Raw genomic sequence first — 95,102 nt, 5'->3', positions numbered from 1 at the left:
AGGGCTCAATGTGTCGTATTAAAAAGTGTTCGCTATGTCTCCGAACATTCTGTTCGCGATGTCCCCGGTCCATACACTCCCGGAGGGAGAGGGAGCTGACTTGCCTTTAGTCCCCTCTCCCTCCGGGAGAGGGCTAGGGTGAGGGGCTTTAAGGCTTCAACGCTTTTTTCGGATAAATATCATAACGGCTCGATTTACCCTCCAATGCATGGCTCGGCTTGGGCCCGGCAATACACGGCGCCTTGCGCGGCCGCTTAACCACAACCCGATGACTCGCCAAGGCCAAGGCCGCCTCAAGCAACGCTGGCGCGTCGTTGTCATCCCCCACCAAGGGCCTGAACAGACGCATCTCTTTCTTCACCAATGCCGTTTTCTCACGGTGCGGAAACATTGGATCAAGGTAAATCACCTGCGGCGGCTCGCCTTCCCAGTTGCGCATCACGTCAATCGAGTTGCCTTTGAGCAAACGCATGCGCGACACAATCGGCGCCACCTGCGCGTCATCCAAACCGCGCGCCAGACCATCCTCCAGCAACGCACCAATCAATGGCTGACGCTCAATCAGGCTCATTTCGCAACCCAGGCTGGCCAACACAAAGGCGTCCTTACCCAAGCCCGCCGTGGCGTCCAGCACCCGTGGGCGAACGCCTTGCTGAATGCCGACAGCCTTGGCAATCATTTGCCCCGTGCCACCGCCAAACAAACGACGGTGAGCCGCACCGCCTTCGACAAAATCAACCCGCACCGGCCCCGGCGCATCAGGACCCAGCTGCTGCAGCTGCAAACCTTGCTCCCCGACCTGCAACGCAAAGTCGGCTTGCGCCTCGTCCAAGGGCAGAACCAGACGTTCAGCCCACTGCTCGGCCAAGGCCTGATACGCCTCGCCCAATGCTTCGACTTTGATACGACAGCCCGCTGCTTGCTCAATCATCTAAAAACACGCTCAAAAATTTAATGATCGGCAAACGCTGCCGATAAATGAAATATCCGGCATTTTGCCAGAGCTGGGCGTCGACCGAGAGCTATGTCAGACATTCATTCCACATCTATTGGCTTTATCGCCCCGATTGGCGACTTTGGCCGGCACAACTCGCAGATCACGGGCAGCGTCAATCACCTGTGGAAGGACTTCTACGCCCAGGCGTTGGCCGAACAGGGCACAACCCAAGACGTAGCGGCGACGGGGAGCGAGCCACTGGCCGCGGATGACAACCTTGAGCCTCAAGGCGGCAGTGAGGTATTGGGCACTATCGTGACCCAGCGTCAGTGCGAGGTTGAGGATACAGAGCGGCAACCGCCAGAAGCCTTGTTTTTACCCATCGCCGAATTTGAGCTGGACTTGTTACCGCCGCCCGCCACACCTTGGCCACCCGAAGCAATTATCGAGCAACAACATCAGCAGGATTTCACCACCACCTGGGTACGCCCTATCGTTATGGCTTTCGGTCATCCTCTGCCCGATCCCGGCCCGGCTCCTGTGCCTCGACCTTTACACCTTCCCATTGCCGAGTTCGAGCTGGATTTGCTCGACAAGCCTGCCGAGCCTTACGACCCACTGACGCTGATCGAGCAGCAGCGGGCGATGGACTTCGATATGGGCTGGGCACGCCCATTGATCATCAACAACCTGCGTTTGGCCGCCTAAAGCAGTCCCAACTGCTCGCTCGTTTGCGGCGGGGATAACTGGGGTAACGCAGGCAAGCCGGGTAATCGATCGCTCAACTGTTGATGAAAGCGTCGCGCCAACTCGGGTGCTCGATGATTGTCGGGGGTGTGTAGAAACACGTAAGGGGTACGTCCCTCCTCGATCCAGCCCGCTACTTTTTCAACCCACGGGATCAAATACGGATCGTTGGCCTCCAGCTCCGGCCGACCAATAAAGCGTACCTGCGGAAAATGCGTGAAAGCGGCCGGACGTGGCGGCACCCTGGGTTTTTTCGCTTGGGCGTGAAGCACGGCGGGGTCAGTGGAAGTGCAACTGAACAGCGCCCGTGAATCCAGGCAAATGCGCTCGACTCCACGGTCCATCAGCAATCGATTAAGCCGCTTTTCGGCATCGCCCTTCGCAAAGAATTCCGGGTGACGCACTTCGATGGCCAAGGGTCGCTCAAGCGCGTCTATGAAGCTCACCAGCTCGGCCAAACGCTGCGGCCCGAAACTGGCCGGCAGTTGCAGCCAAAGTGGCGCCACACGCGTTCCCAAGGGCTGCAACAGGTGCAGGAAATCTTGGGCGGCATGAAGTTGCTGGCGTAAATCTGCGCCATGACTGATATCCCGGGGGAATTTGGCGGTAAACCGGAAGTGCTCCGGCAAGCTTTGCACCCAACGCGCTACCGTGGCAGGTGCAGGACGGGCATAGAAGGTCGTGTTGCCTTCAACCGCATTGAAGACTTGCGCGTACAGGCTTAAAAAATCGGCTGGTCGGGCATTGTGTGGGTACAGGCCTTCGCGCCAGGCGTTTTCACTCCAGGACGGGCAACCAAGGTAATAAGGCAGAGGGGCATCATTCATGCCCTTAAATGTACAGGTCCAGCCCCAGCACTTCTATTTCCCAATCGACAAAACCTGCCGTGGTCAGGTAGCTGGCCAATGCACTGGCGGCATTTTTACTCATGCCGCGCTGGAAAATCATGTCTTGCGAACGGACTGGGAGCTGACTGACAGGCTCGCCTGAAGGTGATGTTCGAGTGGCTTGGGGGGCACTTTCAAACGTCGAGTCGGAGTCGTCCACCGACTCATCAATCAGCGTTTGGCCTTTACGCGGCTTGCGCTTGATGGGGTAAGACTGAGAGGAAAAGCCGTCTATGCGCATGACTGCATGCTCGGGAGCGATAACGGCAATTTAGCGGCGTTGGCCGAAGTTAGCAAATACGCCCTAATGGCACGCCTGCGAGCGCACGCCTATCGACCGGGTTACGGCCGGGCTTTTGGGGTCGCTACCTTGTCACGCAGGTACACCGGTTGCGCGTCATCGGCGCGAATGGCTTCACCACGCGCCCAGGCAAAACGCGCCAGCGTCAGCAGGTCTTCAGCATGGGGCAGCATGCCCGCGTCCATCGCGTAAGGCTTGAGGCTCAAGCGCTCGGCATACCCCCAGCCGGTGCCCGCGCCAAACCACTCACCACTGGCGTCAACCGGCAATGCAGCTACTTCGGGCGGCAATACCGCCTCGACACCGGCCAGGCACATTTCACCGGCCTGCTCGCGATAGCAGCCCCAGTACACTTCGTCCATGCGCGCATCAATTGCCGACGCCACCTGAGTCGCGCCATGCTCGCGAAAGGCCCGCTGTGCCAGTACCGCCAGGTTGGAGATCGGCAACACCGGACGCTCCAGCGCGAAAGCCAGACCCTGCACCACGCCAATGGCGATGCGCACACCGGTAAAGGCGCCCGGCCCGCGACCAAAGGCAATCGCATCCACCGCTGACAACTCGACACCGGCCTCGGCCAGCAGGTCTTTGATCATCGGCAGCAGCTTTTGCGCATGCAGGCGCGGGATCACCTCGTAGTGGCTCGTGACCTTGCCATCGTGCAGCAAGGCAACAGAGCAAGCTTCAGTCGCGGTATCCAGGGCCAGCAAGGTGCTCATCGGTGTTCCCGTCAAAATCAAAAGTGGAAAAAGTGCAGCAGTATAAACAACAACAGCCCGCAAGCGGGCTGTTGTCACCAAGCAAAAACGACTTATCAGCTCAGGGCTTCAAGCACCTTGGCCGTGATCGCTTCTACCGAGCCAACACCTTCGATGTGGCTGTACTTCGGCTTGCCTTGAGCCGCCGACAACTTCTGGTAGAAGTCCACCAGCGGTTTGGTTTGCGAATGGTAAACAGACAGGCGATGGCGAACGGTTTCTTCAGTGTCGTCTTTACGCTGTACCAGGGCTTCGCCTGTCACGTCGTCCTTACCTTCAGCTTTAGGCGGGTTGTAGATCGTGTGATAAACACGGCCCGACGCCTCGTGAACGCGACGACCCGCAATTCGCTGAACGATTTCTTCGTCTTCGACTGCGATTTCTACCACGTGATCCAGTTCAACACCGGCTTTGACCAAGGCCTCGGCTTGCGGAATGGTGCGTGGGAAACCGTCGAACAGGAAACCGTTTTTGCAATCGTCCTGAGCAATACGCTCCTTGACCAGATTGATGATCAGGTCATCGGAAACCAGACCGCCGCTGTCCATCACGCTTTTAGCGATCAGGCCCAGTTCGGTTCCGGCTTTAACGGCTGCACGTAACATGTCGCCAGTAGAGATTTGCGGGATGCCAAATTTTTCAGTGATGAACTTTGCCTGAGTACCTTTACCGGCCCCGGGAGCTCCCAGCAGAATTACGCGCATCGATATGCTCCTCAATTTTTTATTTAAGTGACAGCAGACTCGCCTCTTTGGGCCAATCTCAAAATCGGATTATGGTCGTCAAAACGGCCAAGGGCTGACCAAGATACACAGCCGTCCCGGCCCACACAAGCGGGCCAAAGTAGGAAAAAACACTAGTAAATGCACCCTTGCGGCCTGGTGTCACAGGGTACAACCCGCAATAAAGTGCCACACCGGCGCCGCATTCCCGCTCAAAACAGCATGGGACTGCGGCGCCCAGACGCCACCGGGTGGCTTACCCTGTATTGCGCAAGCCCGCAGCAATCCCGGCCACAGTGACCAGCAACGCTTGTTCCAGAGGGCTGTCCTGGGAGGCTTCCTGGCGTCGCGAACGGGCCAGAAGTTCGGCCTGCAACAGATGAAGAGGGTCAAGGTAGGTATTGCGCAAACGGATAAATTCCAGTGTCTCGGGGCTATGCGCCATTAACTGCGACTGGCCGGTCAAACCCAACACCACGGAACACGCCTGCGACAATAAGTCGCGCAGCTGCACACCCAATGGCAGCAACTCGGCCGACACCAAACGCTCGTCATAGAGCCGGGCAATGTCAGCGTCTGCTTTGGCCAGCACCATTTCCAGCATGTCGATACGCGTGCGGAAGAACGGCCACTGCTCACGCATGCGCGCCAACTGCTCACCTTCACCGCGCGCCAATGCCTGACTCAGCGCTGTTTCCCAGCCGAGCCAGGCGGGCAACATCAGACGGGTCTGGGTCCAGCCAAAAATCCACGGGATGGCCCGCAGGCTTTCAATGCCGCCTGCGCGACGCTTGGCGGGGCGGCTGCCCAGCGGCAAGCGGCCCAATTCCTGCTCGGGAGTGGACTGGCGGAAGTACTCGACAAACTGCGGATTATCCCGCACCACGCCACGGTAAGCCTTGACCCCGTCGGCCGCCAATTCATCCATCAACGTCCGCCAGCCTGGCTCTGGAAGAGGTGGCGGAAGTAACGTGGCTTCGAGCACTGCCGCCAGGTACAAGTTGAGATTTTGCTCGGCAATGTCCGGCAGGCCGAACTTGAAACGGATCATTTCGCCCTGTTCGGTGGTGCGGAATCGCCCTGCTACCGAGCCGGGCGGCTGCGACAGGATTGCGGCGTGCGCCGGGCCGCCGCCACGCCCCACGGTGCCACCACGGCCATGGAACAACAGCAGTTCAACGCCTTGCTCGCGGCAGATATTAACCAGCGCTTCCTGTGCCCGATATTGCGCCCAGGCGGCTGCCGTGGTGCCCGCATCTTTGGCCGAATCGGAGTAACCAATCATGACTTCTTGCGGCCCTTGCAGGTGCGCCCGATAACCCGGCAACAGCAACAATTGCTCAATCACAGGCCCGGCGTTGTCGAGGTCAGCCAAGGTTTCAAACAAAGGCACAACGCGTATCGGACGCTCAAGCCCAGCCTCTTTGAGCAGCAGTTGCACCGCCAGCACATCCGAGGCCGAGCCTGCCATCGAAATGACGTACGAACCCAAAGACGCTGACGGGGCCGCCGCCACTTCGCGGCATGTGGCAAGCACTTCAGCGGTGTCTGCACTGGGCTTGAAGTAACCGGGCAACAACGGGCGGCGGTTACTCAGCTCGCGCAACAGAAAGATAAGACGTGCATCCTCGTCCCAGTCTTCATAGCGGCCCAGACCGAGGTAGTCGGTGATTTCTGTCATAGCCGAAGTGTGCCTGGCCGCATCCTGACGCACATCAAGGCGCACCAGAAACAGGCCGAAGGTCACGGCGCGGCGCAAGCAATCGAGTAACGGCCCGTCAGCAATCACGCCCATGCCGCAGGCGTGCAGCGATTGATAACAAAGCTGCAATGGCCCCAGCAGGTCACGGTTGTCATGCAGCACGTCAGGCCCCGGACCTTGCGTGCTGTTCAACGCGCTATGCGCCCAATTGCGGGTGGCCCGCAAGCGTTCACGCAGTTGTTTCAATACCGCACGATACGGCTCGGCACTCTCCCCCGCCAGCGCCAGCAGTTGTGGCGTCGCCTGTTGCATCGACAGGTCGGCCGCCAGTTTATTGATGTCGCGCAGGTACAAATCAGCGGCCATCCAGCGAGCCAGCAAGAGCACTTCGCGGGTCACGCTGGCCGTGACATTTGGGTTGCCATCGCGGTCGCCGCCCATCCAGGAAGCAAAACGGATCGGTGCGGCCTCCAGCGGCAAATGCAGGCCGGTGGCCGCATGCAGCGCTTTGTCTGCCTTGCGCAACATATGGGGGACTGCGTGCCACAGTGAATGCTCGATCACCGCAAAGCCCCACTTGGCTTCATCAATAGGGGTTGGCCGGGTGCGGCGAATTTCCTCGGTGTGCCACGCTTCGGCAATGAGCCGTTGCAAGCGTTGTTCAATCTCGGATTTTTCGGCAAGGGTCAGATCACGGTGATCTTGAGCCGCCAGCTGTTCGGCAATCGCGTCGTACTTTTGAATCAACGTACGCCGTGTCACTTCGGTGGGGTGCGCCGTCAGCACCAACTCGATTTCAAGGCGACTGACTTGCCGCGCCAGCGCCTCGGGTTTATGCCCTTCCGCCAGCAGACGATTAAGCAACTGAGGCAACACCAGTGCTTCAAAGGGCTGGGCCTGACCTTCTTCACGGCGGTGGATGAGTTCGTATTGCTCGGCGATATTGGCCAGGTTCAAAAACTGGTTGAACGCCCGCGCCACGGGCAGCACTTCATCGTCGCTCAAGGCGCCCAGAATCTCGCTCAACTCCTCACCGGTGGTGCCGCGTCGGTCAGCTTTGGCGCCTTGGCGAATCCGCTCGATCTTGGCGAGAAATGCGTCGCCGTATTGGTCACGAATCGTATTACCCAACAGCTCACCCAACAGGTGAACATCATCGCGCAAGCGTGCATCAATATCGGTCATCAGCAAATTCTCCAGCACAGTGCGTGGGTGGTTCGTGCCTCAAGAGTCGTTGTAATGCCCGCTTTTGACAAGTCAACGGCGCCGTAAATGTCGAATAAGTGCCTGACCAAACGGTCAGAAATTTATTAGGCCAAATGCCACCTTTTTTTGAACTATTGAAAAACCGCTCGGGTCACACCCATTAACCATCACTGCTGGAACGTGTGTTCCAACTCGCTCGGTGACGCCTCTGGTGTGATGGAACTTGATTTTTTTAGGAGCTTCCCAATGGAGTTGAAGACCATGATGACCCGCACTGTCAAAACCACCACACCTCGCCTGCGCGGCCTCAAACTGGCTGCTTTGGCAATCGGTAGCAGCTTCGTTCTGGCGGGTTGCGCTGGCAACCCGCCGACAGAGCAATACGCCGTCACCCAGTCTGCTGTGAACAACGCCGTGAGTGCCGGGGCAACTGAATACGCCCCCGTGGAAATGAAATCGGCTCAAGACAAGCTCAAAGAAGCCGAGCTGGCCATGCACGACAAGAAGTACGAAGAAGCCCGTCGCCTGTCAGAACAGGCTGAATGGGATGCGCGAGTAGCAGAACGCAAAGCGCAGGCCGCCAAAGCCGAGAAAGCTGCACAGGATGCTCAGACCGCCGTTCAGCAATTGCGTCAAGAAGGCATGCGCGGCCTGAAATAATCGCCGCCCTTTTTTGACTGCACCTGACGACCCAGCATTCCTCATTGATAGAAAGGACTAAACATTATGCGCAATACAGTCATGATTCCTGCCCTGTTGGCCCTGAGCGTTGGCCTGGCGGCGTGCTCGCACCAGCCGAACGTAAACCTGGAAAATGCCAAGACCAATTTCTCGGCGCTGCAAACCAATCCTGAAGCCACCAAGGTTGCAGCCCTGGAAACCAAAGACGCCAGCGAGTGGCTGGACAAGGCTGAAAAAGCCTACATGAACAAAGAAGATGACTCCAAAGTTGACCAGTTGGCTTACCTGACCAACCAGCGCGTTGAAGTCGCCAAGCAAACCATCGCGCTGCGCACTGCGGAAAACAACCTGAAAAACTCCGGTTCCGCCCGTGCCCAGGCCCTGCTGGATGCGCGTGACGCACAGATCAAAGAGCTTCGCGGCTTGAACGCCAAGCAAACTGAGCGTGGCACGCTGGTGACCTTCGGTGACGTGCTGTTCCAGTTCGGTAAATCCGATTTGCAACCGAACTCGCGCAATAACATCAGCACTCTGGCCAACTACCTGATCCAGAACCCGGACCGCAAGGTGATTGTCGAGGGTTACACCGACAGCGTCGGTTCGGCTGCTTTCAACCAGACCTTGTCTGAGCGTCGTGCTAACGCAGTGCGTACGGCACTGGTTAAAGCCGGTGTAGAACCTACCCGCATCGTGGCTCAAGGCTATGGCAAGGAATACCCGGTCGCGAGCAACGCGACCGATTCGGGCCGCGCTCAAAACCGCCGCGTCGAAGTGACCATCTCCAACGACAACCAGCCGGTAGCGCCGCGTTCGTCGATGCAGTAAACGCTTGATAAAAAGCCCCGCCCGAGAAATCAGGCGGGGCTTTTTTCTGTCTGTATAAAGGCGGCCCTCACCCCAACCCTCTCCCGGAGGGAGAGGGAGTTGTTTAGCGTTGTGGCGAAGATCTGCTCTGGCCTTTAGTCCCCTCTCCCTCCGGGAGAGGGTTAGGGTGAGGGGCTTTTCTCCTGATCCATGCAACGAACCGCCTGCTTCTTGTTATTAACCAACACCCCCGTCAGGCCCTTTTGCTCGGTATCAAACAGCACGATCACCCCATCAATGCATTGCGCTACTTCCTTGGCCGGGGTCAGCGACACTTTGTAGTCTTCGCCGGGGATGGTTTTGAGCATGGTGTAGTCGCTCAGCAACAGGGCGTCTTCAGGCTTGGCGAAATGCAGGTAGCCGTAATACCACAGGCAACCGACGGTACCGATGATGCTGCAAACACCGGTGATGATCAGGGGGATAGCGTTACGTTCTTCACTCATTGCGGGCTCTCGGGTGGTATCGCTTTATTCGAATCAGGGGCCGGGTAATTGGGGATTTCACCCAGTCGCCGTACGCCATTGAAATGCTGCGGATCATCCAGATAGCGCAGCATTACCTGACGCCAGATGGGGTCGGCAAATGTCTGCACGTGGCCGCCGCGGGTCAATTGCAGCACCTTGGGTGGTGGCGCCGTTTTATACAGTTGCAGACCATTGGAAAGCGGCACGATCGGGTCATCCAGACTGTGGAAGATCAGCAGGGGCACACCCGTCACGTGCGGTATCGCATACACCGCGCTGTCAGCATCCGGCACCCACCACGACAACGGCACTTGCATGGGCCACGTCAGCCACGAGGTACTCAAGGCGAACTGCCCAACTTCGCGGTAACTGGCCGGAACCCCATCAAGGATCATCGCTTTGAGCCGCTCACGCTGTTCAGGGTGCTGACTCAGGTAGTGCACGCCCATCGCCCCGCCCAGACTTTGCCCCAGCACGATCAACGGCTGCCCTTGTGCCTCAGGCTGTTGCTGCAACCATTTGAAGGCGGCGTCGATGTCCTGATAAACACCGGGCAACGTGGGCGAGCCTTCGGACAAGCCGTAGCCGCGATAATCAAACATCAACACCTGGTAGCCCTGCTCGGGCAACCATGCGGTAGCGCCCAGGTGATAGGCCAGATTGCCGCCATTGCCATGCAAATGCAGCACAGTGCCTTTGAGCGGCACACCTTTTTTGGCTGGTAGCCACCAGCCGCTCAGGCGTGTGCCATCAGCGGCAGTCAGCGTGACCTCGCGATAGTCCAGACCGGCCGCAACGGGCGTGATCGGCTGGCCCGGCTCGGGATAAAACAGCAGTGAGCTGCATCCGCTGAGGGCTAACAGCAGGCAGAGTGCAGCCAAGGTTTTCATCAATTGTGTACTCGCGTGAGGATTGCTTGACCCGTAGCAGCTGCCGCAGGCGGCGTCCGGCGACGGAGTCGTCGTAAACTCAGGATTACGATCGCTGCGCAATCGGACGCAGCCTTCGGCAGCTGCTACAAAACGAAGCAAGCAAGTCTTAAAGAATATTGGAATAGTCCGCTTCGATACGGTCCAGGCTCAGGTGGTTGAGGAAGTTCGAGAAACACATCCAGGCCGACAGCGCATTCATGTCGCGGAACTGATCCGGCAAATACTTGGGCGCAACCACCAGCCCTTCATCGACCAACTGGCGCAAGGCACGCATGTCCTCCAGTGTGGTTTTGCCACAGAACAACAGCGGCACTTGTTCCAGCTTGCCTTTGCGCACGGCCAACTGAATGTAGTTGTAAACCATGATGAAACCTTTGAGGTAGGACAGGTCTTTGGTGAATGGCAGGCCATTTGGCACCGATCCTCGGAAAACCCGACTCGCATTGCCATAACTGTCCGCCATTTCAAAACCTTGCTCGCGGAAGAACTGGTACACCTGCATAAAATCCGCGCCCTCCTCCACCATATGAATGGCACGCGTGCGGTTGGTCAATTTGCGCAGACGGCTGGGGTACGAGGCAAACGTGATGACTTCCATCAGGATGGCCAGGCCTTCCTGAGTGACCGTGGACGATGGCGGCCCCTTGGACAGGAACGTGCAGATTGGCTGGTTTTGCCCGTTCAGCGTGGTGCCCACGTGCACCAACCCTTCATGCACTTCCAGCGCTCGAACGTCACGCTCGTTGAACATCGCATCACTGCGAATCTTGATGTAGTCCGCACCCGCCGCAGCGTCCGCAACAATGCCGTCCGATTCAAACACGCGAATGGTTTCTTCGGCCTCGCCAAACACTTTGTTCAGACGGGTTTGCAACATGTTCACGGCGTCTTTGGCGGTCAAGGTTTTAGCTTCGTCCTTGAGCGCACCATGCCCGTCGATGTTGTCCAGGTAATCGGACATCATCAGGCCCAGATCAGCCAGCGTCGGATCCCCGGCATGGAAGGCATCGGAGGCAGCGCCATACAGTTCCTGGGAAATCAGCCCAAAATCTTCAGTCCCTCGCGCTTCGAGCATGCGCACCACCATCCGGTACTCTTTGCACATACGTCGCATAATCTGCCCAACCGGGTTGAACTGCCCCAGTTGGCGGGTGATGTCTCGCTCGATGTTCTGAAACTCGGATTTAACCGCCGCAGAATCAAAAGCCAGTGGCCGCCCCTGGTAATACTCGCGCGTGACGGCCGGCATCTCCTTGCCCTTGGCCTTGAGAAAACCCTGGCGGATGCTGTCATCCCACTTCACCGCATCCAGTACGCGGATAGGGGTTTGTGCCAGCACAATACGGTCTGACAAAGTGCGTATCGTGCGCTGGTAGTCGTCCACCCGCAGCTCCTTCAATAAATGGCTTACTTGGCCACGCGTTTATAGCGGGCCGCTTCGACAAAGACGTCGGAGTTGGCCGGGTCGTCCAGATAGGCAAACACTTCGGCTGAGGGGCTTTTGATGACAGTCCCGGCACCTTCGGCGGTTTCAACCGGCTCGCCATTCAACACCGACTGGCCGATGGCTTGCTTGATCTGGTCTAGATCCAGGTCGTAAATCACCAGCTCACCGTTATCGGTCAGTTCAAAACCGCTCAACGTGTAATGCCCCCCCAGTTTTGCCGGCAGCGCAGCCGAGGCGTACCAACGGCTGCCGTGGCGAGCGACGATAAAGGGGTAACGCTCGCGGACTTTGGGCTCACCTTTTGGGTATACAACCGCCTGATAGCGGGTTTTATCGACGGCACTGATCTCAAGATTGCGCGCCTGGCCCCAGGCATCCTTGCTGACCCATTTACCCAACAGCTGCTTCGGCGCTGGCTGTGCAATCAACGGTGCCTGACTAAAGGTCACCAGACACCCGTTCAACATCAAAAACGACACTGTCAAAAGCATTACGCGCCAAACTTTCATGCCTGCTTCCTTCTATAGAGCGGCCAACACCAAGTGCATGTAGCGCGTGAGAATTGCCAGCCGGTCGTCATCCGCCTCAAGCTGCGCGCCATCCAGTAGCGCCTGATATTCCATCCGCCCGATAATCGCCGTCAACACTTTGGCATCCTGCTGAGGTTGCGTGGAGCCTAGCACTTCAAATATCTGACCGGTGCCCTGCAGGAAAATTTGCTGATGCGAACGCACCAGCGCGGCCAATCGCGGGTTGATTAACGCGGCCTGATGGAAGGCTTGCTCTGCCAACAAATGATCACGGCGGGTGATTAATTGATGCTGGAGGTATTCGGCGACCATCATGGCTATTTCATCGGCCAACGCAGCGCGTGACTGCGCACTGCCATTGCTCTTGGCCACCAGTTCGCGCAGCTTGCCTTCCGTGCTTTGCCACAGTTTGGCCATAAAGGCTGCGCTACGCTCCACGTACTGCGCGAAGGTGTCATTGAGCAGGTCGTCAATGTCTTTGAAATAGTAAGTGGTAGCCGATAATGGCACCCCGGCTTCTGCGGCGACCGCCCGATGCCGCACACCACGCACCCCGTCGCGCACCACAATCCTCATGGCGGCGTCGAGAATCAGCTGGCGGCGCTGCTCACTGCCCTGGCGGCTGGCCTTGCGGCCTTGATATTGAACACTTTCGGCCACGGCCACCGCGACATCGGCCGCACCTTCTGAAGACCTGACAAGGTTCACGATAAATTCCTTTTAACGTTGAAAGTAATCCCGCAGAGACCGTCGAACAGGCAATAAAAAGCCGCCTCTAGCGGCGGCTTCTTGATAACGCGATGTTACGCCTGTGGACGCATGTGCGGGAACAGGATTACGTCACGAATCGAAGGTGAGTTGGTCAGCAGCATGACCAGACGGTCGATACCGATGCCTTCACCGGCAGTCGGTGGCATGCCGTATTCCAGAGCACGTACAAAGTCAGCGTCGTAGTGCATGGCTTCGTCGTCACCGGCGTCCTTGTCCGCAACCTGCGCCATGAAACGCTCAGCCTGATCTTCTGCGTCGTTCAACTCGGAGTAAGCGTTGGCAATTTCACGACCGCCAATGAAGAGCTCAAAGCGATCGGTCACGCTCGGGTTCTCGTCGTTACGACGGGCCAGCGGCGACACTTCAAACGGATACTGAGTAATGAAGTGCGGCTGCTCAAGCTTGTGCTCGACCAGCTCTTCGAAAATCATCACCTGCAGCTTGCCCAGACCTTCAAAGCCCAGCACCTTGGCGCCGGCTTTCTTGGCAATGGCGCGCGCCTTGTCGATGTCGTTCAGGTCGTCAGCGGTCAGCTCAGGGTTGTACTTGAGGATCGAGTCAAACACCGACAGACGCACAAACGGTTCGCCGAAGTGGAACACCTTGTCGCCGTACGGCACGTCGGTAGTGCCCAGCACCAGTTGTGCCAGTTCGCGGAACAGCTCTTCGGTCAGGTCCATGTTGTCTTCGTAATCGGCGTAAGCCTGATAGAACTCCAACATGGTGAATTCCGGATTGTGACGAGTCGACACGCCTTCGTTACGGAAGTTACGGTTAATCTCGAACACTTTCTCGAAGCCACCGACCACCAGACGCTTGAGGAACAGCTCCGGCGCGATGCGCAGGTACATGTCCATATCCAAAGCGTTGTGGTGGGTTTCGAACGGCTTGGCTGCGGCACCGCCCGGAATGGTTTGCAGCATCGGCGTTTCGACTTCAAGGAAGTCGCGTGCCATCAGGAAGCTGCGAATGTGGGCAATCACTTGCGAACGCACACGGAAGGTGTGGCGCACGTCTTCGTTCACGATCAGGTCAACGTAACGCTGACGATAGCGCTGCTCGGTGTCGGTCAGACCGTGGTGCTTGTCCGGCAGCGGACGCAGCGACTTGGTCAGCAGGCGCACGTTGGTCATTTCAACGTACAGATCGCCTTTACCGGAGCGAGCCAGAGTCCCTTCAGCGGCAATGATGTCGCCCAGGTCCCAGGTTTTCACTTCGGCCAGGGTTTCTTCCGGCAAGGTCTTGCGATTGACGTAGACCTGAATACGACCGGTCATGTCCTGAATCACCATGAACGAGCCACGGTTAAGCATGATGCGACCAGCAACCTTGACCGGAATCGCAGCCTCTGCCAGCTCTTCCTTGGTCGCTTCGGCGTACTTCTTCTGCAAGTCGGCGCAGTAGTTTTCACGGCGGAAGTCATTCGGGAAGGCGTTGCCCTTGGCACGCACGGCAGCAAGCTTTTCCTTGCGCAGGGCGATCAGGGCGTTTTCTTCCTGTTGCAGGTCTTGCGGGTCGAGTTGTTGGTCGCTCATGTCTTTAAAAATTCCGTCACAGTTCTGTTGCCCCCGCCTTGCGGCAGGGGGAAGCGGGCTTCAACGCGCCCTGAGGGCATCGCGTCAGCTGCGCACTTAAAGGGTGTTACGCGACTTACAGCCCTTGTTTGAGGCTGGCTACCAGGTATTCGTCGATGTCGCCATCGAGGACCTTGTCGCAATCGCTGCGCTCAATATTGGTACGCAAATCCTTGATGCGCGAGGCGTCGAGTACATAAGAGCGAATCTGATGACCCCAGCCGATGTCACTTTTGGTGTCTTCCAGTGCCTGGGAAGCGGCATTGCGCTTCTGCACTTCTTGCTCATAAAGACGCGCACGCAACATTTTCATCGCGGTGTCTTTGTTCGCATGCTGGGAACGTTCGTTCTGGCAGCTCACCACGGTGTTGGTCGGGACGTGAGTAATACGCACGGCCGAGTCAGTGGTGTTTACGTGTTGACCACCCGCACCGGAGGAACGATAGGTGTCGATCCGCAGGTCAGACGGGTTGATGTCGATTTCGATGTTGTCGTCGATTTCCGGCGAAACAAACACCGCCGAGAACGAGGTGTGACGACGATTACCGGAGTCGTACGGGCTTTTGCGAACCAGACGATGGACGCCAATCTCGGTACGCAACCAACCAAACGCGTACTCGCCTTTGATGTGTACGGTCGCGCCTTTGATACCGGCCACTTCACCGGCAGACAATTCCATGATGGTGGCATCGAAGCCGCGCTTGTCGGCCCAGCGCAAATACATCCGCAACAGGATATTGGCCCAGTCTTGCGCTTCGGTGCCACCGGAACCCGCCTGGATGTCCAGGTAAGCGTTGTTGGCATCCATTTCACCGCTAAACATGCGGCGGAATTCGAGTTTTTCAAGGGCTTCGCGCAGACGTTCCACTTCAGCGGCAACGTCATCCACAGCGGCCTGATCTTCTTCCTCGGCGGCCATCAACAGCAGGTCTTTGGCGTCCGCCAGACCTGTGTGCATCTCATCGAGGGTTTCAACGATTTGCGCCAGCAGGGAGCGCTCGCGCCCCAGTTCCTGGGCATATGAAGGGTTGTTCCAGACACTCGGATCTTCAAGCTCGCGATTGACTTCGGTCAGACGCTCATGCTTTTGATCGTAGTCAAAGATACCCCCGAATAGTTTCGGAGCGCTCTGACAGGTCCTTGATGCTGTTAAGGATCGGGTTAATTTCCATGACTGGCGGCACTCGTAGGCGATTTTTACAAAGCCGGGGAGTATACCGCAAACGTCGCCCGCCAGCAGCCCGCCTGGCGGCCTCAATGGAAATCAATGGACGCCAGTTGCGTTGCTCACCTCCCTGCCATTAGTACAACCGAACACCTTTTGTAACGAGTGCATTCAGTTAAGTTCCTGGTAAATACACTTATCGCGCGTTACCGACATACACCACTCTTCGAACACCTGATTACCTAATTTAAAAAAGACTCTTCCTACATTCAACCCATTGCATCGAATCCTGTTTTTCATTACAAATACGCCGACAAAATATAGGACTTTTCAGACACATTACGCCATTAATTTCACAACACTTTTTCATGATCCACCCTACAACCGTCACACATGCCAGTTACTTATAAAGTACTTGCTCGGCACACCGGGAGAATTACTACACACCCTATTACCCCACCCGCAACATTAACGGACCCTAAATAACACTTCGCAAACAAAAACAATTACTGCGAACGGAGCTTCTATGACAGTTAAAAAAAGTGATCTGGCCATCGGCATACTGGTGATGATCATCTGGGGCGCTAACTTCTCCGTCATCGGCGTGGGACTGGGTTCTCTGGATCCTTTCCTGATGACATTTTTAAGGGCCATATTGTGTGCATTCCCATTAGTGTTTTTCATTAAAAAACCCAAAAACATCAGCGTTTCGACGCTCGCCATCTACGGCATCATTTTTGGCGTGGGCATGGGGGGTGGCATGAACCTGGCCATGACCAACGGGCTGTCTGCGGGAATGACGTCAGTCCTGCTTCAGTTCAGTGCATTCTTTACCATCATATTTGGCTACCTGTTCTTGAAAGAGAACATCACAAAAACCCATGTTGTCGGGATGATGTTTTCCAGCGCAGGGCTTTTAATCATTGTATTCGCCTCTAACGACCACTCCACACACTTCGGTATTTTATTCATTTTATTGGCTGCCCTGTGCTGGGCGGTATGTAACCTCATCGTCAAAATAAAAAAACCTGAAGACATGATTGCCTTCATTGTTTGGTCCAGTTTATTTTCCGCACCGGTTCTCTTGATAGTCACCCTCCTCGCCGAAGGTACAGAGCCCCTTGCACATATGTATTCAACACTGACTTGGCAAGGCGCCTTCTCGGTACTATTTCAATCTTATGTCACAACAATATTTGGTTACATGACATGGAATAACTTATTAAAAAAACACCCCACGCACACCATCGCACCTCTTTCTCTGATCGTTCCTGTCGCAGGTATTTTTACGTCCTACCTCTTTTTTCATGAACAATTGAGCGTCATCCAGGGGCTGGCGATCTTATGTATTTTTATCGGTATTTCCATATTCATTAACTCTGCAACTATCAACAAGCGCGTCAGCAAGCGTCAAGCGCAGTGCCTGAACACGTTATAGCCAGCTGCGCGATAGTCTCAGGGTTACAGTCAGCGAGGATTGCCTGGTCCAACGTTGTCAGGTTTGTAAAAACGACCTGCCTAATCCGCTGCTCGCTTGGCAGCGGGAATCAGCCATCCTTGAGCGTGTCGGTTCTGAACGTTCCGGGATGGCTTTTTGACGCATTCCGTCAGCAATTTCCACTTCCCAACGCAGGACACTTCCTAGAAGATTGCCCCCGCTCGTGAGTCGCTTGCGCCTTGGCAAAACCGGGGTTTAGTCTGCGCCCTTCGTTGAATCTTCAACGGACGGATGTGGAAGTCCGATATCACGAGCGCATTGACCGCAAGCTTTATGTTATGGCGGTTGTGCGCAGGACACCTTCGGGTGTGCCGGTTTCCGTGGCCGGTCTTCCACACCTGCGTACAGCTGCCACCTGTCCATGTGGAAGTGGATGTGACAGCTCCTTAATTGACCACGGAGTTTGCACATGAAAAAGATACATTCAGGACCAACAAGCAGTAAAACGCTTGAAGCCGCTCAACAACATATACTCACAGCCCTTAAAGCCTCTTCCCCCCTTATCGATTCAACCCTGCCCAACACCTGTCAGCGCGACTTTGGCCCTGTCGATTCGACCTTACAACCCATGTTCAACCTGCGTGCCGGTATCAGTGCTCATGACGCCTTGATGCATGTGTCGTTGCTGCTGTTATGCGCCGAGCAGACCAGTGATGAAATCACTGAGCTGGGAAGCGGCGTGGAACGCGGATTGATCTGGTCGATGGTGCACTCGGTCGAAATGGCCCGTGCGATGGTGGATTCATTGCTGGAGCAGGCGTCGCCTGTTTAAAGAGGCGACCTCGCAGAAGCAACCAGAGGCTGCAATCTTTTGCTTTCAACACTCAAAAGATCGCAGCCTTCGTGCCTCGGCAGCGCTTACGAATTACGTGGCATGTGTGTCGTTACTCAAGCCCTACCCGATTACGCCCATTTTTCTTGGCCAGGTACAGCCCCTTGTCCGCCGCCGAAATCAGGTCGCGACAACTGCTGCCTTGTTGCGGGGTCAAGGTTGAGAGGCCGATGCTGATGGTCAGGAAGCTGCCTTCAGTCGGGGAGATGTGCTGGATTTTCAAGGCTTCTACGGCCTGACGCAGTTTCTCGGCGACCAGGCGAGCGCCGCCCTGAGAGGTATTGGGCAGGACGATGGCAAATTCCTCACCACCATAACGAGCCGGCAAGTCCGATGGGCGACAGCTGGCGTCACGGATCGCAGACGCGACTTTACGCAGCGCCTCATCGCCCTCCAGATGGCCAAACGTGTCGTTAAATGACTTGAAGTAGTCAACATCAATCATCAATAACGACATCTGCGTTTGCTCGCGCTGGGCGCGGCGCCACTCCAGTTCCAGGTACTCATCAAAATGGCGACGGTTGGACAGCCCGGTCAGGCCATCGGAGTTCATCAAACGTTGCAGAACCAGATTAGTGTCCAGCAGTTGTTGCTGGCTGACGCGCAGCGCGCGGTAGGCCGCATCGCGCTGCAACAGGGTCATGTATGAGCGCGAGTGATAGCGAATGCGCGCCACCAGTTCGATGTTGTCGGGCAGTTTTACCAAATAATCATTGGCACCTGCCGCAAAGGCCGCGCTTTTGATCAGCGGGTCTTCTTTAGTAGAGAGCACAATAATCGGTATGTTCTGCGTGGCCGGGTGGTTGCGGTATTCGCGCACCAGCGTCAAGCCGTCCAGTCCCGGCATGACCAGATCCTGCAAGATAACGGTCGGCCTTATCCGGATCGCTTGGGCAATCGCCTGGTGAGGGTCTGAGCAGAAGTGAAAATCGATATTTTGCTCAAGTGCCAACCCACGCCGCACGGCTTCACCGATCATCGCCTGATCGTCTACCAGTAACACCATCGCGGAGTTTTCGTCAGTTTTAACGTCGTCCAACTGTAAATCGCTCATGCGCTCACCTGAATTACCACTCTCCAGCCAGTCCTGCCGAGTTTTGTCAGTCATTTGCCAAATACCTCCTGCAGGCGTGACGCAATACTGCCCAAAGGGCGAATTTCTACTGCAGCATCAATGGCCGCTGCGGCTTTGGGCATGCCATACACAGAGCTGCTTTGCTGATCCTGAGCAATGGTGAGAAAGCCTTGCTGGCGCATGAGCTTGAGCCCTTGTGCCCCGTCCCGCCCCATGCCGGTCAGTAACACACCCACTGCTTCGCCGTTCCAATACTGGGCAACACTTTCAAAAAACACATCGATCGAAGGTCGATAAATTTCGTTAACCGGCTCTGCGGTGTACGCCAAGGTCCCGTTTTTCAATAACCGTATGTGGTGGTTGGTACCGGCCAACAGCACAACCCCCTGCTGGGGCGTTTCCCCATCGCGCGCCAAACGCACATTGATGCCGCACGAGGAGCTTAACCATTCCGCCATTCCAGCAGCAAAAACCTGATCGACATGCTGAACCAGCACAATCGCGGCTTTAAAACCTTTCGGTAAACCTTTAAGCAGGATTTCGAGCGCCGCCGGGCCGCCGGCCGATGAGCCAATAGCGACTAGCTTTACGCAAGTACCCGGCACGCGAGGGTGCGTAGATACCGTTTTGACCCGCTTTTCACTCTGACCGATCAGCCAGCCAATGTTGAGGATTTTGCGCAGCAGGGGTGCAGCCGCTTCCTTAGGATTACTCCCCCCTAAAACCGGTGTGTCGACCACATCCAGCGCACCATAGCCCATGGCTTCGAAGACACGATGCACATTCTGTTGCCGGTCAATGGTCACAATCACAATGGCACACGGGCTTTCGGCCATGATCCGGCGCGTGGCCTCAACCCCGTCCATGATGGGCATGATCAGGTCCATCAAGATCAAATCCGGAATGTTTTCAGCACACAACCGAACGGCCTCTGCCCCATTGCTGGCCACCCAAACGATTTCATGGGCCGGCTCATAGGCCACCGCCCGGCGTAACGCTTCCACGGCCATGGGCACGTCGTTGACGATGGCGATTCTCATGTCTGGGCTCCTCCAATGAGCTCAACCACTGCGTCGAGCAGCGCATCGTCATGGAAACTGGCTTTGGCTAGATAATAGTCGGCTCCAGCATCAAGGCCTCGCCGACGGTCTTCTTCACGATCTTTGTAAGAAACCACCATGACCGGCATCGATTGCAGGCGATTGTCACGGCGCAACAAAGTGACCAGCTCGATCCCGTCCATACGCGGCATATCGATGTCCGTAATCAACAGATCGAAGTGTTCGGCGCGCAATGCGTTCCAACCGTCCATCCCGTCCACGGCCACCGCCACGTCATAACCGCGGTTGATCAACAGCTTGCGCTGCAACTCGCGTACGGTCAGGGAGTCGTCCACAACCAGAATGCGCTTGCGCGTTAATTCGGCAGCCTGTCGATGATGTCGATCGATTCGCTCCAGACGTCCCGTATTGAGCAATTTGTCTACCGAACGCAGCATGTCTTCGACATCCACGATCAATACCGCAGAACCATCGTCGAGCAATGCTCCGGCCGAAATATCCTGCACCTTGCCCAGACGATGATCGAGGGGGAGTACCACCAGGGTGCGTTCACCGATAAACCGGTCGACAGCCACACCGTAGACTGCATCGCGCTCGCGAATCACTACGACCTTGAGGGTGTCGTCATTGCCTTGAGCCGGTGGGCGCTGGAGCAATTGACTGGCAGCCACCAGACCTACGTGCCGACCTTCATACCAGAAGTGTTGACGACCTTCGAGCTGGACGATGTCATCCGATTGCAGCTCACACATGCGCTCGATATGCGCCAACGGGAAGGCATAGGCTTCATCCGCCACCTCCACCACCAGGCTGCGTACCACCGACAACGTCAGCGGCACTTCCAGATGAAAATGGCTGCCCTGTGCCGAAGTTTGCTCCAGCACGATGGCCCCTCGGAGCAAGCGCACCATATGCTGAACAGCATCCAGCCCGACGCCTCGCCCCGACACTTCGGTGACGGTGTCGCGCAGGCTAAAACCCGGCAAAAACAGAAAGCTGAGCAATTCTTCTTCGCTTAATTGCGCCACCGTTTCAGCGGTCGACAGTTGTCGCGCCACAATGGCACGGCGCAAACGCTCAAGGTCGACGCCCGCCCCGTCATCACTCAGGTCCAGCACCAGCAATCCCGCTTGATGTGAAATGCGCAGGCGAATCACACCTTCAGCAGGTTTACCCGCTAATAGCCGCTGTTCGGGTGTTTCAATGCCGTGGTCAGCGGCATTGCGCAGGAGATGGGTCAAAGGCGCTTCAAGTTTTTCCAGTACATCGCGGTCAACCTGAGTTTTTTCGCCTTCTATTTCCAGACGAATCTGCTTGCCCAATGCTCGGCCCAAATCGCGCACCATGCGCTCCTGCCCCACCAGCACATCAGCGAACGGTCGCATGCGACACGCCAGTGCCGTGTCGTAGAGCAATTGCGCACGCTGGCCAGCCTGCCAGCTGTATTCGTCCAGTTCAGCGGTTTGTTCACTGAACAGCTGCTGTGAATCAGCCAGTATCCGCCGCGCTTCAATCAGAGCTTCTTCGGCTTCATGGCTAAGACCCACCACCTTGAGCTGTTCACTCAGGCTGTCCAGCGCCCGCAGGCTGTTGCCTTGCAGGCGCTTGAGGCGCTGCAAATTGACCAGCCAGGTTTTCAGCCGCTGGGTTTCGACCAATGACTTGCTGGACAAATCGAGCAGGCTGTTGAGCCGTTGCGCGGTGACCCGCAGAACGCGTTCGCCGCTTTCAGTCAGGCGTTGGGAACGCGGGGCTGGCGCGGGTTCAGGCTGTTGCGCAGGCGGCTCGGAAAACGCAACCGCGGGCGTGTCCGCTGTCGGCGCCAGCAATAGCTGCGACACATCGAACTCGGGGGGCGCAACCCGTGCAGTGACCGCGTTGGGATCCAGCAGCCGGTTCATCAACGCAACATAGGCGTCAACATCCTGTGGGCCGGCGTTGGCACTGCCGGGCGTGGCAATGCGCATTAATAGATCAGTGCCCTGCAACAAGGCATCAATGTGTTCCGGTTGCAGGTATAAACGGCCTTCCTGGGCGCTGACCAGGCAATCTTCCATCACATGAGAAACGCTGACACCGGCATCGACACCCACGATACGCGCAGCCCCCTTGAGCGAGTGCGCGGCTCGCATGCAGGCTTCCAGTTGATCTGCCTGCGTCGGGTTGCGCTCAAGCGCCATCAACCCCGCACTGAGTACTTGAGTCTGTGCCTCCGCCTCAAGGCTGAACAGTTCAAGCAACGAGGCATCGCGCATTTGCTCGGGGGTCATGTCAGGCTCCGGCTAATGGCGCCAAGCAGTTGTTCTTCATCCAGCCAGCGAAGGCTGCGGGTTTTCCACTGCAACACACCGCGGGTGTATTTTGCGCTGGCGTGTTCGCCCGATGCAGACGCGACGTTGAGCACGCGTTCTTCAATGTTATGAATGCCATCCACTTCATCCACCGGCAACACCACAGGCCCGCCGTGGGCGGCCATGATCAGCATACGCGGCATGACCCGTAACGATGGTGTGCCCGCGAGCGTAGGGTCCAGGCCCAACAGTTCAATCAGCGACAAGCACGGCACCAGCGCACCCCGCACATTGGCGACGCCTTGCAGGGCACGCGAACGCTGGTGCGGCAGTGAATGAATCGGTTGCATCGGCGCCACTTCATCCAGACAGCGTGTGGCCAGCCCCAGCCACTCGTCGCCAAGGCGAAAGATCATCAGCGAGCGCGTCGCCACCTTGCGCTCATCGGCTCGCGTGGCGTACTGCTCGACATGCTCTTGCTCAAACGAATAGCGATCCAGTAAACGCGTCGCGGCAGCCGAGTAGACAGAGCAGTTACGGCAATGAATATGCTCGGGCAATACCGCACAGGATTTGTCGCCGTAGATACCGATGCGGTTCCAGCAGTCGTCAATGGCGAGCGCTTCTGTGTGGATCAAACTCTGGGCTGATACAGCGCTCATTGTTTACCCTCACTCTGATCAGATCGCCCAAGGCGCACAGCACGCTCTTGCAGACGTTTGGCCCCGGCGGCATCGCCTAGCGATTCCAATAAGGCCGCAAGATGCACCAAGGCCTCTGAATGCTGGGGCTGCAGATACAACGCTTTGCGGTAAAACGTTTGTGCTTGAGCCGCCTGCCCTTCGACGTCACTGAGCAAGCCCAGCCAATAAAATGCCTGTGCGTGAGGCCCGTGATGTTTCAAAAATTGCTCACAGGCCACCCGCGCCTCCGTGCTTTTGCCTTCATTGGCCAAGGTGGCGATGTGCTGCAACTGTGAGTTCAGCCCTTCAGCCTTGGCTTGTGGGGCTTGTTCGACCGGGGCTTGGGCACGCGACACATAGGCCCGAGGTGCTACAGCCGCCAGCGAAGGCACCTTACGCACAGCGGGTTTGGCCACTGGAAGCGGAGCTGGCTCGGGCTCCCGGTTGTGAGAAAAAGCAAACGACTGTGGCGCGCCAATCGAACGCATCCCCAGACGGCCCAATAGACTGCCTTCTGCCGGGCCAATAAATAAAACGCCATCTTCCCGGGTCAGACGCTTGAGCACGTCCAGTGCCTGCTGCTGGGTCTTGAGGTCAAAATAAATCAGCAGGTTGCGGCAGAATACAAAGTCATAGGGCAGATGACTGCCCAGAATCGCGGGGTCCAGCAAGTTACCCACGTTGAAAGTGACTTGATCACACACGCGGCCAGACACGCGATAACCGTCCTCGTCGGCGCTGAAATAGCGCTCACGAAAATCAATCAGTTGGCCGCGAAATGAATTTTTTCCGTACTGGGCACGTTGCGCCTTTTGCACGGAGTAAGGGCTGACATCCAGCGCCTGAACACTGAACTGATGGGCAGATAAGCCAGCATCCAACAACGCCATGACAATCGAGTACGGCTCTTCGCCCGTCGAACACGGCAAACTCAAAATACGCAGGGTGCGACGGCTACCTATTTCAGCCAGACGTTTGGTGGCCAGCCGCCCCAGTGTGGCAAACGACTCCGGGTAACGAAAAAACCAGGTTTCAGGCACGATAACGGATTCGATCAGCGCCTGTTGCTCGTCTTCAGAACTGATCAAATGCTGCCAGTACAGGTCGTTATCGGCGACTTTCAGCGCCGTGCAGCGCTGGCGCACCGCGCGCTCGATAATGGCCGGGCCAACGGACGCCACGTCCAGCCCGATGCGCCTTTTCAGGTAATCAAAAAATCGTTGATCGCTGCTCATGCGAGCACCTGCGCGTCGACATCATCGGGGCCGTTGGCGAACAACAACGCCGACTCGGCCGGGCTCAGCAAGTCATCGACACTGAGCCATTGCAGCAAGCCAAGATGATCTTTGCGCACTGGGCCTAGATAGGGCGCGTCATGGTTATCCACGCCATAAGGCTGAAACTCCGCCGGGTCACAGCGCACCGTATCGCTGGCCTGTTCGAGCATAAGTCCGAGCACGTGCCCCCGATAATTGACCAGCACCAGCCGGGTGCTGGTTCGCGCCACCGAAGCCTGACCAAAGGTCATGGCACTGATATCGATCACCGGCACCATTTGCCCTCGGTGCGAAAAAACCCCGGCCACCCAGATGGGCGTGTGAGCCACCGGTTTGAGCGGTAAACGCGGCAGCACTTCCACCACATCCGTGGCCGGCAAGGCAAAACGTTCGTCGCCGATGTAAAACACCAGAAACAGACGTTTTTTCAACGCTGTCCCAACTGCGGGTTTAGCGAGAGGTTCGCTCATCAGACTTTGAATCGCGAAACGCCGCTGCGCAGTCCCACCGCAACCTGACTGAGTTCGTCAATCGCAAAGCTGGCCTGACGCAAGGACTCAACGGTCTGGCTGCTGGCATCCCCTAGTTGCACCAATGCAAGATTGATTTGTTCAGCGCCGGTCGCCTGGGCCTGCATGCCTTCATTGACCATCAACACGCGCGGTGCGAGGGCCTGAACCTGATGGATGATTTGCGATAATTGCTCGCCGACTTGTGTCACTTCGAACATGCCCCGGCGGACTTCTTCCGAAAACTTGTCCATGCCCATGACGCTCGCCGACACGGCGGACTGGATTTCACGCACCATTTGTTCAATGTCGTAGGTCGCCACGGCGGTCTGATCGGCCAAGCGTCGAACTTCGGTCGCTACCACGGCGAAACCACGACCGTATTCGCCAGCTTTTTCTGCCTCGATAGCGGCATTGAGCGACAACAGGTTGGTCTGATCCGCCACTTTAACGATGGTCACCACCACCTGATTAATGTTCCCGGCCTTCTCATTCAGAATCGCCAGCTTGGCGTTGACAAGATCAGCAGCGCCCATGACCGAATGCATGGTTTCTTCCATGCGGGCCAAACCTTGTTGCCCGGAACCCGCCAAAATTGAAGCCTGATCAGCGGCCGAGGTGACTTCGGTCATGGTGCGTACCAGGTCGCGAGACGTGGCGGCAATTTCCCGTGAGGTGGCGCCAATTTCAGTGGTGGTGGCAGCTGTTTCGGTCGCGGTGGCTTGTTGCTGCTTGGAGGTGGCGGCAATTTCGGTGACTGAGGTCGTGACCTGTACCGAGGAGCGCTGGGCTTGGGAGACCAAGGCGGTGAGCTCGGTCATCATGTCGTTGAAGCCGGTTTCTACGGCGCCGAATTCGTCTTTTCGCTCCAGGTTCAAACGTGATCTCAGATCACCGGAGCGCATGACTTCAAGAATCGCCACGATGCGTTTCGTGGGCGACATGATGGCTTGCAGCAACAGGAAGCCGCACAGCGCTGCCGCCAGAACAGCGATTGCCAACGAAATCAGCATGCTGACCTTCGCGGCGGTCACGGCTTGAGCGATGTTTTCGCTCGCGGTGGTGGCTGAAGACCGATTGCTGTCAATCAGCGTGTTGAGTTGTTTGCGGCCACTGGCCCATACCGGTGCCAACTGTTCACTGACCAGCGCTTCAGCCTGTTCAAATTCCTTGTTCTCGTATAACTGGAGGACTTGGGCCAACGTTTTCCCGTACATCTGGTGCAGCCGCTCAAACTCATCGAATTCGGCCCGATCCTGATTATCGAAGATGGTGCCTCGGTAGTTTTCCAGCTCGCGATTCAGACGTTCTTCATAACTGGCGTACAGCTTTCGATCTTCACTGGTCAGATCTCGTTGAGTGGACGAGCCGACCAATTGCAGGGTGAGGACAAAACTGTCCACCCAGGCACTGCGAACCATCGAACTGTAGTAAACCCCGGGGATCGAATCATTGCGTACCGTTTCTTCGCTGGTCTGAATTGACAGTAAACGTGAGTAAGACGCCACAACCATCAACAACATAATGGCAATGATCACCGCAAAGCTCGCCAAAATGCGTTGGCGCAACGTCCAGTTCTTCACAGTCTATCCTCGGGGGGCCATTTAAATGATGGCAAGTATAGCCGAGGGTAATCGATGAATCGCATGAACTCTGAGACCAATCTCACAGCGTTAAGCAAAAAAACCTACATACAATTCCCCTCGTAGTCGCTGACGAGGAACGAAGGCTGCGATCGGCGGCGAAGTCCGTCGTAAACCCATGCAACGCGCTGTACCAGACGCATCACATGGGATGAGCCCAAGGTCGTTACACAACCGATCGCAGCCTCACAACGCGTCAACAACTACTGCTTTAACCCGCGGCAGATTTTCTGACCTGCGCCTCAAGCTCGACCTGCAAGTCCGGGTCGAGTTTCAAGTGCGCTGCCAATAGGTCCAGATAATCACGTTCCTGTGGATGTTCGTCATCAACCACCAACACACTGGCAAGGTACATTTCGGCCGCCATTTCAGGAGTTGCCGCATAGGCTGCAACCTTTGCTGCATCCAATGGCGAGTTCAGCTCCTGCTCAAGCCACTGCTTGATAGCTGGGTCGCCGCCCTGCTTGTTCAGCTCGCCACTGATCAACTGATGCTCCCGGTCATCGATTTGGCCATCCGCCTTGGCGGCCGCAATCATGGCGGTGAGAATGGCCAGCGTGTGTTCCTCAACTTGTTGCGGTGCCGTCAGGCGGTCAAGGGTTTGCGGCTGCGTCTGGGGGGCCGCCGCCTGGTTCGCTTGCCAATTGGTGTAGGCCTTGTAGGCCAGCGAGCCCAAGGCGGCCAACCCGCCATAGGTTAATGCCTGACCACTCCCGCCTTTGCGACCCAGCAACATGCCCAGAACGCTGGCAACCATGGCGCCGCCCCCGGCGCCCGAGAGCAACCCGCCCAATCCTCCAGCGCCTGCAGAACGGCCGGCCCCACCGGCACCGCCCAGCAAATCGCCTAAACCACCCAGCCCCCCCAGGCCTCCTGTACCCGTAGAACCTTGCGCGCTGCCTTGAGCGCCGGTCTTGTTCTGCATCATTTGCTGACCAGACTTGAGCAGCTGTTCGAGCAATCCAATGGTGTTCATGATGAGCCTCTTGCTTCAGGGGTGAAGGGGGACCGCACGGTGTTTCAATCGCGCAAATCAGACTCATGAATCGGCTGATCGCGATGGGTTGCCCGCTGGTATTGGGCGGGCCAAATGGCTTGTCGGCCGCCAAGGTCATCATCTGCGTGCAATGGCCAATACGGATCACGCAACAGTTCGCGCGCCAGCAAAATCAAGTCAGCCTGACCGGTACGCAGAATATGCTCGGCCTGTGCAGGCTCGGTGATCATGCCGACTGTACCCGTCGCAATGCCTGACTCTTTGCGCACGCGTTCGGCAAATCGAGTTTGATAGCCCGGCCCGACAGGAATTTCGGCATTGGCCGCCGTACCGCCCGAAGACACATCGATCAGGTCAACCCCCAAAGCTTTCAAGCGGCGCGCCAGCTCGACGGTTTCATCAGGATTCCAGCCGTCTTCCACCCAGTCGGTTGCTGAAACGCGCACGAACACAGGCAGTGTTTCGGGCCACACGCCGCGCACAGCCTCGGTGACTTGCAGCACCAGTCGGATACGGTTTTCGAAAGAGCCACCATATTGATCACGTCGCTGATTACTCAGGGGCGACAGGAACTGATGCAACAGATAGCCGTGAGCCGCGTGCACCTCAACCACTGAGAATCCAGCCTCAAGCGCCCGCTTGGCAGCGTCGGCAAAGGCCTGAACAAGGTCATTGATCTGGGATTCATCCAACTGCGTGGGCACCGTATGGCGAGGGTCGAATGCAATCGGAGAAGGCCCAACAGGTATCCAACCGCCTTCCTCTGTCTTGACGCTGCCATGTTTGCCCAGCCAAGGGCGATAAGTGCTGGCCTTGCGCCCGGCATGGGCAAGCTGAATACCCGCCACAGCACCTTGAGCCCGGATAAAACGGGTGATGCGCTGTAACGGTTCGATTTGATCGTCGTGCCACAACCCAAGGTCCTGGGCAGTGATGCGCCCGTCCGGTGTGACAGCAGTGGCTTCGGTAAAGACCAGACCGGCGCCGCCCACCGCACGGCTGCCAAGGTGAACCAGATGCCAGTCATTGGCCAGCCCATCAACACTGGAATACTGGCACATGGGGGAAACCGCAATGCGGTTAATAAGGGTCAGTTGGCGCAGGGTGTAAGGTTCGAGCAGCAGACTCATGGGTCACCTCTCATTGCAGTGGGTAGGCTCCAGGCATTAAGCATTTCCTACAAGCCTAGTCGACAACGCTGAAAGAGGTGGGGTTCAAATTAAGAGAGATGCACGACCAGTGCACGACAGTTGAAAGCAAAGGTTATTGAACAGTTCCTGGGCATCGATCTGTAGTCGCTGACGAAGGCTGCGATAGGGCGCAAAGCGAATGCGAAAACAGGCACACCTCGGTGCGTCAGGTTTTACGGCGGCCTTGCCGCCGATCGCAGCCGTCGTTCCTCGTCAGCGACTACAGAATCGACAGAGAGGTTTAGTCAGCGCGGTTCAATGTGGGCAATCATCAACTGCACGGTTTCGTTGCCGCGAAACTCATTGAGATCGAGTTTGTACGCCAGTTCTACCCAGCGGATGGTCGGATTGGGCCACACTTCGCGGTCAATACCGAAGGCGATACCGTCCAGCTTGACGCTGCCACATTCAGTTTTAAGAACGACTTTCAAGTGCCGCTCTCCTACGACGCGTTGCTCTACAAGCTGGAACACCCCGTGAAACAGCGGCTCTGGAAAGTGTTGCCCCCAAGGTCCGGCATTACGCAGGGCACGCGCCAGCTCAAGGTGGAATTCCTCGACGGCCAGACTACCGTCCGAGAGCAAGCGCCCTGTCAGATCTTCTTCACGCAGTTGGCGACGGACTTCTTCATCAAACGCCTGTGAAAACACCTCAAAATTGGCCGCTGGCAGGGTCAAGCCCGCCGCCATCGCATGCCCCCCGTACTTGGCGATCAAATCAGGGTGTTGTGCCGCCACCACGCTCAGCGCATCACGAATGTGAAACCCCGGCACCGAACGTCCCGAGCCTTTAAGCAAACCGTCTCCCGCATCGGCAAACGCAAATGTGGGACGGAAATAGCGCTCTTTAAGGCGCGACGCCAGAATACCGATCACACCTTGGTGCCACTCCGGATCAAACAGGCACAAACCAAATGGCAGGCTGTCGACCGGCAGTTCCTTGAGCTGGGCCAGCGCTTCACGCTGCATGCCTTGCTCGATGGACTTACGATCCTGGTTCATTTCATCCAGTTGCACGGCCATTTCCCGCGCCGCATTAGCGTCATCCGTGAGCAGGCATTCAATGCCTAAACTCATGTCATCGAGGCGACCGGCGGCATTGAGGCGTGGGCCGAGAATAAAACCCAGGTCTGTGGAGGTAATACGCGAATGATCGCGCTTGGCCACTTCCAAAATGGCCTTTAACCCCGGTCGCGCACGCCCGGCGCGTATGCGCTCAAGGCCTTGATGCACCAGAATCCGGTTATTGGCATCCAGCGGCACCACGTCAGCCACGCTGCCCAAAGCGACCAGATCGAGCAACTCGGCAATATTGGGGGCCTTGCTGTTTTGATACCAACCCAGGCTGTTCAAACGCGCACGCAAGGCAATCAGCACATAGAAAATCACCCCGACCCCGGCCAGCGCCTTACTCGGAAACTCACAACCCGGTTGGTTGGGATTGACGATGGCATCCGCTGCGGGCAACTCATTGCCCGGTAAGTGGTGGTCGGTGACCAATACACTCAGGCCAGCTTTTTTCGCCGCCGCGACGCCTTCGACACTGGAAATGCCGTTGTCCACCGTGATCAATAACTGAGGCGTGCGAGTCAGCGCCACTTCAACGATTTCCGGTGTTAAGCCATAGCCGTACTCAAACCGGTTCGGCACCAGATAATCGACATGGGCTGCGCCCAGCAAACGCAAACCCAGCATGCCAACCGTACTGGCCGTCGCACCATCGGCGTCAAAGTCGCCGACGATCAGAATGCGCTGGCGCTTTTCGAGTGCCACCACCAGCAAATCCACTGCGGCGTCGATACCCTTGAGTTGCTGATACGGGATCAACCGCGCCAGGCTCTTGTCCAGTTCAGCTTGCGACTGCACCCCCCGCGCCGCGTAAAGACGCGTCAGTAAAGTCGGCATTTCGCCCAAAAAAGGCAGGGTTTCAGGCAATGGACGGGATTCGATACGCATAAGCGGGTGGCGTTTCTCTATGACGTTATAAAAAGGAGGCTAATTAACCGCGGTCGCCTTGCAACCACTGCAACTGCACTTCGTGCTGGCCGCGATCATCGGTCACGAAAATCGTGCCTTCACTGATCATCACGTCCCACTTGATAACGCGAGGCATGTCTTTGGCCAGCACCTCAAGAATCTCTTGCGGGACGGCAGCGATGTTGACGTTTTTCAGGTTTTTGATCGCCGGGATCACCTTGCCTTCCCACACACGCAGGCTGCCGTAGGCCAGCAGGCTGGTGCGCTCGGTACGGCGCGAGCACCAGGTCAGGCGGTCGGCATCGGGCTGGCCGACTTCGATCCAGTGCAGAACACGGTCATCCAGACTTTTTTCCCACAGCGCAGGCTCGTCGACATCCGAGAGACCACGGCCAAAAGACAGCTGTTCGTTGTACCACAGGGCATACGCCAGAAGGCGCACGGTCATGCGCTCTTCCGTTTCCGAAGGGTGACGGGCAATGGTCTGCTTTACGCTTTCATATACATTGCGGTCGAGATCGGTGAGATTGAGTTCAAACTTGTAGGTCGTGGACGGCTGGGCCATGAACGGGCTTCTTGATACGGAGAAAGGCGCCAAGTCTAACCGATACACCGTCCAGCGCCGAACATATCCGGCGATCCTCTGGCGGTTACAGAAATTGTGCCGCCACTATGTTAAAAGGCTGTACTCGCTCGCCTCCCGGATAAGGATTCCCCATGCCACTTGCCAGCAAACCCCTTTCAGGTCTCAAAGTCGTTGAATTGGGAACGCTGATCGCAGGCCCTTTTGCCGCGCGGATCTGCGCTGAATTCGGGGCCCAGGTGATCAAGGTTGAATCCCCGGATGGCGGCGACCCGCTGCGCAAATGGCGCAAGTTGTATGAGGGCACCTCTCTCTGGTGGTTTGTTCAGGCACGCAACAAAAAGTCCCTGACCCTGAACCTCAAACACCCCGAGGGCCTGAGTATTCTTAAAGCGTTGCTGGCTGACGCCGACATCCTGATCGAAAACTTTCGCCCCGGAGTATTGGAGAAACTCGGTCTGGGCTGGGACGTACTGCAGGCTTTGAACCCCAAATTGGTAATGGTGCGGCTTTCCGGTTTCGGCCAGACCGGCCCGATGAAAGATCAACCGGGATTTGGCGCCGTAGGTGAGTCAATGGGCGGGTTGCGATACATCACGGGTTTTGAAGATCGGCCTCCCGTACGTACAGGTATTTCGATTGGTGACTCAATTGCAGCGCTGTGGGGAGTGATTGGCGCGCTGATGGCCTTGCGGCACCGTGAGGTCAATGGCGGAAAAGGCCAGGTCGTCGACGTAGCGCTGTATGAAGCCATTTTTGCCATGATGGAAAGTATGGTGCCCGAGTTCGATGTGTTCGGATTTATCCGGGAACGCACCGGCAACATCATGCCGGGTATCACGCCCTCCTCGATTCATACGAGCCAGGACGGCAAGCATGTCCAGATTGGCGCCAATGGTGACGCCATCTTCAAGCGCTTCATGCTGATCATCGGACGTGAGGATCTGGCCAATGATCCTCAATTAACCAGCAATGACGGACGCGACGAGCGCCGTGACGAATTGTACGGTGTCATTGATCGTTGGGTGGCCAGCCAGTCGCTGGAGCGCGTACTTGAGCAATTGAGTGCTGCCCAAGTACCCGCCAGCCGGATCTTTTCGGCCGAAGACATGTTCAGTGACCCGCAATTCCTGGCACGCGAGATGTTTTTACAGGCCAAATTACCTGACGGCAAAGCGTTCAAAATGCCCGGCATCGTGCCAAAGTTGTCCGACACCCCAGGCTCTGCCGAGTGGGTCGGCCCCGAGTTGGGGGCTCACACTCACGAAATCCTGAGTGATTTAGGCTTCGACGCCAGCGCCATTGCCCACCTGAAGCTCACAGGCGCTATTTGAGCCGCATGTTGAAGGGCTTGAAGGAAACAGCCAATGGCTAAGACCTGGAACCGGCTTGGCCTATGGGCGGGGCTTATCATGCCTGCACTGCTTATCTTCGCGCCCGAAAGCCGGGGCTCTGAGAAACTCATTTGGCTACTGCGCGACCTTGCACCCCTGACGGTGTTTGATGGGCCGAAAAAAGGGCAAGGCATGATTGATCAACTGATGCCTGTGCTGATCGCCAGCATGCCGAACTATCAACACGTTATCTTACGGGTGAACAAGGCACGTGCCATTCAGATGCTCAAGGACCAGCCGCTGGCCTGCGACCCCACGTTGTTATGGAGTGCGGCACGCGCCAACTCGATAACGTACTCCACGCCCATTATCGGTCTGCACAGCAACGTCCTCGCCATCCGCCGCGAAAACCAGCCACTGCTGGAGCCTTTTATCCATGACCAAACGTTGGACCTGCTGGCCATGCTCAAAGCCAGGACGGTAAAGCTCGGGGTGATTGCCCAGCGCAGTTATGGCGAATGGATTGATGAACAAGTGTCACATGGCCCGCAGGAACAACTCTTTACCCATTACGGCAGCGATCCACTCGGTAGTTTGTTGCAGATGCAAAGTGCCGGGAGAGTGCAAGCCGTTCTGGGGTACTGGCCGGAAATCCAGTCCAAAGCCAGCCAGGTCGGTCTGCCAAAGGACGCATTGATTTTTTACCCTGTGAAGGGGGCGCCACTCTATCAACTGATCTTTATTGGTTGTTCGGACACTGCGCAAGGCCGCGAAGCCATTCACGCGATTAACACCGTATTGGCCAATCTGGGCGATAACGCCCTGAATTCGTCAACAGCTCAATGGTTTGCTCCCGGTCAAGCCGGGGAGTACCCGGAACCGGGCCCAGTCGTGGCAGACCCGCCCACTGAGCACTGACAAAAAAAACGCAAAAAAAGCCCCGAGCAGTGGGGAGACAACTCGGGGCTTAACAGGGTCTGATGACCTGCTCAACAGGCTACAAGCATCGGAGCAAAATGCATGATCCTGTTGATGAAAAATCTGACACGCAGACGCCATCAAAGGTTCCCCGTGATACGTAATCAATTTGGACGCTCAGCCTACTCAGTGATGCCTGGTTGCTCGTACGAGGCCAACAATCGCCCCAAGTGACCGACTGTCACCGGTTTGGACAAACAGCCCAAGACCCTGAGCCCTTCCGCGCGCGCAGCATGAACCGCACGCTCCATGACTTCAGGCGCGGCGCAGCTAAGAATAATCAACGCGCGCGCCTCATGGTTGATGGCCATTTCGCGAATCAACTCCAAACCGCTGGCACCGTCCAGATACAGATCACAAATAGCCACATCTATGATCCCGCGCTTGGCAATTGAGGAACGGGCAGACTCGATGTCTTCGGCAGCCAGCACATCAAAAATATGAAAGGCATTCAACATTTGGTGCAGCACCATCAGTTGAAAAGGGTTGTCTTCGAGTATCAAAACTTTAAGAGAACGCATCACGGACCTTTGGAACATAACGCGTACTTGGCGCGGGAAAATGACTCTAGAGGGGTTGAAAGAAAACCAACATAGGATAATTCCTAAATTTCGGTAGGACACTTCAACAATAAGCTAAGTCGAACCCATCACTCCCACGCTTTGGGTCCGGAAATATCGAACCACCCTCCCATGGCACCTTCTAATTGGCCAGATTCCGAATAGACAGGAACAATCCAGCGATAAATCTCAACACTGTGTTTTTTGAATGTAATTCGACGCTTTTCATACAGCGGTTTTCGGCTCTCAAGCACGTGCATCAGTTCAGCGTGAAAATGCTCGCCCACTTCGGCGGTGTACATGTCCACTTCTGTGATCCGTTGCCCATTCATGAGTTCATCCGGAGTCGCAAAACATTCACTGTAGGCACGATTACAGGCAATGATTTCGCCCTTCAGCCCTCTTATAAAAATTGGATTGGGCACGGCATCAAAATAACGTTGCTGTGACGCCTGACGTTCTTGCAAACGATCAAAGGCTAAACGGATGATTCGCAGCTGCTTAATCAGATGCCAATACCAAAAAGCACAGATTACGCTTAAAGATATCCCTACAACCGATAGCCAAAACACCCACGGTGACGTCTCATCACCGGACGCAATGACCGGTGTAATGCCAACCCCGCCCAGCCACTTGACGCGCAAGGCACGCACTTCAGCCATGGGCAAAGCTTCAAGCCCCTTGTTGAGTATGTCGCGTAACTCCGGGTGTCGGGCCGAGACCGCAAAACTGTCAGCGGACCACCGCCCCTCTACACTTCGGCCTACTTTCAAACGCCCTGGGGGATAAAGATAAGCCTGAGTTTCATTCTGAATCGTGGCTAGCGCATCACCCCGCTCAACCAGATGGCGGGCCTGGGCATAGTTTTCTACCAGCTTTAATTTTATGTGCGGATGCTCACTACGAATCATCGGCACTAACGCATGACGCGCTGGAAGCACCAGCACCTGGCCTGCCAGTTGAGATAATGAACCCAGCCGGGAGTCATTGATGCGCACAACAAAGACCCAAGGCGCACCGCCAAACGAGTAGGTAAAGTTCAAGAAGGCTTTACGCTCCACACTCTCGGTCAACGTCGTATTCATATGGGCTTGGCCACTTTGAAGCAGCTCCAGAGTGTGTGCCGTAGACAAACTCTCTCGGTGCACAAACTCCAGACCGGTCATGCGCGAGATGCGAAAGAGGATGTCCTGACTCAAGCCCACCCACCGTTCATCCCCGGTTTTGAACGTATAAAGCGGGTATTGCTGAGAAGCGACGGTGACGACAGGGTTTTGTCTGATCCAGTCACGCTCTCTGGATGACAGCTCGATTTGCTTGTGACCAATGCCCCCACCCAACCCGGTGGTCCAGCGCGCGTGAATCACTTGTGTCAGGCCGGTATCCAGATTGCTCAAGACACGATCAATCAGACTGAGCAATTGCACGTCCTCACGCCGAGTAGCAAAGGCAAAGCCCGATGCGGGCAGATTGCTCTCCCCGACAATGCGTAGCCCCGAGTTTGGCCTCAAGGTTTTGAAAGACCGTACAACCACCTCATTACCGACTAATGCATCAACTTCACCCTCTGCAAGGGCTTCCAGCGCACTACTTAAATCGGGCATGAAAATAATATGGCTTTTCGGGTAAAACGCATGGGCAACCAGACTGTCGACATGGCCCTCCAGAAACCCTATTTTTTTTCGGTCCCAATTCTCCTTGCGACTCACATCACTGCCTCGCTCAACCACCACTGAGCGATCAGCCATATAGTCCGCTGAAAAAATAAGCCCTTCGACCCCGCGTTCGTAGCTTCCGGCACTGGTTAACAGATCGATCTTGCCCGAGAGCAAGGCGGCTACGGCCTGATCGCGCTTACGAAAGCCTGAAACACTCACATTGACCCCGAGCGTATCTCGAACGAGGCCCAAGTAGTCGGCACTGATGCCCTGATAGCTTTTGCGGTCTCCAGCAATGTCCAGCGGCGCATAGTCACCCACGTAGACCCCCACGCGCAAAGGGCCACGCTGCGCCAGCCATTGCTGTTGAGCACGATCAAAGGCAAATGTTTTGGGAGAAATAAAGCTTTGGGGAAGTTGCAAAGGCATTGCTTGCGCAGCATGGGCAACTGAGCCTAACGATGCCAGCGAGACGAACAACACGCTAAGACACCAATCCTTCAGCTCGCGACAAGATCGTGACATGGCAGCCTCCTTGACCGACCACTCGCCAGCATTCAGAGGCGAAAACGGGGCAAGTTTGCCATGCACGTACAAAAAAGCCCGTCAGATGACGGGCTTCACATTACGTAGGAGAAATGCTTTTAAAGCGCTTTTCCACGATTGCCATGCTGGCTGACAAAGGCCTGTACGGCGTTCAAGTCATTGTCCAAAACGGTGTAACGTTCTTCGCGATCAAACAGATCAGAAAGGTGTACGGGCAGTTCAAGCGCCTTTCCTACACCTGCCTTCTCGACCGCTTCCGGAAACTTGACCGGGTGAGCCGTTCCCAGAATCACCATCGGAATATCCAGGCTACGACGGCACTCGCGTGCAGCTTTGACACCGATCGCGGTATGCGGGTCCAGCACTTCGCCTGTTTCAGCAAATACCTGAGCAATGGTTTCGCAGGTTTGCTCGTCATCCACCGCCAGCGAGTCGAACAAACGACGGGCTTCAGTCCAACGGTCGTCTTCAACGCTGAAGTGGCCGGTTTTCTTGAAGGTGTCCATCAAACCGGCAACGGCAGCGCCATTGCGGCCGTGAAGATCGAACAGCAAGCGTTCAAAGTTCGAGGACACCATGATGTCCATCGACGGCGACAGCGTGGCATGCAAGGTCTCTTTGGCGTACTGATTGCCGCTCATGAAACGGTGCAGGATGTCATTACGGTTAGTGGCCACGATCAACTGATTGATCGGCAGGCCCATGTTGCGCGCCAGATACCCAGCGAAAATGTCGCCAAAGTTGCCGGTTGGCACCGAGAACGATACCGAACGATGCGGCCCGCCCAGCTGCAGGGCTGCGTGGAAGTAGTAAACGATCTGAGCCATGATGCGCGCCCAGTTGATCGAGTTGACCGCCACCAACCGTGTGCCCTTGAGGAAACCTTGATCGGCAAAGCTGGCCTTGACCATTTCCTGGCAGTCATCGAAGTTGCCTTCGATGGCGATGTTATGGATGTTTTCGCCGAACAGCGTGGTCATTTGACGACGCTGTACTTCCGACACCCGGTTGTTGGGGTGCAGGATGAAAATATCGACGTTTTCGCAGTGCTTGCAGCCTTCAATCGCTGCAGAGCCGGTATCGCCGGAAGTCGCACCGACAATCACAACGCGCTCACCGCGCTTCTCCAGCACGTAGTCGAGCAAACGACCGAGCAGTTGCAGGGCAAAATCCTTGAATGCCAAGGTAGGCCCGTGAAACAGCTCCAGGACCCATTCATTGCCATTCAACTGGCGCAACGGGGCAACGGCTGCGTGGGAGAAAACGCCGTAGGTCTCTTCCAGAATTTTTTTAAAGTCTGCGTCAGGAATGCTGCCGGTTACAAACGGGCGCATAACCCGGAACGCCAGCTCGTGATACGGCAGCCCAGCCCAGGAGGCGATTTCTTCCTGAGTAAAGCGCGGCAGGTTTTCCGGCACATACAAACCGCCATCGGTGGCCAGACCGGCCAGCAATACATCTTCAAAATTCAGGGCCGGTGCCTGGCCACGGGTGCTGATATAGCGCATGGTTGCAAACCTTCGGGTTTGAGCGGCTAGCGGTTGAGCCATAAGCGCCAAGTAAAAGCCGTCTGGCTCATGCTTGGCGATTGGAGCTGATCGCTTGCCGCTCTTAATTAATTAAGATGTTCAACGCGAATACGAACCACAGACCCCACAACGCCTTGCAATGCTTCAAGCGCTGTAATCGCATCGTTGATGTGCTGCTCGATCACACGGTGGGTCAGCAGGATCATTGGCACCAGGCCGTCATGCTCTTCCACTTCTTTCTGCATGATCGATTCGATGTTGATGCCGCGCTCGGACAGAATGCTGGCCACTTGTGCCAATACACCCGGATGGTCCTTGGCCTGAATGCGCAGATAGTAAGCACTTTCGCAGGCTTCAATCGGAAGAATCGGGTGGTCAGACAGAGAATCCGGCTGGAAGGCCAGGTGCGGCACACGGTTTTCAGGATCAGACGTCATCGCCCGCACCACGTCCACCAGGTCGGCTACCACTGACGAAGCCGTTGGCTCCATACCGGCGCCTGCACCGTAGAACAGAGTGGAGCCCGCGGCATCGCCATTGACCATGACGGCGTTCATCACGCCATTGACGTTGGCAATCAGACGGTCTGCCGGGATCAGTGTCGGGTGTACACGCAGTTCAATGCCATTGGCGGTGCTGCGTGCCACGCCCAGGTGCTTGATGCGGTAGCCCAGCGCTTCGGCGTAGTTCACATCAGCCGTGGTCAGCTTGGTGATGCCTTCGGTGTAGGCTTTATCGAATTGCAGCGGGATACCAAACGCAATCGAGGCCAGAATGGTCAGCTTGTGAGCGGCATCAATACCTTCCACGTCGAAGGTCGGGTCCGCTTCGGCGTAACCCAGCGCCTGCGCTTCAGCCAGTACGTCTTCAAACGTACGACCCTTTTCACGCATTTCGGTGAGGATGAAGTTACCGGTGCCGTTGATGATGCCCGCCACCCAGTTAATGCGGTTGGCCGACAGACCTTCACGAATCGCCTTGATCACCGGAATACCACCGGCCACCGCGGCTTCGAACGCCACGATCACGCCCTTTTCCTGAGCTTTGGCGAAAATCTCGTTGCCATGCACAGCAATCAGCGCCTTGTTGGCAGTGACCACATGCTTGCCGTTTTCAATGGCTTTGAGCACCAGTTCACGGGCGATGGTGTAGCCGCCAATCAACTCGATCACGATGTCGATGTCAGGGTTGGTGGCCACAGCAAAGACATCGTTGGTAATGGGGGTACCGGCAATGTCGCACTGAGGGTTTGGCGTACGCATGGCAATTTGCGCAACCTGGATACCACGCCCGGCACGGCGGGCAATCTCCTCGGCGTTACGCTTTAGTACGTTGAAGGTGCCGCCACCGACGGTCCCGAGCCCACAGATACCTACTTTGACCGGATTCACACTGAACTCCCCATAAAACGGCCGACTCAAGGTCGGCCGTGAAACACAACCGTGGATAACCACGGCTCTCAATTAATAGCCGGCCAACTGAACGGCCCGACCATGATCGCCAGCGTTTTACTGTGGCGATGCAGAATTATTTAGCACCGAGGGCCAGCTTGCCAACTTGGGCAGCGGGCTGATAACCCGGAATTACCTGGCCGTCAGCCAACACAATGGCTGGCGTGCCATTTACGCCAATCGATTGGCCCAGGGCGAATTGTTTGGCGACCGGGTTGGCGCACTTGGGCGCTTCAACCTTTTTGCCATCGGTCATTTTGTCCATGGCGCTTTTTTTGTCTGCCGAACACCAGACCGCTTGCAGCTGCTGATCCCCCGGCGAACCGAGGCCCTGACGCGGGAACGCAACATAACGCACTTCAATGCCCATTTTGTTCAACTGAGGCACTTCTTCATGCAATTTATGGCAATACGGGCAGGTGGTATCGGTAAAGACGGTGATGTGCGATTTGGTTTCGCCGATTGCAGGGTAAACGACGGTTTCTGCGACCGGAATACCGTTAATCAATTTAGCCACGCCAACGCGTTCGGCCTGCTCGGTCAAATTGACCGGCTTGCCATCCTTGAGCTGAAACATGTAGCCCTGCACGATGAATTGACCATCGGCACTGGCGTACAACACGCGGCTGCCACTGAGTTTGACTTCATACAAACCTGCCATCGGGCTTGCACTGATGCTTTCAACGGGAACATCAAGCTTCAGCGCATCAAGGCTTTTGCGGATGGCTTGCTCGGCAGCAGTGTCGGCAAACGTAAAGGTACTGACCAACGCAATGGCTGCGGCGGCTAAAATCTGGGTCACGCGCATGGGAACTCCTGAAGGCGGACAAAACGGCCAAACCTGGACACCCCGATAAGCCGGGTCCGGGCAGCTCGTTTTCTAAACCGGCAAAGCCTACCACAGATGGCTTGCCGGGCCGACCCTGTGACCGCACTTGTGCCCCTAGCCACGCGGGTGATGACGGGCATGCAGGTCTTGCAGGCGAGCCCGCGCTACGTGGGTGTAAATCTGCGTAGTCGACAGATCGCTGTGGCCCAGCAGCATCTGTACTACGCGCAAGTCGGCACCGTGGTTGAGCAAATGGGTAGCAAAGGCATGACGCAGGGTATGCGGTGACAATGATTTGTCGATGCCGGCCACTTTGGCTTGATGCTTGATCCGGTGCCAGAAAGTCTGGCGGGTCATTTGCTCACCGCGCAGGCTGGGGAACAGCACGTCGCTGGGGCGACCGCCCAGCAGCTCATGTCGCGCATCGCGCATATACCGCTCAACCTGAACAATGGCCTCCTCGCCCATAGGCACCAGTCGCTCTTTGCTGCCTTTGCCCATGACTCGCAACACGCCCTGACGCAGGTTGACCTGCTCCAGCGTCAGACTGATCAGTTCGGTCACGCGCAGTCCACAGGCGTACAGCACCTCAAGCATTGCCCGATCACGCTGGCCAATGGCTTCACTCATATCAGGCGCTGCCAGCAAGGCCTCCACATCCGCCTCAGACAGCGACTTGGGCAAAGGCCTGCCCAACTGTGGCATCTCGACTTGCAACGTTGGGTCAACGCCGATCAATTTTTCACGCAGCAAATACCGATAAAAGCCTCGAGCCCCGGACAGGAAGCGCGCCGTCGAACGGGGTTTGTAGCCTTGGTCAAGTCGCCAGGCCAAGTGATCAAGGATCATCTCGCGTCCGGTGTTGATGAGTGCAACATCGCGCTCCTGCAACCAGCCGTTAAACAGCGCCAAATCACTTCGATAAGCATCACGGGTGTTGTCGGACAGGCCTTTTTCGAGCCACAAGGCATCCAGAAAACAGTCGATAAGTGGATCATCTATCGCGGGCATTGGCTCTCTAAGCGCAGGTGTAAAAGGCTGCGCACAAATAAAAGGTGAACGTTCAAAGTGACCGCTAGTCTTTCATAGCCCGCCCGCAATGGCCTACACAAAAAGCACGTGAAGGATGTCCCATGAACGAACAACAGATTCTGCTGACGTTTGGCGGTATAGGTGTCGCCGCGCTGGGCTGCCAATGGCTGGCCTGGCGACTGAAATTACCAGCGATTCTGTTCTTACTGTTAACGGGCATACTGATCGGCCCGGTGCTGGGATGGCTTGATCCTCAAACCCTGTTTGGCCCATTGCTGATGCCGCTGATGTCACTGGCGGTCGCTCTGATTCTGTTTGAAGGCAGCCTCACGCTGCACCTGTCCGAATGGCGGGAGATCGGCAGCGTCGTGCATCGACTGGTGACGGTTGGGGCCTTGTCGACATGGGCGGTCATTACCTTGGCCACGCACTGGCTGCTGGGGTTTGACTGGTTGCTGGCCCTGCTTTTCGGGACCTTGACACTGGTGACCGGCCCCACTGTGATTGTGCCCATGCTGCGCGTGGTTCGGCCCAAAGCCTCGATTGCCAACATCCTGCGCTGGGAAGGCATCGTCATCGACCCGATTGGCGCCTTGCTCGCCGTGGTGGTCTACAGCTTCATCATTGCCCGCGCTGCCGGCGATGGCTTGAGCCATAGCTTGCTGACATTTGCCGGAGTCATCCTGTGCGGCAGTGTGTTCGGCATCGCCGGGGGCTGGGCACTGGGTAACGTGTTGCGTCGCCAATGGCTGCCCGAATACCTGCATAGCCTGGCGACTCTGGCGACGGTGCTGGGCATTTTCATTGCCTCCAACCAGATCATGCATGAATCCGGTTTGCTGGCGGTGACGCTGATGGGCATGTGGATGGCCAACATGAAGGGCGTAGACGTACGGCATATCCTGCACTTCAAGGAAAACCTCAGCGTACTGTTGATCTCCGGGCTGTTTATCTTGCTCGCCGCCCGTCTCGACCTGAATGCCATGCTGGCACTCGGGCCCGCCGTGCTGGTGCTGCTACTGATCATTCAATTTATTGCACGCCCTTTGAACGTTTTGCTGTCGACAGCCGGTTCAAAACTGAGCTGGCGTGAGCGCACGTTACTGGCCTGGATCGCCCCTCGGGGCATCGTCGCGGCTGCTGTATCTGCCATTTTTGCGATACGCCTGGATGAAGCGGGTCACGAAGGCGCCTTACTGCTGGTTCCCCTTACCTTTGCCGTCATCATCGGCACGGTGGTGCTGCAAAGTGCGACGGCACGCCCATTGGCTCGTCTGCTGAAAGTAGCAGAGCCGCCGCCCAGCGGCTTTTTGATCGTGGGCGCGAACGGTCCGGCGCGAGTGATTGCCAAAGCGTTGCAACAACTGGGTATCCGGGTGCTGTTAACGGACTCCAACTGGGAGAACATCCGCGCCGCGCGCATGGGAAACCTGCCCACCTACTTTGGCAATCCGGCGGCTGAACATGCCGAGTCGCATCTGGATCTGGTGGGTTTAGGCCATTTGCTGGCACTGTCCCCATCGGGTGAACTGAACGCATTGGCGGTCACCCGCTTTCGTCACGAGTTTGGCCCACACCGTCTTTACACCTTGACCAACAGCCAAGAAAGCCGCCGCACTGACAAGCATCGCGCCAGCCATGAACATCGCGGTCAAGTGTTGGGTAACCCTGCCATCACGTATAGCCAATTGATAAACGACTTACATCAAGGGGCGGAAATTTACAGCACCCACCTGACTGACAGCTTCTCCTGGGACGACTACCAGGCATTACACGGTGAACGTGCAACACCCCTGTTTGCGCGCGACAGCAGCGGTTGGGTGCATGTGATAACACCCAACAGCGATCTGAAACCCGCTACGGGCTGGACGATATTGGCACTTGTAAAACCTGATGCACCGAAGTGACGGCTTTACGAGGCCTGCGTAAATCCGGGCAACACCGGCACCGGGCGTTTGGCTTCGTCGATGGCAACAAAACTGAACAAACCCTGGATGGCCAATTCGCGACCGTCGCAGCTCATGCTCTCGACATACACTTCTACTTCGACCTTGAGGCTGGTATTACCCACTTTCACCACACGCCCCACCAATTCAACGATGGAGCCTGCAGCGATCGGATGATTGAAGTCGATGCGGTCAGTCGAAACGGTGACCAACGGCAAGCGGCAAAAACGGGTGGCGGCGATAAACGATACTTCGTCCATCCAGGCCAATGCAGTGCCACCAAACAAGGTGTTGTGATGATTGGTGGTCGAGGGGAAGACGGCCTTGGTAATGCGGGTAACGGACAGGTCTGTACGGCGTTGAATCTCTTGGTCACGCGAAGTCATGCTTTAAACAACCCTACAACTGGACAAAGGTCTGACAAATCTCAGGCAACAAAAAAGCAGCCCGAAGGCTGCTTTTTTCTGTATCGGGAAGCTGGACTTAAGCCAGTTTTTCCTTGATACGAGCTGCTTTACCCGACAGGTCACGCAGGTAGTACAGCTTGGCTTTACGAACGTCACCGCGACGCTTAACAGCCATGCTGTCGATTTGCGGGCTGTAGGTCTGGAAAGTACGCTCTACGCCAACACCGTTGGAGATTTTACGAACAGTGAAAGCACTGTTCACGCCACGGTTACGCTTGGCAATCACTACACCTTCGAAAGCTTGCAGACGCGAACGATCGCCTTCCTTCACTTTCACCTGAACGACAATAGTGTCGCCCGGGGCAAAAGTAGGGATCTCTTTAGTCATCTGCTCTGCTTCGAGTGCAAGGATGATTTTGTTAGTCATGCTGTGCTCCTAAGGTAGGCCATCGGACCTACCATCGATACGTTGTTAACTATCGTCCCGCTCGCGGATGTATTCCTCGAGCAGCTTCTTCTCTTCTCCAGAAAGCGAGCGGCTTTCCAGAAGATCGGCGCGTCGTTCAAAGGTCCGCCCAAGGGACTGCTGTAAACGCCAACGCCGGATGTGTGCATGATTGCCACTTAGCAATACGTCGGGAACACGCTGATCCGCATACACCTCCGGTCGGGTGTAGTGCGGGCAATCCAGCAGACCATCCGTGAAGGAATCTTCCTCCGCGGAGTCCGCATGCCCTAAAGCTCCAGGCAGCAGTCGTGTAACCGCATCAATCAGAACCATCGCCGGCAGCTCGCCACCGGAAAGTACATAGTCACCAATCGACCACTCTTCATCGACATAAGCGTCTATAAAACGCTCGTCAATGCCTTCATAGCGGCCTGCAATAAGGATTAATGCTTCCTCATTCGCCAGTTCGCGTACCGCCGACTGATTCAGTTGACGGCCTTGGGGCGACAGGTAAATAACCTTCGCCGCCTCTCCGGCTGCTTCTCTGGCCTGAACCAGTGCATCTTCCAGAGGCTTGATCTTCATCACCATGCCCGGACCACCGCCAAATGGGCGATCGTCCACAGTGTGATGTCGATCCGTTGTGTAGTCTCGCGGGTTCCAACAAGTCAGCTGCAAGAGCCCTTGTTTCACCGCACGACTAGTGATGCCGTAGTCGCTGATGGCGGAAAACATTTCGGGAAACAAACTGATCACTTCTACGCGCAATTTAGCCACGCTTAGAAGTCCGCATCCCAATCCACCTTCATCTCGCCAGCTGCAAGGTCAACGCTCAACACACACTGCTCTGTATAGGGCAACAAGCGATCACGATCATCCAGGCTACCTGGGCAAGGTTTGACTTCCATGACATCGTTCGAGCCAGTTTCCATAAGGTCTACAATCTTGCCGAGCAATTGCCCTTCAAGGTTGGTCACTTTCAGTCCCTGCAGCTGGTACCAGTAGTACTCGCCGTCGGTCAGTTCAGGAAACAGGTTACGCGGCACGCAGATTTCGAATTCGCGAAGAAGACCAGCTTCGTCACGGTCATCGAGACCCTTGAGCTTTACAACCAGAAACTTGCCGTTATGAGAACGGCCACTGACCAGCTCTGCCTGTCGTACATCATTACCGCGCCGAAGCGTCAGTTTTTTGTAGTCCAACAGGTTATCAATTGGATCCGTAAAGGAATAAACCTTCACTTCGCCGCGCACGCCGTGAATCGAGTAAATTTTGCCGATAACGATCAAATCATCAGCAGTTTCAGGCGTCACGCTCATATTGCTCAGGCCGCAACCTTAGCTTTTTCGTTTTCTTTAACCAGCTGAGCAACACGCTCAGACAGTTGAGCACCAACGCTCAGCCAGTAGGCGAGGCGGTCTTCTTTAACGGAGAAACGAACTTCCTGACCACGGGCAACCGGGTTGAAGAAGCCAATTTGTTCCTTGTGGGAACCGTCACGTGGGTTACGGCTGTCGGTAACGGTCAAGTGGTAAAACGGGCGCTTTTTGGAGCCGCCAAGGGCAAGACGGATTGTTAGCATGTGAACATCGTTCCTGTAGTCGGTGCTGCAAATCTAAAGGCACAGCGGGCATAGGTGCCCGAAAGGCCGCATATTCTAAGGAATATCCGGACTTTTGCAAATGTCTTTTTCTGGCGCCTACCGGCATGCCCTACAGACTTGCAACGAGATCGCCACGAATGGCGACGGGTCAGCTCCCGCACAGTGCGGGTTTGCCGGGTGTCTCGCATGACTGCGAGTTGCCCGGACGCTAGCGCCCGGGCGGGTAAATTACATTTTTGGCATGCCGCCGCCGGGCATCATGGAGCCCATGCCGCGCATCATTTTTGCCATCCCACCTTTAGTGGAGAACTTTTTCATCATCTTTTGCATCTGCTTGTGCTGCTTGATCAAGCGACCGATGTCCTGCACCTGAGTGCCGGAACCCATGGCAATACGGCGCTTGCGCGAACCACTGATCAGGTCAGGGTCACGGCGTTCGGCCGGTGTCATGGAGTTGATGATGGCTTCCATTTGCTTGAATTGCTTTTCTGCTGCGCCTTGGGCATTGCCCATTTGCGCCAGATTGACACCGCCCATGTTCGGCAGTTTGTCCATGAGGCCGCCGAGGCCGCCCATGTTCTTCATCTGTTGCAGTTGATCGCGGAAGTCTTCGAGGTCGAAGCCCTTCCCTTTCTTGAGCTTTTTAGCCAGCTTGTCGGCTTTGTCTTTGTCGAGGGTTTGTTCGGCCTGCTCGATCAGGCTGAGCACGTCGCCCATACCCAGAATGCGCGATGCAATTCGATCCGGGTGGAACGGTTCGAGCGCATCGCTCTTCTCGCCCATACCGATGAACTTGATCGGCTTGCCGGTGATGGCACGTACGGACAGTGCTGCACCGCCCCGCGCATCACCGTCGACCTTGGTCAGGATCACGCCGGTCAACGGCAGCGCATCGCCAAAGGCCTTGGCCGTGTTGGCGGCATCCTGGCCGGTCATGGCGTCCACGACAAACAGGGTTTCTGCCGGCTTGACGGCCGCGTGCAACTCCTGAATCTCGGCCATCATCTCGGCGTCGATGTGCAGACGACCGGCGGTGTCGAGGATTACGACATCAATAAACTTCAGCTTGGCTTCGGCGATGGCGGCGCGAGCGATGTCTACCGGCTTCTGGCTCAGGTCGGACGGGAAGAACGTCACCCCGACTTCGTTGGCCAGTGTTTCGAGCTGCTTGATCGCTGCCGGACGGTACACGTCCGCCGACACGACCATGACGGTTTTCTTTTTGCGTTCTTTAAGGAAGCGCGCCAGCTTGCCCGCAGTGGTGGTTTTACCCGCACCCTGCAAACCTGCCATCAACACAACGGCAGGCGGCGTCACATTGAGGACCAGGTCCTCGTTGGCAGCGCCCATCAGGCTTTCAAGTTCAGCCTGAACGATTTTTACAAACGCCTGGCCCGGCGTCAGGCTGCGCGACACTTCCGTGCCGACAGCGCGCTCTTTGACCGCAGCGACGAAGTCTTTGACCACTGGCAAAGCCACGTCGGCTTCCAGCAACGCCATGCGTACTTCACGCAGAGTGTCTTTAATATTGTCTTCGGTCAGCTTGGCCTTGCCGGTGACATGGCGCAGCGTCTGCGAAAGACGGTCGGTTAAATTTTCAAACATGCGCGATCCTTTCAGGCCCAAAGTAGACCGGGGTTATTGCGGCCCAGCCCGTGTAAAACTGATGCTCGGCGAGCCTGCGGCGTGGGCAGGTCGCGGATTATAGCGAAGACTGGCCGCGTCCGACACCTTACCGTCGGCTTATGTGGCTTTCGTGCATGACCGGTTGTATGCCAAACTCATCCCTTTCGGGCTTGCCTAACAGGATTTATGCTCCCCTTGTCACCCAGTTTGCTACCCAGTCTCGCCGCCGCCTGCCTATATGCCGCTGCGACCCTCTATCAAGGCACTTGCCTGCGCCAAGGCGCCAAGGCAAATAAAAGCCTGCTGGTGACGCTCGGCATTATTGCCGTGATCGCCCACGCCATCAGCCTGTTCACCCACCTGCTGACGCCGGCTGGCCTTGAGCTGGACTTTTTCAGTGCCGCCAGCCTGATTGCCGTCGCAGTCATTACCGTGACCCTGGTGGCGTGCGCACGCATTCCAGTCGAAAACCTGCTGCTGCTTTTATACCCGCTGGGCATTCTCACGGTCTTGATGTCCCAGTTCGCCCCGCCTGGCACCGTTCAGGTCATTGATGAAGAGCCGGGCATTCTCGCCCATATCCTGCTGTCGTTGCTGGCCTATGGCATGTTCACCATCGCGGTGTTCCAGGCCTTGCTGCTGTCGCTGCAAAATTATCAGCTCAAACGCAAACATCCCAAAGGCCTGATCAAGAACTTTCCGCCCCTGCAAACCATGGAAAGCCTGTTGTTCGGCTTTTTATGGGCAGGCTGGTCGCTGCTGTCGCTGTCGCTGATCTCGGGCTGGCTGTTTCTGGGCAACCTGTTTGCCCAACACCTCGTCCACAAGACCCTGCTGGCCTGCCTGGCATGGATCGTGTTCAGCGTGTTACTGCTGGGCCGCCACTACCTCGGCTGGCGCGGCCACAAAGCCATTCGATGGACGTTTGCCGGCTTCTGCCTGCTGATGCTGGCTTACTTCGGCAGCAAGCTGGTTCGCGAATACATTTTGCATATCTGACGGGCGATAAATATGGATAGCTTGCCCCCCGGGCCATTGCTTGCACTCTCGGCATTGCTGATCGCTGGAGCCGGGCTGATCGCCGGCTTTGTTATTGGCAAGCGCGGCACAGTGGCACAGCGTGCCCAAGCCCAAGAGCTTGGCGACGAACACCTACCGCAAAATGACGAGCAACCCAATAACCGCCCGCACCTGCTCACAGGCATTCATGCGCTGGACAACATCACGGTCAATGACATCCTGATCCCGCGTAACGAGGTTGAAGGGCTTAACCTCGACGAACCGATCGAAGACCTGATCGAGCAACTGCGCCAGACCCAACGCACGCGCCTGCCGGTGTTTCACAACGACATCAACCAGGTTGAAGCGATCCTCAACACCCGCCACATCCAGCATATGCTGCCCGGTGCCAGCCTGACCAAAGAGGCGTTGCTGGCCGTCTGCCATGAACCTTACTTCATCCCCGAGAGCACACCACTGCAAGTGCAACTGCTGAATTTCCATAAGCAGCAGCGCAGACTGGGCGTGGTGGTGGATGAGTACGGCGAAGTACTCGGCATTGTGACCCTTGAAGACATTCTCGAAGAAATCGTCAGCGAGTTCGAGGACGAGCAGAACATCAATAACCCGCTGATTGATGCGTTGCCCGACGGCCGCTACGTGGTCGATGGCGCCGTATCGATTCGCGAGCTGAATAAATGCCTGGGCTGGCATCTGCCTTGCGACGGCCCCAAGACCCTCAACGGGCTGGTCACCGAGGCACTGGAAACCATTCCGGAAACCACGGTCTGCGTGAAAATCGGCCGCTATCGACTGGAAATTCTTGAAACTGAAGAGAACCGCGTCAGCCGTGTACTGATCTGGCACAACAGCGTCAAACCCGCGGTTTAATCACCGCGCAAGGTCTTGTTACATACGAACGGGCCTCCCTATACTCTTTCTCGCTTACCCAAGCCTCGCCGACACGCGTGTTACCCACACTCAGCGCTGTCGGCGCGTTGCTTTGCGCAGTACCTGCGTACGTTCCCATCCTGAACTGCGCTTGCACCCTGTTATCCATCAGGGCCAACGACCATAAAAATTGCTCGCCACGTCACGCTGCAAAGGCAGACATCGGCACACAGCGCATAACTGTCAGGGATAAACACATGAGCACCAGCACCACCTACAGCGAAGCTTCGGCCGATAAACCGGTCAATTCTGCCACCCGCGTTGCCACGGCCAGCTTTATTGGTACGGCCATCGAGTTCTATGACTTCTATGTGTATGCCACCGCCGCTGCACTGGTGATCGGCCCAGTTTTTTTCCCACAGACATCCGGCACAGCGCAAATGCTGTCGGCGTTTCTGACCTTTGGTATCGCTTTTCTCGCCCGCCCACTGGGTTCTTTTCTGTTCGGCCATTTCGGCGACCGTGTCGGCCGCAAATCAACACTCGTCGCCTCTTTGCTATTGATGGGCGTGTGCACCACCTTGATTGGCGTACTGCCGGGCTACGCCACAATTGGCGCCTGGGCACCGATTCTGCTGTGTGTGCTGCGCTTTGGCCAAGGGCTGGGACTGGGCGGCGAATGGGGTGGTGCGGCGTTGCTCGCCACTGAAAACGCCCCCAAGGGCAAGCGCGCCTGGTACGGCATGTTTCCCCAACTGGGCCCCTCCATTGGGTTTTTGGCGGCCAACGGCCTGTTCTTGATTCTGGCCATGAGCCTGAGCGATGAACAGTTCCGCTCGTGGGGCTGGCGCATTCCGTTCCTGCTCAGCGCTGCGCTGGTGATGGTTGGCCTGTATGTTCGCCTCAAGCTGGAAGAAACGCCGGTATTTGCCAAAGCCGTGGCGCAGCACGAGCGGGTGAAAATGCCGATCGTCGAACTGTTTAGCCAATATTGGGCACCGATGCTGCTGGGTGCCGCATCGATGGTGGTGTGTTACGCGCTGTTTTATATCTCGACGGTATTTTCGCTGAGTTACGGCGTCGCCACACTGGGCTATACCCGCGAGACCTTCCTCGGGCTGCTGTGCTTTGCCGTGTTGTTTATGGCTGCCGCTACACCGTTGTCGGCATGGGCCAGTGACCGTTACGGGCGTAAGCCGGTGCTGATTGTGGGCGGTGTTCTGGCGATTTTGTCGGGCTTTTTGATGGAGCCGCTGCTGACTCAAGGCTCTACGTGGGGCGTGGCGCTGTTTTTGTGTATTGAGCTGTTCTTGATGGGCGTGACCTTTGCCCCGATGGGCGCCCTGCTCCCTGAACTGTTCCCGACTCGCGTGCGTTATACCGGCGCATCAGCGGCCTACAATCTGGGCGGCATTGTCGGGGCGTCCGCTGCACCGTTTTTTGCGCAAAAGCTGGTAAGCATGGGCGGTTTGAGCTGGGTGGGCGGGTACGTGTCAGGCGCAGCGATCCTCAGCCTGATCGCCGTGCTGTGCTTGAAGGAAACTAAAGAAGCCGACCTGAATAAGGTGGCGTGAACCGCAACAATCCCGTAGCAGCTGCCGCAGGCGGCGTCCGATTGCGAAGCAATCGTAAAACCTCAGAATGCGGTTTATCTAGTTACCGCAAATTCTGACTTTACGACGACTGCGTCGCCGGACGCAGCCTTCGGCAGCTGCTACGGGAGTAGGTTGCGCAGGAATTACAGCTCTACGACGACGGCTTGGGCAGCACGAGTCGCTTTGGCACGGGCCGCTTCAATCGACTCATCACGCGCCAGCGCGACGCCCATACGGCGCTGGCCATTCACTTCTGGCTTGCCGAACAGGCGCAAAGCCGTGTCTGGCTCGCTCAAGGCTTTTTCCAGATTAGCGAAGGCCGTTTGAGTGGATTGACCTTCGACCAGAATAACGGCCGAGGCCGACGGGCCGAACTGGCGAATCAGCGGAATCGGCAGCCCCAGAATGGCCCGCGCATGCAGTGCGAACTGCGAAAGATCCTGTGAAATCAGCGTCACCAGACCTGTGTCATGAGGGCGCGGCGACACTTCGCTGAACCACACTTGATCGCCTTTGATAAACAGTTCAACGCCAAACAAACCGCGACCACCCAGCGCTTCGGTGACGGCCTTGGCGACGCGCTCGGATTCAGCCAGTGCAACCGGGCTCATGGCCTGAGGCTGCCAGGACTCTTGATAGTCGCCCTTCTCTTGACGATGACCGACCGGAGCACAGAACGTGGTGCCACCGACATGGCGCACGGTGAGCAAGGTGATCTCGTAGTCAAAGTCGATAAAGCCTTCAACGATGACCCGGCCTTTACCTGCGCGACCGCCTTCTTGTGCGTAGTCCCAAGCTGCCTTTACATCATCAGCCGTACGCAGCAGGCTCTGGCCTTTGCCTGACGAACTCATGACTGGTTTGACCACACATGGGAAACCCAAGTCTTGCACAGCGCTGCTGTAGTCCTCGAAGGTGTCGGCAAAATGGTAAGGCGAGGTCGGCAAGTCCAGCTCTTCTGCTGCCAGACGACGAATGCCTTCGCGGTTCATGGTCAGCGAGGTGGCGCGTGCGGTCGGGATCACGGTGAAGCCTTCGGCTTCCAACTCAAGCAGCGTAGCCGTGGCGATGGCTTCGATTTCCGGCACGATGAAATGCGGCTTTTCCAGCTCAATCACGGCCCGCAACGCAGCGCCGTCGAGCATGTTGATCACATGGCTGCGATGCGCAACCTGCATGGCCGGTGCGTTTTCATAGCGATCAACGGCAATCACTTCAACGCCCAAACGCTGCAATTCGATGACGACTTCTTTGCCCAGCTCGCCGCAGCCACACAGCAATACACGGGTCGCGGTCGGCGACAATGGAGTTCCGATACGGGTCATTTCAGGTCCTCAAGGAAGCAAATCATCGAAGGCGCTCGCAACGCTTGCGCCTGCTGGGAAGAAAGGCCGGCATTTTACATGATCCGGGCGCTCAGGCCTTACTGAGCTGCGGCTTTGCGCAAACGCCAGGCCATCGCCAGCCACACACAGGTCACACCGGCAAATTTAGAGGCCATGGCGGTAATAATCACGCCCGGCGTAAAGGCGTCGATCATGCCAAAAAATATAAAGGTATCAATCGGAATACTTAGCGCCGAGCTGATCCACAGACGGTCATGCAGCGGTCGTTTGGTGATACTGAACACCAGCCAGTCGATGCATTCGGACACCGCAAAGGCGGTGGCGCTGGCTAACGCAATCGAGGGGTCGGAGGTGATGTAAGACAGCACCAGCGCCGCCAGCATGGCCAGCAATGCACCGTGGCCAAAGCGGGTTTGCACCATGTCGCGCAGCACAAACACCAGCCCGCCCCAGGCTGACCAGATGATGTCCAGGTCGGGCGCCGAAGAGAAGGCGTAGTTGATCAGCACGACGCTGGCGATATAAGCGATAAGAAACAGCATGGCAGCGGGTGACACCTCTGAATAAGGCGCACAGGGTACTTGAGGGGGCGGGCAAGGCCAAGAGCCCCTCACCCCAAGCGCTTTTAGTCCCCTCTCCCTTTGGGAGAGGGTTAGGGTGAGGGCGCTCTCAGGTTTAAGAACCCAACATCCACACTACACCACTGGACTTCGCCCGCTCATGGCACATCACCAGTACCTCGCGACGCTCCTCATTGGTCATGCGGCTCCAGCGGGTGATTTCAGCCACCGTACGCTGGCATCCCGTGCACAGATCATCGTCATCCAGCGCACAGATATTGACGCAAGGCGAGGCAACCGGACGCTCTACCTCAGTCATCGCTCTGCACCTCAAGGTCACGGGCATAACGCTGGCCATTCTTGACGTAGTTGGCCGCACTGGCCTCCAGCTTGAGCTTCTGCGCTTCGGTCAGTTCGCGCACCACTTTGCCCGGTGAACCCATGACCAGCGAGCCATCGGGAATAACCTTGCCTTCGCCGATCAGGGAGTTAGCACCAATGATGCAGTGCTTGCCGATTCGCGCACCGTTGAGGATCACCGCATTGATACCGATCAGGCTGTAATCATCGACCGTGCAGCCGTGCAACATGGCTTTGTGGCCAATGGTCACGCCTGTCCCGAGCGTTAACGGGTAGCCCATGTCCGTGTGCATCACCGCACCGTCCTGCACGTTGCTGTGCCTGCCGATCAAGATCAGCTCGTTATCACCGCGCAACACCGTGTTAAACCACACACTGGCGCCCTCCTCCAGGCGCACTTTGCCGATCAACACGGCGGTGGGAGCAACCCAACTGTCAGGGTGCGTTTCAACGAGTGAATCACCCAGGCGATATTTCATGCATGTGTCCTCAAGGCAGGCGCGGCTGTGTTCTGACAGCTCTAGATATTGATAAACCGTTGCGGCGGGGTGTGCAGGCAGATATTCACGTCGTCGTACAGCAGGTTCATCAGCTCTACAATCATGATCGCCGTCAGCCCCCATATTTTGTAAACGCCAAAACGGTAGCTGGGCACATACCAACTGCGCCCCTGATAATCAATCCGGTGCGTATGTTCACGCGGGTCTTCACGAAAAAAATTCAAAGGAACACTGAAAACTGCGGCAATTTCGGCGTCATTTGCCACGTACTCAACGTAGTCAGGCACCAAACCAACATACGGCGTAACGCGTATGCCGTGCAGTGACACCAGAGGACTGAGCGGGCCGATCACTTCGACTAAACCCGGCGGCAGGCCAATTTCTTCTTCGGCTTCACGCAGGGCGGTGAACACCAGGTCAGGGTCTTCGGGGTCACGACGCCCGCCGGGAAACGCCACTTCACCGCCGTGAGTCGACAGCCCGCTGGCGCGCAGGGTCAAAATCAATTCAGGCTCGGCGCTTCGCGTCACCGGCAACAGCACCGCCGCCTCGGGGAAATGGCGATCTGTTTCCAGCGTCCTTGGTGTGTAACGACTCACTCGGCTAAGTAGCTCGTCCAGCATAGGTCATCTCGATCCGTCACTTATCGGGCATCATGCACCAATTCAGTCGCAGCACCCAAGCCCCACGCTGTCGCAGGCTGACAAGCGAAGCTTGCCGTTACCCCGCAATACCCCCCAAGATAGGGGACGCCTCCGAGATCCCAGCATGAAATTTTGCAGCCAGTGCGGTCATTCTGTCAGCCAACACATTCCGCCAGGCGATTCACGCCTGCGCTACGTCTGCCAACAGTGCCAGACCGTTCATTATCAGAACCCCAATATTGTCGCCGGTTGCCTGCCGACCTGGGGCAGACAGGTGCTGCTGTGCCGGCGCGCCATCGAGCCGCGCAAGGGTTACTGGACGCTGCCAGCCGGATTTATGGAAAACGGCGAAACCGTCGAACAAGCCGCCCGCCGCGAAACCCGCGAAGAAGCCTGTGCCGAAGTCACCAACTTGAACATCTATACCCTGATCGATGTGCCGCATATCAATCAGGTGCATATTTTCTACCGGGCCGAACTGCAAAGCCCCGACTTTGCCGCAGGCGAAGAAAGCCTGGACGTTCGCCTTTTCGATGAAGCAGATATCCCTTGGTCTGAGCTGGCTTTCCGCACGGTCAGCCGTACCTTAGAATGCTTTTTTTCCGATCGCCACGGGAACGCTTATCCCGTGCGCAGTGAGGCCGTACCGCCTCTGGCCGGCCTGGTCACCCCCAAACAATAATATTGTCCGTCACCCATCAGGGATACCGCTCCAATGCGCTGGTTGCTTGCTGCCCTTTGCTTGTCATTTGCCGTTATCTGCCAAGCTGCTGTTGTCGTCACCGTTAACGGCAAACCCGTCAATAAATATGAAGTGCTAAAACCGAAGCTCGCGCCGCTGCCCGAAACGATCAGCACGAGCGTCGAAAAGATTCTGGTACTCAAATCCGCGCGTAAATTGCAGCTGATTCAGAATGGTCGGGCCATCAAGACCTATCGCATTTCATTGGGCAAACAACCCAAGGGCCACAAATTGCGCGAGGGCGACAAGCGCACGCCTGAAGGCATTTACTGGGTTGACTGGCGTAAAATAAGCGACAAGTTCAACCTGGCGATGCACATTGACTACCCCAATGTCAGTGACGCCGCGACCGCGAGACGCGACGGCCTGAATCCCGGTGGAATGATCATGATCCACGGCACGCCGGACACCGAAGAAAATCCAGAATCCCTGTTTCATACTCTGGATTGGACTGACGGCTGTATTGCCATGAAAAACAGCGAAATGCGCGAAGTCTGGAACCTGGTCAAAGACGGCACCATGGTTGAGATACGCCCTTAACGCCTCTCGATCCGGCAATAAAAAACCCGCTGACCGTTACCGGTTCAGCGGGTTTTTTTAATGGGCACCTGACTAGTAATCAGCCAGCTGTACCACCTCATACGCAGGCGTTTCATACGGATGACTGAGCTTGAGCGCAGCCACCACCGCCTGAATTAGATCATCGGCAACGACCAGCTCAACCTTCCATTCCCCCACGTATTCGACCTGACCGGTTTGCCCGATAAACGGCTGACTGCCGTCCAGCGCACGAAACTGGCCCTGACCCATGGTTTGCCAGGCGCAGTGGTCGTAGTTGCCGATTCGACCGCCACCGGCGGCGAATACGGCATCTTTCACACCATCCACATGGCTGGGCGGAACAAAAAAGCTGAGCTTGTACATGGCTATTAATTCACCCAGGCACGGGCGTTACGGAACATGCGCATCCACGGAGCATCTTCGTTCCACTCCTCAGGACGCCACGAGTTCTGCACGGCGCGGAATACACGCTCCGGGTGCGGCATCATGATGGTCACACGGCCGTCACGGCTGGTGAGACCGGTAATCCCGCGCGGCGAACCGTTAGGGTTGGCCGGGTAGTTTTCTGTCACTTTGCCGTGGTTGTCGACGAAGCGCAGTGCCACTGAACCGGACAGATCCGCTTGCAGCATGGCTTCTTCGCTGGCGAACTCGGCATGACCTTCACCGTGGGCAATGGCGATTGGCATGCGCGAACCGGCCATGCCTTGCAGGAAGATCGAGTTCGATTCTTGCACTTGAACCATCGCTACACGGGCTTCGAACTGCTCGGAGCGGTTGCGCACAAAGTGTGGCCACAGCTCGCTGCCCGGAATCAGTTCGCTCAGGTTGGACATCATCTGGCAACCGTTGCACACACCCAGGGAGAAACTGTCGGTACGCTCGAAGAAGCTCTGGAACGCATCACGTGCCCGGGTGTTGAACAAGGCCGACTTGGCCCAGCCTTCACCGGCCCCCAGTACGTCGCCGTAGGAGAAACCACCGCAGGCAACCAAACCTTTGAACTCGTTCAGGTCAACACGGCCTGCCAAAATGTCGCTCATGTGAACGTCGATGGCATTGAAACCGGCACGGTCGAACGCCGCCGCCATTTCAACCTGCCCGTTCACACCCTGCTCACGCAGCACCGCCACTTGAGGGCGAATGCCTTTCTTGATGTACGGCGCGCTGATGTTGTCATTGACGTCAAAGCCCAGCTTGACGGTCAGGCCCGGATTGTCTTCTTCCAGCAGCACATCGAACTCTTGATCTGCGCATTCGGCGTTATCACGCAGACGCTGGATCTGGTAGCTGGTCTCGGCCCACTGACGCTGCAAGGCGCCGCGCTGACCTGCAAAAACGGTCTCACCGTTCAAGCTGATGTTGATTTCGCTGTTGTTCAACGGCTGGCCAATCACGGCTACGCACTCACCCAAACCGGCAACGCTGAACTGGGTCAACACATCCGGGGTTGCGTCATGACGCACTTGAATCACGGCACCCAGTTCTTCGTTGAACAGGATGGCCGGGATTTCACTGACGTTCTCGGTCAGGCAATCCAGGTTCAGGTTCAGACCGCAGTGACCGGCAAACGCCATTTCCATCACGCTGGTCAGCAAGCCACCGTCGGAACGGTCATGGTAGGCCAGCAGATGACCGTCAGCATTCAACCCCTGAATCACAGCGAAGAAGGCCTTGAGGTCTTCTGCATCGTCAACATCCGGAGCCTGCTTGCCCAACTTGCCATACGTCTGGGCCAGAATCGAAGCGCCCATGCGGTTTTGGCCACGGCCCAGGTCGATCAGGATCAGGTCGGTTTGACCTTTATCCATGCGCAGTTCCGGGGTCAGGGTCTGGCGAATATCGAGCACAGGCGAGAAGCCGGTGACGATCAACGACATCGGTGAAGTGACACTCTTTTCAGTGCCGTCTTCGTTCCAGCGGGTTTGCATCGACATCGAGTCTTTGCCCACAGGAATGGTGATGCCCAGTTCCGGGCACAGTTCCATGCCAACGGCTTTGACCGTGTCGTACAAACGGGCGTCTTCACCCGGATGACCGGCAGCGGACATCCAGTTGGCGGACATTTTAATGTCAGAAATCTTGCCAATGCGCGAAGCGGCGATGTTGGTCAGGGTTTCGCCAATGGCCATACGGCCCGAGGCCGGAGCATCCAGCAGCGCCAACGGCGTACGCTCGCCCATTGCCATGGCTTCACCGGTGTACACGTCAAAACTGGTCGCCGTCACGGCAACGTCAGCCACCGGCACCTGCCACGGGCCAACCATTTGATCGCGGGCCACGAGACCAGTGATGGTGCGGTCGCCAATGGTGATCAGGAAGCTTTTGCTGGCCACCGCCGGGTGATGCAGAACGCGCTCGACACATTCAGCGATGTTCAGCTCAGCCGGGTCGAAATCGTCGCCCAGCTCTTGCTCGCGAACGGCCGAACGGTGCATGCGTGGCGCCTTGCCCAGCAGTACTTCCAGCGGCATGTCGACCGGATTGTTACCGAAATGGCTGTCGGTTACGGTCAGTTGCGGCTCAGCCGTGGCTTCACCGACTACCGCATACGGGCAGCGCTCGCGCTCGCAGATGGCCTGGAAGCGGGCAAAATCTTCAACGCCCACGGCCAGCACGTAACGTTCCTGGGATTCGTTGCTCCAGATTTCGTGCGGGGCCATGCCCGGCTCGTCGTTTGGAATGTTGCGCAGTTCAAAGCGGCCACCGCGGTCGCCGTCATTGACCAGCTCCGGGAAGGCATTGGACAGGCCACCCGCGCCCACGTCGTGGATAAAGCTGATCGGGTTTTTGTCGCCCAACTGCCAGCAACGGTCGATAACTTCCTGACAGCGGCGCTCCATTTCCGGGTTTTCACGCTGTACCGAAGCGAAATCCAGGTCAGCCGAGCTTGCGCCGGTGGCCATGGAAGAAGCAGCACCGCCGCCCAGACCGATCAGCATGGCCGGGCCGCCCAGTACGATCAGCTTGGAGCCCACAGTAATTTCGGCTTTCTGGACGTGTTCGGCGCGGATGTTGCCCATACCGCCCGCCAACATGATCGGCTTGTGGTAACCGCGCACTTCATCACCGTGCGGCGTGGTGATGGACTGCTCAAACGTACGGAAGTAGCCGGTCAGCGCAGGACGACCGAATTCGTTGTTGAATGCAGCGCCGCCCAGTGGGCCTTCGATCATGATGTCCAGCGCAGTCACGATGCGCTCAGGCTTGCCGTAAGGTACTTCCCACGGCTGTTCGAAGCCCGGAATTTGCAGGTTGGACACGGTAAAACCGGTCAGACCCGCCTTTGGCTTGGCGCCACGACCGGTTGCGCCCTCGTCGCGAATCTCGCCGCCCGAACCTGTCGCTGCACCCGGAAACGGGGCAATGGCGGTCGGGTGGTTGTGCGTCTCGACTTTCATCAGGATATGCACGGGTTCTTGCACCGCACCGTACTGGCGGGTATCCGGGTTGGGGAAGAAACGCCCCGCTACACTGCCGACAATCACCGAGGCGTTGTCTTTATAAGCCGACAGAACGCCTTCACTGTGCATCACGTAGGTGTTCTTGATCATGCCAAACAGGCTTTTTTCCTGACTTTGACCGTCAATGTCCCAACTGGCGTTGAAGATCTTGTGGCGGCAATGCTCGGAGTTGGCCTGGGCAAACATCATCAGTTCGATGTCGTGAGGATTACGACCCAAACCGTTGAAGGCAGTGACCAGATAGTCGATTTCGTCTTCTGCCAAAGCCAGGCCCAGCTCGACGTTGGCTTTTTCCAGCGCGGCGCGCCCGCCACCCAACACATCAATGGCGGTCAGCGGTTTCGGTTCGGCATGGCTGAACAGACCGCCAGCCTGCTCAAGATTGCCCAACACGATTTGCGTCATGCGGTCATGCAGTGCGCTTGCTATCAGCTCGGCTTCAGCCTCGCTGAATTGACCCGCCACATAGAAAGCAATACCACGTTCCAGGCGCTGGATTTTCGCCAGACCACAGTTACGGGCAATGTCGCTGGCCTTACTCGACCAAGGGGAAATAGTGCCAAACCGCGGTAACACCAGAAACAGCCGACCGTTTGGCTCTTGAACCGGCACACTTGGGCCGTACTTCAAAAGACGAGCCAGGACCTGTTGTTCATCGCTGGTCAGTTCACCGGTGACATCGGCAAAGTGGGCGAATTCAGCATACAAACCAGTAACAGACGGAACCTTTAGGTTCAGTTGTGCAAGCAGTTTGCTGTGGCGAAAGGCAGAAAGGGCAGGAGCGCCGCGCAGGATCAACATCTTCGGGACAGCCTCGGGAGGGGTATGCTTTGAGGCCCGGCATTCTAGCGTAAACCATCGCCAACGGCACCCGAAACGGCACAGCTGACGCACACCGGGCGTCACTAACCGACCAAGGCCTTATTCTTTATGGCTATCAGAGCTCTCCGGCATGGAGTATTCAGCTCTTTAAAGCCGAGCTTCACCCCCATTACACGGGGGTTTGGGCTGTTTCCCCGGTTATTATCAGAATGACCACACATTGTCGAGATATGGCACCCGCGCTGCTTTGCGTATACTGCGCGAATGTTTTCTCTAACCGAAATCCGCCCGCGCTGCGCCAAATGGCTAATCGCAACCGGACTCTTCCTGATGCTCGGTGCCTGCGTTGAAAAACCCAGCACCCTTGAGCGCATAAAGGAGGACGGGGTACTGCGGGTCATTACCCGTAACAGCCCGGCCACTTATTTTGAAGACCGCAACGGCGAAACCGGCTTTGAATATGAGCTGGTAAAGCGCTTTGCCGATGATCTGGGCGTCGAACTCAAGATCGAAACAGCTGACAACCTGGACGACATGTTCACCAAACTGGGCCAACCTGACGGCCCGGCTCTGGCTGCTGCCGGACTGGTCAGCAGCGAGAAACGCCTGCAGCAAGCCAAGTTCTCCCATCCTTACCTCGAAGTCACCCCGCAAATCATCTATCGCAACGGTCAGTCGCGCCCCACCTCGGCGGCAGACCTTGTGGGCAAACGCATCACTGTCCTTAAAGGCAGCTCCCACGCAGAGCAGCTCGCTGAGCTCAAAAAGCAGTATCCGGGTATCGATTATGAAGAGTCCGACGCGGTTGAAGTCGTCGACTTGCTGCGCATGGTCGATGAAGGCCAGATTGACCTGACGCTGGTCGACTCCAACGAAGTGGCGATGAATCAGGTGTACTTTCCCAATGTGCGAGTGGCATTTGACCTGGGTGATGCCCGCAGCCAGCGTTGGGCGGTGATGGCCGGCGAAGACAACAGCCTGCTGAACGAGATCAACACCTACCTCGACAAGGTTCAGAAAAATGGCACCCTCCAGCGTTTGAAGGATCGCTACTACGGGCACGTGGACGTGCTGGGCTACGTGGGCGCTTACACCTTCGCCCAGCACCTGCAAGAGCGTCTGCCCAAGTACGAAAAATTCTTCAAGGAAGCGGCTAAAAAGGAACAGATTGACTGGCGCTTGTTAGCTGCCATGGGCTACCAGGAGTCCTTGTGGCAACCTGCTGTCACCTCTAAAACGGGCGTTCGCGGCCTGATGATGCTGACCCAGAACACCGCGCAAGCCATGGGGGTGTCCAACCGGCTGGACGCCAAACAAAGCATCATGGGCGGGGCTAAATACATCGCTCAGATCAAGAGCGAGCTCGATGACGACATCGAAGAGCCGGACCGTACCTGGTTTGCGCTGGCGGCTTATAACGTAGGCGGCGGGCATCTTGACGACGCGCGCAAGCTGGCCAAAAAAGAAGGCCTGAACCCGAACAAGTGGCTGGATGTGAAAAAAATGCTGCCTCGCCTTGCGCAGAAGCAGTGGTACAGCAAAACCCGCTATGGCTACGCCCGTGGCGGTGAGCCGGTGCACTTTGTGGCCAACATCCGTCGTTACTACGACATTCTGACGTGGGCCACACAGCCGCAACTTGAAGGTGATGAAGTCACCGAAGGCAAGCTGCACATTCCCGGCATCGACAAAACCAAGCCGAAAGAAGAGCCGCAGCTGTAGATTCAACACAACCCCGTAGCAGCTGCCGCAGGCTGCGTTCGATTGCGCAGCGATCGTAAATCAGAGTTTTGGGAGTGCCTGACAGATCCCACTCGCTGATTTTACGCGGGCTACGCCCACGGACGCAGCCTTCGGCAGCTGCTACGGGAGTTGGGCGACTTTCAAGCTTTTGCCGCTGCCTGTATCAGCGCTTTCATCTCGGCCACTGCCGATTTGAAACCCACGAACAAGGCGTGCGCGACCAGAGCATGACCAATGTTCAGCTCATTGATGCCCTTGATCGCCGCTACCGCTTCGACGTTGTGGTAATGCAGGCCGTGACCGGCATTCACGATTAACCCCTGAGCCAGACCACAGGCCACGCCCTCTGCTACTCGCTGTAACTCTTCAGCCACTTCAGTCGGCGTCTGCGCATCGGCATAGCGACCGGTGTGCAGTTCAATCGCCGGAGCACCTACGCGCCGGGACGCTTCGATCTGGCGCTCGTCAGCATCAATAAACAGCGACACCTCACAGCCAATTTTCGCTAACCGCTCAACAGCGGCCTTGATGCGTGCTTCTTGACCCGCCACATCCAGACCGCCTTCGGTGGTGAGTTCCTGACGGGTTTCGGGCACCAGGCAGATGTGCGCCGGGCGAATATGCTCGGCAAACACCATCATTTCTTCAGTCACGCCCATTTCGAAGTTCATGCGGGTTTGCAGCACATCCTTGAGCAGCAGCACGTCGCGCTCCTGGATATGACGACGATCCTCGCGCAGATGCACGGTGATACCGTCAGCGCCCGCCTCTTCGGCATCCAGCGCGGCCTTGACCGGGTCAGGGTAACGCGTGCCCCGTGCCTGACGCAGTGTGGCAACGTGATCGATATTGACGCCGAGAAGTATGCGGTTGCTTGTGGTCACAGAGGCTCTCCTGAAGAGCTGAAGATTCGGCGCACAGCATACCGATCTATTCAGGGCTTGCGAAACAACTCACGACTGGCCAACGGCTTGCCTGCCAGATGGACCGCCAAAGCCTGACGCATCAAGCGTTTGGCCGCCGATAACGCGCCTGGTACGGCCCAATCGGTTTGAGCCATTGCATGCAGCTCGGCACCATGAAACAACCCCGGCTGGATCAAGTAAATACGCTCAAGGCCGGCATCCACTTGCAAGCGGTACATGCCGTCAATGGCCACCGGCTCACCATGAATGTCCTGTGTCAAAGAGAAGCCGTAACCAATATCGTCCAGCAGCCGCCATTCAAAAGCACGCAACAACGGTTCCAGCGCCCGCCCTTCGGCCAGCGCCAGCAATGTGGCGGCGTAGTGATCGAACAGACCGGGATGGGGATCTTCGGCGGGCAACAGGCGAATCAATAGCTCGTTGAGATACAACCCGCTGAAGAGCGCCTCGCCATTGAGCCAGGTTGAGATGCCAGCACTTTCCATACGGCCCACGTTTTTCAGCTCACCCCGGCCGCGAAATTCGATTTCGAGCGGGACAAAAGGCCGAGCCAACGTCCCCGCTTTGCCACGCGCACTGCGCAACACTGCACGCAGCCGACCTTGAGGCGTGATGAAATCCACAAGCGCGCTGGTTTCACGGTATGGGCGACTGTGCAGAACGTAGGCGAGCTGTGCGATGGGGGGATTACTGGACATGGCGGGCATGCATCTCTTGAAGCTAAAAACACCCTCACCCTAGCCCTCTCCCGGAGGGAGAGGGCACTGACCGCATGCGGATTCGAAAACACCGACATTCGGCCCCCTCTCCCTCCGGGAGAGGGTTGGGGTGAGGGGCTGCGGGTTTACAGGTCGCCGTAACCCAGTGAACGCAGGGCGCGCTCATCGTCAGACCAGCCGCCTTTCACTTTCACCCACAGATTGAGCATGATCTTGGAGTCGAACAGCAGCTCCATATCCTTGCGCGCTTCGGTACCGATACGCTTGATACGCTCGCCCTTGTCGCCAATGATGATTTTCTTCTGACCATCACGCTCCACCAGAATCAGTGCGTGAATGTGCAGGGTTTTACCTTGCTGCTTGAATTCTTCGATCTCGACCGTGATCTGATACGGCAGCTCGGCACCCATTTGGCGCATGATCTTTTCGCGTACCAGCTCAGCGGCCAGAAAACGGCTGCTGCGGTCGGTGATCTGATCTTCCGGGAAGAAGTGCTCGTTTTCCGGCAAGTGATCAGCAATCACGCGCTCAAGCGCATCAAGGTTGTGACCGTGCTGTGCAGAAATCGGGATGATCTGGGCATTCGGCAGTTGCTCCTGAAGCCAGCTCAGGTGCGGCATCAGCTCAGCCTTGTCTTCAATACGGTCGGTCTTGTTCAGCGCAACGATCAACGGCCCGGTCACGTATTGAACGCGCTCCAGCACCATCTGGTCTTCGTCGGTCCACTTGGTGCGGTCAACAACGAAGATCACCACGTCCACGTCTTTCAACGCCGCCGACGCGGTTTTGTTCATGTAGCGGTTCAGGGCCTTTTCGCCGCCTTTGTGCATACCGGGGGTATCCACGTACACCGCTTGCACATTGCCTTCGGTCTTGATGCCCAGCATGTTGTGGCGGGTGGTCTGAGGCTTGCGCGAAGTAATCGCCAGCTTTTGACCGAGGATATGGTTCAGCAGTGTGGATTTACCCACGTTTGGTCGACCAACAATGGCGACATAGCCACAGCGTGTTGCAGTTGTATCATTCATGGCCATTCTCCACGCCAAGGGCAATCAATGCTGCGGCGGCCGCTACCTGTTCGGCAATACGACGACTCACACCCTGACCTCGGCTTTTTTCATTCAATAGGGCAATTTCGCATTCAACGAAGAAGATGCGGCAATGCGGTTCGCCCTGGATATCTACCACTTCATAACGTGGCAGCTCACAGGCACGCGACTGCAAGAACTCCTGCAGACGGGTCTTTGGATCTTTGTTGGTGTCGACCAGTGTCAAGGTCTCGAATTCGCTGGCCAGCCACGCCAATACCCGATCACGGGCAGCTTCCATGCCCGCGTCCAGATAGATGGCGCCGATCAACGCTTCAAGGGCGTCGGCCAAAATCGATTCACGACGAAAACCACCGCTCTTGAGCTCGCCCGAACCCAGACGCAAGTACTCGCCCAACTCGAAACCACGGGCCAGGACCGCCAGGGTTTCGCCTTTGACCAGACGGGCACGCAGACGCGACAGCTGGCCTTCACGGGCCAACGGGAAGCGGTCAAACAAGGCCTCGCCGGCAACAAAATTGAGGATGGCATCACCCAGGAATTCGAGACGCTCGTTATTGCGCCCCGCAAAACTGCGGTGTGTCAGGGCCAGAACCATCAGTTCCTGGTCTTTGAAGGTGTAACCGAGCTGACGCTCTAAACGACTTAATGGAAAACTCACGATTTACCCACGCTGAGTTCGTGGCCGAATGTCACCACCGGACCGATATAAGGGATCAGTGATGCTCTCTTATCGCATAGCAAATGGACCGGGAACCGGCAGTTCGCCGCCGTCACACTTAACGCTTTGTTCAAATCCACATCCTGAATACAGTTGATCGCCCGCCGCAAACGGCACGGCGATCTTGAGAGCCGACTGATCTGCGAACGTATTCGTTCGCCTGAAAAGCAGTCGGCGCTGTTATTAACAGCGCCGTCTTGGCTACTTGATCAGACCAACCCGCGACAAACTCGGCAGGTTGCTCATTTTAGGTTCTGGCCAGCTCATCCAGACAGCGAAGGCCTTGCCGACGATATTTTCGTCAGGAACCATGCCCAACTCATTCTTGGGAATGTTTGGATCGTCCCAATAACGGCTGTCGTTCGAGTTATCGCGGTTGTCGCCCATCATAAAGTAGTGCCCGGCCGGAACCGTCCACTCCTTGCCAGGTGGCGCACGATAGCGGCTCATTTCCTTGCGGATCATGTGCTCGACTTCGCCCAGTTTCTCTTTGTACAGCGCTGCACTGCCCAATGTTCCGGGCTCATTACCCACCAGTTGCTCGGCAACCAGCTGGTCGTTGATGTACAGCTTTTTGTCACTGGTGTAACGAATCTTGTCGCCCGGCAGGCCGACTACACGCTTGATGTAGTTGACGGTCGGATCGCTTGGGTAGCGGAACACCATCACATCGCCGCGTTGCGGATCACCCACCTCGATGATTTTCTTGTCGATCACCGGCAAGCGGATACCGTAAGAAAACTTGTTCACCAAAATGAAGTCGCCCACATCCAGAGTCGGTTTCATCGAGCCGGACGGAATCTGGAACGGCTCAACCAGAAACGAACGCAGCACCAGCACGATGAACAACACCGGGAAGAACGACTTGCCGTATTCAACCAGCAACGGTTCCTTGTTGAGCTTCTCGATAACCTGCGCATCAGCCGGCTTGACGCTGGCTTGATACTGGGCGATGGCCTTACGCCGGCGAGGTGCCAGGAAGACCAGATCGAGCAGCGCCAGCAAACCGCAGACGGCAACAGCAATGACCAGCAACAGCGGGAAATTTAGTGACATAGGACCTAGCTATCCAACCTGAGCACTGCAAGGAAGGCTTCTTGTGGAATCTCCACGTTACCCACTTGCTTCATGCGTTTTTTACCGGCTTTCTGCTTTTCCAACAGCTTGCGCTTACGGCTAACGTCACCACCGTAGCATTTGGCCAGTACGTTTTTTCTGAGCGCTTTAACAGACGAGCGCGCAATGATTTGGCCACCAATTGCAGCCTGAATTGCTACATCGAACATCTGACGCGGAATCAGCTCTTTCATTTTCTCGGTCAGCGCGCGCCCTTTGTAATGAGCGTTGTCGCGGTGAACGATCAGTGCCAGGGCGTCAACTTTCTCGCCGTTGATCAATACATCGAGCTTGACCAGATTCGCCGACTGATAACGGTCGAAGTGGTAATCCAGCGAAGCATAGCCGCGACTGGTGGATTTGAGACGGTCAAAGAAGTCCAGAACCACTTCGTTCATCGGCAAATCGTAAGTCACTTGCACTTGCGTGCCGAGGAACAGCATGTCGTGCTGAACACCGCGCTTCTCAATACACAGGGTAATGACGTTACCCAAGTGCTCTTGAGGCACAAGAATATTGGCGCGCACGATCGGCTCGCGAATGTCTTCAATGGACGACACATCCGGAAGCTTGGACGGGTTATCCACGTAAATCGTTTCGCCGGATTTGAGCAACAGCTCAAAAATAACGGTCGGTGCGGTGGTGATCAGGTCCAGGTCGTACTCGCGCTCAAGGCGCTCCTGAATGATCTCCATGTGCAGCATGCCCAGGAACCCGCAGCGGAAGCCGAAGCCCAGTGCGTCGGAGCTTTCCGGGGTGTATTGCAGCGACGAATCGTTCAGCGTGAGCTTTTGCAGCGCTTCACGGAAATCTTCGAAGTCGTCGGAGCTGACCGGGAACAGACCGGCATACACCTGCGGCTGAATGCGTTTAAAGCCCGGCAGAACGTCAACATCAGGGGTGCTGCTCAAGGTCAGGGTGTCGCCCACTGGCGCGCCGTGAATGTCCTTGATGCCCGCAATGATAAAGCCCACTTCACCGGCTTTGAGGTCAACGGTCGCTGTGTGCTTGGGGTTGAAAACACCCACGCTGTCGACCAGATGCACCTTGCCGGTGGATTTGACCAGAATCTTGTCGCCCTTTTTCACGCGGCCGTGGCGCACGCGAACCAGAGACACAACGCCCAGGTAGTTATCGAACCAGGAATCGATGATCAACGCTTGCAGCGGATCTTCGTAGTTGCCGGTCGGGGCCGGGATGGTGTGTACCAGACGTTCGAGCACTTCGTCGACGCCAAGGCCGGTTTTGGCACTGCACGTCACGGCATCAGTGGCATCGATGCCGATGATTTTTTCGATTTCGTCTTTTACACGATCAGGATCGGCCTGCGGCAGGTCGATCTTGTTCAGTACCGGCATGACCTCAAGGCCCTGCTCGATAGCGGTGTAGCAGTTGGCTACGGACTGGGCTTCAACGCCCTGCCCCGCATCCACCACCAGCAACGCACCTTCACACGCCGCCAGCGACCGGCTGACTTCGTAAGTGAAGTCAACGTGGCCCGGGGTATCGATGAAGTTCAACTGGTAGGTAATGCCGTCTTTGGCCGTGTAATACAAGGTAACGCTGTGGGCTTTGATGGTGATCCCGCGCTCACGCTCGAGGTCCATGGAGTCCAGCACCTGGGCTTCCATTTCACGGGCACTCAGCCCGCCACACATCTGGATGAAACGATCGGCCAGCGTCGACTTGCCATGGTCAATGTGGGCGATGATGGAGAAATTGCGGATATGACTCAAATCACTCACGGGTCAACACTCAAAAAAAGTCGCAGGCAGACTGCCCGCCGAAAAATAGCCGGGAATTGTACCTGATGATCGCGCCAAGCGTCACGTTCACTGGCCAACCGACACCGACAAAAAAGCCCCTACCGTGAGATAGAGGCTTTTGAGTGGCTCAATTACGGCGCATCAACCCGCTCGACGCAACAGCCACAGCCCCGCCAAGGCGCAGATAGCGGCCGGTAGCAGCACTGCAAACAATGGCGAGAAACCAAACACCAGACTGGAGGGGCCCAGCAAGTCCTGTGCGATCTTGAACGCAAAACCGACCAGCACCCCGGTAAATACTCGCTGGCCCAGTGTGACGGAGCGCAGCGGGCCGAAAATAAACGAGATCGCCATCAACACCAGTGCAGCCGTGACCAAGGGTTGCAACACCTTGACCCAGAATGCCAGCCAGTAACGACCGTTGTTCAGGCCTTGATCCTTGAGGTAGTGGATATAGCTCCACAGGCCGCTAATGGACAGGGCGTCAGGCGCCATGACCACGGTATTGAGCAACTGCGGGCTCAGCAGTACATCCCAACGCTCTGCGGGAACCTTGACGACTTCCGTGCTGCGATCATGGAAAACCGTGGTGGCAACGTCGGTCAACTGCCAGTGATCCTGATCGAACTGCGCTCTTTTGGCGAAGCTGGACGACAGCATGTGACGCTCTTTATCAAAGCGATAGCGAGTGACACCCAGCAGGACACCATTGGGTTGTACCGCGTTGATATGGATGAACTCATCGCCCTGGCGGTGCCACAAACCATGTTTGGAGCTTTGCGCATCACCGCCGCCCTGCGCCAGAGCGCGGTTGGCCTGCGCCATGGTTTCGGTAGCCGGTGCGACATACTCACCGATCAACAGACCGGCCACCATCAGCACCAGCATCGGCTTCATGACCGCCCAAACGATGCGACCGATGGAAACCCCGGCCGCCCGCATGATGGTCAATTCACTGTTGCTCGCCAGGCTACCCAAACCGATCAGGCAGCCGATCAAGGCTGCCATCGGCAGCATGTCGTACATGCGGCGCGGCGCCGTGAGCAGAACAAAACTCAGGACATCCATGACGGTGTACGTGTCACTGACGCTGCCCATTTCGTCGATGAACGCAAACAGCGTGGCCAGCCCCAAAATAATCCCCAGTACCGCCAGGATCGCCAACAACACACTTTTACCAATGTAGCGATCGAGCTTAACCACGGGCCATCTCCTTCACGCTACGACGACTCGCCAACTTCAAGCGTAACGGCTCCCAATACAACAGCCCCAGACCAATTGCCAGGAACAGAATATGCACCCACCACAAGCCCAGCACCGGTGATAACTTGCCTTTTTCAAGGGCGCCACGCGCCGAAATCAGCATGGTCAGGTAACCCATATACAACAGGATGGCTGGCAAAAGTTTAAGGAATCGACCCTGTCGTGGGTTCACCCGCGACAGCGGCACCGCGATCAAGGTCACGACAAACACCAGCAACGGCAAGGATATACGCCACTGCAATTCGGCTATGGCGCGCGGCTCGGGATTGCCGATCAGGTCCAGGGTCGGAATCGCATCGCGGTCAGTCACTTCATCACTGACGTCCGGCTTGGGCAGCAACACACCGTAGGTGTCGTATTGAATGGCGCGATAATCGGCCAGCCCCGGCTGCCCGTCATAGCGGTAACCGTTGTCCAGCACCAGCCAGCGACTGCCGTCCGGACGCACTTCCTGACGGCCTTTTTCAGCCACCAGCACCGAAATGCCACGGTCCTTGGCATCCTGACCGAGATTTTTCTGAGAGATGAACACGCCGGACAGATTGGTACGGTCGTTGGTCAGCTCTTCGGTGTAAGTCACTCGCGAACCGTCACTCAGGGACTGAAAACGCCCCGGCTCCAGCGTATCGAACTCAGTCAGCGCATCTTGCTTGTTAAGCAGTAACTGAAACTGATTGGCACCTTGCGGGGCCAGACTCAGGCTCAGCCATGCCACTACCAGCGCAACAAACGCTGCAGGCACCAACGTCATGCCCAGCAAACGCTGCTGGCTCATGCCGGTGGCCGACAAAACGGTCATCTCGCTTTCAAGGTACAACCGGCCATACGCCAGCAAAATACCCAAAAACAGGCCCAGCGGCAGGATCAGTTGCATGAAACCCGGCAGTCGGAACCCCATGATCAGGAACAACGAGCCAGGATCGAGCGCGCCGGAAGCAGCCTGAGCCAGGTATTTAATGAAGCGACCACTCATGATGATGACCAGCAGTACAGCACTGACTGCACTCAAGGTAACCATGACTTCGCGGGATAGATAACGGAAGACGATCAAACCAGACACTCCAGGGGTCGTCAGGCAAAGGCGGCCAAACAAACGGCATAACGAGTGGACACAGACTCAGACGATGAGCCTAGCCGTTAAAAAAGATGGCGCATTATCCTGTGAATGGGTGCGCCTGTCACTGCGCTTGCTCACCCAAGGCTTCAAAGCATGACAGACACGGCAATCGAGGGTTGTCAGGCTCTGCCGACGAGGTTCAAACTGCCCGCCTTGACGCCTGCCCGAACGGCAGGTGAAGCGCTTCATCTATATAAGCAAGCAAACACCTCGTTTGTGCGCACGTTGACCATTTGATTCAGGGACCCGGACATGGAACTGGTTGTAAAAAGCGTTAGCCCAGAAACGTTGAAAACGGCCACTCTAGTGGTCGCCATCGGTGAAGACCGCACACTCGGCAACACGGCCAAGGCCATTGACGAACTCACAGGCGGCGCCATCAGCGCCGTACTCAAGCGCGGCGACATCGCCGGCAAAACCGGTCAAACCCTGCTGCTGCACAGCCTGCCCGACCTCAAAGCCGAACGCGTGCTGTTGCTGGGTACGGGTAAAGATGCAGAGTTGGGTGATCGCCCGTTCCGCAAAATTGTCAGCAGCGCCCTTAACGTACTGAAAGGTCTGGGCGGCAGCGATGCCGTTCTGGCGCTGGACGAACTGGTCGTCAAGGGCCGCGACAGCTACGGCAAAACCCGTCTGCTGGCAGAAACACTGGTGGACGGCGAATACACCTTCGACCGTTTCAAAAGCCAGAAAGCCGAACCTCGCGCACTGAAAAAAATCACCCTGCTGACCATCAAGGCCGCGCAGGCTGAAGTGCAGCTGGCCGTCACCCATGCTCAGGCGATTGCTGCCGGCATGTCGTTCACCCGCGATCTGGGCAACCTGCCCCCGAACATCTGCCACCCGACCTTCCTGGCCGAACAGGCCAAGGATCTGGGCAAGGAATACAAAGGCCTGAAAGTCGACATCCTTGACGAGAAAAAGATCAAGGATCTGGGCATGGGCGCGTTCTATGCCGTGGGCCAGGGCAGCGACCAGCCGCCTCGCCTGATTGTCATGAACTACTCGGGCGGTAAAAAATCCGAGAAGCCTTACGTCCTGGTCGGCAAAGGCATCACCTTCGACACCGGCGGCATCAGCCTCAAGCCGGGCGCCGGCATGGACGAAATGAAGTACGACATGGGCGGGGCTGCCAGCGTATTCGGAACCCTGCGCGCTGTGCTTGAGCTGAAACTGCCGATCAACCTGGTGTGCATTCTGGCCTGCGCCGAAAACATGCCAAGCGGCGGCGCAGCCCGTCCGGGCGACATCGTGACAACCATGAGCGGTCAAACCGTCGAAATCCTCAACACCGACGCAGAAGGCCGTCTGGTGCTGTGCGATGCCCTGACCTACGCCGAACGTTTCAAGCCCCAAGCCGTTATCGACATTGCCACCTTGACCGGCGCCTGCATGGTCGCCCTGGGCGCTCATACGTCCGGCCTGATGGGCAACAACGACGAACTGATCGGCCAACTGCTCGAAGCCGGCAAACAAGCCGACGACCGCGCCTGGCAACTGCCGTTGTTCGACGAATATCAGGAGCAACTGGACAGCCCGTTTGCCGACATGGCCAACATTGGCGGCCCTAAAGCCGGTGCAATCACCGCAGGCTGCTTCCTGTCGCGTTTCGCCAAGGCCTATCACTGGGCTCACCTGGACATCGCTGGCACCGCATGGGTCAGCGGTGGCAAAGACAAGGGCGCCAGCGGCCGCCCGGTGCCTCTGCTGACCCAATACCTGCTGGACCGCGCCAACGCTTGACGCTGACAATCGAAGGCTGCGCGGCTTGATGGCCGCGCAGCCTCGGTTCAGGAATCGCAATGACCACTGAAACAACCAAAATCGACTTTTATATTCTTCCGAGCGCAGACACGTCGGCGCGACTGGATTTTGCCAGCAAGCTGACCGAGAAAGCCTGGCGTCTCGGGCATCGGGTCTACCTGCACTGTAGCGATGCTGCGCAACGTCAGGATCTGGATGATCGCTTGTGGCGCTTCAAGGGCGAGAGCTTTGTGCCCCACAGCAACCTCGAAGATGATCCGGATGGCGTGATCGTTATGGGCCTGGGTGATGCACCCGCCAGCCATCAGGATTTATTGATCAACCTGGACCTTAAAGTCCCTGAATTCTTCAACCGCTTTGCCCGTGTGGCCGAAGTCGTGGTCGAAGACCCTGTCGTGCGACTGGCGGCAAGGGAGAGTTTTCGCTTCTATCGCGAACAGGGCTATCCTCTGCAAGACCACAAGCTGCAACGACTCTGAGCACACGATGGACACCTCCAATTCACCGCAAAAAGCTGCACACCTGCTCGACGACCTTGAATCCATTCGCCAACTGCTGGGCGATGACGGCCTGCAACCGCCGTTGCTGACCGACATGGTGGGCGTTGAAGGGGCGCAGATCCCCTTGCTGTCTGAAGCCATCGACGACGAGAGCCAGATACCGCTGGACGGTATTGCACCGGCGCCCAAGCCGCAAAAACAGCCGGACGCCCTGCTCGTTCATCTGGACAACGAGCTGCGCACGGCGGCCGAGTCGATCATGCAGGACGTGATCAACGATTTCACGCCGCACATCGAAACCGAAATCAAACGCCGCCTTGAAGCGCACATGGAACGGTTGCTCGCGCAGCACCAAAGCTGAGCGGTTTTTCGTAGCAGCTGCCGAAGGCTGCGTCCGATTGCGAAGCGATCGCAACCCTGACAACGCTCACCAATTGACGGATTGCATTGCCTGATTTCACGACGACTGCGCCGCCGAACGCAGCCTGCGGCAGCTGCTACGCATTCGCGGCCGCGTACAACTCGCCCTTCGCGTCCCGCCCCGCTATACTTGCCGGCTTTCCTGAATTAATGCCAATAGGGTCCCGCCGCGCATGGATAAGACCTACCAGCCGCACGCCATTGAAACTTCCTGGTACAAAACCTGGGAAGAAGAGAATTATTTTGCCCCGCAAGGCGCGGGCGACCCGTACACCATCATGATTCCGCCGCCGAACGTCACCGGCAGCCTGCACATGGGTCACGGCTTCAACAACGCGATCATGGACGCCCTGATCCGTTTCCGCCGCATGCAGGGTCGCAACACCCTGTGGCAGCCGGGCACCGACCACGCGGGTATCGCCACCCAGATGCTGGTTGAGCGCCAAATCGAAGCTCAGGGTCTGAACCGTCATGATCTGGGCCGCGAGAAGTTCCTCGACAAGATCTGGGAATGGAAAGAGCAGTCCGGTGGCAATATCAGCCGTCAGATTCGTCGCCTCGGCTCGTCTGTAGACTGGAGCCGCGAGCGCTTCACCATGGACGACGGTCTGTCCGAAGCCGTGAAAGAAGCCTTTGTGCGCCTGCACGAAGACGGCCTGATCTACCGCGGCAAGCGTCTGGTCAACTGGGACACCAAGTTGCACACGGCCATCTCCGATCTTGAAGTGGAAAACCACGACGAGAAAGGTTTCCTGTGGAACCTGCGCTACCCACTGGCCGACGGCGCGAAAACCGCCGAGGGTCTGGATTATCTGGTTGTGGCCACCACCCGCCCGGAAACCATGCTCGGTGATGCCGCAGTCGCCGTAAACCCGGAAGACGAACGCTATAAAGCCCTGATCGGCAAGTTTGTCGAGTTGCCACTGGTTGGCCGCCGCATCCCGATCATCGCTGACGACTACTGCGACCCTGAATTCGGCACCGGCTGCGTGAAAATCACCCCGGCACACGATTTCAACGACTACGAAGTCGGCAAGCGTCACAACCTGCCTTTGCTGAATATCTTCGACAAGAACGCCAAAGTGCTGCCTGCAGCCCAAGTGTTCAACCTCGACGGCACGCTGAACGACGCCATCGACGGCACCTTGCCCGCCAAATACGCGGGGCTTGATCGCTTCGAGGCGCGCAAGCAAATCGTCGCAGACTTCGACGAAGCAGGCCTGTTGGTCAGCGTCGACGATCACGCCCTGAAAGTGCCAAAAGGCGATCGCTCGGGCACTATCATCGAGCCCTGGTTGACCGACCAGTGGTACGTGTCGACCAAGCCGTTGGCCGAGCCTGCCATTGCTGCCGTTGAAGACGGTCGCATTGCGTTTGTACCTAAACAGTACGAAAACATGTACTTCTCGTGGATGCGCGACATCCAGGACTGGTGCATCAGCCGTCAACTGTGGTGGGGCCACCGAATTCCGGCCTGGTACGACGAGTCGGGCAAGGTCTATGTGGGCCGCGATGAAGCCGAAGTGCGCGCCAAGAACAACCTGGGCCCGGACGTTGCGCTGCAACAGGACAACGACGTCCTCGACACCTGGTTCAGTTCGGGCCTGTGGACCTTCTCCACCCTGGGTTGGCCGGAAAAAACCGACGCGCTGAAAACCTTCCACTCCACTGACGTGCTGGTGACGGGCTTCGACATCATTTTCTTCTGGGTTGCCCGGATGATCATGCTCACCATGCACTTGGTGAAAAACGAAGACGGCACCCCGCAAGTTCCGTTCAAGACGGTGTATGTACACGGTCTGGTGCGTGACGGTCAGGGCCAGAAGATGTCCAAGTCCAAAGGCAACGTACTGGACCCGCTGGACATCATCGACGGCATTGAACTCGAAGACCTGGTGGCTAAACGCACCACGGGCCTGATGCAGCCAAAACTGCTGAAGAAAATCGAGAAGCAGACCCGCGACGAATTCGCTGACGGTATCGCCAGTTACGGCACCGATGCCCTGCGTTTCACTTTCTGCTCGCTGGCGTCCACCGGTCGCGACATCAAGTTCGACATGGGCCGTGTTGAAGGCTATCGCAACTTCTGCAACAAGATCTGGAACGCCGCACGCTACGTGCTGGACAAGGGCGAAGACTGCGGTCAAAACGGCGAAGCTTACGAGCTGTCGCTGGCCGATCGCTGGATCATCTCGCAGTTGCAACGCACCGAAGCCGAAGTGACCCGTCACCTCGACCAGTTCCGTTTTGACCTCGCGGCACAAGCCTTGTACGAGTTCATCTGGAACCAGTACTGCGACTGGTACCTGGAACTGTCCAAGCCTGTGTTGTGGGACGAGAATGCCCCGATTGAGCGTCAGCGCGGCACTCGCCGTACGCTGGTTCGGGTGCTGGAAGTGGCGTTGCGTCTGGCCCATCCGTTCATGCCGTTCATCACCGAAGAAATCTGGCAGCGCATCGCGCCGCTGGCCGGCGTTGAAGGCAAGACCATCATGCTGCAACCGTGGCCAGTACCGAACGAAGCGCGCATCGACCAGGCCGCCGAAGACGATATCGAATGGCTGAAGGGCCTGATGCTGGGTATTCGCAACATCCGTGGCGAAATGAACATCGGCCCGGGCAAGCCTTTGCAGATCTACCTGAAAAACGTCAGCAGCGAAGATCAGCGCCGTCTGACCGAGAACGATGCCTTGCTCAAAAAGCTGGCTAAACTCGAATCGATCACCGTGCTGCAAGACGGCGCCGAAGCACCGTTGTCGGCTACCGCACTGGTAGGCGAGATGGAAGTGCTGGTGCCCATGGCCGGCCTGATCGACAAAGATGCAGAGTTGGCGCGTCTGGACAAGGAAATCCAGCGTCTGAACGGCGAAGTGGCCCGCGTAGGTGGAAAACTCTCTAACGCCGCGTTCGTTGACAAAGCTCCGGCTGAAGTCATCGAAAAAGAACGAACCAAGTTGGCCGAAGCCGAACAAGCCTTGAGCAAATTGGCCGAACAGCACGCGCGGATTTCCAGCCTGTAATAAAGCTGCGCACCTGATCGCGGGCAAGCCCTTAGCTCTGAAAGGAACTAAGGACTTGCCCGCGATTGCTTTTGTGGAATGAATTGAACATGACAACCCCACGCACTTCCAAAGCCACACGCCACAAGCCCAAGGCTGCCAGCGACGCCAAACCGGCTGAGCCACGGGTCAAGCCAAGCCTGCACCCGCGCAACCGCCATCAGGGCCGTTACGACTTCCCGCAGTTGATTTCGGTCTGCCCTGAGCTGGCAGAGTTCGTCATCATCAATCCGTACGGCAAGGAAAGCATCGACTTCGCCAACCCGGACGCCGTGCGCGTATTCAACCGCGCGCTGCTCAAGGCGTTCTACGGTATCGCCCACTGGGACATTCCGGCCGACTACCTGTGCCCGCCTGTGCCCGGTCGCGCTGACTACGTGCACTTTCTGGCCGATCTGCTGGCCACCATGAACGATGGCGTCATCCCGCGTGGCCCGAGCGTGCGCGTACTGGACATCGGCATGGGTGCAAACTGCGTGTACCCTCTGATTGGCCACAGCGAATACCGCTGGCAGTTCCTGGGCACCGAAGTTGACCCTACTGCGGTTAAAGCGGCCAAGGCGATCGTGCAGTCCAACGGCTTGAACAAAGCCATCAGCCTGCGCCTGCAACCCGATCCGAAAAAGATCCTGCTGGATGTTCTGGACAGCGCTGAGCGTTTTGACCTGAGCATGTGCAACCCGCCGTTTCATGCCTCCATCGATGAAGCGACGCGCGGCAGCGAGCGTAAATGGCGCGCACTGGGCAAGGCTGATCCCAAGCGCAAACTGCCCGTTCTGAACTTTGGCGGTCAAGCGGCGGAGTTGTGGTGCGAAGGTGGCGAGCAGCGCTTTGTGACCCAACTGATTCGCGAAAGCGTGCAAGTGGGCCGTCAGGTGCTGTGGTTTAGCGTATTGGTGTCCAAGGCGTCCAACTTGCCGGCGATCCAGACGGCACTGAAAAAAGCCGGCGTGCGCGAAAGCCAAGTGGTCGACATGTCACAGGGCAACAAGCAAAGCCGCTTTGTGGCCTGGACATTCCACGACAAAGAACAGCAACAGCAGTGGCGCGAGAAGAACTGGAAGTAACAGTTTGAATGCCTAAACCCTCGTAGCAGCTGACGAGCTGCGCGAGGCTGCGTCCGGCGGCGAAGCCGTCGTAGATTAAGGTGCCACCGGTTTTTCAGGAAAACCGAGAATTCCGAATTTACGACGGCTTCGCCGCCGGACGCAGCCTCGTTCCTACGGCAGCTGCTACGGGAACAGCGGGCATAAAAAAGCCGCGCTTCGGAGCGATCCGAAACGCGGCTTTTTTACATCGGTCTTACTTGTTAACAGCGTCAGTCAGGCCTTTGGCCACAACGAGCTTGATAACTTTTTTGGCAGCGATTTCGATGGCAGCGCCAGTCGAAGGGTTACGGCCAGTACGGGCAGGACGCTCGGTCACTTTCAGTTTGCCAATACCTGGCAGAGTGATTTCGCCGCCATTTTCCAATTGATCAGCAACGATCTGAGCCAGTTGGTCCAGAGCGTTACGCGCGGTAGTTTTCGGCGCGTCGATAGCTTCAGCGATATCAGCGATCAGTTGGTCTTTAGTCATAGCCATTGAGATGGTCCTTCCCTATCAAATTCATTTGGTTTGCAGAGTGCAAAGTCAGCTATCGAGCCAGATCTCAGGGGTCTGGCACGCCCGTTGGCTTTCACGACGAATCGCGGATGTAGAGTGCTAAAACGGGGTTTGGTTCGACCTGACACTTGCTGAATGCATGCTTTGCGCCATTACACAGCGCAAGACCGGGCAAAACTAGCACAGAGACGGCTAAATATCCGCCTCTACCTAGCCATTTGGTCAGCTTTATCGCTCTAAATCAGTAAAAAAGCCCATCCGGGCGATGACTCCCCCCCTAAACCCGGCTGCAAAGGCTGCCCCGGCGCTCAGGTGGGTTACACTTGGCGCTTTTGCGGGGTGTGCGCCCTGCCCTCTCATTACTCACCGAGAAGCCCATGCCGATCCGTCATTGCATCGTCCATTTGATTGAAAAAAAACCCGACGGTACGCCCGCTGTTCTCCACGCCCGCGACTCTGAACTGGCCGAGTCCCAAGCCATCGAGAACATGCTCGCTGACCTCAACGAAAGCTATAACGCCAAACAAGGTAAAGCGTGGGGGTTTTTCCATGCTGAGTCTGGCGCGCACCCCTTCAGTGGCTGGCTCAAGGAGTATCTTGACGGCGGCACCGATTTCACCGCGTTCAGCCGCGTCGCCGTCGAGCATCTGCAAAAGCTGATGGAGGAATCCAACCTCTCAGTGGGCGGGCACGTTCTGTTTGCTCACTATCAGCAAGGCATGACTGATTATCTGGCCATTGCCTTGCTGCACCACAGCGACGGCGTGGCCGTGAACCAGGAACTGGATGTGACCCCCTCACGCCATCTGGACCTTGGCCAACTGCATCTGGCCGCACGCATCAATATTTCCGAGTGGCAAAACAACAAGCAGTCCAAGCAATACATTTCGTTCATCAAAGGTAAAAACGGCAAGAAGGTTTCGGAATACTTCCGCGACTTTATCGGCTGCCAGGAAGGTGTCGACGGCCCCGGTGAAACCCGAACACTGCTCAAGGCCTTCAGCGATTTTGTCGAGAGCGAAGACCTGCCGGAAGAGTCCGCCCGCGAGAAGACCAAAACGCTGGTTGATTACGCCAGCAGCCAGGCCAAGATCGGTGAACCGATGGGCCTCGAAGAATTGTCCGAGCTGATTGACGAAGAACGCCCCAAAGCCTTTTACGACCATATCCGCAACAAGGATTACGGCCTGTCGCCAGAAATTCCGGCTGACAAACGCACCCTTAACCAGTTCCGTCGCTTCACGGGTCGCGCTGAGGGCTTGTCCATCAGTTTTGAAGCGCACCTGCTGGGCTCCAAGATCGAGTTCGACGAAGAGGCTGGCACTTTGGTTATTAAAGGCCTGCCGACCCAACTGCTCGACCAGCTCAAGCGCAGCAAATAATGTTCAACGGGATTCTGAAGAAAGTCCTGTTTGTTCTGATCGTGGTGGTGGTGTTTCAGAACTGGGGCAAAATCCAGCGGGTCTTGAACCCTTCAGGTGTTGTATCCGAGCAAACCCGGGCCGACGCCCGGGTCGTGCTGTACGCCACTGAGTGGTGTGGCTACTGCAAGGCTACACGGCGCTTTCTGGACGAGAAAGGCATTCCGTTCAAAGAGTTTGATATCGACAAGGACGCAACCGCACGTGAGGCGTACGAGGCGCTGGGCGGACGCGGGATTCCGATTCTGGATGTCAACGGCACGTTGATCAGAGACTTCAAGCCAGAGGCGATAGAGGCGGCATTGAAGCCACCCTCAACAGCGCCCTCACCCTAACCCTCTCCCAGAGGGAGAGGGGACTAAAAGCAAAAGCAAAAGCAAAAGCAAAAGCAGATCAAGCTCCCTCTCCCTCTGGGAGAGGGCTGGGGTGAGGGTCTCCAGTCAACACCTGACTCAGCACCAAGCATTCCTTGGCGCTCTTCCTGAGTTTTTTGATCAGCCGCTCCTGACGCAACGCTTCGCCTTTGTCAGGCCACGACTCGACATACACCAGCGCCACCGCCGGGCTCGACGCAAAAAAACGCGCCCCTTTACCCGTTTGATGCTTGGCAAAACGGCGCACCGGATCATCGCTGATCCCGCAGTACAGCGACCCATTGGCCGCCCTTACCAAATACACATACCAGGGTTTACTCACGACCAGCCTGAAAGGCTTTAAGGCCTTTTTGTGCCTGCCCCCGGATGGCGTTTTTGACCAATGGCGTCCACCCCAGCAGCAGACCTTTAACCCCCAGCGCCTGACGCGACCAGCGCCAAAGATCAAAGTGATCGTGATGCTCGCAAATCTTGCCGTCACGAAACACAAACCTCGCTTCAATATCATTGACCACCACTGCCCCGGTCTGACCGAACACATAGGTCGCCACCCAGTGAGCGCTGCCCGTCTGCGCGTCAGCCTGCACCCGGTCAAAGGTCAGGCTGAAGTCCTTGGCCCGGGCCGTCAGCATGCGCCACATATCGCCGGCATTGCGGCCACGCAACTCACCGAATACCGGGTCACTGAACACCACGTCGTCGGTATAGCAGGCAGCCATTGCCTCGGCATCAAGGCGTTGGAAAGCTTCATAGAACTGAGTGATCAATGCTTGATGTGCTTGGCTCATGACAAGGTCCGTTCCCCTGGAGAATCCGAGCACGATAATCTGCTATCCGCAGAAACACTACGCCTTCAGAGCCGTTCGCTTTGCACATTCACATAACGCATGCGCCCCGCACCCAGTCCGGCAACGATGGCAGCGATGCCAATCACCCCGAAAATCCAGCCCAGCGCACTCCAGCCACCTGTCACTTCATGCACCACGCCGACGGCCAGCGGCCCCATGGACGCCACGGTGTAACCAATGCCTTGAGCCATGCCCGACAAGTTGGCCGCCACATGAGCATCGCGTGAGCGCATCACAATCAAGGTCAACGCCAGGCTGAACGCCCCACCCTGCCCCAACCCCAACACAATCGCCCAGCCCCATAAACCGTCAATCGGCGCGTATAGACAGCCAAACAGACCGGCCAGGGTCATGCTCATCACCAGCACGATCGCCAACCGCTGATCCTTGCCGCGCGTGGCCAACCACGGTGCCGTCAGTGCCGTAATCAATTGCACGATGACTGAACCCGACATCACCAACCCGGCCTGCGTGGCCGTTAAACCGCGCCCCATCAAAATGGAAGGCAACCAACCAAAAACGATGTACGACAGCGAAGATTGCAAGCCCATGTACAGCGTCACTTGCCACGCCAGCGGATCACGCAGCAACCCCCGCACCCGGTAAGCCACTTTATGCGCGCCTTGACGCTTGCCCGTTTGCGGCAACCAGAAGATCGCCGCGATCAATGCCGGCAATGCCCAAAAGCCCAGGCCCAACGCCCAGCTGTTGCCCATTGCATGACTCAACGGCACCGTGGCACCGGCCGCCAATGCAGCACCAAGACACAAGGCCATGGTGTACACGCCAGTCATCGTGCCCGCATGCCCGGCAAAATCACGTTTGATGATGCCCGGCAGTAATACGCCGATCACGCCAATACTGGCGCCCGCCAAAATGCTCCCGGCAAATAACCCGACCTCCCCCAGCATGCTGCGCAGAGCAATGCCGCCGCCCAGTGTCAGCAATATCCCCAGCACCACCCGCTCAGTCCCGAAACGCCGTGCCAGTATGGGCGCCAACGGTGCGAACAGCCCCAAACACAGCACCGGCAAGGTGGTTAACAAACCCGCCTGAGCCGCAGACAAACCCAGGCTGTCAGACACCTGCGAAAGCAAAGGCGCCATGCTCGACAGGGCCGGACGCAGGTTCAACGCCACCAGCACCAACCCCAGCAACAGCAACCACGGGCGCACGACAACGGGAGGTGCGAGCGGCACTGGCTCGTCATCGACTTCGGCGTCTATCAGCAGTTCTTCCAGATCGTCCACAGGGTGAACAGGCTCGGTGAAGCGGGCCATGGTTTTCTCCGGTTCAGGGTTCATTGATCAACGTCCGGCAAAGCGCCATCGCCCGTTGCGGGTCATGCTGTTCAACAGCCGCCAAGAGGTCAATGTGCAAATCAAATACCGACTGGCGACGAGGCTGGACGGCCAACGTCGAACGTATCTGGCTGGAGACGATGCTTGAGGTGTAGCGATACAACTCACTCAATGCAGGGTTGTGCGCGGCATCGATCAAGCGTTGGTGAAACAGCAAATCGCAGCCAATAAACGTGTCGAGCTCACCGTGGTAATGCTGTTCACTTTCCTTCAGCGCCAGATGCAGCAGACGCAAATCTTCCTCAGTACGGCGCAAGGCCGCCAAGCCAATGGCTTCAACTTCCAGGATGTGCCGTGTCTCGCGTATTTGCTCCAGCGAACAGGAAGACAACGCGCGCAGGGTGCCCATGGGATCGACACGCCCTCGCAAATAACTGCCGTCGCCCTGGCGAATCTCGATCAACCCGGCAAAGGCCAGCACGCGCATGGCCTCGCGCACGGTATTACGGCTGATACCCAGCTCTGCAGCCAGTTCGGGCTCGGTAGGCAAACGCTGCCCGACCTCCCAGGCACCGTCTTTGATTCGCGTGCGCAGTTGTTCAAGGGCCTGATCGACCAGTGAACGTTTGATCAGTGGGGAAGCTTCTGTCATGAAATTCGCCTTTTCATCCAATCATTGGATGAATTTTCCGACATGTTAGTCAGACCCACGCGATGAGGCAATTCGCTAGAGATAAGAGGTCAGCTTTAAAAGACAATTAGTCGTTGCACAAAAAACCCTTAAAGGGTAATTTCACGCTTATCGAGGCCGCCTCTTATGGAAAAGAAAACACCTCACTACGATCTCTCTTGCATACAGGACGACGTCCGTCGGCTCGGTGCTGTGGCATTTACTAAAAGCGCGTTGGATGGCGGGCGGACGATGGGGCTGACACTGGCGCAAATGCTGCGAGTGATATCGTCACTGGAGCGCCGGGCGCTGTACAAGTCGATGACCACTCATGCTGACCACCGGGTGTGGCAGGACGTTTATCACACCGAAGCTTACGGCTTGTTTATTTACATCAAGGTGACTTATCGACCCGGTGGAGGGCCGCCCGTCATCGCCTTCAAGGAAAAAGACTGATGAACAAACTCGGTTGCTACACCTGCGGTGCGCCTGACGCACTGCAAGCCTTCAAAGACCGCACTTACACCGTATGCTTCAAACAATTGACTCGCCCCGTGCACGGCCTGACGGGCCATGAATGTGCGAAGTGCGGGGAAGTAGAGTTCGACGCCCCTAGCGCAGAACGGTATGCCCAGGCAGGAGATGAACTGATCGAAGATGCCAAGCGGGTCATGGCTGACGAGATCAAACGCATTAGGCGCAAGTTGCATTTCACCCAGAAAAGCGCGGTACAACTCTTGTCCGGTGGTGGTCACAACGCATTTAGCCGCTACGAACGGGCCGAAGTGGAGCCTCCCAAGCCCTTGTTTGTATTGATGCGCCTACTCGATCGCCACCCCGAACTAGTGGCTGAGTTAGAGACCCTCAATGAATGTGCAGACATCAATTCGCTGCTGGAGCAGAAGCAACAGCAGCGCGAGAAAGCACGCCCCCCCCTCTCCCTGTAGTTGCTGCCGCAGGCTGCGATGGGTTGCGAAGCGACCCCGGTTGGAACAACAAACGAAGGTCCTTCGGCCCTTATCGCAGCCTGCGGCCGCGGCTACATAGGGTGCGTTTGGATCAATGCAAAATCTGATTCAAAAACAGCTTGGTCCGATCGTTTTGAGGGTTGTCGAAGAAGTCATTGGGCGCGGCCTGCTCCACGATTTCACCCTTGTCCATAAAGATCACCCGGTTGGCCACCGTACGTGCAAAGCCCATTTCATGGGTCACACAGAGCATGGTCATGCCGTCTTCGGCCAAGCCGATCATGGTGTCCAACACCTCCTTGACCATTTCCGGGTCAAGGGCTGAGGTTGGTTCATCGAACAACATGATTTTGGGCTTCATGCACAGCGCCCGGGCAATCGCTACCCGCTGTTGCTGACCACCCGACAACTGTCCCGGGTACTTGTGCGCCTGCTCTGGAATGCGCACCCGCTCCAGATAATGCATGGCAATTTCTTCAGCCTGACGCTTGGGCATCTTGCGCACCCACATCGGTGCCAGCGTGCAGTTCTGCAAAATGGTCAGGTGCGGGAACAGGTTGAAATGCTGAAACACCATGCCCACTTCACGGCGTACGGTTTCGATCTGCTTGATGTCATTGGTCAACTCTACGCCGTCAACCACGATACGCCCTTGCTGGTGCTCTTCGAGGCGATTGAGACAACGGATGGTCGTCGACTTGCCCGACCCCGAAGGCCCGCACAATACAATTCGCTCACCCGGCTGCACGTTCAGGTTGATGTCCTTGAGCACGTGGAACTGGCCGTACCACTTGTTAACACCCTGCATCTGAATAATGCCTTCAGCGCTCGCAGGTTTTTTGATGGCTTCACTCATGTCGCACTCCTAACGCTTATGGCCGGTGTCCAGCTTGCGCTCCAAATGCATGGAGTAGCGGGACATACCAAAACAGAAAATCCAGAACACCAACGCCGCAAACACATAGCCTTCCGTCGCCATACCCAGCCATGTAGGGTCGGCAGCCGCTTGCTTGACGCTGTTGAGCAGGTCGAACAGACCGATGATGATCACCAGGCTGGTGTCCTTGAACAGGGCAATAAAGGTGTTAACAATGCCGGGGATGACCAGCTTCAAGGCTTGCGGCAAGATCACCAGGCCCATGCTGCGCCAATACCCCAGCCCCATCGCTGCCGCTGCTTCGTACTGGCCCTTGGGGATAGCCTGCAAGCCCCCGCGCACCACCTCTGCCACATAGGCCGACTGGAATAGAATTACCCCGATCAAAGCGCGAAGCAGTTTGTCGAAGTTCATGCCTTCGGGCAGAAACAGCGGCAACATCACCGAGGACATAAACAGCACGGTGATCAGCGGCACACCGCGCCAGAACTCAATAAAAGTCACACACACCACGCGAATGGCCGGCATGTCGGAACGCCGTCCCAGCGCCAGCAAAATCCCCAGCGGCAAGGCACCGGCAATACCGACCGTGGCAATCACCAGTGTCAGCATCAGTCCGCCCCACTGGCTGGTGGCCACGTTGCTCAGGCCAAAGTAACCGCCATGCAACAGGCTGTACGCCACAATCGGGTACAGCACCAGAAAGCTCAGCCCGTAGACCGCCTTGTGCTTGAACCGCGAGATAAACAGCGGCGCCACCCCCACCACGGCCAGGATCACCGTCAGGTCGACGCGCCAGCGCAGTTCACGCGGGTAATAGCCATACATGAACTGGCCAAAACGCTGCTGGATAAACACCCAGCAAGCGCCGTCCCTGGTGCAGTCGGCCCGCGTACTGCCGACCCAATTGGCATCGAAAATCGCCCAGCTCAGCAGCGGCGGCAGGATCAGCCAGATCAGGTAAAAGGCAAACAAGGTCAGCAGCGTGTTGAGCCAACTGGAAAACAGATTGGCCCGGGCCCAAGCGACGATGCCGATGCGGTTGCCCGGCGGCGGCATGTCGGGTTTGAAAACATGAGTCGTCATAGTCGCGTCCTCATCGCTCGATCAGCGCAATGCGCGTGTTGTACCAGTTCATCAACAGCGAAATGCTGATGCTGATGGCCAGGTAAACGCTCATGGTGATGGCGATGACTTCAATGGCTTGGCCGGTCTGGTTCAGCACGGTACCGGCAAACAGTGAAACCATTTCCGGGTAGCCGATGCCCGCCGCCAGCGACGAGTTTTTCACCAGGTTGAGGTATTGGCTGGTCAGCGGCGGAATAATCACCCGCAACGCTTGCGGGATGATCACCTTACGCAGCGTCGGCCCAGGCCGCAGCCCCAAAGAACGCGCGGCTTCGGTCTGGCCATGACTGACCGACTTGATGCCCGAACGCACGATCTCGGCGATGAATGCAGCGGTGTAAACGGTCAAGGCAATGGTCAACGCCAACAGTTCAGGGATCAGCACCCAGCCGCCCACAAAGTTGAAACCCTTGAGCTGTGGCATTTCCCAATGCACCGGTGAACCGAACACCAGCACGCACAGCCCAGGGATCACCAGCAAGAGTGCCAACCCGGCCCAGAACTTATGAAAGGGCACGCCGGTGTCTTCAAAACGTTTGTTGGCCCAACGAACCATCAACACAATCGCCACCAGCGCCAGTCCCACACTGACCACAAACGGCCAGAACGCGTCGGTGCCAATGGCCGCCGGCATGTTCAGGCCGCGGCTGCTCATGTAGAAAAGATCGCCGAAGTTATGGCTGTTACGCGGCCCCGGCATGGTCAGAAAAACAGCGAAATACCAGAACAGGATTTGCAGCAACGGCGGGATATTGCGAAATACCTCCACATACACCGTCGCCAGCTTGTTGATCATCCAGTTCGGCGATAGCCGCGCAATGCCGACGATAAAACCGAGGATTGTCGCCAGAACCACGCCGATGGCCGACACCAGCAACGTGTTCAACAACCCGATAACGAAGACGCGGGCATAACTGTCAGACTCGGTGTAATCAATCAAGTGCTGCGCAATGCCAAACCCGGCACTGCGTTCAAGAAAGTCAAAACCCGAAGTAATACCGCGGTGTTGCAGGTTGGTCTGGGTGTTGTTGAACAAATACCAGCCCATGAAGACCACCAACGCGACGGTGATGATCTGAAATAACCACGCACGCACACGTGGATCGCTGAGGCTGAGCCTCGGCTTGGGTGCGCCGACTTTTGTCTGCATGAAATGCCCCAGGAAAGATGGATCAACACAACATCACCCGGCAGTTGGCCTGCCGGGTAACAGGGCTATCAGCGCACAGGTGGTGCGTATTGGATGCCGCCGTTGTTCCACAAGGCGTTCAGCCCGCGGTCAATGGCCAACGGGGTGCTTTTACCGAGGTTTTTCTCGAAGACTTCACCGTAGTTACCGACCTGGCTGACGATCTGCACCACCCAGTCCTTCGGCAGTTTCAGGTCTTTGCCGTACTCACCGTCAGCGCCCAGCAAACGGGCCACGTCCGGGTTTTTGGTCGATTTGGCTTCTTCTACAACGTTCTTCGAGGTCACACCGGCTTCTTCGGCATTGAGCATGGCAAACAGCGTCCACTTCACAATGCTGAACCAGTCTTCGTCGCCCTTGCGAACCACGGGCCCCAGCGGTTCTTTGGAGATGGTTTCAGGCAACACCACGTAATCATTCGGGTTAGCCAGCTTGCTGCGTTGCGCATAAAGCTGGGACTTGTCGGAGGTCAGTACGTCGCAACGACCGCTTTCGAGCGACTTGGCGCTTTCATCGGACGTATCGAAGGTGATCGGGGTGTATTTCAGGTTATTGGCGCGGAAGTAGTCCGAGACGTTCAGCTCAGTGGTGGTACCGGCCTGTATGCAAATGGTCGCACCGTCCAGTTCCTTGGCACTGTTAACGCCCAGCTTTTTGTTCACCAAAAAGCCAACGCCGTCGTAATAGGTCACACCGGCAAAGACCATGCCCATGCCCGCGTCACGAGAACTGGTCCAGGTGGTATTGCGCGACAGCACGTCCACTTCCCCTGATTGCAGCGCAGTAAAACGCTCCTTGGCATTCAATTGGCTGAATTTGACCTTGGTTGCATCACCAAAGACGGCTGCCGCTACAGCGCGGCAAATATCAGCATCGATCCCCAAAATCTTGCCGTCTTTGTCAGGCACCGAAAAACCGGGCAAACCATCGCTGACACCACACTGCACAAATCCCTTCTTTTTAACCGCATCGAGCGTCGCGCCGGCGTTGGCAAAACCGCTGACGCTTAACACGATGGCGGCAGTGGCCAAAGCCAGGGTGGATTTCAGTTGCTTCATTCAAACCTCCAAGTGCTGCTTATGTTGTGTTTGAACAAGACCCGCCGCCCCCTTGTGAGGCACTGTTGACCCGTGTTGGCTTTTTATTGGGTCAAGCGGCATAAGCCTTGAGCGATGGGTGCATCGCACTAACCTTCACACTGAAGCGCTCACTTGAGCTGTTGCTTTCCCTGTCTAACTTCGCCGTCAGGCTTTTTTGCTGCCCCGCCCGGTAATGGCCTGTTAGTGTTACCGCCGAGAGGGAAGCTTTAACGCCCTGTAGCACATAGCAAAGCGCGTACCACTCTTGCGTCCTTCGCCGTTGCGCCTTATTTTTCAGTGAATACGCCCAAGACATTTTCAAATATTTCAACGATTGAACGATCACGCACCTTTGTCGCGCACTCGATCTGCGCACACGCCCAACGATGGAGCAGCCATGACCCACCCCTTGATTATCCAGCCCCCAAAGACCGCCGATGCCTGTGTTATCTGGCTTCACGGTTTAGGTGCCGGCCAAACCGACTTCCAGCCGGTAGCCGAAATGCTGCTGGAGACGCTGCCGACGACGCGCTTTGTTTTGCCTCAGGCGCCGAACCGGCCGGTCACCATTAATGGTGGTTATGCCATGCCGAGTTGGTACGACATCAAAGCCATGAGCCCGGCGCGCTCCATCAGCGAATCGGAGCTTGAGGCGTCCGCCGCGACCGTCATTGAACTGATCGAAGAACAGAAAAGTGCCGGAATAGACGCCAGCCGTATTTTTCTCGCCGGGTTTTCGCAAGGTGGCGCCGTGGTCTATCACACGGCCTATTTGAAATGGCAGGGTGCCTTGGGTGGCGTCATCGCCCTCTCCACCTACGCACCGACGTTTGACAACCAACTCCAATTGTCAGCCAGCCAGCAACGCACCCCTGCTTTGTGCCTGCATGGTCAATACGATGACGTCGTTCAAAACGCGATGGGCCGTTCGGCGTATGAGCATTTGAAAAATCTGGGTGTTGCCGTTATGTGGCAGGAATACCCCATGGGTCATGAAGTGTTACGAGAAGAAATCAATGACATCGGTGCCTGGCTGAAAGACCGTCTGGGCTAAAACCGAAACATCCTGTCGTTCACCTACGCCGAGCACGCGACTTGCATTACACTGCCCGGCGTACACTCCTTAACCAACTGATGAGATGACCGTGCTCAAAGCACTCAAAAAAATATTTGGTAAAACCGAAGCTGAGCCGCTCGCGCCAGCTTCAACCACGCCTGGAGCCAGCCAAGGCCCGCGTACTGATGCACAGCAGCCTGCCCGTCCGGCGCCTGAAACCGCCGCGGTGAACACTCCCGCAGCCCTTTCAGCACCAGAACCGCAGCGCATCGAAAAACCCAAAGTGACCAAACCGCGCCGTGAAGTGGCGCCCAAGCCGCCGGTCATTCCCTGGAAACTCGAAGATTTCGTCGTTGAGCCGCAAGAAGGCAAAACCCGCTTTCACGACTTCAACCTGGCCCCCGAACTGATGCACGCCATTCAGGACCTGGGCTTCCCGTATTGCACACCGATTCAGGCTCAGGTGCTGGGTTATACACTGAGCGGCCGCGACGCCATCGGCCGTGCCCAGACCGGCACCGGCAAAACCGCAGCCTTTCTGATTTCGATCATCAGCCAATTGACGCAAACCCCACCGCCCAAAGAGCGGTACATGGGTGAGCCGCGCGCGTTGATCATTGCGCCGACTCGCGAGCTGGTGGTGCAAATCGCCAAAGACGCCGCCGACCTCACCAAGTACACCGACCTCAACGTCATGGCATTCGTCGGCGGCATGGACTTCGACAAACAGCTCAAACAACTCGAAGCCCGCCACTGCGACATCCTGGTCGCCACACCGGGCCGCTTGCTGGACTTCAACCAGCGCGGCGAAGTCCATCTGGACATGGTCGAAGTCATGGTCCTCGACGAAGCCGACCGCATGCTCGACATGGGCTTTATCCCGCAAGTGCGTCAGATCATTCGTCAGACCCCGCCGAAAGCCGAGCGCCAGACCCTACTGTTCTCCGCGACCTTTACGGAAGACGTGATGAACCTGGCCAAGCAATGGACCACCGACCCGGCCATTGTTGAAATCGAAGCGCCAAGCCGTGCCAACGAACTGGTGGAACAGCATGTCTACGCCGTGGCCGGTGCAGACAAATACAAATTGCTGTTCAATCTGGTGAACGACAATGGCTGGGAACGCGTGATCGTCTTCGCCAACCGCAAAGACGAAGTACGCCGCATTGAAGAGCGTCTGGTACGCGATGGCATCAACGCCGCGCAACTGTCCGGCGACGTGCCGCAGCACAAACGGATCAAAACCCTCGAAGGCTTCCGCGAAGGCAAAATCCGCGTATTGGTGGCGACCGACGTAGCGGGTCGCGGGATTCACATCGACGGCATCAGCCACGTGATCAACTTCACCCTGCCTGAAGTGCCGGACGATTACGTGCACCGCATTGGCCGAACCGGCCGTGCGGGTGCCAGCGGCGTCTCTATCAGCTTTGCAGGCGAAGACGACTCCTACCAACTGCCGTCCATCGAAGCCATGCTGGGCCGCAAAATCAGCTGCGAAACCCCGCCGACAGAGCTGCTGCGCCCGGTGGTATGCGCCGTACGCAAACCGCAGGACCCAACAGAAACGGCGTGAAACCTCGCGTTCACCTGTACGGATCTTGCCGCTGACGAGGCAAGAAGGCTGCGATCGGCGGCAAAGCCGTCGTAAAACCTGACACACCGAAGCGTCCCATTCTGCGAACGCTTCGCAACTCGATCGCTGCCTCGCACTACTCGTCAGCTGCTACGCCAGCGCTCTGCCGCCGCTTCATCGCTGGCCCGTCCTTCGACCCAGCGCGGACCTTCGCAGGTCTGTTCTTTCTTCCAGAATGGCGCACGGGTTTTCAGGTAGTCCATGACGAAGGCGCAGGCATCGAAGGCGGCTTGGCGATGGGCACTGGCCACGCCAACAAACACAATGGGTTCACCCGGCTCCAGCGCGCCCACACGGTGCAGCACGTACAGTTTGAGCAACGGCCAGCGCTGCTCGGCTTCGGCCATGATCTTGGCCAAGGCTTTTTCGGTCATGCCGGGGTAATGCTCCAGAAACAGCCCCGCCACGTCGCGCCCGTCATTGAAGTCGCGCACATAGCCCACAAAGCTCACCACCGCGCCGACCCCCAGATTGGCCGCGTGCAGGGCGTTGACCTCGGCCCCCGGATCAAAAGCTGCCTCTTGTATCCGAATCGACATGTTCAGCCTCCCGTGACCGGTGGGAAAAACGCCACATGGTCGCCTTCCGCCAAGGGTTCATCGAGCTTGCACAGCTCTTCATTGCGCGCACACATCAGGTTGGGCTCTGCCAGTACCTGCCAGACGTCTTTGCGTTGCAGCAAATGCGCACGCAAGTGCTCTAGGGTGGCGAACTCGCCTTCGACCGTTTCTCTATCCACCCCCAATGCTTCACGGTAGCGGGCGAAGTACATGACGTTCAGCTTCATGCTTGGTCAGCCTTGAAGTGACCGCTCTTGCCGCCGAGTTTTTCCAGCACGCGCACGCCTTCGATGGTCATGCCGCGGTCGACCGCTTTGCACATGTCATAGATCGTCAATGCCGCCACACTGGCGGCGGTCAGGGCTTCCATTTCAACCCCGGTCTGCCCGGCGAGCTTGCAGCGCGCGACGATCAGCACCGCCTCGGTGCCTTGGGCGCTGAGTTCGACTTTGACGCTGGTGAGCATCAACGGATGGCACAAGGGAATGAGGTCAGCGGTTTTTTTCGCCGCCTGAATACCGGCAATACGGGCCACGGCGAACACATCGCCCTTGGGATGATCACCCTTGACGATCATGGCCAGGGTTTCCGGGCGCATGCGCACCACCGCTTGAGCCACGGCTTCACGGGACGTCACGGCTTTATCGGTGACGTCGACCATATTGGCGCGGCCTTGGGAATCTAAATGAGTCAGCACGGGAATACTCCAGACAGGAAGGTCGAGTTTAAACCCGAGCGTAAGGTTTGCCCAAGTCCGCCGGGCTATCCATCCCGCGAATAGCGCGCATCAGAACATCAAACTGATCACCCGCACGCCTTCGCCGTACAACGGTGCACACTTCAGAGGGTGCAAAGATGCCGTTTCTAGTTCGCAGCCTTCGGCAGCGGCTACGGATTGGGAGGATGGATCGAGATGAAACCGGGCGGCGCTATGCCGCCCGGATCTGGGTCACAGATGGGATTCGGCGTATTCGGCCAGAATCGAACGAGGCACCCCTTGCAGGGCAATGTGCACGCCATTGGGGAAGTCTTTGAAACGCTCCGTCAGGTAGGTCAGCCCCGAACTGGTGGCTGACAGATAAGGCGTATCAATCTGCGCCAGGTTACCCAGGCACACCACTTTAGAACCCGCACCCGCACGGGTGATGATGGTTTTCATCTGGTGCGGCGTCAGGTTCTGGCACTCATCAATCAAAATCAGGCTTTGCTGGAAGCTGCGGCCCCGTATGTAGTTGAGGGATTTGAACTGCAAAGGCACTTTACTGAGGATGTAATCAACGCTGCCGTGGGTGCTTTCGTCCTCCATATGCAGGGCTTCAAGGTTGTCGGTGATCGCGCCCAGCCAAGGTTCCATCTTCTCGGCTTCAGTGCCTGGTAAAAAGCCGATTTCCTGATCCAGCCCTTGCACGCTGCGGGTACAGATGATGCGCCGGTAGCGTTTGCTGACCATGGTTTGCTCAATGGCCGCCGCCAGCGCCAGAATGGTTTTACCCGAACCCGCCGCACCCGACAGGTTGACCAAATGAATATCCGGGTCGAGCAAGGCGAACAGCGCCAGCCCCTGATAAATGTCCCGAGGTTTAAGCCCCCAGGCCTCCTGATGCAGCAATGGCTCCTGATGCAGGTCGAGAATCAGCAAGTGGTCTTTGCGAATTTCCTTGATCCAGCCGACAAAGCCCTGTTCGTCGATGATGAACTCGTTGATGTGCACCGCGGGCAAATTATCCACCAGCTGCACCTGATGCCAGGTACGGCCATGCCCCTGACGGGTTTCAACTTTGCTGACACGGTCCCAGAAAGAGCCGGTCATGGTGTGATAGCCGCGAGACAGCATCGACACGTCATCAACCAATTGGTCGGTGCTGTAATCTTCGGCTTCAATCCCGCAGGCACGCGCCTTGAGGCGCATGTTGATGTCTTTGGTCACCAGCACCACATGCCATTCCGGTCGGCGGGCATGCAAGTCGATCAACTGGTTGATGATGATGTTGTCGTTGAGGTTTTCGGGCAGCAGCGTATTGGGTTCTCTGCGCTTGTTCATCAGGATGGAAAGAAAGCCTTTGGGGCCGCTTTTGCCACGCTGAATGGGCACGCCTTTTTCGACATCTTCAGGACAGGCAACGCCTAATAACTGATCGATCAGCCGAATCGCCTGACGACACTCAGCCGCCACCAGTAATTTACCGGCCTTGAGTTTGTCGAGTTCTTCGAGCACCGTCATCGGGATTGCGACGTGGTGTTCCTCGAAGTTGAGCAACGCATTTGGATCGTGAATCAGAACATTGGTATCGAGTACATAAAGGATTGGCTGGTTGGAAGAAGGAGTGCGTCCGTGATCATCCATACTCGGTCACCTTTGTGGGAGCCATTCGACGCATTACCTCAACAGTGCTGCGCCTCGAAGTGACTGCCTATTCACCTGAACCTGCCAGATGAATGTCCTGCCCGATGGGTCTTGGAAGACGCCACCTGTGTTGCAGGTTTCGGCGGTCTGTCTTCGTAATACTCCAAATTGTGTGACAAAAAAAAGCTTTTCTTGCGCTTTTTAACTATTTTTTTCTTACTGACAAAATGGGCTTGGCGCCATTTCAAATCGCTACTAGGCTTAGTAATTACCTGAAACATAGTCATACCCTTTTGCACCAAAAAACGACTGCATCAGATGCAAAAAGCCGAATTTAAACATCCGACAGAAATGCCAGTGGCATCTGACAAAAAGCGCGGATTCGTCTTGTCTGCCCTTCCTTTAAGGCGCACGTAAGCTTCGTGGCAGGCTGCTTTCAGCCTGATTCCTCAATGCTTATGCCGAAGGAGGCCGTATGACCCCGATTTCCAAAACCCTGGAACAGATGCTGCTCGATATTTATAACGATGGCAACGTGTCTTTTACCGAATACCAACAACTTCGCGACAATGCAGACGAGCGCTTGGAGGCAGTGATTCGCGAGTTTGGCCAACACAACAACATCACCGCCTTCCAAAAGGCGATGGACGTTGCCATGCAGTTACTCCAGCTATCCGTCATTGATGCCAAAAAAGCCAAGCTCACTGACACCGGTGAAGCCATCGTCAAGGACGCCATCGTGGCTCAGGTTGAATATCTGCGTGCTGGCTCCGAGATGGCCTTACGCCTTCTTTAAACTCATCGCCCGCCATCACTGGCGGGCATCCGGTCTTCACACCCCTCCCAGCCCAAACCATTTTGCGCCGTCGCCTTCAATAACCAGGGCAAGGCGGTGCGCACTTTGTCTTGTGTGTCGTGAAAAGCAATCACGCCATGACGCCATAACAGCATAAGGGTCAGCACCCGATGCGCCGACTGCTCGGCCGTCAGGCTGGCTGCCTTGTCTTGCGAGTCAATGTTCCACAAGGCCACCTGCAAGCCCTGAGACTGGAAAAATTCGCCACTGTCCGCCCGACGTTGCCCATAGGGTGGGCGGAACAAAGGGACATGACTGTCGGGCAACTGCTGTTTAACCAGTGCGTTACTGCGCAGAATTGAGTTTTGCCAGTCTTGCCAATGGCTGTGCGAGCGGTATTCCCAACCCTGCACGCCCACGCACTGCCCCTTGTAGAGTGACCGTACGGCCTGTTGCGAAGTTTTATCGAGGCGCGCTTGCAGGCTATTGCCGAGCACAAAGAAGGTCGCGCTCATGGATTGCTTGCGCAAGTAGTCGGTGAGCCAGTCGGTTGTGCCCGGCAATTGGCTGGGTCCGCTGGCGAAGGTCAACAGAAAGAGCCGATCATTCATCTCGGCGCCATTGAACTCGTGCGCGCCATACAACCCGATCTCACTGCCGGTTTGCGGGAACAATGCGGCCAGTCGTAATTGTTCATCCAGATAACGGCGATGAAACTCACGACTGGGTTCGGCCCACGCGGCATAAAACGAATCGTCGGCCACTGCAAACTTGCCGGCCTGTTCGCGCAGCGTAGGCATGTCTTCGATTAAATAACAAAACGATGCATCCTGATCACAGCTTTGCTGGGCGGCGTTGTAGTTAACCAGGCGCTGACGAACAGTGTCGATTGAGTCGAGGTTAATGTTTTTAAGGTTGAGACGCTGTTTCAGGGCGTTCTCATCCAGTGCTTCGGTGGCCAGTAAAGCATGGGCGAAGGTGAGGATTTCCGCGCGCGAGGCTACGTCGAACAAGGCAGGGCTGGTTAAAGGTTCTGGCCAGCTTGTGCGGTCCAGAGTTGCCGGTTCGTTGGGAGTCGCCATTGCACCCAGACACAACAGCCAGGTCGATAAAAAAAGAGCCACACGCACGGGTTGTTCTCCCAATAAAAAACTGTCAGCACTATAACTGCCGAGCCTTAAGCTTGTTGCTTGTTGCTTGTTGCTTATTGCTTATTGCTTATTGCTTATAAAACAATCTCACTGCCGCCACCGAAAAAGTGAAACCAACACTGAGGCCCCTCACAGGAGGCTGAACGCAGGTGCTGTTATGGGGGTGGCGAGGCAGGACGTCGAGCCAGCCGCGATCGGGCC

90 protein-coding genes and 1 pseudogene are annotated in these 95,102 nt (G+C 56.9%); 26 read left to right on the top strand and 65 right to left on the bottom strand.

Features of this window, described 5'->3' with window-relative positions; all coding sequences use genetic code 11:
- Positions 1 to 148 precede the first annotated feature (148 nt).
- The gene (locus GHN86_RS12600) at positions 149 to 931 is read right to left on the bottom strand and encodes a class I SAM-dependent methyltransferase (protein ID WP_153383177.1); all 783 of its coding nucleotides are present in this window, start codon (positions 929 to 931) and stop codon (positions 149 to 151) included.
- 93 nt (positions 932 to 1,024) lie between these two features.
- Between GHN86_RS12600 and GHN86_RS12595 the strand changes: the two genes are divergently transcribed.
- On the top strand, positions 1,025 to 1,645 hold the full coding sequence (locus tag GHN86_RS12595; protein WP_153383175.1) for an energy transducer TonB: 621 nt from the start codon (positions 1,025 to 1,027) through the stop codon (positions 1,643 to 1,645).
- Here GHN86_RS12595 and GHN86_RS12590 read toward each other — a convergent pair.
- From GHN86_RS12590 to ppc, 5 genes are all read right to left on the bottom strand, one after another.
- Complete coding sequence (locus tag GHN86_RS12590) at positions 1,642 to 2,511, bottom strand: DUF72 domain-containing protein (RefSeq protein ID WP_153383173.1); 870 nt, start codon at positions 2,509 to 2,511, stop codon at positions 1,642 to 1,644. The genes GHN86_RS12595 and GHN86_RS12590 overlap by 4 nt on opposite strands.
- 4 nt (positions 2,512 to 2,515) lie before the next feature.
- Positions 2,516 to 2,812 carry a hypothetical protein gene (locus tag GHN86_RS12585; protein WP_153383171.1) on the bottom strand — a complete coding sequence of 99 codons (297 nt, stop codon included), beginning with the start codon at positions 2,810 to 2,812 and terminating at the stop codon, positions 2,516 to 2,518.
- 101 nt (positions 2,813 to 2,913) lie between these two features.
- Entirely contained in the window at positions 2,914 to 3,591 is a 678-nt protein-coding gene (gene tsaB / locus GHN86_RS12580) for a tRNA (adenosine(37)-N6)-threonylcarbamoyltransferase complex dimerization subunit type 1 TsaB (protein ID WP_153383169.1), read from the bottom strand.
- A 95-nt stretch (positions 3,592 to 3,686) separates the two neighbouring features.
- Entirely contained in the window at positions 3,687 to 4,334 is a 648-nt protein-coding gene (gene adk, locus GHN86_RS12575) for an adenylate kinase (RefSeq protein WP_153383167.1), read from the bottom strand.
- 274 nt (positions 4,335 to 4,608) lie between these two features.
- Complete coding sequence (ppc, locus tag GHN86_RS12570; RefSeq protein ID WP_153386676.1) at positions 4,609 to 7,239, bottom strand: phosphoenolpyruvate carboxylase; 2,631 nt, start codon at positions 7,237 to 7,239, stop codon at positions 4,609 to 4,611.
- Positions 7,240 to 7,506: 267 nt separating this feature from the next.
- Between ppc and GHN86_RS12565 the strand changes: the two genes are divergently transcribed.
- Together GHN86_RS12565 and GHN86_RS12560 are read left to right on the top strand one after the other, a co-directional pair.
- Positions 7,507 to 7,920, top strand: coding sequence for a DUF4398 domain-containing protein (locus GHN86_RS12565; protein ID WP_153379651.1), 414 nt, complete (start codon positions 7,507 to 7,509; stop codon positions 7,918 to 7,920).
- 66 nt (positions 7,921 to 7,986) lie between these two features.
- Positions 7,987 to 8,766 carry an OmpA family protein gene (locus GHN86_RS12560; protein ID WP_153379653.1) on the top strand — a complete coding sequence of 260 codons (780 nt, stop codon included), beginning with the start codon at positions 7,987 to 7,989 and terminating at the stop codon, positions 8,764 to 8,766.
- A 161-nt stretch (positions 8,767 to 8,927) separates the two neighbouring features.
- Here the strand turns inward: GHN86_RS12560 and GHN86_RS12555 are convergent, their stop codons facing one another.
- The 7 genes from GHN86_RS12555 to prfB all read right to left on the bottom strand — a co-directional run bounded on the left by GHN86_RS12555 (position 8,928) and on the right by prfB (position 15,698).
- Positions 8,928 to 9,251, bottom strand: coding sequence for a hypothetical protein (locus GHN86_RS12555; RefSeq protein WP_153379655.1), 324 nt, complete (start codon positions 9,249 to 9,251; stop codon positions 8,928 to 8,930).
- Complete coding sequence (locus GHN86_RS12550; RefSeq protein ID WP_153379657.1) at positions 9,248 to 10,162, bottom strand: alpha/beta hydrolase; 915 nt, start codon at positions 10,160 to 10,162, stop codon at positions 9,248 to 9,250. The genes GHN86_RS12555 and GHN86_RS12550 overlap by 4 nt, the downstream gene beginning before the upstream one ends.
- Positions 10,163 to 10,310: 148 nt before the next feature.
- Complete coding sequence (locus tag GHN86_RS12545) at positions 10,311 to 11,588, bottom strand: flavohemoglobin expression-modulating QEGLA motif protein (protein WP_323369383.1); 1,278 nt, start codon at positions 11,586 to 11,588, stop codon at positions 10,311 to 10,313.
- A 23-nt stretch (positions 11,589 to 11,611) separates the two neighbouring features.
- On the bottom strand, positions 11,612 to 12,160 hold the full coding sequence (locus tag GHN86_RS12540) for a hypothetical protein (RefSeq protein ID WP_153379659.1): 549 nt from the start codon (positions 12,158 to 12,160) through the stop codon (positions 11,612 to 11,614).
- Between the two features lie 12 nt (positions 12,161 to 12,172).
- Complete coding sequence (locus GHN86_RS12535) at positions 12,173 to 12,889, bottom strand: TetR/AcrR family transcriptional regulator (RefSeq protein ID WP_323369384.1); 717 nt, start codon at positions 12,887 to 12,889, stop codon at positions 12,173 to 12,175.
- A 95-nt stretch (positions 12,890 to 12,984) separates the two neighbouring features.
- Positions 12,985 to 14,487, bottom strand: a complete 1,503-nt coding sequence (gene lysS / locus GHN86_RS12530) for a lysine--tRNA ligase (RefSeq protein WP_153379661.1) — start codon at positions 14,485 to 14,487, stop codon at positions 12,985 to 12,987.
- Positions 14,488 to 14,602: 115 nt separating this feature from the next.
- Positions 14,603 to 15,698 (bottom strand): peptide chain release factor 2 gene (prfB, locus tag GHN86_RS12525; protein WP_122782459.1). Its coding sequence is split into 2 segments (ribosomal slippage): positions 14,603 to 15,625 and positions 15,627 to 15,698, totalling 1,095 coding nucleotides; the frame shifts between segments, so codons are not numbered across the junction.
- 519 nt (positions 15,699 to 16,217) lie between these two features.
- Here prfB and GHN86_RS12520 point away from each other — a divergent pair.
- Positions 16,218 to 17,129: an EamA family transporter gene (locus GHN86_RS12520; protein WP_153386674.1), complete on the top strand. Its 912-nt coding sequence runs from the start codon at positions 16,218 to 16,220 to the stop codon at positions 17,127 to 17,129.
- Between the two features lie 469 nt (positions 17,130 to 17,598).
- Positions 17,599 to 17,961 (top strand): DUF3077 domain-containing protein, encoded by a 363-nt coding sequence (locus GHN86_RS12515; protein WP_153379665.1) that lies wholly within the window; start codon positions 17,599 to 17,601, stop codon positions 17,959 to 17,961.
- Between the two features lie 112 nt (positions 17,962 to 18,073).
- On the opposite strand, the gene GHN86_RS12510 is transcribed toward GHN86_RS12515, so the two are convergent.
- The 11 genes from GHN86_RS12510 to GHN86_RS12460 all read right to left on the bottom strand — a co-directional run bounded on the left by GHN86_RS12510 (position 18,074) and on the right by GHN86_RS12460 (position 31,288).
- Complete coding sequence (locus tag GHN86_RS12510; protein WP_153379778.1) at positions 18,074 to 19,075, bottom strand: response regulator; 1,002 nt, start codon at positions 19,073 to 19,075, stop codon at positions 18,074 to 18,076.
- A 50-nt stretch (positions 19,076 to 19,125) separates the two neighbouring features.
- The gene (locus GHN86_RS12505) at positions 19,126 to 20,136 is read right to left on the bottom strand and encodes a chemotaxis response regulator protein-glutamate methylesterase (RefSeq protein WP_153379667.1); all 1,011 of its coding nucleotides are present in this window, start codon (positions 20,134 to 20,136) and stop codon (positions 19,126 to 19,128) included.
- Entirely contained in the window at positions 20,133 to 22,427 is a 2,295-nt protein-coding gene (locus GHN86_RS12500) for a hybrid sensor histidine kinase/response regulator (protein WP_153379669.1), read from the bottom strand. Before GHN86_RS12500 ends, GHN86_RS12505 begins: the two co-directional genes overlap by 4 nt.
- Positions 22,424 to 23,110 (bottom strand): chemotaxis protein CheW, encoded by a 687-nt coding sequence (locus GHN86_RS12495; RefSeq protein ID WP_153379671.1) that lies wholly within the window; start codon positions 23,108 to 23,110, stop codon positions 22,424 to 22,426. The genes GHN86_RS12500 and GHN86_RS12495 overlap by 4 nt, the downstream gene beginning before the upstream one ends.
- Positions 23,107 to 24,366 (bottom strand): CheR family methyltransferase, encoded by a 1,260-nt coding sequence (locus GHN86_RS12490; RefSeq protein ID WP_153379673.1) that lies wholly within the window; start codon positions 24,364 to 24,366, stop codon positions 23,107 to 23,109. The genes GHN86_RS12495 and GHN86_RS12490 overlap by 4 nt, the downstream gene beginning before the upstream one ends.
- Entirely contained in the window at positions 24,363 to 24,878 is a 516-nt protein-coding gene (locus GHN86_RS12485) for a chemotaxis protein CheW (protein ID WP_153379675.1), read from the bottom strand. Before GHN86_RS12485 ends, GHN86_RS12490 begins: the two co-directional genes overlap by 4 nt.
- Positions 24,878 to 26,500: a methyl-accepting chemotaxis protein gene (locus GHN86_RS12480; RefSeq protein ID WP_323369974.1), complete on the bottom strand. Its 1,623-nt coding sequence runs from the start codon at positions 26,498 to 26,500 to the stop codon at positions 24,878 to 24,880. The genes GHN86_RS12485 and GHN86_RS12480 overlap by 1 nt, the downstream gene beginning before the upstream one ends.
- Positions 26,501 to 26,771: 271 nt before the next feature.
- Positions 26,772 to 27,536, bottom strand: a complete 765-nt coding sequence (locus GHN86_RS12475) for a tellurite resistance TerB family protein (protein WP_153379677.1) — start codon at positions 27,534 to 27,536, stop codon at positions 26,772 to 26,774.
- A gap of 44 nt (positions 27,537 to 27,580) precedes the next feature.
- Positions 27,581 to 28,687, bottom strand: a complete 1,107-nt coding sequence (locus tag GHN86_RS12470) for an NADH:flavin oxidoreductase/NADH oxidase (RefSeq protein WP_153379679.1) — start codon at positions 28,685 to 28,687, stop codon at positions 27,581 to 27,583.
- A 305-nt stretch (positions 28,688 to 28,992) separates the two neighbouring features.
- Entirely contained in the window at positions 28,993 to 30,702 is a 1,710-nt protein-coding gene (recJ, locus tag GHN86_RS12465) for a single-stranded-DNA-specific exonuclease RecJ (RefSeq protein WP_153379681.1), read from the bottom strand.
- A gap of 43 nt (positions 30,703 to 30,745) precedes the next feature.
- The gene (locus tag GHN86_RS12460; protein WP_122782471.1) at positions 30,746 to 31,288 is read right to left on the bottom strand and encodes a YaeQ family protein; all 543 of its coding nucleotides are present in this window, start codon (positions 31,286 to 31,288) and stop codon (positions 30,746 to 30,748) included.
- Between the two features lie 152 nt (positions 31,289 to 31,440).
- Between GHN86_RS12460 and GHN86_RS12455 the strand changes: the two genes are divergently transcribed.
- Together GHN86_RS12455 and GHN86_RS12450 are read left to right on the top strand one after the other, a co-directional pair.
- Positions 31,441 to 32,640 carry a CaiB/BaiF CoA transferase family protein gene (locus GHN86_RS12455; RefSeq protein ID WP_153386672.1) on the top strand — a complete coding sequence of 400 codons (1,200 nt, stop codon included), beginning with the start codon at positions 31,441 to 31,443 and terminating at the stop codon, positions 32,638 to 32,640.
- Positions 32,641 to 32,673: 33 nt separating this feature from the next.
- Positions 32,674 to 33,558, top strand: a complete 885-nt coding sequence (locus GHN86_RS12450; RefSeq protein WP_153379685.1) for a TIGR02285 family protein — start codon at positions 32,674 to 32,676, stop codon at positions 33,556 to 33,558.
- Between the two features lie 182 nt (positions 33,559 to 33,740).
- On the opposite strand, the gene GHN86_RS12445 is transcribed toward GHN86_RS12450, so the two are convergent.
- The 6 genes from GHN86_RS12445 to xerD all read right to left on the bottom strand — a co-directional run bounded on the left by GHN86_RS12445 (position 33,741) and on the right by xerD (position 41,202).
- On the bottom strand, positions 33,741 to 34,139 hold the full coding sequence (locus GHN86_RS12445) for a response regulator (RefSeq protein WP_153379687.1): 399 nt from the start codon (positions 34,137 to 34,139) through the stop codon (positions 33,741 to 33,743).
- Between the two features lie 128 nt (positions 34,140 to 34,267).
- Positions 34,268 to 36,361, bottom strand: coding sequence for a transporter substrate-binding domain-containing protein (locus tag GHN86_RS12440; protein ID WP_153379689.1), 2,094 nt, complete (start codon positions 36,359 to 36,361; stop codon positions 34,268 to 34,270).
- A 119-nt stretch (positions 36,362 to 36,480) separates the two neighbouring features.
- Positions 36,481 to 37,890, bottom strand: a complete 1,410-nt coding sequence (gene thrC / locus GHN86_RS12435) for a threonine synthase (RefSeq protein ID WP_153379691.1) — start codon at positions 37,888 to 37,890, stop codon at positions 36,481 to 36,483.
- Positions 37,891 to 37,997: 107 nt separating this feature from the next.
- Complete coding sequence (locus GHN86_RS12430) at positions 37,998 to 39,302, bottom strand: homoserine dehydrogenase (RefSeq protein WP_323369386.1); 1,305 nt, start codon at positions 39,300 to 39,302, stop codon at positions 37,998 to 38,000.
- 136 nt (positions 39,303 to 39,438) lie between these two features.
- Entirely contained in the window at positions 39,439 to 40,170 is a 732-nt protein-coding gene (locus GHN86_RS12425) for a thioredoxin fold domain-containing protein (RefSeq protein ID WP_153379693.1), read from the bottom strand.
- A 135-nt stretch (positions 40,171 to 40,305) separates the two neighbouring features.
- Positions 40,306 to 41,202 (bottom strand): site-specific tyrosine recombinase XerD, encoded by an 897-nt coding sequence (gene xerD / locus GHN86_RS12420; RefSeq protein ID WP_153379695.1) that lies wholly within the window; start codon positions 41,200 to 41,202, stop codon positions 40,306 to 40,308.
- A gap of 122 nt (positions 41,203 to 41,324) precedes the next feature.
- Between xerD and GHN86_RS12415 the strand changes: the two genes are divergently transcribed.
- A complete protein-coding gene (locus GHN86_RS12415) occupies positions 41,325 to 43,130 on the top strand; it encodes a cation:proton antiporter (protein WP_153386670.1) in 1,806 nt (601 codons plus the stop codon).
- 5 nt (positions 43,131 to 43,135) lie between these two features.
- Here the strand turns inward: GHN86_RS12415 and GHN86_RS12410 are convergent, their stop codons facing one another.
- The 6 genes from GHN86_RS12410 to ffh all read right to left on the bottom strand — a co-directional run bounded on the left by GHN86_RS12410 (position 43,136) and on the right by ffh (position 47,232).
- On the bottom strand, positions 43,136 to 43,555 hold the full coding sequence (locus GHN86_RS12410; RefSeq protein WP_153379699.1) for an acyl-CoA thioesterase: 420 nt from the start codon (positions 43,553 to 43,555) through the stop codon (positions 43,136 to 43,138).
- A 97-nt stretch (positions 43,556 to 43,652) separates the two neighbouring features.
- Complete coding sequence (gene rplS, locus GHN86_RS12405; protein WP_003175895.1) at positions 43,653 to 44,003, bottom strand: 50S ribosomal protein L19; 351 nt, start codon at positions 44,001 to 44,003, stop codon at positions 43,653 to 43,655.
- 45 nt (positions 44,004 to 44,048) lie between these two features.
- Positions 44,049 to 44,801: a tRNA (guanosine(37)-N1)-methyltransferase TrmD gene (gene trmD / locus GHN86_RS12400; protein ID WP_003440270.1), complete on the bottom strand. Its 753-nt coding sequence runs from the start codon at positions 44,799 to 44,801 to the stop codon at positions 44,049 to 44,051.
- A 2-nt stretch (positions 44,802 to 44,803) separates the two neighbouring features.
- Entirely contained in the window at positions 44,804 to 45,343 is a 540-nt protein-coding gene (gene rimM, locus GHN86_RS12395; protein ID WP_048363294.1) for a ribosome maturation factor RimM, read from the bottom strand.
- Positions 45,344 to 45,348: 5 nt separating this feature from the next.
- On the bottom strand, positions 45,349 to 45,606 hold the full coding sequence (gene rpsP / locus GHN86_RS12390) for a 30S ribosomal protein S16 (RefSeq protein ID WP_095028900.1): 258 nt from the start codon (positions 45,604 to 45,606) through the stop codon (positions 45,349 to 45,351).
- Positions 45,607 to 45,855: 249 nt separating this feature from the next.
- Positions 45,856 to 47,232: a signal recognition particle protein gene (ffh, locus tag GHN86_RS12385; protein WP_153379701.1), complete on the bottom strand. Its 1,377-nt coding sequence runs from the start codon at positions 47,230 to 47,232 to the stop codon at positions 45,856 to 45,858.
- Positions 47,233 to 47,439: 207 nt separating this feature from the next.
- Here ffh and GHN86_RS12380 point away from each other — a divergent pair, with 207 nt between their 5' ends.
- The 3 genes and pseudogenes from GHN86_RS12380 (at position 47,440) to GHN86_RS12370 (ending at position 50,717) form a co-directional block, all read left to right on the top strand.
- Positions 47,440 to 48,252, top strand: coding sequence for a cytochrome C assembly family protein (locus GHN86_RS12380; protein ID WP_153379703.1), 813 nt, complete (start codon positions 47,440 to 47,442; stop codon positions 48,250 to 48,252).
- A 144-nt stretch (positions 48,253 to 48,396) separates the two neighbouring features.
- A pseudogene (locus GHN86_RS12375) lies at positions 48,397 to 49,143 on the top strand (transporter associated domain-containing protein); the annotation flags it as partial.
- A 257-nt stretch (positions 49,144 to 49,400) separates the two neighbouring features.
- Entirely contained in the window at positions 49,401 to 50,717 is a 1,317-nt protein-coding gene (locus tag GHN86_RS12370; RefSeq protein WP_153379705.1) for an MFS transporter, read from the top strand.
- A gap of 164 nt (positions 50,718 to 50,881) precedes the next feature.
- Here the strand turns inward: GHN86_RS12370 and purT are convergent, their stop codons facing one another.
- From purT to GHN86_RS12345, 5 genes are all read right to left on the bottom strand, one after another.
- The gene (purT, locus tag GHN86_RS12365; RefSeq protein WP_153379707.1) at positions 50,882 to 52,063 is read right to left on the bottom strand and encodes a formate-dependent phosphoribosylglycinamide formyltransferase; all 1,182 of its coding nucleotides are present in this window, start codon (positions 52,061 to 52,063) and stop codon (positions 50,882 to 50,884) included.
- A 98-nt stretch (positions 52,064 to 52,161) separates the two neighbouring features.
- A complete protein-coding gene (locus GHN86_RS12360) occupies positions 52,162 to 52,626 on the bottom strand; it encodes a VUT family protein (RefSeq protein WP_153379709.1) in 465 nt (154 codons plus the stop codon).
- 133 nt (positions 52,627 to 52,759) lie between these two features.
- Positions 52,760 to 52,963 (bottom strand): DUF1289 domain-containing protein, encoded by a 204-nt coding sequence (locus GHN86_RS12355; protein ID WP_153379711.1) that lies wholly within the window; start codon positions 52,961 to 52,963, stop codon positions 52,760 to 52,762.
- Positions 52,956 to 53,483, bottom strand: coding sequence for a gamma carbonic anhydrase family protein (locus tag GHN86_RS12350; RefSeq protein ID WP_153379713.1), 528 nt, complete (start codon positions 53,481 to 53,483; stop codon positions 52,956 to 52,958). Before GHN86_RS12350 ends, GHN86_RS12355 begins: the two co-directional genes overlap by 8 nt.
- Positions 53,484 to 53,524: 41 nt before the next feature.
- Positions 53,525 to 54,127, bottom strand: coding sequence for a CoA pyrophosphatase (locus GHN86_RS12345; RefSeq protein WP_153379715.1), 603 nt, complete (start codon positions 54,125 to 54,127; stop codon positions 53,525 to 53,527).
- A gap of 145 nt (positions 54,128 to 54,272) precedes the next feature.
- Here GHN86_RS12345 and GHN86_RS12340 point away from each other — a divergent pair, with 145 nt between their 5' ends.
- Positions 54,273 to 54,830 carry an NUDIX hydrolase gene (locus GHN86_RS12340; protein ID WP_153379717.1) on the top strand — a complete coding sequence of 186 codons (558 nt, stop codon included), beginning with the start codon at positions 54,273 to 54,275 and terminating at the stop codon, positions 54,828 to 54,830.
- Positions 54,831 to 54,863: 33 nt separating this feature from the next.
- Positions 54,864 to 55,430 carry a L,D-transpeptidase family protein gene (locus GHN86_RS12335; RefSeq protein WP_153379719.1) on the top strand — a complete coding sequence of 189 codons (567 nt, stop codon included), beginning with the start codon at positions 54,864 to 54,866 and terminating at the stop codon, positions 55,428 to 55,430.
- Between the two features lie 72 nt (positions 55,431 to 55,502).
- Here the strand turns inward: GHN86_RS12335 and GHN86_RS12330 are convergent, their stop codons facing one another.
- Together GHN86_RS12330 and purL are read right to left on the bottom strand one after the other, a co-directional pair.
- The gene (locus GHN86_RS12330) at positions 55,503 to 55,814 is read right to left on the bottom strand and encodes a YqfO family protein (RefSeq protein WP_153379721.1); all 312 of its coding nucleotides are present in this window, start codon (positions 55,812 to 55,814) and stop codon (positions 55,503 to 55,505) included.
- Between the two features lie 5 nt (positions 55,815 to 55,819).
- Positions 55,820 to 59,716 carry a phosphoribosylformylglycinamidine synthase gene (gene purL / locus GHN86_RS12325; protein WP_153386668.1) on the bottom strand — a complete coding sequence of 1,299 codons (3,897 nt, stop codon included), beginning with the start codon at positions 59,714 to 59,716 and terminating at the stop codon, positions 55,820 to 55,822.
- 285 nt (positions 59,717 to 60,001) lie between these two features.
- On the opposite strand from purL, the gene mltF reads away from it, so the two are divergent.
- Positions 60,002 to 61,459: a membrane-bound lytic murein transglycosylase MltF gene (gene mltF, locus GHN86_RS12320; RefSeq protein WP_153379725.1), complete on the top strand. Its 1,458-nt coding sequence runs from the start codon at positions 60,002 to 60,004 to the stop codon at positions 61,457 to 61,459.
- Between the two features lie 161 nt (positions 61,460 to 61,620).
- Here mltF and pdxJ read toward each other — a convergent pair whose 3' ends face one another.
- The 8 genes from pdxJ to lptF all read right to left on the bottom strand — a co-directional run bounded on the left by pdxJ (position 61,621) and on the right by lptF (position 70,091).
- A complete protein-coding gene (pdxJ, locus tag GHN86_RS12315) occupies positions 61,621 to 62,364 on the bottom strand; it encodes a pyridoxine 5'-phosphate synthase (protein WP_323369388.1) in 744 nt (247 codons plus the stop codon).
- A 50-nt stretch (positions 62,365 to 62,414) separates the two neighbouring features.
- On the bottom strand, positions 62,415 to 63,104 hold the full coding sequence (gene recO, locus GHN86_RS12310; RefSeq protein WP_153386666.1) for a DNA repair protein RecO: 690 nt from the start codon (positions 63,102 to 63,104) through the stop codon (positions 62,415 to 62,417).
- Between the two features lie 146 nt (positions 63,105 to 63,250).
- Positions 63,251 to 64,153 carry a GTPase Era gene (era, locus tag GHN86_RS12305; protein ID WP_153379730.1) on the bottom strand — a complete coding sequence of 301 codons (903 nt, stop codon included), beginning with the start codon at positions 64,151 to 64,153 and terminating at the stop codon, positions 63,251 to 63,253.
- A complete protein-coding gene (rnc, locus tag GHN86_RS12300; RefSeq protein ID WP_122782497.1) occupies positions 64,146 to 64,835 on the bottom strand; it encodes a ribonuclease III in 690 nt (229 codons plus the stop codon). Before rnc ends, era begins: the two co-directional genes overlap by 8 nt.
- A 261-nt stretch (positions 64,836 to 65,096) precedes the next feature.
- Positions 65,097 to 65,951 carry a signal peptidase I gene (lepB, locus tag GHN86_RS12295; protein ID WP_153379732.1) on the bottom strand — a complete coding sequence of 285 codons (855 nt, stop codon included), beginning with the start codon at positions 65,949 to 65,951 and terminating at the stop codon, positions 65,097 to 65,099.
- 5 nt (positions 65,952 to 65,956) lie between these two features.
- The gene (gene lepA / locus GHN86_RS12290; protein ID WP_323369390.1) at positions 65,957 to 67,756 is read right to left on the bottom strand and encodes a translation elongation factor 4; all 1,800 of its coding nucleotides are present in this window, start codon (positions 67,754 to 67,756) and stop codon (positions 65,957 to 65,959) included.
- Between the two features lie 162 nt (positions 67,757 to 67,918).
- Complete coding sequence (gene lptG, locus GHN86_RS12285; protein ID WP_122782500.1) at positions 67,919 to 68,980, bottom strand: LPS export ABC transporter permease LptG; 1,062 nt, start codon at positions 68,978 to 68,980, stop codon at positions 67,919 to 67,921.
- The gene (gene lptF / locus GHN86_RS12280) at positions 68,973 to 70,091 is read right to left on the bottom strand and encodes an LPS export ABC transporter permease LptF (protein ID WP_153379788.1); all 1,119 of its coding nucleotides are present in this window, start codon (positions 70,089 to 70,091) and stop codon (positions 68,973 to 68,975) included. Before lptF ends, lptG begins: the two co-directional genes overlap by 8 nt.
- Positions 70,092 to 70,409: 318 nt before the next feature.
- Here lptF and GHN86_RS12275 point away from each other — a divergent pair, with 318 nt between their 5' ends.
- The 5 genes from GHN86_RS12275 (at position 70,410) to rlmF (ending at position 76,967) form a co-directional block, all read left to right on the top strand.
- On the top strand, positions 70,410 to 71,900 hold the full coding sequence (locus tag GHN86_RS12275) for a leucyl aminopeptidase (RefSeq protein WP_153379734.1): 1,491 nt from the start codon (positions 70,410 to 70,412) through the stop codon (positions 71,898 to 71,900).
- A gap of 59 nt (positions 71,901 to 71,959) precedes the next feature.
- On the top strand, positions 71,960 to 72,400 hold the full coding sequence (locus tag GHN86_RS12270; protein WP_153379736.1) for a DNA polymerase III subunit chi: 441 nt from the start codon (positions 71,960 to 71,962) through the stop codon (positions 72,398 to 72,400).
- Positions 72,401 to 72,407: 7 nt separating this feature from the next.
- On the top strand, positions 72,408 to 72,782 hold the full coding sequence (locus tag GHN86_RS12265; protein ID WP_153379738.1) for a DNA polymerase III subunit chi: 375 nt from the start codon (positions 72,408 to 72,410) through the stop codon (positions 72,780 to 72,782).
- Between the two features lie 232 nt (positions 72,783 to 73,014).
- On the top strand, positions 73,015 to 75,861 hold the full coding sequence (locus tag GHN86_RS12260; protein ID WP_153379740.1) for a valine--tRNA ligase: 2,847 nt from the start codon (positions 73,015 to 73,017) through the stop codon (positions 75,859 to 75,861).
- An 89-nt stretch (positions 75,862 to 75,950) separates the two neighbouring features.
- Positions 75,951 to 76,967 carry a 23S rRNA (adenine(1618)-N(6))-methyltransferase RlmF gene (rlmF, locus tag GHN86_RS12255; protein ID WP_153379742.1) on the top strand — a complete coding sequence of 339 codons (1,017 nt, stop codon included), beginning with the start codon at positions 75,951 to 75,953 and terminating at the stop codon, positions 76,965 to 76,967.
- A 235-nt stretch (positions 76,968 to 77,202) separates the two neighbouring features.
- Here the strand turns inward: rlmF and GHN86_RS12250 are convergent, their stop codons facing one another.
- Positions 77,203 to 77,484 (bottom strand): HU family DNA-binding protein, encoded by a 282-nt coding sequence (locus GHN86_RS12250; RefSeq protein ID WP_122782507.1) that lies wholly within the window; start codon positions 77,482 to 77,484, stop codon positions 77,203 to 77,205.
- 398 nt (positions 77,485 to 77,882) lie between these two features.
- Between GHN86_RS12250 and yejK the strand changes: the two genes are divergently transcribed.
- Together yejK and GHN86_RS12240 are read left to right on the top strand one after the other, a co-directional pair.
- Positions 77,883 to 78,887, top strand: coding sequence for a nucleoid-associated protein YejK (yejK, locus tag GHN86_RS12245; RefSeq protein WP_153379744.1), 1,005 nt, complete (start codon positions 77,883 to 77,885; stop codon positions 78,885 to 78,887).
- Entirely contained in the window at positions 78,887 to 79,261 is a 375-nt protein-coding gene (locus GHN86_RS12240) for a glutaredoxin family protein (protein ID WP_153379746.1), read from the top strand. Before yejK ends, GHN86_RS12240 begins: the two co-directional genes overlap by 1 nt.
- Before the next feature lie 58 nt (positions 79,262 to 79,319).
- Here the strand turns inward: GHN86_RS12240 and GHN86_RS12235 are convergent, their stop codons facing one another.
- The 4 genes from GHN86_RS12235 to GHN86_RS12220 all read right to left on the bottom strand — a co-directional run bounded on the left by GHN86_RS12235 (position 79,320) and on the right by GHN86_RS12220 (position 82,101).
- Positions 79,320 to 79,628, bottom strand: coding sequence for a GIY-YIG nuclease family protein (locus GHN86_RS12235; protein ID WP_153379790.1), 309 nt, complete (start codon positions 79,626 to 79,628; stop codon positions 79,320 to 79,322).
- Positions 79,615 to 80,088: a nuclear transport factor 2 family protein gene (locus GHN86_RS12230; RefSeq protein ID WP_153379748.1), complete on the bottom strand. Its 474-nt coding sequence runs from the start codon at positions 80,086 to 80,088 to the stop codon at positions 79,615 to 79,617. Before GHN86_RS12230 ends, GHN86_RS12235 begins: the two co-directional genes overlap by 14 nt.
- A 65-nt stretch (positions 80,089 to 80,153) precedes the next feature.
- Positions 80,154 to 81,452: a CynX/NimT family MFS transporter gene (locus GHN86_RS12225; protein WP_153379750.1), complete on the bottom strand. Its 1,299-nt coding sequence runs from the start codon at positions 81,450 to 81,452 to the stop codon at positions 80,154 to 80,156.
- The gene (locus tag GHN86_RS12220) at positions 81,442 to 82,101 is read right to left on the bottom strand and encodes a FadR/GntR family transcriptional regulator (RefSeq protein WP_153379751.1); all 660 of its coding nucleotides are present in this window, start codon (positions 82,099 to 82,101) and stop codon (positions 81,442 to 81,444) included. The genes GHN86_RS12225 and GHN86_RS12220 overlap by 11 nt, the downstream gene beginning before the upstream one ends.
- Before the next feature lie 165 nt (positions 82,102 to 82,266).
- Between GHN86_RS12220 and GHN86_RS12215 the strand changes: the two genes are divergently transcribed.
- Together GHN86_RS12215 and GHN86_RS12210 are read left to right on the top strand one after the other, a co-directional pair.
- Positions 82,267 to 82,575, top strand: a complete 309-nt coding sequence (locus GHN86_RS12215; protein WP_153379753.1) for a type II toxin-antitoxin system MqsR family toxin — start codon at positions 82,267 to 82,269, stop codon at positions 82,573 to 82,575.
- Positions 82,575 to 83,066: a type II toxin-antitoxin system MqsA family antitoxin gene (locus tag GHN86_RS12210; protein WP_153379755.1), complete on the top strand. Its 492-nt coding sequence runs from the start codon at positions 82,575 to 82,577 to the stop codon at positions 83,064 to 83,066. Before GHN86_RS12215 ends, GHN86_RS12210 begins: the two co-directional genes overlap by 1 nt.
- A gap of 112 nt (positions 83,067 to 83,178) precedes the next feature.
- Here the strand turns inward: GHN86_RS12210 and GHN86_RS12205 are convergent, their stop codons facing one another.
- The 4 genes from GHN86_RS12205 to GHN86_RS12190 form a co-directional block, all read right to left on the bottom strand.
- Complete coding sequence (locus tag GHN86_RS12205) at positions 83,179 to 83,943, bottom strand: amino acid ABC transporter ATP-binding protein (RefSeq protein WP_153379756.1); 765 nt, start codon at positions 83,941 to 83,943, stop codon at positions 83,179 to 83,181.
- A 9-nt stretch (positions 83,944 to 83,952) separates the two neighbouring features.
- Positions 83,953 to 85,050 carry an amino acid ABC transporter permease gene (locus GHN86_RS12200; RefSeq protein ID WP_153379758.1) on the bottom strand — a complete coding sequence of 366 codons (1,098 nt, stop codon included), beginning with the start codon at positions 85,048 to 85,050 and terminating at the stop codon, positions 83,953 to 83,955.
- A gap of 10 nt (positions 85,051 to 85,060) precedes the next feature.
- The gene (locus GHN86_RS12195) at positions 85,061 to 86,242 is read right to left on the bottom strand and encodes an amino acid ABC transporter permease (protein WP_153379760.1); all 1,182 of its coding nucleotides are present in this window, start codon (positions 86,240 to 86,242) and stop codon (positions 85,061 to 85,063) included.
- Between the two features lie 68 nt (positions 86,243 to 86,310).
- The gene (locus GHN86_RS12190; RefSeq protein WP_153379762.1) at positions 86,311 to 87,339 is read right to left on the bottom strand and encodes an amino acid ABC transporter substrate-binding protein; all 1,029 of its coding nucleotides are present in this window, start codon (positions 87,337 to 87,339) and stop codon (positions 86,311 to 86,313) included.
- 418 nt (positions 87,340 to 87,757) lie between these two features.
- Between GHN86_RS12190 and GHN86_RS12185 the strand changes: the two genes are divergently transcribed.
- Positions 87,758 to 88,414, top strand: coding sequence for an alpha/beta hydrolase (locus GHN86_RS12185; protein WP_153379764.1), 657 nt, complete (start codon positions 87,758 to 87,760; stop codon positions 88,412 to 88,414).
- 85 nt (positions 88,415 to 88,499) lie between these two features.
- Complete coding sequence (gene rhlB, locus GHN86_RS12180; RefSeq protein ID WP_153379766.1) at positions 88,500 to 89,990, top strand: ATP-dependent RNA helicase RhlB; 1,491 nt, start codon at positions 88,500 to 88,502, stop codon at positions 89,988 to 89,990.
- Positions 89,991 to 90,133: 143 nt separating this feature from the next.
- Here rhlB and moaE read toward each other — a convergent pair whose 3' ends face one another.
- The 4 genes from moaE to GHN86_RS12160 form a co-directional block, all read right to left on the bottom strand.
- Entirely contained in the window at positions 90,134 to 90,589 is a 456-nt protein-coding gene (moaE, locus tag GHN86_RS12175; protein ID WP_153379768.1) for a molybdopterin synthase catalytic subunit MoaE, read from the bottom strand.
- A gap of 2 nt (positions 90,590 to 90,591) precedes the next feature.
- Positions 90,592 to 90,837, bottom strand: a complete 246-nt coding sequence (gene moaD / locus GHN86_RS12170) for a molybdopterin converting factor subunit 1 (protein WP_153379769.1) — start codon at positions 90,835 to 90,837, stop codon at positions 90,592 to 90,594.
- Complete coding sequence (gene moaC / locus GHN86_RS12165; protein ID WP_323369393.1) at positions 90,834 to 91,307, bottom strand: cyclic pyranopterin monophosphate synthase MoaC; 474 nt, start codon at positions 91,305 to 91,307, stop codon at positions 90,834 to 90,836. Before moaC ends, moaD begins: the two co-directional genes overlap by 4 nt.
- A gap of 252 nt (positions 91,308 to 91,559) precedes the next feature.
- Complete coding sequence (locus GHN86_RS12160) at positions 91,560 to 92,954, bottom strand: PhoH family protein (RefSeq protein ID WP_153379771.1); 1,395 nt, start codon at positions 92,952 to 92,954, stop codon at positions 91,560 to 91,562.
- 475 nt (positions 92,955 to 93,429) lie between these two features.
- Between GHN86_RS12160 and GHN86_RS12155 the strand changes: the two genes are divergently transcribed.
- Positions 93,430 to 93,750 carry a hypothetical protein gene (locus GHN86_RS12155; protein WP_153386664.1) on the top strand — a complete coding sequence of 107 codons (321 nt, stop codon included), beginning with the start codon at positions 93,430 to 93,432 and terminating at the stop codon, positions 93,748 to 93,750.
- A 2-nt stretch (positions 93,751 to 93,752) separates the two neighbouring features.
- Here GHN86_RS12155 and GHN86_RS12150 read toward each other — a convergent pair whose 3' ends face one another.
- Positions 93,753 to 94,880, bottom strand: coding sequence for a polysaccharide deacetylase family protein (locus GHN86_RS12150; protein ID WP_323369973.1), 1,128 nt, complete (start codon positions 94,878 to 94,880; stop codon positions 93,753 to 93,755).
- Between the last annotated feature and the right edge of the window lie 222 nt (positions 94,881 to 95,102).

Origin of the sequence: Pseudomonas helleri (assembly GCF_009600315.1) — a bacterium.
Taxonomy (GTDB): domain Bacteria; phylum Pseudomonadota; class Gammaproteobacteria; order Pseudomonadales; family Pseudomonadaceae; genus Aquipseudomonas; species Aquipseudomonas helleri_A.
This window is presented reverse-complemented; position numbering and strand designations above follow the sequence as displayed.

Coding starts and splice junctions, on each gene's coding strand:
- GHN86_RS12600 (WP_153383177.1), bottom strand. CDS start 931: ATGATTGAGCAAGCAGCGGGCTGTCGTATCAAAGTCGAAGCATTGGGC.
- GHN86_RS12595 (WP_153383175.1), top strand. CDS start 1,025: ATGTCAGACATTCATTCCACATCTATTGGCTTTATCGCCCCGATTGGC.
- GHN86_RS12590 (WP_153383173.1), bottom strand. CDS start 2,511: ATGAATGATGCCCCTCTGCCTTATTACCTTGGTTGCCCGTCCTGGAGT.
- GHN86_RS12585 (WP_153383171.1), bottom strand. CDS start 2,812: ATGCGCATAGACGGCTTTTCCTCTCAGTCTTACCCCATCAAGCGCAAG.
- tsaB (WP_153383169.1), bottom strand. CDS start 3,591: ATGAGCACCTTGCTGGCCCTGGATACCGCGACTGAAGCTTGCTCTGTT.
- adk (WP_153383167.1), bottom strand. CDS start 4,334: ATGCGCGTAATTCTGCTGGGAGCTCCCGGGGCCGGTAAAGGTACTCAG.
- ppc (WP_153386676.1), bottom strand. CDS start 7,239: ATGACCGATATTGATGCACGCTTGCGCGATGATGTTCACCTGTTGGGT.
- GHN86_RS12565 (WP_153379651.1), top strand. CDS start 7,507: ATGGAGTTGAAGACCATGATGACCCGCACTGTCAAAACCACCACACCT.
- GHN86_RS12560 (WP_153379653.1), top strand. CDS start 7,987: ATGCGCAATACAGTCATGATTCCTGCCCTGTTGGCCCTGAGCGTTGGC.
- GHN86_RS12555 (WP_153379655.1), bottom strand. CDS start 9,251: ATGAGTGAAGAACGTAACGCTATCCCCCTGATCATCACCGGTGTTTGC.
- GHN86_RS12550 (WP_153379657.1), bottom strand. CDS start 10,162: ATGAAAACCTTGGCTGCACTCTGCCTGCTGTTAGCCCTCAGCGGATGC.
- GHN86_RS12540 (WP_153379659.1), bottom strand. CDS start 12,160: ATGAAAGTTTGGCGCGTAATGCTTTTGACAGTGTCGTTTTTGATGTTG.
- lysS (WP_153379661.1), bottom strand. CDS start 14,487: ATGAGCGACCAACAACTCGACCCGCAAGACCTGCAACAGGAAGAAAAC.
- GHN86_RS12520 (WP_153386674.1), top strand. CDS start 16,218: ATGACAGTTAAAAAAAGTGATCTGGCCATCGGCATACTGGTGATGATC.
- GHN86_RS12515 (WP_153379665.1), top strand. CDS start 17,599: ATGAAAAAGATACATTCAGGACCAACAAGCAGTAAAACGCTTGAAGCC.
- GHN86_RS12510 (WP_153379778.1), bottom strand. CDS start 19,075: ATGAGCGATTTACAGTTGGACGACGTTAAAACTGACGAAAACTCCGCG.
- GHN86_RS12505 (WP_153379667.1), bottom strand. CDS start 20,136: ATGAGAATCGCCATCGTCAACGACGTGCCCATGGCCGTGGAAGCGTTA.
- GHN86_RS12500 (WP_153379669.1), bottom strand. CDS start 22,427: ATGACCCCCGAGCAAATGCGCGATGCCTCGTTGCTTGAACTGTTCAGC.
- GHN86_RS12495 (WP_153379671.1), bottom strand. CDS start 23,110: ATGAGCGCTGTATCAGCCCAGAGTTTGATCCACACAGAAGCGCTCGCC.
- GHN86_RS12490 (WP_153379673.1), bottom strand. CDS start 24,366: ATGAGCAGCGATCAACGATTTTTTGATTACCTGAAAAGGCGCATCGGG.
- GHN86_RS12485 (WP_153379675.1), bottom strand. CDS start 24,878: ATGAGCGAACCTCTCGCTAAACCCGCAGTTGGGACAGCGTTGAAAAAA.
- GHN86_RS12475 (WP_153379677.1), bottom strand. CDS start 27,536: ATGAACACCATTGGATTGCTCGAACAGCTGCTCAAGTCTGGTCAGCAA.
- GHN86_RS12470 (WP_153379679.1), bottom strand. CDS start 28,687: ATGAGTCTGCTGCTCGAACCTTACACCCTGCGCCAACTGACCCTTATT.
- recJ (WP_153379681.1), bottom strand. CDS start 30,702: ATGCGTATCGAATCCCGTCCATTGCCTGAAACCCTGCCTTTTTTGGGC.
- GHN86_RS12460 (WP_122782471.1), bottom strand. CDS start 31,288: ATGGCCCAGCCGTCCACGACCTACAAGTTTGAACTCAATCTCACCGAT.
- GHN86_RS12455 (WP_153386672.1), top strand. CDS start 31,441: ATGCCACTTGCCAGCAAACCCCTTTCAGGTCTCAAAGTCGTTGAATTG.
- GHN86_RS12450 (WP_153379685.1), top strand. CDS start 32,674: ATGGCTAAGACCTGGAACCGGCTTGGCCTATGGGCGGGGCTTATCATG.
- GHN86_RS12445 (WP_153379687.1), bottom strand. CDS start 34,139: ATGCGTTCTCTTAAAGTTTTGATACTCGAAGACAACCCTTTTCAACTG.
- GHN86_RS12440 (WP_153379689.1), bottom strand. CDS start 36,361: ATGTCACGATCTTGTCGCGAGCTGAAGGATTGGTGTCTTAGCGTGTTG.
- thrC (WP_153379691.1), bottom strand. CDS start 37,890: ATGCGCTATATCAGCACCCGTGGCCAGGCACCGGCCCTGAATTTTGAA.
- GHN86_RS12425 (WP_153379693.1), bottom strand. CDS start 40,170: ATGCGCGTGACCCAGATTTTAGCCGCCGCAGCCATTGCGTTGGTCAGT.
- xerD (WP_153379695.1), bottom strand. CDS start 41,202: ATGCCCGCGATAGATGATCCACTTATCGACTGTTTTCTGGATGCCTTG.
- GHN86_RS12415 (WP_153386670.1), top strand. CDS start 41,325: ATGAACGAACAACAGATTCTGCTGACGTTTGGCGGTATAGGTGTCGCC.
- GHN86_RS12410 (WP_153379699.1), bottom strand. CDS start 43,555: ATGACTTCGCGTGACCAAGAGATTCAACGCCGTACAGACCTGTCCGTT.
- rplS (WP_003175895.1), bottom strand. CDS start 44,003: ATGACTAACAAAATCATCCTTGCACTCGAAGCAGAGCAGATGACTAAA.
- rimM (WP_048363294.1), bottom strand. CDS start 45,343: ATGAGCGTGACGCCTGAAACTGCTGATGATTTGATCGTTATCGGCAAA.
- rpsP (WP_095028900.1), bottom strand. CDS start 45,606: ATGCTAACAATCCGTCTTGCCCTTGGCGGCTCCAAAAAGCGCCCGTTT.
- ffh (WP_153379701.1), bottom strand. CDS start 47,232: ATGTTTGAAAATTTAACCGACCGTCTTTCGCAGACGCTGCGCCATGTC.
- GHN86_RS12380 (WP_153379703.1), top strand. CDS start 47,440: ATGCTCCCCTTGTCACCCAGTTTGCTACCCAGTCTCGCCGCCGCCTGC.
- GHN86_RS12370 (WP_153379705.1), top strand. CDS start 49,401: ATGAGCACCAGCACCACCTACAGCGAAGCTTCGGCCGATAAACCGGTC.
- purT (WP_153379707.1), bottom strand. CDS start 52,063: ATGACCCGTATCGGAACTCCATTGTCGCCGACCGCGACCCGTGTATTG.
- GHN86_RS12360 (WP_153379709.1), bottom strand. CDS start 52,626: ATGCTGTTTCTTATCGCTTATATCGCCAGCGTCGTGCTGATCAACTAC.
- GHN86_RS12355 (WP_153379711.1), bottom strand. CDS start 52,963: ATGACTGAGGTAGAGCGTCCGGTTGCCTCGCCTTGCGTCAATATCTGT.
- GHN86_RS12350 (WP_153379713.1), bottom strand. CDS start 53,483: ATGAAATATCGCCTGGGTGATTCACTCGTTGAAACGCACCCTGACAGT.
- GHN86_RS12345 (WP_153379715.1), bottom strand. CDS start 54,127: ATGCTGGACGAGCTACTTAGCCGAGTGAGTCGTTACACACCAAGGACG.
- GHN86_RS12340 (WP_153379717.1), top strand. CDS start 54,273: ATGAAATTTTGCAGCCAGTGCGGTCATTCTGTCAGCCAACACATTCCG.
- GHN86_RS12335 (WP_153379719.1), top strand. CDS start 54,864: ATGCGCTGGTTGCTTGCTGCCCTTTGCTTGTCATTTGCCGTTATCTGC.
- GHN86_RS12330 (WP_153379721.1), bottom strand. CDS start 55,814: ATGTACAAGCTCAGCTTTTTTGTTCCGCCCAGCCATGTGGATGGTGTG.
- purL (WP_153386668.1), bottom strand. CDS start 59,716: ATGTTGATCCTGCGCGGCGCTCCTGCCCTTTCTGCCTTTCGCCACAGC.
- mltF (WP_153379725.1), top strand. CDS start 60,002: ATGTTTTCTCTAACCGAAATCCGCCCGCGCTGCGCCAAATGGCTAATC.
- recO (WP_153386666.1), bottom strand. CDS start 63,104: ATGTCCAGTAATCCCCCCATCGCACAGCTCGCCTACGTTCTGCACAGT.
- era (WP_153379730.1), bottom strand. CDS start 64,153: ATGAATGATACAACTGCAACACGCTGTGGCTATGTCGCCATTGTTGGT.
- lepB (WP_153379732.1), bottom strand. CDS start 65,951: ATGTCACTAAATTTCCCGCTGTTGCTGGTCATTGCTGTTGCCGTCTGC.
- GHN86_RS12275 (WP_153379734.1), top strand. CDS start 70,410: ATGGAACTGGTTGTAAAAAGCGTTAGCCCAGAAACGTTGAAAACGGCC.
- GHN86_RS12270 (WP_153379736.1), top strand. CDS start 71,960: ATGACCACTGAAACAACCAAAATCGACTTTTATATTCTTCCGAGCGCA.
- GHN86_RS12265 (WP_153379738.1), top strand. CDS start 72,408: ATGGACACCTCCAATTCACCGCAAAAAGCTGCACACCTGCTCGACGAC.
- GHN86_RS12260 (WP_153379740.1), top strand. CDS start 73,015: ATGGATAAGACCTACCAGCCGCACGCCATTGAAACTTCCTGGTACAAA.
- rlmF (WP_153379742.1), top strand. CDS start 75,951: ATGACAACCCCACGCACTTCCAAAGCCACACGCCACAAGCCCAAGGCT.
- GHN86_RS12250 (WP_122782507.1), bottom strand. CDS start 77,484: ATGGCTATGACTAAAGACCAACTGATCGCTGATATCGCTGAAGCTATC.
- yejK (WP_153379744.1), top strand. CDS start 77,883: ATGCCGATCCGTCATTGCATCGTCCATTTGATTGAAAAAAAACCCGAC.
- GHN86_RS12240 (WP_153379746.1), top strand. CDS start 78,887: ATGTTCAACGGGATTCTGAAGAAAGTCCTGTTTGTTCTGATCGTGGTG.
- GHN86_RS12230 (WP_153379748.1), bottom strand. CDS start 80,088: ATGAGCCAAGCACATCAAGCATTGATCACTCAGTTCTATGAAGCTTTC.
- GHN86_RS12225 (WP_153379750.1), bottom strand. CDS start 81,452: ATGAACCCTGAACCGGAGAAAACCATGGCCCGCTTCACCGAGCCTGTT.
- GHN86_RS12220 (WP_153379751.1), bottom strand. CDS start 82,101: ATGACAGAAGCTTCCCCACTGATCAAACGTTCACTGGTCGATCAGGCC.
- GHN86_RS12215 (WP_153379753.1), top strand. CDS start 82,267: ATGGAAAAGAAAACACCTCACTACGATCTCTCTTGCATACAGGACGAC.
- GHN86_RS12210 (WP_153379755.1), top strand. CDS start 82,575: ATGAACAAACTCGGTTGCTACACCTGCGGTGCGCCTGACGCACTGCAA.
- GHN86_RS12205 (WP_153379756.1), bottom strand. CDS start 83,943: ATGAGTGAAGCCATCAAAAAACCTGCGAGCGCTGAAGGCATTATTCAG.
- GHN86_RS12200 (WP_153379758.1), bottom strand. CDS start 85,050: ATGACGACTCATGTTTTCAAACCCGACATGCCGCCGCCGGGCAACCGC.
- GHN86_RS12195 (WP_153379760.1), bottom strand. CDS start 86,242: ATGCAGACAAAAGTCGGCGCACCCAAGCCGAGGCTCAGCCTCAGCGAT.
- GHN86_RS12190 (WP_153379762.1), bottom strand. CDS start 87,339: ATGAAGCAACTGAAATCCACCCTGGCTTTGGCCACTGCCGCCATCGTG.
- GHN86_RS12185 (WP_153379764.1), top strand. CDS start 87,758: ATGACCCACCCCTTGATTATCCAGCCCCCAAAGACCGCCGATGCCTGT.
- rhlB (WP_153379766.1), top strand. CDS start 88,500: ATGACCGTGCTCAAAGCACTCAAAAAAATATTTGGTAAAACCGAAGCT.
- moaE (WP_153379768.1), bottom strand. CDS start 90,589: ATGTCGATTCGGATACAAGAGGCAGCTTTTGATCCGGGGGCCGAGGTC.
- moaD (WP_153379769.1), bottom strand. CDS start 90,837: ATGAAGCTGAACGTCATGTACTTCGCCCGCTACCGTGAAGCATTGGGG.
- GHN86_RS12160 (WP_153379771.1), bottom strand. CDS start 92,954: ATGGATGATCACGGACGCACTCCTTCTTCCAACCAGCCAATCCTTTAT.
- GHN86_RS12155 (WP_153386664.1), top strand. CDS start 93,430: ATGACCCCGATTTCCAAAACCCTGGAACAGATGCTGCTCGATATTTAT.